The organism is Emticicia sp. BO119, assembly GCF_013912375.1.
GTDB lineage: Bacteria > Bacteroidota > Bacteroidia > Cytophagales > Spirosomataceae > Emticicia.
In genome coordinates, this window is sequence record NZ_JACETV010000003.1 from 288,356 (window position 1) to 403,698 (window position 115,343).

Annotated in this window: 109 protein-coding genes and 1 tRNA gene (2 of these 110 running past the window's edge); 65 read left to right on the top strand and 45 right to left on the bottom strand. The window is 40.8% G+C overall.

Annotation, left to right across the window (positions count from 1 at the left end; all coding sequences use genetic code 11):
- From H1R81_RS12600 to H1R81_RS12610, 3 genes are all read left to right on the top strand, one after another.
- On the top strand, window positions 1–280 hold the 3' portion of the coding sequence (locus tag H1R81_RS12600; RefSeq protein WP_181841083.1) for an arsenate reductase ArsC. 134 nt of this gene lie to the left of the window's left edge; only the last 280 of its 414 coding nucleotides appear in the window; its start codon lies beyond the left edge, outside the window; its stop codon occupies window positions 278–280.
- Between the two features lie 246 nt (window positions 281–526).
- Window positions 527–1,759 (top strand): hypothetical protein, encoded by a 1,233-nt coding sequence (locus H1R81_RS12605; protein WP_181841084.1) that lies wholly within the window; start codon window positions 527–529, stop codon window positions 1,757–1,759.
- Window positions 1,760–2,046: 287 nt separating this feature from the next.
- Window positions 2,047–2,205 carry a lmo0937 family membrane protein gene (locus H1R81_RS12610; protein WP_181841085.1) on the top strand — a complete coding sequence of 53 codons (159 nt, stop codon included), beginning with the start codon at window positions 2,047–2,049 and terminating at the stop codon, window positions 2,203–2,205.
- A 111-nt stretch (window positions 2,206–2,316) separates the two neighbouring features.
- Here the strand turns inward: H1R81_RS12610 and H1R81_RS12615 are convergent, their stop codons facing one another.
- Both H1R81_RS12615 and H1R81_RS12620 read right to left on the bottom strand, forming a co-directional pair.
- On the bottom strand, window positions 2,317–3,525 hold the full coding sequence (locus H1R81_RS12615) for a sugar MFS transporter (RefSeq protein ID WP_181841086.1): 1,209 nt from the start codon (window positions 3,523–3,525) through the stop codon (window positions 2,317–2,319).
- A gap of 116 nt (window positions 3,526–3,641) precedes the next feature.
- On the bottom strand, window positions 3,642–4,358 hold the full coding sequence (locus tag H1R81_RS12620) for a DUF3667 domain-containing protein (RefSeq protein WP_181841087.1): 717 nt from the start codon (window positions 4,356–4,358) through the stop codon (window positions 3,642–3,644).
- Between the two features lie 341 nt (window positions 4,359–4,699).
- Between H1R81_RS12620 and H1R81_RS12625 the strand changes: the two genes are divergently transcribed.
- The 3 genes from H1R81_RS12625 (at window position 4,700) to H1R81_RS12635 (ending at window position 7,429) form a co-directional block, all read left to right on the top strand.
- Window positions 4,700–5,848 (top strand): Gfo/Idh/MocA family protein, encoded by a 1,149-nt coding sequence (locus H1R81_RS12625; protein ID WP_220275218.1) that lies wholly within the window; start codon window positions 4,700–4,702, stop codon window positions 5,846–5,848.
- An 84-nt stretch (window positions 5,849–5,932) separates the two neighbouring features.
- Window positions 5,933–6,334, top strand: coding sequence for a four helix bundle protein (locus tag H1R81_RS12630; RefSeq protein WP_229251119.1), 402 nt, complete (start codon window positions 5,933–5,935; stop codon window positions 6,332–6,334).
- A gap of 42 nt (window positions 6,335–6,376) precedes the next feature.
- Complete coding sequence (locus H1R81_RS12635) at window positions 6,377–7,429, top strand: sugar phosphate isomerase/epimerase (RefSeq protein WP_181841088.1); 1,053 nt, start codon at window positions 6,377–6,379, stop codon at window positions 7,427–7,429.
- Window positions 7,430–7,650: 221 nt separating this feature from the next.
- Here H1R81_RS12635 and H1R81_RS12640 read toward each other — a convergent pair whose 3' ends face one another.
- Window positions 7,651–8,451, bottom strand: a complete 801-nt coding sequence (locus H1R81_RS12640; RefSeq protein ID WP_181841089.1) for a sterol desaturase family protein — start codon at window positions 8,449–8,451, stop codon at window positions 7,651–7,653.
- 11 nt (window positions 8,452–8,462) lie between these two features.
- Window positions 8,463–9,296, bottom strand: a complete 834-nt coding sequence (locus H1R81_RS12645) for a hypothetical protein (protein WP_181841090.1) — start codon at window positions 9,294–9,296, stop codon at window positions 8,463–8,465.
- A gap of 279 nt (window positions 9,297–9,575) precedes the next feature.
- Between H1R81_RS12645 and H1R81_RS12650 the strand changes: the two genes are divergently transcribed.
- The 4 genes from H1R81_RS12650 (at window position 9,576) to H1R81_RS12665 (ending at window position 12,495) form a co-directional block, all read left to right on the top strand.
- Window positions 9,576–10,595, top strand: a complete 1,020-nt coding sequence (locus tag H1R81_RS12650) for a sensor histidine kinase (protein ID WP_181841091.1) — start codon at window positions 9,576–9,578, stop codon at window positions 10,593–10,595.
- Window positions 10,596–10,609: 14 nt separating this feature from the next.
- Window positions 10,610–11,332: a LytTR family DNA-binding domain-containing protein gene (locus H1R81_RS12655; protein WP_181841092.1), complete on the top strand. Its 723-nt coding sequence runs from the start codon at window positions 10,610–10,612 to the stop codon at window positions 11,330–11,332.
- A gap of 78 nt (window positions 11,333–11,410) precedes the next feature.
- The gene (locus H1R81_RS12660; RefSeq protein WP_181841093.1) at window positions 11,411–12,112 is read left to right on the top strand and encodes a DUF1080 domain-containing protein; all 702 of its coding nucleotides are present in this window, start codon (window positions 11,411–11,413) and stop codon (window positions 12,110–12,112) included.
- A gap of 128 nt (window positions 12,113–12,240) precedes the next feature.
- Window positions 12,241–12,495: a hypothetical protein gene (locus H1R81_RS12665; RefSeq protein WP_181841094.1), complete on the top strand. Its 255-nt coding sequence runs from the start codon at window positions 12,241–12,243 to the stop codon at window positions 12,493–12,495.
- Between the two features lie 141 nt (window positions 12,496–12,636).
- Here the strand turns inward: H1R81_RS12665 and H1R81_RS12670 are convergent, their stop codons facing one another.
- Window positions 12,637–12,990 carry a hypothetical protein gene (locus tag H1R81_RS12670; protein WP_181841095.1) on the bottom strand — a complete coding sequence of 118 codons (354 nt, stop codon included), beginning with the start codon at window positions 12,988–12,990 and terminating at the stop codon, window positions 12,637–12,639.
- Between the two features lie 35 nt (window positions 12,991–13,025).
- The gene (locus H1R81_RS12675) at window positions 13,026–13,391 is read right to left on the bottom strand and encodes a DUF4180 domain-containing protein (protein ID WP_181841096.1); all 366 of its coding nucleotides are present in this window, start codon (window positions 13,389–13,391) and stop codon (window positions 13,026–13,028) included.
- A gap of 377 nt (window positions 13,392–13,768) precedes the next feature.
- Between H1R81_RS12675 and H1R81_RS12680 the strand changes: the two genes are divergently transcribed.
- The 4 genes from H1R81_RS12680 to H1R81_RS27670 all read left to right on the top strand — a co-directional run bounded on the left by H1R81_RS12680 (window position 13,769) and on the right by H1R81_RS27670 (window position 19,809).
- Window positions 13,769–14,410 carry a M23 family metallopeptidase gene (locus tag H1R81_RS12680; RefSeq protein ID WP_181841097.1) on the top strand — a complete coding sequence of 214 codons (642 nt, stop codon included), beginning with the start codon at window positions 13,769–13,771 and terminating at the stop codon, window positions 14,408–14,410.
- Between the two features lie 177 nt (window positions 14,411–14,587).
- Complete coding sequence (locus H1R81_RS12685) at window positions 14,588–15,601, top strand: LacI family DNA-binding transcriptional regulator (protein ID WP_181841098.1); 1,014 nt, start codon at window positions 14,588–14,590, stop codon at window positions 15,599–15,601.
- Window positions 15,602–15,961: 360 nt separating this feature from the next.
- Entirely contained in the window at window positions 15,962–17,059 is a 1,098-nt protein-coding gene (locus H1R81_RS12690) for a 3-coathanger stack domain-containing protein (RefSeq protein WP_181841099.1), read from the top strand.
- 113 nt (window positions 17,060–17,172) lie between these two features.
- The gene (locus H1R81_RS27670) at window positions 17,173–19,809 is read left to right on the top strand and encodes a hypothetical protein (RefSeq protein ID WP_305040909.1); all 2,637 of its coding nucleotides are present in this window, start codon (window positions 17,173–17,175) and stop codon (window positions 19,807–19,809) included.
- A gap of 274 nt (window positions 19,810–20,083) precedes the next feature.
- Here H1R81_RS27670 and H1R81_RS12700 read toward each other — a convergent pair whose 3' ends face one another.
- Together H1R81_RS12700 and H1R81_RS12705 are read right to left on the bottom strand one after the other, a co-directional pair.
- On the bottom strand, window positions 20,084–20,959 hold the full coding sequence (locus H1R81_RS12700) for a Nif3-like dinuclear metal center hexameric protein (protein ID WP_181841100.1): 876 nt from the start codon (window positions 20,957–20,959) through the stop codon (window positions 20,084–20,086).
- Window positions 20,960–21,522: 563 nt separating this feature from the next.
- A complete protein-coding gene (locus H1R81_RS12705; protein ID WP_181841101.1) occupies window positions 21,523–22,917 on the bottom strand; it encodes a DUF4038 domain-containing protein in 1,395 nt (464 codons plus the stop codon).
- Window positions 22,918–23,075: 158 nt separating this feature from the next.
- On the opposite strand from H1R81_RS12705, the gene H1R81_RS12710 reads away from it, so the two are divergent.
- From H1R81_RS12710 to H1R81_RS12735, 6 genes are all read left to right on the top strand, one after another.
- Window positions 23,076–23,996 (top strand): carboxypeptidase-like regulatory domain-containing protein, encoded by a 921-nt coding sequence (locus H1R81_RS12710; RefSeq protein WP_181841102.1) that lies wholly within the window; start codon window positions 23,076–23,078, stop codon window positions 23,994–23,996.
- An 85-nt stretch (window positions 23,997–24,081) separates the two neighbouring features.
- Window positions 24,082–25,131, top strand: a complete 1,050-nt coding sequence (locus tag H1R81_RS12715; RefSeq protein WP_181841103.1) for an aldehyde reductase — start codon at window positions 24,082–24,084, stop codon at window positions 25,129–25,131.
- A gap of 92 nt (window positions 25,132–25,223) precedes the next feature.
- Entirely contained in the window at window positions 25,224–26,015 is a 792-nt protein-coding gene (locus H1R81_RS12720) for an AraC family transcriptional regulator (RefSeq protein ID WP_181841104.1), read from the top strand.
- Between the two features lie 126 nt (window positions 26,016–26,141).
- Window positions 26,142–26,822 carry an HAD-IA family hydrolase gene (locus tag H1R81_RS12725; protein ID WP_220275220.1) on the top strand — a complete coding sequence of 227 codons (681 nt, stop codon included), beginning with the start codon at window positions 26,142–26,144 and terminating at the stop codon, window positions 26,820–26,822.
- 377 nt (window positions 26,823–27,199) lie between these two features.
- Window positions 27,200–29,299: a glycoside hydrolase family 127 protein gene (locus H1R81_RS12730; protein WP_181841105.1), complete on the top strand. Its 2,100-nt coding sequence runs from the start codon at window positions 27,200–27,202 to the stop codon at window positions 29,297–29,299.
- 333 nt (window positions 29,300–29,632) lie between these two features.
- The gene (locus tag H1R81_RS12735; protein ID WP_181841106.1) at window positions 29,633–31,900 is read left to right on the top strand and encodes a 3-coathanger stack domain-containing protein; all 2,268 of its coding nucleotides are present in this window, start codon (window positions 29,633–29,635) and stop codon (window positions 31,898–31,900) included.
- Between the two features lie 737 nt (window positions 31,901–32,637).
- Here H1R81_RS12735 and H1R81_RS12740 read toward each other — a convergent pair.
- Window positions 32,638–34,641 carry a M13 family metallopeptidase gene (locus H1R81_RS12740; RefSeq protein WP_181841107.1) on the bottom strand — a complete coding sequence of 668 codons (2,004 nt, stop codon included), beginning with the start codon at window positions 34,639–34,641 and terminating at the stop codon, window positions 32,638–32,640.
- Window positions 34,642–34,883: 242 nt separating this feature from the next.
- On the opposite strand from H1R81_RS12740, the gene H1R81_RS12745 reads away from it, so the two are divergent.
- Window positions 34,884–35,642, top strand: a complete 759-nt coding sequence (locus H1R81_RS12745) for a DUF4262 domain-containing protein (RefSeq protein WP_181841108.1) — start codon at window positions 34,884–34,886, stop codon at window positions 35,640–35,642.
- A gap of 87 nt (window positions 35,643–35,729) precedes the next feature.
- On the opposite strand, the gene H1R81_RS12750 is transcribed toward H1R81_RS12745, so the two are convergent.
- Entirely contained in the window at window positions 35,730–36,599 is an 870-nt protein-coding gene (locus H1R81_RS12750) for a sugar phosphate isomerase/epimerase (protein ID WP_181841109.1), read from the bottom strand.
- Between the two features lie 238 nt (window positions 36,600–36,837).
- On the opposite strand from H1R81_RS12750, the gene H1R81_RS12755 reads away from it, so the two are divergent.
- Complete coding sequence (locus H1R81_RS12755) at window positions 36,838–37,173, top strand: hypothetical protein (RefSeq protein ID WP_181841110.1); 336 nt, start codon at window positions 36,838–36,840, stop codon at window positions 37,171–37,173.
- Between the two features lie 90 nt (window positions 37,174–37,263).
- Window positions 37,264–38,022 carry a DoxX family protein gene (locus H1R81_RS12760; RefSeq protein ID WP_181841111.1) on the top strand — a complete coding sequence of 253 codons (759 nt, stop codon included), beginning with the start codon at window positions 37,264–37,266 and terminating at the stop codon, window positions 38,020–38,022.
- 49 nt (window positions 38,023–38,071) lie between these two features.
- Here the strand turns inward: H1R81_RS12760 and H1R81_RS12765 are convergent, their stop codons facing one another.
- A complete protein-coding gene (locus H1R81_RS12765) occupies window positions 38,072–38,326 on the bottom strand; it encodes a hypothetical protein (RefSeq protein WP_181841112.1) in 255 nt (84 codons plus the stop codon).
- A 332-nt stretch (window positions 38,327–38,658) separates the two neighbouring features.
- On the opposite strand from H1R81_RS12765, the gene H1R81_RS12770 reads away from it, so the two are divergent.
- On the top strand, window positions 38,659–40,002 hold the full coding sequence (locus H1R81_RS12770) for a neutral/alkaline non-lysosomal ceramidase N-terminal domain-containing protein (RefSeq protein ID WP_181841113.1): 1,344 nt from the start codon (window positions 38,659–38,661) through the stop codon (window positions 40,000–40,002).
- Window positions 40,003–40,190: 188 nt separating this feature from the next.
- On the opposite strand, the gene H1R81_RS12775 is transcribed toward H1R81_RS12770, so the two are convergent.
- From H1R81_RS12775 to H1R81_RS12790, 4 genes are all read right to left on the bottom strand, one after another.
- Window positions 40,191–41,366, bottom strand: a complete 1,176-nt coding sequence (locus tag H1R81_RS12775; protein WP_181841114.1) for a hypothetical protein — start codon at window positions 41,364–41,366, stop codon at window positions 40,191–40,193.
- Window positions 41,367–41,760: 394 nt separating this feature from the next.
- A complete protein-coding gene (locus H1R81_RS12780; protein WP_181841115.1) occupies window positions 41,761–42,597 on the bottom strand; it encodes a DUF2306 domain-containing protein in 837 nt (278 codons plus the stop codon).
- 90 nt (window positions 42,598–42,687) lie between these two features.
- The gene (locus H1R81_RS12785) at window positions 42,688–43,284 is read right to left on the bottom strand and encodes a Crp/Fnr family transcriptional regulator (protein WP_181841116.1); all 597 of its coding nucleotides are present in this window, start codon (window positions 43,282–43,284) and stop codon (window positions 42,688–42,690) included.
- 454 nt (window positions 43,285–43,738) lie between these two features.
- Window positions 43,739–45,094 (bottom strand): tail fiber domain-containing protein, encoded by a 1,356-nt coding sequence (locus H1R81_RS12790; protein WP_181841117.1) that lies wholly within the window; start codon window positions 45,092–45,094, stop codon window positions 43,739–43,741.
- A 331-nt stretch (window positions 45,095–45,425) separates the two neighbouring features.
- On the opposite strand from H1R81_RS12790, the gene H1R81_RS12795 reads away from it, so the two are divergent.
- Together H1R81_RS12795 and H1R81_RS12800 are read left to right on the top strand one after the other, a co-directional pair.
- Window positions 45,426–45,908 (top strand): hypothetical protein, encoded by a 483-nt coding sequence (locus H1R81_RS12795; protein ID WP_181841118.1) that lies wholly within the window; start codon window positions 45,426–45,428, stop codon window positions 45,906–45,908.
- Between the two features lie 194 nt (window positions 45,909–46,102).
- The gene (locus tag H1R81_RS12800) at window positions 46,103–46,999 is read left to right on the top strand and encodes a hypothetical protein (protein WP_181841119.1); all 897 of its coding nucleotides are present in this window, start codon (window positions 46,103–46,105) and stop codon (window positions 46,997–46,999) included.
- 110 nt (window positions 47,000–47,109) lie between these two features.
- Here H1R81_RS12800 and H1R81_RS12805 read toward each other — a convergent pair.
- The 3 genes from H1R81_RS12805 to H1R81_RS12815 form a co-directional block, all read right to left on the bottom strand.
- Window positions 47,110–47,193 (bottom strand) — tRNA-Leu (locus H1R81_RS12805).
- 162 nt (window positions 47,194–47,355) lie between these two features.
- Window positions 47,356–48,660 carry a UDP-N-acetylglucosamine 1-carboxyvinyltransferase gene (murA, locus tag H1R81_RS12810; protein ID WP_181841120.1) on the bottom strand — a complete coding sequence of 435 codons (1,305 nt, stop codon included), beginning with the start codon at window positions 48,658–48,660 and terminating at the stop codon, window positions 47,356–47,358.
- Window positions 48,661–48,805: 145 nt separating this feature from the next.
- Entirely contained in the window at window positions 48,806–49,540 is a 735-nt protein-coding gene (locus H1R81_RS12815) for a DUF4290 domain-containing protein (protein WP_181841121.1), read from the bottom strand.
- Between the two features lie 408 nt (window positions 49,541–49,948).
- Between H1R81_RS12815 and H1R81_RS12820 the strand changes: the two genes are divergently transcribed.
- Together H1R81_RS12820 and H1R81_RS12825 are read left to right on the top strand one after the other, a co-directional pair.
- Window positions 49,949–51,502, top strand: a complete 1,554-nt coding sequence (locus H1R81_RS12820) for a glycoside hydrolase family 10 protein (protein WP_181841122.1) — start codon at window positions 49,949–49,951, stop codon at window positions 51,500–51,502.
- A gap of 3 nt (window positions 51,503–51,505) precedes the next feature.
- Window positions 51,506–53,020, top strand: coding sequence for a lipopolysaccharide biosynthesis protein (locus tag H1R81_RS12825; RefSeq protein WP_181841123.1), 1,515 nt, complete (start codon window positions 51,506–51,508; stop codon window positions 53,018–53,020).
- A gap of 79 nt (window positions 53,021–53,099) precedes the next feature.
- Here the strand turns inward: H1R81_RS12825 and H1R81_RS12830 are convergent, their stop codons facing one another.
- The 3 genes from H1R81_RS12830 to H1R81_RS12840 all read right to left on the bottom strand — a co-directional run bounded on the left by H1R81_RS12830 (window position 53,100) and on the right by H1R81_RS12840 (window position 55,588).
- Window positions 53,100–54,305, bottom strand: coding sequence for a sorbosone dehydrogenase family protein (locus H1R81_RS12830; protein WP_181841124.1), 1,206 nt, complete (start codon window positions 54,303–54,305; stop codon window positions 53,100–53,102).
- Between the two features lie 165 nt (window positions 54,306–54,470).
- On the bottom strand, window positions 54,471–55,100 hold the full coding sequence (locus H1R81_RS12835) for a hypothetical protein (RefSeq protein ID WP_181841125.1): 630 nt from the start codon (window positions 55,098–55,100) through the stop codon (window positions 54,471–54,473).
- Window positions 55,097–55,588, bottom strand: coding sequence for an RNA polymerase sigma factor (locus tag H1R81_RS12840; RefSeq protein WP_181841126.1), 492 nt, complete (start codon window positions 55,586–55,588; stop codon window positions 55,097–55,099). The genes H1R81_RS12835 and H1R81_RS12840 overlap by 4 nt, the downstream gene beginning before the upstream one ends.
- A 259-nt stretch (window positions 55,589–55,847) precedes the next feature.
- On the opposite strand from H1R81_RS12840, the gene H1R81_RS12845 reads away from it, so the two are divergent.
- Window positions 55,848–57,125 (top strand): glycosyltransferase family 4 protein, encoded by a 1,278-nt coding sequence (locus H1R81_RS12845; protein WP_181841127.1) that lies wholly within the window; start codon window positions 55,848–55,850, stop codon window positions 57,123–57,125.
- Window positions 57,126–57,181: 56 nt separating this feature from the next.
- Here H1R81_RS12845 and H1R81_RS12850 read toward each other — a convergent pair whose 3' ends face one another.
- Both H1R81_RS12850 and H1R81_RS12855 read right to left on the bottom strand, forming a co-directional pair.
- Window positions 57,182–58,336: a hypothetical protein gene (locus H1R81_RS12850; protein ID WP_181841128.1), complete on the bottom strand. Its 1,155-nt coding sequence runs from the start codon at window positions 58,334–58,336 to the stop codon at window positions 57,182–57,184.
- Between the two features lie 161 nt (window positions 58,337–58,497).
- Entirely contained in the window at window positions 58,498–59,340 is an 843-nt protein-coding gene (locus tag H1R81_RS12855; RefSeq protein ID WP_181841129.1) for a hypothetical protein, read from the bottom strand.
- 513 nt (window positions 59,341–59,853) lie between these two features.
- Here H1R81_RS12855 and H1R81_RS12860 point away from each other — a divergent pair.
- The 5 genes from H1R81_RS12860 to nspC all read left to right on the top strand — a co-directional run bounded on the left by H1R81_RS12860 (window position 59,854) and on the right by nspC (window position 66,536).
- Complete coding sequence (locus H1R81_RS12860) at window positions 59,854–61,041, top strand: phosphoglycerate kinase (protein ID WP_181841356.1); 1,188 nt, start codon at window positions 59,854–59,856, stop codon at window positions 61,039–61,041.
- A 575-nt stretch (window positions 61,042–61,616) separates the two neighbouring features.
- A complete protein-coding gene (locus H1R81_RS12865; RefSeq protein ID WP_181841130.1) occupies window positions 61,617–62,831 on the top strand; it encodes a saccharopine dehydrogenase family protein in 1,215 nt (404 codons plus the stop codon).
- An 80-nt stretch (window positions 62,832–62,911) separates the two neighbouring features.
- Window positions 62,912–63,652: a hypothetical protein gene (locus tag H1R81_RS12870; protein ID WP_181841131.1), complete on the top strand. Its 741-nt coding sequence runs from the start codon at window positions 62,912–62,914 to the stop codon at window positions 63,650–63,652.
- A 447-nt stretch (window positions 63,653–64,099) separates the two neighbouring features.
- Window positions 64,100–64,921: an energy transducer TonB gene (locus H1R81_RS12875; protein ID WP_181841132.1), complete on the top strand. Its 822-nt coding sequence runs from the start codon at window positions 64,100–64,102 to the stop codon at window positions 64,919–64,921.
- A 478-nt stretch (window positions 64,922–65,399) separates the two neighbouring features.
- Entirely contained in the window at window positions 65,400–66,536 is a 1,137-nt protein-coding gene (gene nspC / locus H1R81_RS12880; RefSeq protein ID WP_181841133.1) for a carboxynorspermidine decarboxylase, read from the top strand.
- Between the two features lie 20 nt (window positions 66,537–66,556).
- On the opposite strand, the gene H1R81_RS12885 is transcribed toward nspC, so the two are convergent.
- Window positions 66,557–67,669, bottom strand: coding sequence for an AAA family ATPase (locus H1R81_RS12885; RefSeq protein ID WP_181841134.1), 1,113 nt, complete (start codon window positions 67,667–67,669; stop codon window positions 66,557–66,559).
- The gene (locus H1R81_RS12890) at window positions 67,657–68,367 is read right to left on the bottom strand and encodes an RNA ligase family protein (protein ID WP_181841135.1); all 711 of its coding nucleotides are present in this window, start codon (window positions 68,365–68,367) and stop codon (window positions 67,657–67,659) included. The genes H1R81_RS12885 and H1R81_RS12890 overlap by 13 nt, the downstream gene beginning before the upstream one ends.
- Window positions 68,368–68,829: 462 nt before the next feature.
- On the opposite strand from H1R81_RS12890, the gene H1R81_RS12895 reads away from it, so the two are divergent.
- A complete protein-coding gene (locus H1R81_RS12895) occupies window positions 68,830–69,609 on the top strand; it encodes a hypothetical protein (RefSeq protein ID WP_181841136.1) in 780 nt (259 codons plus the stop codon).
- 201 nt (window positions 69,610–69,810) lie between these two features.
- On the opposite strand, the gene rplI is transcribed toward H1R81_RS12895, so the two are convergent.
- The 4 genes from rplI to H1R81_RS12915 form a co-directional block, all read right to left on the bottom strand.
- Window positions 69,811–70,254 (bottom strand): 50S ribosomal protein L9, encoded by a 444-nt coding sequence (gene rplI / locus H1R81_RS12900; RefSeq protein ID WP_181841137.1) that lies wholly within the window; start codon window positions 70,252–70,254, stop codon window positions 69,811–69,813.
- A gap of 83 nt (window positions 70,255–70,337) precedes the next feature.
- Entirely contained in the window at window positions 70,338–70,592 is a 255-nt protein-coding gene (rpsR, locus tag H1R81_RS12905; protein WP_101727506.1) for a 30S ribosomal protein S18, read from the bottom strand.
- Window positions 70,593–70,606: 14 nt separating this feature from the next.
- Window positions 70,607–71,005, bottom strand: coding sequence for a 30S ribosomal protein S6 (rpsF, locus tag H1R81_RS12910; RefSeq protein ID WP_181841138.1), 399 nt, complete (start codon window positions 71,003–71,005; stop codon window positions 70,607–70,609).
- Window positions 71,006–71,229: 224 nt separating this feature from the next.
- A complete protein-coding gene (locus H1R81_RS12915) occupies window positions 71,230–71,679 on the bottom strand; it encodes a type I restriction enzyme HsdR N-terminal domain-containing protein (RefSeq protein WP_181841139.1) in 450 nt (149 codons plus the stop codon).
- Between the two features lie 89 nt (window positions 71,680–71,768).
- Between H1R81_RS12915 and H1R81_RS12920 the strand changes: the two genes are divergently transcribed.
- The 8 genes from H1R81_RS12920 (at window position 71,769) to H1R81_RS12955 (ending at window position 81,019) form a co-directional block, all read left to right on the top strand.
- A complete protein-coding gene (locus H1R81_RS12920; protein WP_181841140.1) occupies window positions 71,769–72,542 on the top strand; it encodes an AMP nucleosidase in 774 nt (257 codons plus the stop codon).
- Window positions 72,543–72,745: 203 nt separating this feature from the next.
- A complete protein-coding gene (locus tag H1R81_RS12925) occupies window positions 72,746–73,309 on the top strand; it encodes a hypothetical protein (RefSeq protein ID WP_181841141.1) in 564 nt (187 codons plus the stop codon).
- A 384-nt stretch (window positions 73,310–73,693) separates the two neighbouring features.
- Entirely contained in the window at window positions 73,694–74,368 is a 675-nt protein-coding gene (locus H1R81_RS12930; protein WP_181841142.1) for a lysoplasmalogenase family protein, read from the top strand.
- Between the two features lie 267 nt (window positions 74,369–74,635).
- Window positions 74,636–75,106, top strand: a complete 471-nt coding sequence (locus H1R81_RS12935) for a MarR family winged helix-turn-helix transcriptional regulator (RefSeq protein WP_181841143.1) — start codon at window positions 74,636–74,638, stop codon at window positions 75,104–75,106.
- On the top strand, window positions 75,090–77,735 hold the full coding sequence (gene ppsA, locus H1R81_RS12940; RefSeq protein WP_181841144.1) for a phosphoenolpyruvate synthase: 2,646 nt from the start codon (window positions 75,090–75,092) through the stop codon (window positions 77,733–77,735). The genes H1R81_RS12935 and ppsA overlap by 17 nt, the downstream gene beginning before the upstream one ends.
- A gap of 593 nt (window positions 77,736–78,328) precedes the next feature.
- Window positions 78,329–78,871 (top strand): helix-turn-helix domain-containing protein, encoded by a 543-nt coding sequence (locus tag H1R81_RS12945; RefSeq protein ID WP_181841145.1) that lies wholly within the window; start codon window positions 78,329–78,331, stop codon window positions 78,869–78,871.
- 91 nt (window positions 78,872–78,962) lie between these two features.
- Complete coding sequence (locus tag H1R81_RS12950; RefSeq protein WP_181841146.1) at window positions 78,963–80,486, top strand: terminase large subunit domain-containing protein; 1,524 nt, start codon at window positions 78,963–78,965, stop codon at window positions 80,484–80,486.
- Window positions 80,487–80,602: 116 nt separating this feature from the next.
- Window positions 80,603–81,019: a response regulator gene (locus H1R81_RS12955; protein ID WP_181841147.1), complete on the top strand. Its 417-nt coding sequence runs from the start codon at window positions 80,603–80,605 to the stop codon at window positions 81,017–81,019.
- Here H1R81_RS12955 and H1R81_RS12960 read toward each other — a convergent pair.
- Entirely contained in the window at window positions 81,012–82,253 is a 1,242-nt protein-coding gene (locus H1R81_RS12960) for a multidrug effflux MFS transporter (protein ID WP_181841148.1), read from the bottom strand. The two genes, H1R81_RS12955 and H1R81_RS12960, sit on opposite strands and share 8 nt — an antisense overlap.
- Before the next feature lie 180 nt (window positions 82,254–82,433).
- Here H1R81_RS12960 and H1R81_RS12965 point away from each other — a divergent pair, with 180 nt between their 5' ends.
- The 4 genes from H1R81_RS12965 to H1R81_RS12980 all read left to right on the top strand — a co-directional run bounded on the left by H1R81_RS12965 (window position 82,434) and on the right by H1R81_RS12980 (window position 86,469).
- Window positions 82,434–83,021: a glycoside hydrolase family 19 protein gene (locus H1R81_RS12965; RefSeq protein ID WP_181841149.1), complete on the top strand. Its 588-nt coding sequence runs from the start codon at window positions 82,434–82,436 to the stop codon at window positions 83,019–83,021.
- Between the two features lie 100 nt (window positions 83,022–83,121).
- Window positions 83,122–85,197, top strand: a complete 2,076-nt coding sequence (locus H1R81_RS12970) for a hypothetical protein (RefSeq protein WP_181841150.1) — start codon at window positions 83,122–83,124, stop codon at window positions 85,195–85,197.
- 322 nt (window positions 85,198–85,519) lie between these two features.
- Window positions 85,520–85,810 carry a hypothetical protein gene (locus H1R81_RS12975; RefSeq protein WP_181841151.1) on the top strand — a complete coding sequence of 97 codons (291 nt, stop codon included), beginning with the start codon at window positions 85,520–85,522 and terminating at the stop codon, window positions 85,808–85,810.
- Window positions 85,811–85,929: 119 nt separating this feature from the next.
- Window positions 85,930–86,469, top strand: coding sequence for a DUF4136 domain-containing protein (locus tag H1R81_RS12980; protein WP_181841152.1), 540 nt, complete (start codon window positions 85,930–85,932; stop codon window positions 86,467–86,469).
- Window positions 86,470–86,513: 44 nt separating this feature from the next.
- Here the strand turns inward: H1R81_RS12980 and H1R81_RS12985 are convergent, their stop codons facing one another.
- From H1R81_RS12985 to H1R81_RS13030, 10 genes are all read right to left on the bottom strand, one after another.
- Window positions 86,514–86,864, bottom strand: coding sequence for a cupin domain-containing protein (locus tag H1R81_RS12985; RefSeq protein ID WP_181841153.1), 351 nt, complete (start codon window positions 86,862–86,864; stop codon window positions 86,514–86,516).
- 236 nt (window positions 86,865–87,100) lie between these two features.
- Complete coding sequence (locus H1R81_RS12990) at window positions 87,101–88,222, bottom strand: acyltransferase family protein (protein ID WP_181841154.1); 1,122 nt, start codon at window positions 88,220–88,222, stop codon at window positions 87,101–87,103.
- 273 nt (window positions 88,223–88,495) lie between these two features.
- Window positions 88,496–89,191, bottom strand: a complete 696-nt coding sequence (locus H1R81_RS12995) for a hypothetical protein (RefSeq protein WP_181841155.1) — start codon at window positions 89,189–89,191, stop codon at window positions 88,496–88,498.
- Window positions 89,192–89,215: 24 nt separating this feature from the next.
- The gene (locus H1R81_RS13000) at window positions 89,216–89,869 is read right to left on the bottom strand and encodes an NADPH-dependent F420 reductase (RefSeq protein WP_181841156.1); all 654 of its coding nucleotides are present in this window, start codon (window positions 89,867–89,869) and stop codon (window positions 89,216–89,218) included.
- Between the two features lie 110 nt (window positions 89,870–89,979).
- The gene (locus H1R81_RS13005) at window positions 89,980–90,555 is read right to left on the bottom strand and encodes a Crp/Fnr family transcriptional regulator (RefSeq protein WP_181841157.1); all 576 of its coding nucleotides are present in this window, start codon (window positions 90,553–90,555) and stop codon (window positions 89,980–89,982) included.
- A gap of 171 nt (window positions 90,556–90,726) precedes the next feature.
- Complete coding sequence (locus tag H1R81_RS13010) at window positions 90,727–91,230, bottom strand: molybdopterin-dependent oxidoreductase (protein WP_181841158.1); 504 nt, start codon at window positions 91,228–91,230, stop codon at window positions 90,727–90,729.
- On the bottom strand, window positions 91,227–92,345 hold the full coding sequence (locus tag H1R81_RS13015) for a cytochrome-c peroxidase (RefSeq protein ID WP_181841159.1): 1,119 nt from the start codon (window positions 92,343–92,345) through the stop codon (window positions 91,227–91,229). The genes H1R81_RS13010 and H1R81_RS13015 overlap by 4 nt, the downstream gene beginning before the upstream one ends.
- Window positions 92,346–92,480: 135 nt before the next feature.
- Window positions 92,481–92,825, bottom strand: a complete 345-nt coding sequence (locus H1R81_RS13020) for a winged helix-turn-helix domain-containing protein (protein WP_181841160.1) — start codon at window positions 92,823–92,825, stop codon at window positions 92,481–92,483.
- 210 nt (window positions 92,826–93,035) lie between these two features.
- A complete protein-coding gene (locus H1R81_RS13025; RefSeq protein ID WP_181841161.1) occupies window positions 93,036–94,004 on the bottom strand; it encodes an alpha/beta hydrolase in 969 nt (322 codons plus the stop codon).
- A gap of 348 nt (window positions 94,005–94,352) precedes the next feature.
- On the bottom strand, window positions 94,353–95,309 hold the full coding sequence (locus tag H1R81_RS13030) for a polysaccharide deacetylase family protein (RefSeq protein WP_181841162.1): 957 nt from the start codon (window positions 95,307–95,309) through the stop codon (window positions 94,353–94,355).
- 405 nt (window positions 95,310–95,714) lie between these two features.
- Between H1R81_RS13030 and H1R81_RS13035 the strand changes: the two genes are divergently transcribed.
- A complete protein-coding gene (locus tag H1R81_RS13035) occupies window positions 95,715–97,112 on the top strand; it encodes a phage portal protein (RefSeq protein ID WP_181841163.1) in 1,398 nt (465 codons plus the stop codon).
- Window positions 97,113–97,193: 81 nt separating this feature from the next.
- Here the strand turns inward: H1R81_RS13035 and H1R81_RS13040 are convergent, their stop codons facing one another.
- Window positions 97,194–97,361, bottom strand: a complete 168-nt coding sequence (locus tag H1R81_RS13040) for a hypothetical protein (RefSeq protein ID WP_181841164.1) — start codon at window positions 97,359–97,361, stop codon at window positions 97,194–97,196.
- Window positions 97,362–97,758: 397 nt separating this feature from the next.
- Here H1R81_RS13040 and H1R81_RS13045 point away from each other — a divergent pair, with 397 nt between their 5' ends.
- Window positions 97,759–98,322, top strand: coding sequence for a hypothetical protein (locus H1R81_RS13045; protein WP_181841165.1), 564 nt, complete (start codon window positions 97,759–97,761; stop codon window positions 98,320–98,322).
- A gap of 31 nt (window positions 98,323–98,353) precedes the next feature.
- Here the strand turns inward: H1R81_RS13045 and H1R81_RS13050 are convergent, their stop codons facing one another.
- The gene (locus H1R81_RS13050; RefSeq protein ID WP_181841166.1) at window positions 98,354–98,671 is read right to left on the bottom strand and encodes a helix-turn-helix domain-containing protein; all 318 of its coding nucleotides are present in this window, start codon (window positions 98,669–98,671) and stop codon (window positions 98,354–98,356) included.
- Between the two features lie 181 nt (window positions 98,672–98,852).
- Window positions 98,853–99,068, bottom strand: a complete 216-nt coding sequence (locus H1R81_RS13055; protein ID WP_181841167.1) for a hypothetical protein — start codon at window positions 99,066–99,068, stop codon at window positions 98,853–98,855.
- A 48-nt stretch (window positions 99,069–99,116) separates the two neighbouring features.
- Here H1R81_RS13055 and H1R81_RS13060 point away from each other — a divergent pair, with 48 nt between their 5' ends.
- Window positions 99,117–99,299 (top strand): type II toxin-antitoxin system HicA family toxin, encoded by a 183-nt coding sequence (locus H1R81_RS13060; RefSeq protein WP_181841168.1) that lies wholly within the window; start codon window positions 99,117–99,119, stop codon window positions 99,297–99,299.
- A gap of 51 nt (window positions 99,300–99,350) precedes the next feature.
- Entirely contained in the window at window positions 99,351–99,728 is a 378-nt protein-coding gene (locus tag H1R81_RS13065; protein WP_181841169.1) for a hypothetical protein, read from the top strand.
- Between the two features lie 113 nt (window positions 99,729–99,841).
- On the opposite strand, the gene H1R81_RS13070 is transcribed toward H1R81_RS13065, so the two are convergent.
- Both H1R81_RS13070 and H1R81_RS13075 read right to left on the bottom strand, forming a co-directional pair.
- A complete protein-coding gene (locus H1R81_RS13070; protein WP_181841170.1) occupies window positions 99,842–101,113 on the bottom strand; it encodes a hypothetical protein in 1,272 nt (423 codons plus the stop codon).
- A gap of 168 nt (window positions 101,114–101,281) precedes the next feature.
- Complete coding sequence (locus H1R81_RS13075) at window positions 101,282–101,470, bottom strand: hypothetical protein (RefSeq protein WP_181841171.1); 189 nt, start codon at window positions 101,468–101,470, stop codon at window positions 101,282–101,284.
- A 108-nt stretch (window positions 101,471–101,578) separates the two neighbouring features.
- Between H1R81_RS13075 and H1R81_RS13080 the strand changes: the two genes are divergently transcribed.
- The 14 genes from H1R81_RS13080 to H1R81_RS13145 form a co-directional block, all read left to right on the top strand.
- Entirely contained in the window at window positions 101,579–102,319 is a 741-nt protein-coding gene (locus tag H1R81_RS13080; RefSeq protein WP_181841172.1) for an HK97 family phage prohead protease, read from the top strand.
- A 470-nt stretch (window positions 102,320–102,789) separates the two neighbouring features.
- The gene (locus H1R81_RS13085; protein WP_181841173.1) at window positions 102,790–104,010 is read left to right on the top strand and encodes a phage major capsid protein; all 1,221 of its coding nucleotides are present in this window, start codon (window positions 102,790–102,792) and stop codon (window positions 104,008–104,010) included.
- Between the two features lie 209 nt (window positions 104,011–104,219).
- On the top strand, window positions 104,220–104,627 hold the full coding sequence (locus H1R81_RS13090; RefSeq protein WP_181841174.1) for a hypothetical protein: 408 nt from the start codon (window positions 104,220–104,222) through the stop codon (window positions 104,625–104,627).
- Between the two features lie 136 nt (window positions 104,628–104,763).
- On the top strand, window positions 104,764–105,297 hold the full coding sequence (locus tag H1R81_RS13095) for a hypothetical protein (RefSeq protein WP_181841175.1): 534 nt from the start codon (window positions 104,764–104,766) through the stop codon (window positions 105,295–105,297).
- On the top strand, window positions 105,294–105,482 hold the full coding sequence (locus H1R81_RS13100; protein WP_181841176.1) for a hypothetical protein: 189 nt from the start codon (window positions 105,294–105,296) through the stop codon (window positions 105,480–105,482). The genes H1R81_RS13095 and H1R81_RS13100 overlap by 4 nt, the downstream gene beginning before the upstream one ends.
- Window positions 105,482–105,808 carry a hypothetical protein gene (locus tag H1R81_RS13105; protein WP_181841177.1) on the top strand — a complete coding sequence of 109 codons (327 nt, stop codon included), beginning with the start codon at window positions 105,482–105,484 and terminating at the stop codon, window positions 105,806–105,808. Before H1R81_RS13100 ends, H1R81_RS13105 begins: the two co-directional genes overlap by 1 nt.
- Window positions 105,809–105,966: 158 nt before the next feature.
- On the top strand, window positions 105,967–106,410 hold the full coding sequence (locus tag H1R81_RS13110) for a hypothetical protein (protein ID WP_181841178.1): 444 nt from the start codon (window positions 105,967–105,969) through the stop codon (window positions 106,408–106,410).
- A 1-nt stretch (window position 106,411) separates the two neighbouring features.
- Complete coding sequence (locus tag H1R81_RS13115; RefSeq protein ID WP_181841179.1) at window positions 106,412–106,864, top strand: hypothetical protein; 453 nt, start codon at window positions 106,412–106,414, stop codon at window positions 106,862–106,864.
- Between the two features lie 141 nt (window positions 106,865–107,005).
- Entirely contained in the window at window positions 107,006–107,407 is a 402-nt protein-coding gene (locus H1R81_RS13120; protein WP_181841180.1) for a hypothetical protein, read from the top strand.
- A gap of 53 nt (window positions 107,408–107,460) precedes the next feature.
- Window positions 107,461–107,718: a hypothetical protein gene (locus tag H1R81_RS13125; RefSeq protein ID WP_181841181.1), complete on the top strand. Its 258-nt coding sequence runs from the start codon at window positions 107,461–107,463 to the stop codon at window positions 107,716–107,718.
- Complete coding sequence (locus H1R81_RS13130) at window positions 107,702–110,116, top strand: phage tail tape measure protein (RefSeq protein WP_181841182.1); 2,415 nt, start codon at window positions 107,702–107,704, stop codon at window positions 110,114–110,116. The genes H1R81_RS13125 and H1R81_RS13130 overlap by 17 nt, the downstream gene beginning before the upstream one ends.
- A 4-nt stretch (window positions 110,117–110,120) precedes the next feature.
- A complete protein-coding gene (locus H1R81_RS13135) occupies window positions 110,121–112,667 on the top strand; it encodes a hypothetical protein (RefSeq protein ID WP_181841183.1) in 2,547 nt (848 codons plus the stop codon).
- Window positions 112,668–112,670: 3 nt separating this feature from the next.
- Window positions 112,671–113,669, top strand: a complete 999-nt coding sequence (locus H1R81_RS13140) for a head decoration protein (protein WP_181841184.1) — start codon at window positions 112,671–112,673, stop codon at window positions 113,667–113,669.
- Between the two features lie 57 nt (window positions 113,670–113,726).
- Window positions 113,727–115,343 carry the 5' portion of a hypothetical protein gene (locus H1R81_RS13145; protein ID WP_181841185.1) on the top strand. It continues 3,420 nt past the right edge of the window, so the window shows 1,617 of its 5,037 coding nt (coding positions 1–1,617); the start codon lies at window positions 113,727–113,729; its stop codon lies beyond the right edge, outside the window.

Sequence of the window (115,343 nt, forward strand, 5' to 3'; positions counted from 1 at the left end):
AGCTGTTGCCACTATGAAAGAAGACGGTATTGATATTTCAGACCACACCTCAAACAATGTGAATGAATATACAAACATCGATTTCGACTTTGTGATAACCGTTTGCGACAATGCCCTGGAACGTTGCCCGTACTTTCCGACCGAGGCAAAAAAATTTCATTACAATTTTCCAGACCCCGCCAGATTCGAGGGCAATGAAGATGAAACAAAGGCAGAGTTCAGACGTGTGAGAGAAATGATAAAAGAATATTGTAAGCGGTTTGTGAAAGATAATCTGTAAAAAAATATATAAAGCAGTGGTAAGTGATTCGAATCGCTTACCAATGCTTTATTTTCAGGCGCTTCCCAACCTTAAACACCTTCTGAATAAACTATACAACTACTATGGGTTAAAAGACCGGAAATACCTCATTTTTGTTGTTTAATTAAACGTCTAAACTATCGAAAAACGTTTTTTATCTTTAATCCCCTTCAAATTTGCCGTACCTTTGTAATTTCTAAAACAATGTAAACCATAACACACTTTATGAAACTACATATAGGAATTGGCTTTGTAACGGGTAGAAAACTTTTTCAGAATGTATTAAAAACCTACATAAATAATTGGCTTGAACACGGTTTTATACAGAATCAGGACATCAGACTACACCTTTACATAGCCTATGATTTAAAATATAAGGATACCAAAATAAGTGACTATAAAAAAATACCAGCAGAATTAGCAAAGATGGTCGACTCCATTAATTTTTATGGTGAAACCGAGATAAACAATGAAGCCGAATACCTGCAAAGCGAGAATATATTAACCGAAAAAGAAACAGATTTAATTTTTGGCGAAGGATACGGAAAGAAAAGAAACGTGGTGATGTATTTTGCTATGAAACACAAAATGGATAAACTCATCTTTATAGACGATGATGAATATCCACTTGCCACTTTAAAAAGAAAAAATGACTCACTTATCTGGATGGGTCAAAGCATCCTTAGCACACATCTTGCCTTCAATGATACCGCCGACATCACGCACGGGCATCATTGCGGATACATCTCCCCTATTCCGTATCTGGAATTTAATAATGATTTACCCGAAGACGACTTCAGGCATTTCATTGAAGCTATCAGTAATGATATAATCAACTGGGAAAAAATAAAAAACCTGATCATCAACGAAAAAGGCGTTACCTATGCACAAGCCGATATTCTGGATAACTCAGAGGCCTATGAAGTAGAAGAAGAAAAAGGCATGAAGTTTATTTCGGGTGCAAACCTGTGCTTTAACCTCAGAAACTTTAAGCAACTACCTCCGTTCTATAACCCACCGGGCGCCAGAGGCGAAGATACGTTTATGAGTACTGCCTTATCTGACCTGAAAGTAGTAAAAGTACCCTGCTATACCTTTCATGATGGGTTTTCTATGTACAATAATATTCTCAATGGTGTATTGCCCATAAAACTCTCTCCTATTGAAAACATTTCTTCTACCATTTTAAAAAGATTCATTAACGCTACCATCGGTTGGATCCGCTACAAACCGCTTATGGTATATATCACTAACCGGGAAGGCTTTGAAGCCAGCATGGTTGAAATAGAAGAGAAATTAGCCATAGCAATTCCAAAATTGTGTAAATATTTCCAGACCACCGCGTTCGAAAAAGTAAATCAGGAATTTGCCATTTACCGAAGAAAAGCTAAAAAACACTTCAAAGAATTTGAGGCTACCAAAACTGCCTGGGCTAAATTATTGAACAGCCTCGACTAACCCCGAAGGCATTTGGTTCAGAAAGCCCTCTCTTTTTTTATCAGCAATGCTCGTTGCTGTTAATGTTTGCTTATGTGTTGTCAACAGCTTCAGGTTCAAAAAATTGAGGAGTAGACACCCCAGTTTTATACAGAGTCTCATTGGCCTTACACAAAACAGCCATGATTAAATAATTTTAAGGTCTCTGGCATGAATTTTTTCAGAGTACTTTCAGGAGTATCCATACAATTGATTTTAATATGGAAAAAAACTCCTGAAAGTATTTTTAACTACTAAATTCAAACACAATGGGAAATTTACTGTATTTAATCGCCGTAATCCTGATTATCGGATGGGTATTAGGATTCTTTGTTTATAGTGCCGGAGGCCTTATTCATATACTACTTGTAATTGCTGTTATCGCAATTATATTGAGATTGATTCGCGGAGACAGGGTCGTCAAATAATAATATTATAAAATATAAAGATACGGTCGTTGGTGTTGATTTTATTGAATCAATAAAAAAAGCCTTGTTAATCAAATTAACAAGGCTTTTTTTCTATACAATATAAACTAATTAAGCGTGTACTGGTCGTTTACCTCTTTGCCAGAAATATAAGACTGTAAACAATACAATCAGTGCTAATGGGAATAACGTCAGAATGCCTAATACTTCCTGCCCTGCCGCTAATTCTAATGCTTCACCCACAAGCCCTTTACTTGCCTGATTTTCCTTAGCAGTATCAAGCCATTTCCCAATTTGTGGGTTCATGAATGCTTGAGACAACATACCGATACCACCAATTACTGACATACCAAGTGCACCGCTTAGAGGTACTCTTTCAGCAGTAAAACCAATCATAGTCGGCCAGAAATAGGCAACACCCATCGCAAAGAAAATAGCTGCTACGTAAGCCATTGTACCTGTTTGCGTGCTGAACAAGTACACACCTATAGTGGCAAGCACTGCCGAGCCTAATAGTACACCTGTTTGGTCAAATCTATGAATAATAGCACCTCCGAAGAATCTGGCAACGGCCATCAGACCAGTAACCAAAGCTAAAATCAACATCGGTTTAGCACCACTGCTTTTCAAAATTAAGCCTACCCATTGTTGCGGACCAAACTCAGTGGTTGCCGTCAGAATCATACAGATAAAGATAAAGATAAACAACGGAGTAGCCATTGCTTTAAGGTTGTTGCCTACAGAGGTAACCCCTTCAACTTTTGGTTTAGGAAAGGCTTGTCCGTAGAACAAGAAAGCATAAATGATAGTCGGGATAAGGATTATCCAGATTTGTGTTTGCCAGGCAAAGCCCTGAGTTGTCATAAACTCTGACAACAAACTTCCGATAACGATACCTCCCGGGAACCACATGTGAAACCTGTTCAACATAGTGTTCATTTTGTTTCCGGAGTAAGTATCAGCAATTAAAGGGTTACAGGCAGCTTCAGTACATCCATTACCTAAACCGATAAGGAATGTTGAAATCAATAAACCGATGTAGCTTCCGCCGTAGATTGTCAGGATAATACCAACAAAGTGAGCAAGAAAAGCGAATTGCATAATAGCTTTTGGTCCGACCGAATGGTAAACCAATCCGCCGATGATCATAGAGAGAGGAAAGCCATAGAACCACATTGAATTAATAATTCCTACTTCTTCACCTGTAAGATTTAATTCTGTTTGAAGTTGAGGCAAAATACCTGCCCGGATACTGAATGAAAATGCTGTAGTAATTAGCGCAAAACAGCTTGCATTAAACAGCCGCGAATCATTGACCATAGAGTTTAGAGGTTTTTTTAGGTTGTATAATTTATTAATCGTAAAAGTAACTTTTTTTATATTATTTCAAAAGAAAATGATATTTATAATTGTAATTTATACAATTATCACACTATTTAGTGCGTATTCTTAAAAAATGCGTAATAAACAAAGCCGATAACAACACTTATCAAGGCTTGTGTAAGTGCAAATGAAAGAAAAATTTTCAGAAAAGTAAGCCAGATTTTTTCTTCATAAAACCGCCTGGCCGCCCACGTAACAAACACTATATAAATCAGGAAATAAGTATATAAAATAATATTATAATATTGCCTGAAAAGGGTGATAAAGACAACAAATATCAGCACATAGAATACAATCCTGAAACCGCCTAAAAACAAATGAAAAACGATGTTTTCAGCATAATTATACTTCTTTTTCCTGAAAAACAGCCAGGTAAAAAAAGCCTGTATCGGCACAGAAGCAATAAAAATCCAGTTGACATACTTCGTTACAATATTTGAAATCGGATTGGTTGAATCAGGGTTGCCATCAAAAACATGAAAATAAGTCGCCAGAAAAGCTGAAATAGCGACGGTTATCAGAAAAAAATTAAAAGGGTTGTAGTATTTTTTTCTGGCTCCTGCTACATATTCTTTTATTACCTCACCCGGCCTGATAGCCAACTCTTTTATTAGATAAAATATTCCGGAATCGGCATGAGTAAAAGCATGAATCACCTCATGAATCATAAAATGAGTATTTATACGATGAACAGAGGCTTTCTGCCCACAAGAAGGGCAAAAATGATTAGATTCTGCATTTTGCTGATGGCAGTTGAGACAGGTTTTCATAAAAAGTGAGCGAAAATAAGAGAAATAAAAGGAATGGTTCATTGTAAAATCAGATGAAACCTTTTTATTTTACACAAAGTTAGAATTTTGCCTTTCATTTGCAAATTCAGGCATTTAATGATATTGTGAAGTAGTTTTTCAGAGGATGAGGGATTGGGTTTTGGGGTAGGTTAATATGTTCTTTGTGGGACAATATTATGTTAATATTCATAAAATAATTGTTCCATTTCGTAGAGACGTATTGCATCGCATTAATACCCAATCGCTTTTCATCAGCAGATTTCATGAAAGGCGGTTTTTAATTGATAAATAAACATAATTTCAACCCTTTAGTCTACAATATGCAACGAAAAATCCGAATGGGAATGGTCGGTGGCGGACGTGGCGCGTTTATTGGTGCTGTCCACCGGACTGCCGCTGCCATTGATGGCGAAATCGACTTAGTTTGTGGAGCATTCAGTTCTACTGCCGAGAAATCAAAAGCATCAGGAGAAGATTTAATGATTGCTCCAGACCGCTGCTATGGCGATTTCAAAGAAATGATTCAGAAAGAAAAACGCCGCAAAGACAAGATAGATGCGGTGTCGATTGTTACACCCAACCACATGCACTTTGCCCCTGCTAAAATGGCACTTGAAAACGGCTTCCATGTGATTTGCGATAAGCCTGTAACCTTCACGCTTGCTGAAGCCAGAAAACTTAAAGACCTCGTAGAAAAAACCGGATTGACCTTTGCCTTAACCCACAATTATACGGGTTACCCGATGGTGAAACAAGCCCGCCATTTAGTGAAAAGCGGTGCTTTGGGAGCAATACGCAAAGTAGTTGTTGAATATCCACAGGGCTGGCTGGCATTCTTAGAAGAAAAACGTGGCTACAAACAAGCCGAATGGCGCACAGACCCTAAGCGATCGGGTATTGCCGGAGCCGTAGGTGATATTGGCACCCACGCCGAAAACCTGGCCGAATACATCACAGGGCTCAAAATCACAGAAATGTGCGCCGATGTAAGCACTTTCGTAGAAGGCCGCTTATTAGACGACGACGCCAACGTGCTTTTACACTTCGATAATGGCGCCAAAGGAATCCTTCATTGCAGCCAGATTGCCAATGGTGATGAAAACAACCTGAATATCAGAGTATATGGCGAGTTAGGTAGTGTGCATTGGTATCAGCAGGAGCCCAATACGCTGACACATAAATCGCAGGAGTTCCAGAAGGTATATCGCCCGTCAGTAGGTGATTTATGCCCAGAAGCCAAAGCAAACATCCGCCTCCCTTCAGGACACCCCGAAGGTTATTTAGAGGCTTTCGCCAACATCTACCGTAACTTCGCCAGAACGGTCCGCAAACGTATAAACGGAGAAACTCCAACAGAAATAGAACTCGATTTCCCGACAATCGAAGATGGTATCCGTGGAATGCAGTTTGTGGAAACAGTGATAGCTTCGGGTAAAAGTAATAGTAAGTGGGTAAAATTTAAGAATTGAGTGATTTAGTGAATGAGTGATTGTGTGATTAAATAAAATCTTGTTTGCAAAGGAGAATTTTAACATTTTTGACTTAACACTGCCATGAGTTTTTTTCTTGAGGAGGGAATGGTCGCATATATGCCGAAAGAAGAATTTGCTGAGTTTATGATGAAGCGAATTAAATCTTTTGCAATTAGATGTATTAAAGTATCAGAGTCTCTTCCTAATAAGATAGAAGCCAATGTATTTAAAACCCAATTAGTCCGGTCTTCCTCATCCTCAGCAGCTAATTACAGAGCTGTAAGAAGAGCCAGAAGTCAGAATGAATTTTATGCAAAAATAAGTATTGTCATCGAAGAAATAGATGAATCTGTATTCTGGTTGGAAATGCTTATTGACCTGAATTATTTTAAACAAGAAAAACTTAGTAATTTAATTAGCGATAGTAGTGAAGTACTACTAATTTTATCAAAATCAAGAAAAAACACTTATATGAATGGCTGAATTATTCGCTAATTCACTATTCACTAATTCGTAATTAGATTTATGAAAACAATAAAAGGACCAGCGATATTTTTAGCACAATTCATGGGCGATGAAGCCCCTTTCAATTCATTAGATACCATTGCCGACTACATGGCAGGATTAGGCTACAAGGGTATCCAGTTACCAACCTGGGATGGCCGTGTGATTGACCTGCAAAAAGCAGCCGAATCAAAAACATACGCCGACGAACTGAAAGGTAAACTGGCCGACAAAGGTCTGGCCATTACAGAACTTTCAACGCACTTGCAGGGCCAGTTGATAGCCTCTCATCCGGCTTATAATGCCATGTACGATGCCTTTGCCCCTGCTTCGGTACACGGCAATGAGAAAGCGCGCCGCAAATGGGCAGAGCAGCAACTAATCTGGGCGGCTAAGGCTTCGCAGAATTTGGGCTTAACTTCTCATGTTGGTTTTTCAGGTGCATTGGCATGGCCGTTTTTATATCCGTGGCCACAACGCCCTGCCGGATTAATCGAAACCGCTTTCAAAGAATTAGCCCGCCGCTGGAAACCAATCCTGAATGTTTTTGACGAACATGGCGTGGATTATTGTTATGAACTACACCCTGGTGAAGACCTTTTTGATGGCTCAACTTTCGAAATGTTTGTTGATTACCTGAAAGGCCACAAACGTGTCTGTATTAACTACGACCCAAGCCATTTTGTACTACAACAATTAGATTACCTGGCATTTATAGATTTATATCACGACCGCATCAAAGCCTTCCACGTAAAAGACGCCGAGTTCAATCCATCAGGCCGTCAGGGCGTTTATAGCGGTTATGCCGGTTGGGCTGACCGTGCCGGACGTTTCCGCTCATTGGGCGACGGACAGGTAGATTTCTCAGGCATTTTCAGCAAATTGTCTCAATACAACTACGATAGCTGGGCAGTATTGGAGTGGGAATGTTGCATCAAATCGTCAGAACAAGGAGCGGCCGAAGGCGCACCATTCATCGAAAGCCACATCATTCAGGTAGCAACCCGCGCATTTGATGATTTCGCGGCTACCGGTGCCGACGAGAAAGTGAACCGTAAGGCATTGGGCATTTAATTGCTTTCTATAAAGAAACGAAGGGGCGAAAAGTCCAGAGTCGCAAAATATTATTTGGCTAATCTCAACCCGCGCGGCGTCCGCCCACACCCTAAATCCCTCTCCCCAACTGTGGGGAGAGGGACTTTTTAGCCCTTCCCCATTGTTGGGGAAGGGTTGGGATGGGGTCTTTTCCAAATATTATTTGGCGTAAAAACCTTTTTAGACACCCCCGTTTTTACTCAATATGCTACTTTTTGGGTTTCTTCAGCTTTCTGGCTGATATTTTTATGATATGCGTCTTCGTAATTTCTGAAATTCGTTCCCATCAGCCTGTCCCATATATTAAAATACAAGCCATAATTACCCTTATTCAGCTGATGGTGCATATTATGGTGGGTAGGCGTATTTTGCAGCCGTCCCAGCCAGGTATCATGAAATCGTTCCGGGATAAATTCATAACCTGTATGCCCCAGCACATTCAATACCATCATCCAGAGCATGAATACTACCATTGCCAGCGGATGAAACGGTATTATTACTACCAGAACCGGAATATAAGCCGCTTGCACAATAGCCTCCAGCGGATGAAAAGCAAATGCCGCCCAGGGTGATGGATTGTGCGATAAATGATGTACTTTATGAAAATACGGAAAAAGCTTCGGGTGGTGCATCATGCGGTGTGTCCAGTAAAAATAAGTGTCATGGGCAAAAATCGCAATGCCGATACTCAGAAAAAAATAGGCCACACTATGCGCCGAAAAATCGGTATAAATCTGAGTCCAGCCCATTTTCCGCATCAGAATTATCAACACGCCCACCAGTCCGAATATCAGCATTGTCAATAAAGAGAATAATACCTCACGCTGAATATCCGTCTTCTTCGGGAAACGCTTCTGGATTTTCATAAAAAACCACTGCTCTTTCTTTATTACATAAAAGAGATAATAAGCTATCCCCGCCACCAAACCATACCTGACTAATTGAATCAGCAAACCTATCAGAAACCGGCTTGTTATATCAAGGTGTTCAAAAGCGTTCATATCGTTAATGGTTAATATAAATCATCTAAATTTACTTCTTTTGTATAACTCCCCACAGTAATTGTCGCCTTATTATCGCAGGTATCGTTTCCGTAATCAATCCGGGCCGTTAAATCAGTTTTACTAAACTGTACAATGCCGCTGGTTATGTAGTCGCACGAGCCTTTGTACTGTAAATCTTTTTGGGTGCTTACATCAAAATTTCCCTCACTTACCACCATATTGCCATTGATACTCAACAGAAAAGCGTCATCGGTCTGGCTCTGTGGTGTACCAAAACCCGCCTGCCATTTCTGTTTCAGATTCATATTAAAGGTTGAAGTAGAATTATTATAGCTTACCTGCAAATTAGTCGCAATTACCGAAATCTCGGGGGTTGAGGTCTTGGCATACATTCCCCCTACTTCCATGGCACCATTCAGACTTACGTCGTCAAGCCTCAGATTCTTCATTTCCACTTTTATCGTCTGGTTCACAATCGTTAGTGTTAATTGCCCGGCAGTAGTTTGCCCGTTCGGAGTTTTACAGCTCCCTGTACCAAAATCTACTGTAATGGTTTTGTTTTTCACATCGGTTGTTACTTTAGCGCAGGCAGGTACATTGTCATAAGTAGCAGCCGCTTGCTCAGTAGCCCTGCCATTAGGCAGATACTGGCCTTTTAGTTCCTGCACAAAAGCCAGTATGCTTTTGATAGCCTCCTGTGCCTGCATTTGTTTTTCTATCATGGGCATTAGCTGATTGAGCTGTGTCTCGTTATCAGTTGTCGGTTCTACTTCGTTTTGCTGGCACGACGAACAAATGGCAAAACAGCTTAACAGCATAAAAAATAAGTTAGTACGATTCATGGTTTTCATTGATTATCAGAATGATTTGATTAATAAATACTTGTTTCCCGAAGGATGACACAAAATTGCTCACTATCCTGACGTCCATAAAACTTATTCAACCAACCTTGCTATTTCATCTACTAACTCCACTGTTTTTTCAAGATGATGATTTCAGGGAAGTTTTAAGATAATATTGAAAAAAATGGTCTGTTTGTTGATAGATAGCAGATGTTGATTGAATAAAAGTCTGTGTTTTGAGAGAAGTATATTAATTTTAGCGTACCATATCCGGCACTTATGCAGAAAAAATTTCAGATACAATTATGGATGTTTCATGTGGGCTTCTGGCTCACATACCTGCTTGCCACAGGCTATACATTCCTCAATCTGATGTCGCCAGAAGATGTATCGGTCAGGCTTACAGTAAATTTCATTCTGCATTTCCTTTTTGGGTACATCAACTGGCTTTATTGTATCCCCCGGTACTTCCTGAAAGAAAAATTCATTCTTTACTTTGTAGTTACTATCCTGATTCTCGTTGGGTTTATAACCACAAGAGTTTTACTGGAGCAGCAGTTTTTAAGCAACGCCATTCTCGAAACCCGAATCCAGAACAAACCTCAGATGCAGGTAAGCCTTATCAGCCTGTCTTACCTCATGATATGGGTTCTGAGTTCACTTTTCAGATTGCTCGACGACCGGATTAAATCAATCCGGGTAGAGAGCAGGCTCAGGCAGGCACAACTGGAGGCCGAACTGAAATTCCTGAAATCACAGATTAATCCGCACTTCCTGTTCAATACACTTAATAATATTTACTCACTGGTTTATCTGAAATCAGATGAAGGCGCACCTATGCTATTAAAACTTTCGGGCATCCTCAGGTATATGCTTTACGAATCTGATATACCTAAAGTGCCGGTGCAAAAAGAAATAAACTACCTGAAAGATTGTATTGATTTACATATCCTGAACCCCAAAGACCGACCAAAAGTACAGTTTGAGGTAAAGAATGAAAGCACAAACGTAATGATTGAGCCCCTGTTGTTTATCAATTTCCTGGAAAACAGCTTTAAACATAGCTCTTTGTCAAAACCCGACGGTTTTATCCGTATCCGTCTTTATATTACCGATAAACTGATAGAATTTACGATAGAAAACAGTACACTTGAAAATACAGACAGGAAAGATAAAGTAGGTGGCATAGGCTTACAGAATATCAGGCAGCGGCTGGAATTAATATATCCCGGCAAGCATTCGCTTGAAGTAAGAAAAACAAAAGAAAGCTTTGCCGTAAAACTAAAAATAACACCATAAGCTTAAATAGCCCTATGAAAATACGATGCCTCGTAATAGACGATGAATATATGGCCAGGTTACTCCTCGAAAACTATATTCAGAAACTACCACAGTTAGAGCTGGTGAGCCTTTGCGAAAATGCCATTGAAGCCATGAGCATGCTACAAAAAGAAAAAATAGAGGTGATTTTTCTGGATATACAAATGTCGCACCTCACGGGGCTGGAGTTTCTGCATACGTTGCAACAAAAGCCCGTAGTTATTTTTACAACTGCTTATTCTGAATACGCCCTTGAGGGCTTTCGCCTCGATGCCGTTGATTACCTGCTGAAACCTTTTTCTTTCGAGCGGTTTGTTCAGGCCGTCAATAAGGCTGCCCATTATTTATCGTTTCAGGCGAATAATAAAGAATCTGCCAGTACACCTATCGAAAGCAATGAAACCCGACAACTTTTTGTAAAATCAGATGGCAAACTGGTAAAGGTCAGGTTCGACGAAATACTTTATATTGAAGGGCTGAAAGAATACGTGAGTATCTATACACCCCACAACCGGATTATCACTTTGCAATCGCTCCGCAATTTAGAAACGCTCCTGCCCCGGTCTACCTTTTTAAGAGTGCATAAATCTTATATTATAGCCCTCGATAAAATTCAGGCGATTGTTGGCAATCAGGTAGAAATCCATAAAAAACTCATCCCTATCGGCGCTACCTATAAAGAAATTTTAATGAACGCTTTGCAGCTCGAAGAATAATATATTTCTCTCACTTGCGATGATTTTGATTTATTACGTACTTTTGAATTCAAATCAACCTCAATCTTAAATATCTACATGAAAAAAATTCAGTTAAGTGTAGCGTTACTGGCAGTTATAATTACTTGCGCTACTACGGCATTTGTTAATAAACCAGGCAAATGGGTATCTATTTTTAATGGCAAAGATTTCACGGGCTGGCATGCCTATAATAAAACCGAGCCTGTTTCAGACAAATGGCAGGTTGAAGACGGTGCTATGGTATTGGTTGGCAGAGGCGGCGGAGACCTGGTTACTGACAAAGAATATGAAAACTTTGAACTGGAACTGGACTGGAAAATCTCTGAAAAAGGCAATAGTGGCGTAATGTGGGGAGTAATTGAAGATAAAAAATTCTGCTGCCCATACTCTACCGGCCCTGAAATGCAGGTATTAGACGACGAGGGACACCCTGATGCCAAAGCTGGTAAAGATGGCAATCACAAAGCAGGTTCATTGTATGATATGATTCCGCCCACTTCTTTTGATATAGTAAAGCCTGCAGGTGAGTGGAACACAGCCAAAATGAGAATTGACCACAAAGCCAATAAAGGTACATTCTGGCTAAACGGCAAACAAACCGTTCAGTTTGATTTGACCGGACCGGGTTGGGATAATATGGTTGCCAACAGCAAATTCAAAACCTGGGAAGGTTTCGGAAAATATGCTAAAGGTAAAATTGCACTACAAGATCACGGCAATAAAGTATGGTTTAAAAATCTTAAAGTAAGAGAGATATAAGAAAATTGCTGGTTTCTATAATAAAGCCTGTTTCTTTCAAGAGACAGGCTTTATTGTTTGGTATAGTCTTTGATAGACTAATCCTGAATACTTAATACGATTGCTGTATATTTTATCAAAACAATACAATGAAAACTCAGAACTGCCTCTTTTTAAACATGCGCATTAGCTTTTGCGTTCTTACACTATTTATCAGCGTTTCTTCTGCCTCAGCCAATAGGTTTACTGAAGATAAACCTTTAAACGAAAAGCCTTTACAAAAGCCCGCAATGTCTAAAGAAAACGATACATTAAAAGGCTCCTCTCAATCAGATAATGCCAAGGTAGATTGCCAGCCAAAAAATTGTGTACCGATTGTCATCACAAAATCAAAAACGACTTAAATAGGTCTGCAATTCTGATTCAGGTAATGGAGAAGTTTGTCATTTCTTATGCAACTTTTCTTTTGCCTGAAACATCTGCTTCTTGGCTATATTTATCATCCACTCCTAAAGCTTATCTTCCAATTTTAATCATTAAATCATTTACCAATCCCTCATCTCATTTTTAACTTCAGCAAGCCAATCATTAAAATTCGGAAACTCACCTTCGTTTTCCCAACCTTTTGAGGAAAAGTCGTGGATGATTTTAACTTTATCACCACAATTTTTTTCAAAACAGGCAACATCATCATTATTTTTCCTCATGGCAAATGGAAATAGTTGCCTGTTATATCTTTTTTTAAGTGATGCACTTATACTGACAGATAATTCTTTGTCAAGCAAACGCCAGGGTGTTAAATCTGTTTGTCCTGAATTGATTAATTCATTCAGTTCAGCAGGGTAATTCACCCAGTCAGGCTTCACTTTTTTCGGGAAAAGATATGCTATCAATTTCATAATTCAGATTCTATTTTTTGAGAAGCTTACTATTTTTATTTCCTCCCCAACTTCTCCTTTGCTTCTTCCAAACTTGCAACAAAGTTCACTCTCCCGCCCTTATTACTTTCATAAATAAAATCACGCAGGCTTTTACTGGTATATTCAGAAAAATCACCAACAATGGCTAAGGGCATCTGATAGTTTGAGAATTTCTGTAAAATCTCTCCGGCAATTCCGGTTTTTAAATCAAAAAAATCGGGCGTTATATTTTTTTGATGAAAAATTAATGTCGTTGCACCAGCGTAGGCCGCATTGGCCATAATATCCAACGCATCCTGCACATCTTTTATCAAAATCTCTTCATTGTTTATCAGTTCGGCCACAAAAACACCATTATGGTTTGTTATCTCAATATTCATCTTTTTGCTTATTCAGTAAATTTAAAATCAAAGATAAGATACTATCTCAGCATTTGATCGTACATATGGCATATCATAGAACAGCCCCTCTCTGGGCGTTTCGTATATATACTGGTAAAATACAATTTAATATCTCAATAAAAACCATGATAGCGATAATACACACTATACGTAAAAATAAATAATTACGCAAATATTACTAAGTTTGCAGACAAAATCCCAACAAAAATATACAAATCTCAATAAAACTCAACTACTCATTAAACCTTTACAACTAAAAATTGTCCAATTTATTCGACCATGCAATAATAATATAATTTGTTGCGTTTCATAGAAATTGGTTACTTTTGCAAATCTTTTAACAAAAACAGTCAGGAATGAAGAAAACAGTATTAGGATTTTTAATGCTTTTTGGAGGTATAACATCAGGATTTTCCCAGAACATTGCCCTTAACAATCCAATCAAAACAATCAAAGAAGACAACTGGAAAGGTTTAAGTTCACTACTCGAAGTAAATGACATTCTGCGCTACATTTACAGCGACCCTTTCAAAGAAAACTACGTACAGGCAATCCCCGCAGGCTACCCATTAGACAAAGACATTCACATCAATTCCTTTTATGGTTCACGCAACCATCCCGTTCATAAAGTAACGAAGTTTCACAGAGGTATTGATCTGAAAGGGAGCACAGGAGATAAAGTATATGCTACCGGAGAAGGTGTGGTTGTAGAAGCAGGATATAAAAAAGACATAGGAAACTATGTAAAAATCAAACACCAGTACGGATTTGAATCAATTTACGGCCATTTAAGCAAACTCTCTGTCAAAAGAGGTCAGAAAATCTCTCATCGACAGTTAATTGGTAAGGTAGGTGCCACAGGTACCGTAACAGGCCCGCATCTGCATTATACATTAAAGAAAAACAATCAGTACATCGACCCGTTCGATTTTCTGTTTCTTGATTTTGAATCAGAAGGAATCACCTTACTCTGGAAACAGAAAGGCAAACTGGCTTAAGAGCACAGGGCGCAGGGCATGGAGCAGAGGGTTAAAACTTAACCTTCTTCCCTATGCCCTCTTTTTTTAATAGAGCTGTGACATTTTCCCCCATTGCACCATTCCCTCTGCAACAGGCGCTATGCAAAAAACCAAAAATTCTTCCTACTTTTGAAAAATTAAATCAAACCATCTGCATTGAAAAAGAAAAGGTCTATCTACGATGTGGCCAATGAGCTACAAGTTTCTGTCACAACCCTATCTTTTGTATTGAATGGCAAAGGCCAAGAGAAAAGAATCAGCAAGGAGGTCATTCATAAAATCGAAACCTATATCAAAGAAATCGGCTATCAGCCCAACCATTTAGGCCGTAGTTTAAGTACCGGAAAAAGCAAAACCATTGGCATGATTGTAGGAGACATCAACAATCCTTTCTTTTCGGAAGTAGCCAGCGGGATAGAAAAAATTGCCTTGCAAGCCGGATACACCCTCATTGTGGCAAGTTCAAATAATGAACTGAACCAGATGAAATCAGTCATAAAACTATTGAACGACCGCAACGTAGACGGTTTTATTATTTCGCCAATTACAGGCATTGAAGATACCATTGCAGATCTCAGGTCGGATAACAGACCTATGGTTATTTTCAACTGCCATTTTCCAGAATTAGATACCTTTAATGTAGTTGTAGATAATAAACAGGGTGCTTTTGAAGCTACCAGACACCTCTATGAAAACGGATTCCGTAACATCGGTTTTATCACACTCGACTTATACAGCCAGAATGAACGCATTGAAGGCTACAGCAGTTTTATAGAATCCCGGCATCTCAATAAACATATATTAAAACTACCCTACAAACTTGATTACGAGCAGATAACCCATGAAATCACCCAATTCCTGACAACTAACCAAGAACTGGACTCTGTATTTTTCAGTACTAATTTCCTGACTTTGAGTGGTTTGAAAGCTCTTAGTCACTTAGATGGGAAATACGCAAAAATGGGAATTGTGAGTTTTGATGACCACCTCCTGTATGATGTTCTTAATCCTGGCATTACAGCAATCAAGCAACCCGTAAAGCAAATTTCATCTACTATCATTCATCACCTGCTCAATATGATGGACACGTCTGATGACAAAAGAACTGAACCCCAGACCATCGTTTTCCCTGTAGACTTAATCGTGAGAACTTCCTCATTTAGACGTTAATATTCAGAATGAAAATTTCCTGAAAAAACGGTTTTGAGACAAAATCATTGTACTTTTCCAAGAATTCAGTACGCTCAATAAATCAATTGTATTTTTTTTGACATTCCAATTGGGCTTCATTACATTTGAGTATATTTCAGCACAATCATAAGTATTTATACTCTATGATATGCTTTATCATTAATTTATAACTGCTATTTTATATATGCCATCAGTTCCGTAATCAGATTTATTCTGGGCAGGTATTTACTATACATTTGCGTCATTCACACACGACTTACACTCAGAAGGCTCCCTTTACATACTTTTATAATTCCTTAACGGGCATTTTTTTTACTGCCTGTAATATAACTTTTTTATATGAAAAGACTCTTTACCAGTTTAATATGCCTTCTGTTCCTCACGTTTATACACACCTTAAAGGCGCAGGTCGAACTCTCCCCAAAAGTCATTGCTTCAGCAGGTGGTTATGCTGCCACGGGTAATTTACAAGTATCCTGGACATTAGGTGAAACGTTTATCACCGGATTAAACGGAGCAAACCTGTCTGCCACACAGGGCTTTCAGCAAAACACAAGTATCTGCGTAAGTGTAGTCGATTATCAGTACGTGAAAGCAGGAAACCCCTATCAGAATTTATTCCCTCTTGTAAACGGCATGACCATCAATCAGATTCCAGAGCAGGTATCTATTCTGGTTACCGGAGTATGCAGCAATGTACCGATAGGAAGTTTTGAAATGAACATTCAAGGGCCTGAGCTTAACTGGAACATAATCCAGAATGTGCCGCCAAGTGCCCTGTTCGATAATTTAGGCAACAATGTTTATGGCCGGAATTTCATACCCGGCAATTATACCCTTACCGTAACCGGATATGCCGAAGACAACAAAGGTGGCGGCCTTACCTACGGCCCTGTTGAAACACATTTTACTGTGGTGGGCAACATGGCTACCATCTCCATGCCAAGCCTTTCAACACCCAATATCTGTGCCGGAAGTAACGTCAATGTAACTTTTTCAACCACAGGCACTTTTAACCCGGGCAATCAGTTTGAGGTACAACTCTCCAGCCCCGAGGGCGTATTCGATAATCCCACTGTCATAGGCACTACCAACGCGGCAGGAGTAGTCAACTGTACCATCCCAACTACTGCTTCCGAAGGAGACAATTACCTCATCCGTGTTGTATCATCCAATCAGGTCTATGCCGGAAACCCAACCATCTCTCAATTAACAATCAATCCTCAGAACGCATACTTTCAAAGTCCTGACAACGACTACCTGACAGGCAATACCGAAATCAAACAAGTGGTAAGCACCATCAGTGCAGGTAACAAAGTAGGCAATACCTCTAATATAACCTATCAGGCTGGCAGCGCAGTGGTATTAACTCCCGGCTTTGAAACCCAGACAGGCGGCGTCTTTAAAGCACAGATTCAGACCTGTATCAATCATTAATTCCAGAACACGTATGGTCTTTTCAGCAAGAAAAACTTAGCAGTTTTTTTGAGACCTATAAACATATTGAATTACCACAAACTAATTATTCACTTATCACTACTAAATAGCTTATGAAGAAAAATATCCTTTTGCTATTATTTATGATTCCGATAGTGCTTCAGGCTCAGGCACCTCCGGGCATTCCTTATCAGGCTATTGCCAGAAACAATAGCGGAAATGTGCTTGTGACTCAGAATATAAGTGTCAGATTCAGCATTCTTACAGGAAGTATCAATGGTTCGGTAGTCTATGCCGAAACCCATACTACCACAACAAGTAATCTGGGTTTGTTTACCCTGACCGTAGGAAACGGCACACCACAGACCGGAACTTTCGGCAGCATAAACTGGGCTAATGGTAGTAAATTTTTACAGGTAGAAATTGACCCCAACGCCGGAAGCAATTACATAAATCTGGGTGCAAGCCAGATGATGAGCGTACCTTATGCTTTATATGCTGCCACCAGTGGTACACCGGGGGCTACAGGTGCTACAGGCCCACAAGGACCTACAGGGGCAACAGGAGCGCAGGGTCCTACTGGGGCTAACGGTGCTACAGGTCCGCAAGGACCTATCGGGGCAACAGGGGCACAGGGTCCTACGGGAGCAAAAGGAGCTACAGGAACGAACGGAGCTACAGGGCCCACTGGCGCGAATGGTACAAATGGCGCAGCAGGACCTACAGGAGCAACAGGAAACACAGGCGTTACCGGAGCGACAGGACCTACTGGCGCGAATGGTACAAATGGCGCAGCAGGACCTACAGGACCAACAGGAAACACAGGCGTTACCGGAGCGACAGGACCTACTGGCGCGAATGGTGCAAATGGTGCGGCCGGATCTACAGGAGCAACAGGGAGCACAGGCGTTACCGGAGCGACAGGGCCTACTGGCACGAATGGTGCAAATGGCGCAGCAGGACCTACAGGGCCAACAGGAAACACAGGCGTTACCGGAGCGACAGGACCTACTGGCGCGAATGGAATAAATGGTGCAACCGGACCTACTGGACCAACAGGAAACACAGGCGTTACCGGAGCGACAGGACCTACTGGCGCGAATGGTGCAAATGGCGCAGCAGGACCTACAGGGCCAACAGGAAACACAGGCGTTACCGGAGCAACCGGGCCTACTGGCACGAATGGAATAAATGGTGCAACTGGACCTACTGGACCAACAGGAAACACAGGGGTTACAGGAGCTACAGGACCTACTGGCACGAATGGAATAAATGGTGCTACTGGACCTACAGGGCCAACGGGTAGCACAGGCGTTACCGGAGCAACCGGGCCTACTGGCACGAATGGAATAAATGGTGCAACTGGACCTACTGGACCAACAGGGAGCACAGGCGTTACCGGAGCAACCGGGCCTACTGGCACGAACGGAATAAATGGTGCTACTGGACCTACAGGACCAACAGGGAACACAGGCGTTACCGGAGCAACCGGGCCTACTGGCACGAATGGAATAAATGGTGCAACTGGACCTACTGGACCAACAGGGAGCACAGGCGTTACCGGAGCTATAGGAGACACAGGTGCCACTGGACCAACCGGACCGACAGGATCAACAGGTAACACAGGAGCTACAGGAGATACAGGTGCCACTGGACCAACCGGACCGACAGGATCAACAGGACCAACAGGGAGCACAGGCGTTACCGGAGCTACTGGAGATACAGGTGCCACAGGTAGTAATGGACAAGGAGTGCCTGCTGGCGGAACGGCTAACCAGGTGCTTTCTAAAATAGATGGTACTAATTATAATACCCAATGGGTTACAATAAGCGGGGGTAGTTCAGATGCTGTAAATATCTATGGCGATGGTTCTGCCGGAGCACTGACCATTTCAAGTAATACCAACTGGGTTACTTCTCCACCAGCTTCGGCAAATTATCAGTTTACTACCATCACTGTCAATAGCGGAGTAACATTTACAGTACCAACCGGAACCAAATTGAGAGCTTCCGGAGCTGTTTCAATTAGTGGAACGATAACGGTTGAAGGTTCTGAAGTTCCCACGTATTTACCTGCCGAAAAAGGCATAACCAGGAATTTTTCCGGAACGCTTGATCAGTACTCGAAGGCAATTTCCGAGGCCAGTATCTCTGGTCTGATCAATATCCCTCAGTATGCTGGCTCAAGTGGAGCCTGGGTTGCAACGGGTCTTGGCAATACTGCTGGTGAAGGTGGTGGTTCTTTTGCCATTTATGCCAAAGGTGCAATTACTATTGGTGGCAGTGGTACAATTAATGCTAACGGAGGCAACGCAGTTACAACTGATTTAGGTTCTAATGCTAATGGAAGTGGCGGCGGTGGCGGCGGTATAATAGTATTATTGTCAAAAACTTCTGTCAGTAACTCTGGTAATTTGAATGCCAAAGGCGGAAAAGGTTCTAATGGAATTGTTAAAACAACGGCCAATGGCCGGCCAGGTGGCGGCGGTGGCGGTGGAGGCATTGTTATCTTTGCTTCACCAACTATAACTCAGGGTACTGTTAGCGTTATTGGTGGAGGTGCCGGATTAAACGATACTTCTCAAACTGGTGTAACTTCTACCGCGGCAGGTGCCGGAGGTGCTTGTGGCGGTGATGGTGGAAGTGCCGGAATTTCAATAGGTGGTCAGCCAAGTATTACCACTCCGGTAGCAGGCTCAACCGGAAAAATCAAGCTTATTCAGACAAGTAATCCAGAGAATTTGTATTAGGATTCGATTTATACAACAAAAGGGAGTGTCTAAAAAGGTTTTTACGCCAAATAATATTTGGAAAAGACCCCATCCCAACCCTTCCCCAACAATGGGGAAGGGCTAAAAAGTCCCTCTCCCCACAGTTGGGGAGAGGGATTTAGGGTGTGGGCGGACGCCGCGCGGGTTGAGATTAGCCAAATAATATTTTGCGACTCTGGACTTTTTAGACAACCTCTTTGTTTTTTTATTAATTACATCTTTGAAAAACAATTTAAAAAATCGTGATACACTTTTAGTCCCATTTAAAAGGGTCGTTAGACGGTATATGTGTTACCTTCAAATCAGGGATTTTTTTTCCGAGCCATTCGGCAAAATAGACCATTCCCGGTTCTTCGCTTACGCTATGTCCTAAAATTATCAGGGCAGATTCATGACCTAAACTCTGGCAATCTCTGATAAACTCTACCGTCTCCCACTCAACAGCTTCTCCCACTATAATTACATCAGGCTTTTGATTGACTAAGGTCGACATCTGTCTTGAGCCTCCCCATGCACCCGGCAACAAGGCTACTTTTTTACAAGGTTTATCAGTATTGCCAATATAGCGGATATGATTGATTTTCAGTCCTTTCTTAAATAGCTGTATGAGACTCTTCAATGAAGTCTCAGGAATATTCAGTATCGGACTGTTCTCATAATAGGGCGTCCATCCTACACTTCTGACAACCCCATAACTCACAAAATCAGGCCGCATGGCATGGGCATAATCATGAAACCGCCAGATAGTCATATTCAGTTTCTGCAACAATTCTTCTTTCAGTTGCACCTGTGTATTATTGGCTACGAGCGTTTTGTTATCACTTCCGTTATAGTAGGTAGGCTCATGCACAATCAGAAAATTCGCCCCGATGTCATGCGCTTTTCTGATGACCTCTACAGTCGGGAACATCGTCGTTACTATGCCTGTCACCACCATATCCGCACTTCCGGCTTTGATGGTATCGTTAGTGTTTTTGATAGGTTCACCTGCATAATTTTTCAGAATAGTATCAATAATCTGCTGAACGGTCAGTTTTTCAGCACCGAAAACATTAGTAGAAACAGCCTCTAAAAGGGCTAAGCCTAATAATCCCTGAAAACTTTTCTGTATAAATTCGGTTCTTTTCATGGTTTGGGAGAATGTCAGGTTAATTTAATATTTTTTTGAATACCATCATACAATTTTGCCACAATGTTCACTATAGGACACGATTCGTCTCCTCAGAGTCTCCCGTGTGCGCAGGCACAAGTCAGGCAAGGGGACTCTGAGGCTTTTCCGGAGCAGATAAACCTCTGGCGACTGAGTCCCCTTCGTCTCCTCAGAGTCTCCCGTGTGTGCAGGCACAAGTCAGGCAAGGGGACTCTGAGGCTTTTCCGGAGCAGATAAACCTCTGGCGACTGAGTCCCCTTCGTCTCCTCAGAGTCTCCCGTGTGTGCAGGCACAAGTCAGGCAAGGGAACTCTGAGGCTTTTCCGGAGCAGATAAACCTCTGGCGACTGAGTCCCCTTCGTCTCCTCAGAGTCTCCCGTGTGTCCAGGCACAAGTCAGGCAAGGGGACTCTGAGGCTTTTCCGGAGCAGATAAACCTCTGGCGACTGAGTCCCGTGTGTGCAGGCACAATTCAGGCAAGGGGACTCTGAGGCTTTTCCGGAGCAGATAAACCTCTGTCGAAACATCAGAATTAAGCTGTCCCTCACTTCATTAGATTCAGCATCTTAAAATCCTTATCATCATCAAAAACAATCACCCAGTCTTCTTCTGAGGGTGGTACTATGCCAAAACGCTCTCTGGGCTGAACAGTGCCTATTTTCAATGCTTGTCCCGAACCCGAATTATACCAGTGCATCCGCATCGCATTCCCCGACATATTTTTTACATTGACATTAATCGGATGCCCTTTCGGAATATACATTATATAGTATTTTCTATCGGCCGACATCGCCGCACATACATAATCCAAAGCCCCGAACTCTCCCCTGCCTGAAATAATAATCTGATTGGTTTCATCAGGCACAAACGTATGCCAGGGCAGGGCATCAAATAACTGGAAACAATGCGCTACCTGTTTCATACCCCGGGTGTTCATCAAGGGCTTCCAGTTTTTAAAACTATAACATTGATTAGTCATTTCCCCTGAACTGAACGACGTTCCCGCACAACCACTCAACAAACCGTCATACATTTTCCGGCGCATCCACTGGTAGTTCTCGTTGTCGGCGTAGTGTGGCACATCATGTTCATAACTCAAATCCAGTTGCATAATCATTTTGCCTTTTTTGTATTGTTTCAATTCAGAAACATATTGAGGCCCTTCTTCAAATAGTAACGACTCCGTCCAGACATATTCCCCGTCAATATCCATCAAATCAGCATAGAGCTTGTTCTGGGTCGACCAGAAATTACTCAGGTTACAATCAAAATGCCCTGTCCACAACTGGTGAGGTGCTTTGGCTTTAATCGCTTTGAGCATATTAATTTCGAAGGTATAAAAGTCACCCTCCGTATTATTATCGCCACCTGCTACCCACATCACATTAGGCGTATTTTTGTATCTATCCCCTATGAACTCCCCATACTTAGTCATTTTAGCCGGACTATTATTCGGATTCAGCAACTCATCCCACCAACCCTGCGAGCCATCTCCTCTGTACCCCATATAAAAAGGTAACGCCATCACAAACATCCCCCGTTGTGCCGCCATAGTAAAGAAATTATCCACGTGCTTGAAATAGGCTTCGTTAGGTGTCGAAAAATCCCATTTGGTAGTGAATGGCGAAATCCCCTGCCAGTAAGGTGGGTTACCCCCCATCTGCGACGGAGCATTGCTTACTACCGAAACCATCACCGTATTGAATCCTTCCTCTTTGAGACTATCCAGAAAAGCCCCTTCGTCTTTTTCAGAAAGCACCTGTATAGCTCCCCATGCCGAAAACTCTTTCACTAAAAACGGTTTCCCTTTGCTATCTATCAGATACCGTTTGTTTTCACTGAGTTTTAAGGGAAATGCAGGTGTGTTTTGTGCTGAACTGATGAGAGAATGGCTTAGCAGGAGTGTAAGGAGAGATAGGAATTTTGGTAGGTTCGGCATGAGAGTATTTTGATGTAATTTTATCCTAAATATGAATAAAAACTATGAAAACATCAAAACTAAAGCGGTTTAATAGCGTCCTACTTAGCTTCAATTAAAATTCTTCAAAGCACAACTCCCCGATTTCTCGTCTATAGCTATACTAACAAATTCAGCCTGTGATAAAAAAGTTTACATTCATTTCTCTACTCTTACTGACAACCCTGGAAGTCTGGAGTCAGACAACCATTACCGGACAAGTCATAAGCCGTGATGATAAATCACCTATACCGGGAGTTTCTATTGTAGAAAAAGGCACTAAAAATGGCACGACGTCCGCATTAGATGGTAGTTTTTCTATCAATGTTTCTGATACCCATGCTACCTTAATTTTTGGATCGATTGGATTCGCCTGGCAGGAATATCATTTAAAAGGTGCTACACAACTTCTTGTCAAAATGAAATATGATTGCACCAGAGATTTTTTTGATGAACAACGAATAGGCATTTATGCCAATAGTGGCGTTTTGAATAATCCAGTGGGCGGACAATTATCTTTCTCCTTTCCTCTTATCTATGGAGCCGGGACATTAACCAGTAGTTTTGGTTTGCAATCAGATTTACGTAATAATCAGTTTCTGAATGCACAAGTCGGGTTCATACATTTTGCAGTATCCTGCGATTTTGATATGGATGCCCGATGGCATTATCGGGAGGTTTCTTACAATAATACGTTCGGTGCTAAAGCCTACTCCTTTGAAACCGATTTAAATATTGGCAAGAGAATAGGATTCTTACCTTCCTTAAATTTTACGGTAGGATATGGCAATCTAAACCTGAAAACAGAAAACCAATCTGCAACGGGGCCTATTTTTGGGATAGAAACCTATATAAAAACATGGAAATCTTATGTATGTTCAATTTCAGGTAAGGTAGGTATATTTAAAAACAATATAGAACTGCAAGGGCAACTTGCAAGAAGATTTAAAGGCTTCGAGGCCTTCATCAGATATTATCGACTCAAATCATTTTCCGAATTAAGTCTGGGTATCGGAAAAGATTTTGGGTATCGGTTAAAAAGGCAGAGAATGAAGCAATGACCTCCACAACAAAATAACATTGAACTTCACAACAAAGCTCCCTATCAGTTTCCTGCCTAATTTTGCCTCATAAAAAGAAGAAAACATGAACGATTTAACACAAGATACACAGGTATTAGTAACCGGCGGAACAGGCTTTGTAGCCACACATTGCATTATACAATTATTAGAAAAAGGCTATCGGGTGAGAACGACAGTACGCTCTTTAAAACGTACCAATGAAGTAACAGATATGCTCAAAGTGGCCGGTATCCATTCATTTGAAAAGCTTACATTTGTAGAAACTGATTTGCTATCAGATACCAACTGGAATAAAGCCGTGGAGGATTGCACCTATGTTTTACACGTAGCCTCTCCTATCTACTTAGGTATCCCGAAAGATGAGAATGAGATGATAAGACCTGCTGTGGAGGGAACATTGAGAGTTCTGGAAGCAGCACGCAATGCAGGAGTAAAGCGGGTAGTAATGACCTCCAATTTCGGTGCAGTGGGTTATAGCCATACAGATACCTCGAAAGTGATTACGGAAGAAAGCTGGACAAACCCCAATGAACGGGGGTTATCAACCTATAATAAATCAAAAGTAATGGCCGAAAAAGCCGCCTGGGAGTTTATGGAACGTGAGGGAGGCAAATTAGAATTATCTGTCATTAATCCGGTTGGTATCTTTGGTCCGGCTTTTACTGCTAAACTATCAAGCGGTTTTGAGTTGCTGCTGAAAATCCTTGACGGTTCAATGAAAGCCATTCCGAATATGACGCTCAGTATTGTAGATGTAAGAGATTTAGTAGATTTACACATCAGAGCCATGACCAACCCGGCCGCAAACGGTGAGAGATTCTTAGCCCTATCAGACGGTGTTACGAGTTTGCCCGAAATAGCCGCCTTTCTGAAAAGCCATTTAGGTACAAAAGGGGATAAAATCTCTACCAGAAAATTGCCTGATTGGTTAGTACGTATGGCTGCCTTATTTAGCCCACAAGCAAAAGCATTAGCCCCTATGCTACGCAGATACCGCAATGCAAGTAACGATAAGGCAAAAAAACTATTAGGCTGGCAACCACGCCCGAAAGAAGAAGCACTTCTGGCTACTGCAGATAGTTTGTTTCGGTTCAATTCGGAAGAAATTGATTGAAATGCATCTATCGAATATATTCGCCTAAATCATTGCAGGAGTTCAAAATTTTGAACCGCTGCAATGCAATTTTTAATAACAAAATGCATATTATGCAGGCTACAAAAATATCGTCATGCTATCTGGGCCCTCAGATTTCGCCGGAGGAATTTGTGACTGAACACTTTTTCTTATACCTCGTGAAAGGCAGAATGAATGGCTATGATGGTAATAAATATGCAACATTAGAGGCCGGGGAATGTTGTCTGGTGCGTAAAAACCATCTGGCTCGCTACAACAAGCAAAAACAGGATAATGCCTTTGAAAAAGTGGTGGTGATATTTGATGAAGACTTCCTGAAACGTTGTCAGGAAAAATACCAGTTTGCTATCATAAAAAGCGATAAAGGTGATGCTTTTTTAAGACTAAAAGATGATGCGCTGATACCCAATTTTCTGCAATCATTAGCCCCCTATTATAATGGAAACGGACAAATAGACCCGCTCTTTGCCGATATCAAACGAGAGGAGTTATTATTGATTCTGCTCAAAACTAACCCTGAACTCTATACGATTCTTTTCGATTTTACGGAGCCTTCAAAAATCAACCTTGAAGAATTTATGAACCGCAACTTCCGTTTCAATGTCAGCCTCGAAAGATTTGCTTATATGACAGGCCGGAGCCTGTCGACTTTCAAGCGTGATTTTGAAAAGATTTTCAGCGATACCCCAAGCCATTGGCTTATGCAAAAACGCTTGCATGAAGCCTATTTCCTTTTAGAAAAAACAGGTAAAAAAGTATCAGATACCTACCTTGAAGTAGGTTTTGAAGACCTCTCACATTTTTCATTCGTTTTCAAGAAACAATTTGGCGTTGCCCCAAGCGAGGTTTTAGGAAAGGTATAAAAACAAGTTTAACACAAAATTAACAGTCCACTCAAAGAAAACCGACAATTAATGCATTTGTTTTGCCGAAAAGATGCCATTACCTAACAGCGCATCAACCGTTTAAAACAATCAATAGAAGAACCTATGAGCAACAAAATACGTATGGTAGTTTTTGATATGGCAGGCACTACAGTCAACGAAAATAATGTAGTATATAAAACCCTGCAAAAGGCTATCAAAAAAGCGGGTTTTGATTTTAGTCTTGATCAGGTATTGGCCGAAGGCGCAGGCAAAGAAAAAAGACAGGCAATCGAAACCATCTTATCAGTTTATGCCAATATAAACGATACCGAATTAACCACCCGCATCTACGATAACTTTATTATTCAATTGGCAGAAGCCTACGCCAAAGAAGAGATTCTCCCCCAACCCAATGCCATTGAATTATTTACCGAATTAAAGCACAGGAATATATTAACGGTTCTCAACACCGGATACGACCGAACCACAGCCCAATCCATCATCGACAAATTAGGTTGGCAAACAGGCAAAGATTTCGACGGACTGGTAACCGCCTCAGACGTACCCCGCAACCGCCCAAACCCTGACATGATAGAGTTTGCGATGCAAAAATTCAACATCACCAACAGCACCCAAATAGCCAAAGTAGGTGATTCAATCATAGACATTCAGGAAGGCCAAAACGCAGGCTGTGGTTTAAGTATCGGTATTACTACCGGTGCACATACTATCGAGCAACTACAATCAGCCAATCCTGATTATATTATTGGGGATTTGATGGAGGTTTTGGGGGTTGTGGGGTGAGAGTTTGGTGAGAAGATATTTTGTTGAGACTGCCTCATTTTGGGGTGGTCTTTTTTTGGTTTATGTTATTCTTACGTGGATTTAGGAATAGGTAGAGATAAAATAGTGAGGTTTTGAGAAAGATTAATTCTTTATTTTTCCGTCCCCTCAGTGTCTACCGTGCGCAAAGCCCATAGTCAGAAAGGGGACACTGAGGCATTTGGGGAGCAGATAGGCCTCTGGCGACAGTGTTCCCTTCTACACTTTAAGCAACCGCACACGGGAGACACTGTCGAGACAACCCCAACATTAAAAATCCCCCATCTCCCACCCTCCTATCAAATTTACCCCTATCTTTGAATATATTATTCAACCTTATGACAACTTTAACCTCATTCATGAAAAACCATTCAACTGGCTGGTCTATTATCTCAATTCTGATAGCCGGCCTTTCTTCAACTAATGTACTGGCACAAACAACAGTCAATCAAATCCAGACAGTCAAAGACGTAAAAATCATCGACGCGTTCTGGAAGCCGAAACTCGATTTATATGCTACCACTACCGCCAACGATGTGCTGGATAAATTTGAAGCCAATAACCTGACAACGGCCGAAGAACGGAACAAAAACAACGTTTTCAAAAACTTTGACGACGTGGCGCAAGGTAAAAAAGGCATCAATCACCATGCCGGACTGCCGTGGTTTGATGGCTTGGTCTATGAATCTATCCGTGGCATTGGTGATTTGTTAAAACAACACCCCAATAAGCAGGTAGAAGCCCGCCTCGATGCCCTTATTGACCGCATTGCACTGGCACAACAGGCCGACCCCAACGGCTATATCAATACCTATACCGACCTCAAAGAACCCACCCACCGCTGGGGCGATAATGGTGGCTTTCTGCGCTGGCAACATGATGTCTACAATGCAGGGATGCTGGTAGATGCAGGCGTGCATTATTACAAGGCCACCGGAAAAACAAAGCTATTGGATGTAGCCACCAGATATGCCAACTATATGAGTGCACTGATGGGGCCTGCACCTAAAAGAAATATTGTACCTGCACACTCAGGCCCGGAAGAAGCCCTGATTAAGTTATACTGGCTTTACAAGCAAAATCCTGAGCTTAAAAGCAAAATCAAAGTGCCAGTAAACGCACAGGCGTATTATGATCTCGCTACATTCTGGATAGAAAACAGAGGTAAAAATGCGGGCTATCCACTTTGGTTGAGTTGGGGTAATGATAAATCAGAAAAATGGATTAAAGACCAGCAATATAAAAGTCAGGAATTTGGCAATGCCAATCGCCCGACATGGGGAGATTATGCGCAGGACTCCATTCCGGTCTTTCAGCAAAAAACCATTGAAGGGCACGCCGTAAGAGCCACTTTACTGGCAACAGGTATTACCACCGCAGCTCTGGAAAACCATTCGCCTGACTATATCCGTACGGCTCATGCACTCTGGAATAATATGGTGGGTAAGCGGATGTTTGTAACAGGTGGTGTGGGTGCTATCCATAACGACGAGAAATTCGGCCCCGATAATTTCCTGCCCACTGATGCTTATCTGGAAACCTGTGCGGCGGTTGGTGCAGGCTTTTTCAGCCAGCGTATGAACGAACTGACAGGTGATGCCCGATACATAGATGAATTTGAACGTACGCTATATAACAATGTCTTGACGGGAATTTCGTTATCGGGTACTAAATATACTTATCAGAATCCGCTTAATTCGCATGAACATTCACGGTGGGACTGGCATTCATGCCCTTGTTGTCCGCCTATGTTTCTGAAAATCGTGTCGGCCATGCCTGATTATATCTATGCCACTGCCCCTGAGCGTTTATATGTCAATCTTTTTGTAGGAAGCTCGGCCAGTGCAGAAGTAACCAAAGGCATCAAAACAACAATTGAGCAAACAACGAATTATCCCTGGAATGGCAAGATTGAGTTGAAACTGAACCCTGAGAAGCAATCACCCTTTGCCTTATACCTCAGGATTCCCGGCTGGGCACAGGGCAAAGAAAACCCCTATGGGCTTTATCACTCTCAGCCGGGTTCGGGTGTCAAACTGGCTGTAAATGGCAAGGTTCAGGATATACAGTTGAAAGACGGCTATGCCATCATCAACAGAACATGGAAAAAAGGCGATGTAGTGAGTTTAGAACTGCCCATGCAACCCAGACTCATCACTGCCAGCGACAACGTAAAGGATTTAACAGGCAAAGTGGCTCTTGCTTCCGGCCCTATTATTTATAGCCTCGAAAATGTAGATAATGCAAACCTCGACCAACTGAAGATTCTGAAAAGCACCTCTCTCAAACTTGATTTTGAGCCAAAAACGCTTGATGGCATCAACGTCATTCGTGGAGTAGCCACCGACAGCAGTTCACAACAATTAACCTTTACTGCTATCCCCTATTATGCTGTGGGTAACAGAGAAGTAAAGGGCTATAAAGTTTGGGTAGACGCGCTGGAGGCCTTGAAAAAATAGAAATAGCTAACTACTATTCAGGGGTTTTCTATGGCCCCTGAATAACCTTTTTACACCCCCGATCAACCTACAAAAATAAAACCCTCATTCCTCCAAACAAATCCACCCTCAATAGAGTTATACCCTATTGAAACAGTTCATACAATCTCACCTGTTTTTCCCTGAATATCTCCCCAAAAACAAACTGCTTATAGCAGAACAACAGCTGTCTACCCATTACAGTAGGTAGCCTTGTAACTTCTGTAATCAGGTTTCTACCCATTAAGTATTAGCTCAGTTAGCTAAACACTAAAATTTAAGACAAATCTTCCTTTTAAAATAAATTTCACGCAAATGAAACAAGTCTTTACTCTTACAAAGTGCATAGCTTTAGTTGTATGTATATTAACTCCTAACCTGACTTTCGCACATACACCTGACCTAAAAAAAGACAATCCCGAAAAACAGGCAGTAGATGCCCCCATGTATGTACTGGCAGCTACCAACAGGGTTTGCGTGGGTGATAGTATCGACCTGAAAGCTACCTGCTATACCGGAACAGTTTTATGGTATGACACCCCCACAGGCACAAACCTCATAGGCCAGGGAACATCTTTCAAAATTGCGCCTATCACCAATGGCAGATATTATGCTGCCTGCTACCATGATTTTCAGGAGAGCAGCCGGGTAGCCACACAGGAGGTTCAGGTATTTGCTAAACCCACTATGCCCAATATTGTTCAAATCAATCAAACGAAAGTCTGTAGAGGTACTGAAGTACAGCTGACAGGTTCGTGTACCGGGGGAACATTGGTCTGGTATCGTTCCGAGACCGAAGCCGATAGCATGGGCTTTGGCAATAGTTTCAATATTATCCCGGAGCAGGATACCCGCTATTACGGCGCATGTTATAATGGGGTATGCACCACCAACAGAATCCCAACCGACTCCGTGATGGTATTGGATGTGCCAGACGCTCCTACACAGGTTTTAATAGACAGAGTATCAATATGTAGCTCAACCCCTGTTACCATGACCAGCTCCTGCGCATCAGGCGGAGCATATTGGTACGACTCCCCCATCGGTGGGTCAGTACTCGACGGTGGCACACAATCGCCCGAAGCAAGCACTACTTATTATGGCGTTTGTATCAACCAGATGTGCGAAAGCCCCAGAGTACCTACCAATCCGGTTGAGGTTATCCCTCAGCCCGAACTTCCCACCTATGTAGTAGCCAGTAAATACGATATTTGCCTCGGCGAAAGCATTACTTTATCGGCCACTTGTACTATCGGAACAGCCTCCTGGTATCAATATCCCGTCGGAGTCAGTACTTTTGTGGGTTCAGGCAATTCAATTACGGTAACACCTGATACCACCACCACTTATTACGCCTCCTGCGAAAACGGTGCTTGTATCAGCGAGCGCATACGCACCAACGAGGTAAGAGTAAATGAACACCCTTCTGTACCTAATAACGTAACAGTTGACAAGGCAGAAGTCTGCGGCGGTAGCCCTGTCATACTTTCGGCTGATTTTGGTGCCGGTACACTTAAATGGTACACCACCGCCTCCGGCGGCACAGCCATTGGTACAGGCAATAACCTGAGCCATAGCCCTACCATAACCACCATCTATTATGCCGCCTGCGAAAACGGCGGCTGTAGCAGTGTCAGGGTAGCCTCAGCACAGCTAATGGTGAAACCCAAACCCGACAAACCCACTATTACAGGTACAGCTACCATCTGTAGCGGCGAAAGCATCCGGTTAGTGGCCTCTATCAACAATGCCAGTGGTACCTGTTTTTGGACTAATGGGGCTACGGGTTTATCCATTACTGTTTCGCCTGCTGTCAATACCCTATATAGGGTTTGTACAAAAGATAATGACTGCACAAGTGACTCGTCAGAGGTATTCAGCATTGTGGTGAATCCCACTCCGGCAGCACCCAATATCACCACCAATACTCCCGCTATCTGCAAAGGAGGTTCAGCCATCCTGACCGGACAATCCGTCAGCCCGACAGATAATTTTTACTGGAGTACTCCGACACAAAATATGAGAGCAAACGCATCTAATAACAGTACAAGATTGGTAACCGAGCCGGGTATTTACAAAGGCTGGAGCGAGTCGGCGATGGGTTGCAGAGGCCCTGAAAAGAGCATCGTTATTCTACAGTCCGCCAATTGCAACGGGCAGACTTTTATCATTATCTCTCCCGAAAAACCGACCATTTGCCCCAATACCACCATTACACTCACAGCCACCGGATGTAACGGCGCAATTACCTGGACAGACGGCAACACCAATCATACAGGCACCTCTATCAAGGTAAGCCCGCTGGTAACCACTACCTATATGGCCCAATGCAGTTCAGGCGGACTATCCAGCAAAGATGTAGTAGTAGCTCAGACAAACACCACAGTAACCAACCATACATCAACAGGCATAGAACGCATAAAAGCCATCCTGACCTTAGAATCATCCAAAAAAATCGGTGAGCCAGATTACACCCCTGCGCCAAATGTTTCGTTTGAGGCGGGTAATTCTATTACATTGAAGCCAGGATTTGTGGTAGAGAAGCACAGTGTTTTTTCGGCGGTGATTAAGGGGTGTGGGTAGGGAATGATATTAGTTCTTTGAACAGCCTCAGGACTAGACAACTAAAAATTGTAACCTTATACAGTCATTTCCTGTTGAGGCGGACAGCCAGTCTACGATTAAAAACCCAGAGATGATTTATGCGTAAATAAGAGGTATTACAGGTTTTTAATTGTACGAGTTTAAATGATGGCCAGACAGGCTGTCCTGCTTTTTGGACGCCCGGCTAGGGTTACTTTTTTTCAGCTAAAAAAGTAACACCAAGGACTATGAAAAACAAAAAATATAAGGCATCCATTACTGAACGATTCCAGCTAAAATCTAACCACCCCAACAGTCTGATTTTACAAATTTTAACTTGCCAATATCAATTATTATACTTTTTTTGTATAAAGTATTTCTGTGCGGTTAAGGCTTGTGAAAAAAACGTATTTATGAGCATTACTCATAACAAACAACATGAGAATTATGAAGAAGGGTTTCGTAGGCAACGAAACCCTTGAGGCATTTTTTATTATTAGGGGTCATTTGAAATTTGTACTAAAACAAGACATTTATAAAATTTCCTACAAATTAATAGTAATAATCCGTGATTACTTTATTGAAAAACCTTGTGTTAGGGTTTCGTTGACGTGGACAAAACCTTTTGTTATCAACGAAACAGTTGCAAACGCTAAAGGGGCTAATCGGTCAGAAATTGGATGAACAATCCCAGTATCCATCGTTTAATTTTAACCTCTTTATATACTCAATGCTCCCTACCAAACCACAATCCTATCCGCCTCAGCCTTATACATCTTATCCCCCGGTTTTACATTAAATGCCTCATAAAAAGGCGTGAAGTTCATTAATGGGCCGTTTACGCGCCATTGGGCCGGGGAATGGGGGTTGGTGTTGACGTACATGCGCATAAAGGCGTCTTTGGTTTTTACGCGCCAGATACGGGCAATCGAAATAAAGAAACGTTGCTCCGGCGTAAACCCGTCTATTTTTTCTCCTTTCTTGTATTGGTCAGTCAGTTTAAAGGCATCAAAGGCAATAGCAATCCCGGCTATGTCGGCCGTGTTTTCGCCTACGGTTAATGCCCCTTTTACGTGTACCGAATCTAATACGGTATATTGGTTGTACTGGTCTATTACCTGTTGGGTACGAGCTTTAAACTTCTTGAAATCTTCATCCTTCCACCAGTTTTTTACATTTCCCACTTTGTCGAATTGCGCGCCCTGATCATCGAATGAATGCGTAATCTCATGACCAATCACCATACCTATTCCACCGTAATTAAGGGCATCGTCGGCATTCAGATCAAAATAAGGCGGTTGCAGAATCCCTGCCGGAAACACAATTTCATTGAGCGGAGGGTTATTGTAGGCCGTAACGGTTGGCGGCGTAGTACCCCATTCGGTGCGGTCGACGGCCTTACCAAGTTTCGAAACCATATAATTAAAATCATTCCGGCTTGTAGCCAGACGATTCTCAAAATAAGTACCACGATTGATTTTCACCGCCGAGTAGTCTCTCCATTTATCAGGATACCCGATTTTTTCTGTGAAAGCATAAAGTTTTTCTTTGGCCTTGGCTTTGGTCTCATCGCTCATCCAGTCGAGCCTTGTAATGCGTGCTTCAAAAGCAGTTTTCAGGTTATCTACCAATACCCGCATCCGTTTTTTGGCTTCTTCGGGGAAATACTTTTTCACATACAACTGCGCCAGTAAATGCCCCAGCGAACGGTCTACAGCTTCGGTGATTTCTTCGCCACGTGGTTTTTGGGTAGCCTGCCCTGTCAGAATCTTTGAATAATTAAACGCCGCCGTAGTAAAGTCTTTACTCAGGAAATCAGCATAGGCCGTGAGCGATTTTGCTTTCAGATAGGCTTTCCAGTCTTCTATGGATGCCGAAGCCAGTAAGGAGTTCAGACGGTCGTAGTAGGCTGGTTGTTGCATATTCAGCGTGTCTACTTTCAAACCTAAACCACTAAAATAAGCCGCCCACCCGATGTTCGGTTGTTTCGCCACAATATCAGCCAGTTTCATTTTATTGTAATTGGCCTGCACATTTCTGCGCTCAATATTGGTTTTGTGCGAGGCCGCCAGTTCTTTCTCAATGCCATAAGCGGCCGCCGCCATCTTAGCCGCAGCCGATGCCTCAGTACCCGTTAACATAAATAAAGTAGTCAGGTAAGTCACATAAGCCTTCTGGATATTGAGGGTCGATGAATCGGTTCGGAAATAATAATCTCTCTCGGGTAATCCGATACCTGTCTGACCCAGGTTTACGATATTGATAGCACTATTTTTAATATCAGGCCCTACCCGAAACCCGATAATTGAGTAATTATTAACCTTCTGCTGTTCAATGACAAATTTCATCAATGAAGCCACATCTTTGATACCATCAATGCGTTGAAGCAAAGACTTGACAGGCTCATAACCCCGTTTGTTGATAGTAGCTATATCCAGACCCGAAGCATAGAAGTCTCCCACTTTCTGTTCGATGCTTCCTGCTGTATTTTTAGCCGCAGAAACACTATCTAAAATGCCCTGCATTCGGATACGCTGCGGAAAATTGAGGAATGAATAAGACCCCACACCAGTCTGGGTTGATGGAATCTCGACGGAATTGTACCATTTGCCATTCACAAACATAAAGAAGTCGTCACCGGGTTTAACACTCGTGTCAATGTCGGTAATATGTACGGTTTGTGCCTGTGCGGTTTTTATGCCCACGAAAGCCAAAAAGATAAGAGGAAAGAGTTTTTTCATGCGTTTGTTTATGAGTGATGGGTGTTTGTGATTTTTTGTGGGAAAATACGAAAAATGTTGGGAAGGGCAAAGGGAAAGAGACGAAAGCACCTTTGGCTAAAGCCAATAAGGATATTTTTCCTTTTACTACCCCATTTAAAAATGGGAGCTATTGATTAAATTGCCTTTTTAATAGCCACCTGCTTTAGTTTCCTTACTTAGCTTTAAAAGCTTTGAGAGAAAATAACCCACATTAATCATCTATGAACGACCAACACACTCAACACGATATTGAATCAAAAAAGGCTATACTAGCTGACATTGAAAAGTTTGGATGCCATCTTGCCCTGATTGAACTTGATAATTATTTACCCGGTTTTGTTTATTCTATTGGCTTATATAAAAACTACGGGCATCCTGAAATTATTTGTTTTGGTTTGAAGACTGATGTAATGGGATTTATCGTCAATCATGCGAGTGATTTAGTGAAAAAAGGTGAATCATTGACACCAAACCAATTATATTCTGGCTTTCTGGAAGGGTATGACGTTCAGTTTGTCGAGGTTGATAAAGCATTTTATGCTGACTATCTGGGATATGCCGGATGGTTTTATGATAGGGATTTTGATTTTCCGGTTTTGCAATTGGTCTGGCCTGACAAGCAACATCATTTTCCGTGGGATAAGGGTTTTAATCCTGACTGGAGGTTCAGACAACCATTACTCGATAGAAATACTGATTATAAATTTTATGAAGAGCGAAATTTAGGGGTTTATACCACCAGACAGGCATTTGAAGGAGAGCCGATTTTATATGTTTATCATAATGAAGATGGTGATTGGCAATTTCACACCAGCTTAGAACCGAATTTAGATGATGCTAAACTGTTATGTTTAGAAGAAATCACAAAGCTTGACCCCAGTATTAACGACATATATCATTTGCGATATGGCTGGCGAGCCTGGAGAAATAGTAAAGAGGATGAATGGGAATGGGCTGAGGATATTGAGAGAGATGCTTAGCCTTAAAATATTTTTGAGTGTTTGGTACGGAAATAGGCTCATATAAACCTATTTCAGTACCAAATACAAATCAGAATCCTACTCCAATCACTCAAACCCAAACTTCTTCAAACCCTCTTTGCTTAATTTAAGGGCTTCGAATGGTTTCATGCCATCGAAAGTCTGGTCTTGTTCTACGATATAGTATTTCATGCCTGATAGCTTTTTATTATCCAGTATGCGTTTGAAATCTATTTTTCCTTGTCCTACAGGAGCGAAACGTTCTTGTGAATCCATGTCTTTCACGTGCCAGATTTTAAAACGACCCGGGTATTTCTTGAAATAATCTACCGGGTCAACACCTGCTTTGGTTACCCAATATAAATCCATCTGGAAGTTTACGTATTTAGGGTCGAGATGCTCCAACAGATAATCTATCGGCACTATACCATCTTTGTTCTTTTCGAACTCAAAGTTATGGTTGTGATATAGAAATTCCAATCCGGCATCTTTGGCTTTGTGCGCGATTGTATTGAGGATATTAGCCAGTTTCTCCACATCAGGGTCCATTGTCAGGCTTCTGGTTTTGGCGTCGAATTTAAACATGCCCATTGGTGGTACGGGAGCTATGAAGTATGTAAATCCGGCGGCTTTTACGTCTGCTACGAGTTTATCGGCGTTGTCGAGTGTCATAGAGCCCATGTGAACCGAAATCGGTGTAAGCCCCAGACTTTTTAGATAAGATTTGAATTCGTCGGGTGTCATTCCATAGAATTTGCCATCTTTATAATCTACTGCTTCTATGTATTTATAACCCAGGTCGGCCACTTGTTTCAAAGTTGCTTTAGGGTCTTTGCCCATCTCATTGCGCACTGTATAGAGTGTCATGCCTCCTGATTTTTTTTGAGAAAAACCAGACAAGCTCACTGACACCAAGATAACCAGACTTAAAAGTCTGAAAAAAAGTACTTTTTTCATTTGATAAGAGTTTTTAGAGAATATTTAATCATGAGCTTTACACCCATTTCTAAAGCAAATGTAGGAAACTATTTTAATATCTAAAAAAAAGACAATATAGAATCGTATAATTTCTTCTCCGAATTGTCTTATCGTGAATAATGACTGACAAATAAATTTTCTTCAACTATTTTGAAATCCGGAACAGATCATTAACTTTGAATCACAAAGTACTTTTAAAATCTATAAATACCTCCTTATGAAGATTTCAACAACAAGATTCATTATCTACTTCGTCGTTTCGGCGCTTGTATTTCAGTTTGTTTCTAATTCCCTTTTGGGTAAAGAAGTACGACTATTTCCGATGAACGGCGACATCTTTCCCGGAGCCGCCTCACCCATAACCTGGAAAAGCATCGTGTCCACAATTATATTCCCCATCAAATATATTTTGCTGAGACCCTTGTCATTTTTATTTGAATTACAAGACCCGCCACCACCCTTCCTGCTTTTTGCGTTTGTTTTATACTGGACAGCCATCGCATTTGTGATATATTACCTGCTTAATAAGATATTCGGGCTCAAAAAAGCATAAATGCACAGACAGCCTCCTGTGCTGCTGCTTATGCCAAAATTCTAAATAAATACTCTGCATTGGTTCATTTCAATTCATTTAACCCATTATATGAACAGATTTGAAGAAATATACAATGAAGCAAAGGCCGACAAGTGGTTCAGACGATTTGCTGTTTTTTGCCGTGTTTTTCTGGCCGTGACCTTTCTCATTGCAGGCTATGTTAAAGTGATAGGCGAACGGTTTGCCGAAGGTTTACCTTTCAATAATCCTTTAGGTCATTACTTTTATGCTTTACATGAAACAAGCTATTACTACACCTTTATTGGCATCGGTCAGATTGCAGCAGCCATTTTATTGCTGATTCCGAGAACAGCTTTATTAGGTGCTCTGATGTATTTTCCTATTATGATTAATATTGTTGTACTTACTTATGCTACCCGCTTTGCCGGTACACGTGCCGTTACGTTTGCACTATTAGCAAACCTGTTTCTATTAGTATGGGAATATGAACGTTTGAAATACGTTTTCTTATTAATCTGGGATAAAACCTATTTAAAACAAATTCTGCCATTTGCACAAGCCAGAACAGAGGCACCAGTCATAACAAAGCCTTTGAGATGGCGGCTTCGGGCTATATTTTTTGGTGGTTCGTTTGCCCTCCTCGCTTTTATTATTTTCGGTACTTTCTATTTGTTTGAAATCGGGCCGGGCAACTCTGAGGAAGAGTGCCGGAATCAATGTGCAGGCAGTAAAAATCCGGCGGCTTGTCAGGATTTTTGCGATTGTATTTATAAGCAGGGGCAACCGCTTGATAGTTGTCTGGCAAAATATGATAAGACAACAATAAGCAAAACTGATGCAAAGTAATCATCCTGTAACAGGTTTATATAAACCTGTTACAGGATAAACCAGCCACTCACTCTCCGTTTTTTCTGCGGGTTATTTCTGTCTGGAGGTTTTTCATGGTTTGTGAGTTTCTGCGGCCAACCAGAAAAGCAACTATCAGCAAAATAACAGGCAGAATAAATCCTTTATTTGAAGCCGAATAAATAGCAATACCAAGTAAAAAACCTATAAACACCCCCATCAACACTCGTTGTGATTTTATTTTTTTCTCTTCTTCCTTTAATTCTTCGAGTGTCATTTTAGTATAATCCTGAGTATCAAGCATTTTTTTTAATTGATTGTTAATGTTATTTTTTCTGAGTTTTAAATATTATCAAGTCACACAGCACACCATAACCATGTGGTTATCAACTAATTATAATTCAACAATTACCGTTCCCTTTCAGAGGTAAAGCAATACATCTTTACGAAAGAAGTGTTTGCTTCGCAAATCTCAATCATTAAACCCGGGTTGTCATCAATGCGCAAATATATCAAACTATGGCACAATGAAACAATTAAACTCACATGTTACTTGTATTCTTACACCTAAAAAGACTATTATTGTAATGAATAAGTCTTCGGAAACCCACTTCTTATCAAAACCCAACCAACCTGTTGAAAAAACTCGTTAAAATCCTCACCTGGTTCATTGGCATACTGGCAGTAATAGCCATAACCCTGCTCACTTTTACCGATAATAAACCCCTTGAAGAAACCGGCTATTACACAAAAACCAGAAGCCAGCTCAACAAGCTCAGAATCAATGGTGGCTTCGGAACAACCCTCAAAGCCGGGTGGAGTAAAGAAACCATCAATACCAATGCTGAAACTTATATCGCCGGATATGGCGTTCGCGAAAATCCGGCATCTGCCCTACATGATAGCATCTATGTGCGGGCAATCGTTTTAGATAACGGCCAGCAAAAAGTTGCCATGATCACGATGGATCTACTGATTGCCCCCCCTTTAGTATCAGCGCAGGTGATTACCGCACTTGCCAAGTTGGGTTTCGGCCGTGAACAGCTTTATTTCAGTGCCACACATACGCATAGCAGTGCAGGTGGTTGGGCAGGTGGACTGGCGGGCCGGGCAATAGCCGGCCCAAGGAATGACCAGATGATTCAAACAATTGCCGATGCCATTATCAGAAGTGTTAAAAAAGCAAGCTCATCGGCTTCTGTCTGCAAAATCGGCTTCCAGAAAATCAATGCCAGAGACTACATAACCAATCGTTTGTTCGGAGAGTCAGCCATAGAAGACCCCTATCTGCGAATCATGAAAATAGAAAAGGCTAACAAAGAATCTGCTCTGATACTGACGTATGCCGCCCACCCGACAGATATTCCAAAAGCTGATAACCGGATAAGTGCGGACTATCCGGGTATGTTGGTGAGCAATCTGGAGAAATCGGGATTATATAATTTTGCTGCTTTTTTTGCAGGGGCAGTAGGCAGTATGCGTCCGGCAGACAATGGTAAAGATGGGTATGAAAGGGCTGAATTGATTGCTGATAACCTTGCTAATATGATTAAATCGGGCAGTTCTTCGCTTAAAACAGACACTACTTCTTTGCTACGAACGATTTATTTCCCATTGGCTTTGCATGAGCCTCAGTTGCGATTAACGAAACATATCCGTCTCCGTCCGTGGGTCTTTAACTGGTTGATGGGGAAGCAGGAAGTGGGTATCAATGCCTTACGCATCGGTGACATGGTCTGGATAGGTACTCCCTGCGATTATTCAGGGATGCTATATTGGTCGCCTGATTCTGTGGCGGAGAAGATGGGTAAAAATCTGATTATCACCTCATTTAATGGAGGCTATGTGGGCTATATTACGCCTGACCGATATTATGATACACCTAAAATGGAAACCCAGGAAATGAACTGGTTCGGGCCATATAACGGGCGGTATTTTGGAGAGGTGATTGATGGGCTGGTGTGGGGAGTGGGTAGGTAGGTTCTTGTACTGTGCTCCCTCAGAGTCTACATTAGGCACGCAAGGGACTTTGAGGGCTCGGGGCTTAGGAATGAAGAAGACCTCTCTGCAATCCCCAAAGTCCCTTTTCCTGGCTCTGGCCTGTGCGTACACGAAATCTTCAGGATACATCAAAGTCTCCCTAAATTCCCACGAATGTAATAAAAATCCTACAACAACACCCCCACCGAGAAAGAGTTAAGTTTGTAGCCATGTTCTCTGAAATTGAAAGGGGTCACCCCACCATTCAATACCAGATGCACCCTCTTTATCGACACAATTAAGCCATACTCAAAAATGGCAGATATAGTATTGGTAGATTTAATCTCGTTCAGGTATTGTTTACCATAGCTAAAATTAAAACCCAGATAAGGTTTTACCATATAATCCATCAACTGATACCTGAACCCAAGATAGGCTTTACGGATAGACCTCTCCCGTACATCAGATTCATAACTGTAATGACAATAACCTAATTTTATAAACGTGCTTCTATTAATACCATACACAGGTATCATGGCATAAACATCATAACTTGCCGTAGACTTAAGATGAAATAAATTAATATAATCATCTTTCTTTACTTTGAGCATGCCAATATTACCCCCGACATAAATCCTTTTCAGATTAGTTTTATAAATCTTTCCCCCTCGTTTGATACCCCTATCCTTATTATAGTCTGCTACAGCATTAATAATATTCTTTTCGGAGTAAACAAAAGGCGTAGCCTCCTTAAAATAATTATCATCTTCAAAAGCAACCATCAATACCTTCAGGTAATCCAACTGCCTGTAATATTTCCCGAGCGATAACTGAACCTGCTCTATCGGCAATGTTTTTAAAAATTCTGCTGAAAGTGCATCCAGTTTAAAATCATAGTATTTCTGAGGGATTTCAACCAACTGAAACGAATTTTCAACATAGAAATACTTCAGACCCGACAAGTAGCTCATCCGGTACAGACTCACTTTGCCATCAATCAGTTTTTGCAGAAACACTGTATCCTTTATAATTCCGGCATGGTCATCTTTCAGTAAAAATGTTTCTTCAATAGACCCTCCACCCATCAGCGTTTTCACGGCCTTGTAATTAGTAATTGAAACCACCTTTGAATAAAAGACATTCCCCTCAGTAGAATAAGCACTAATCTGGCTTGGCATAAGCAACACAGGCTTATCTTTTTTGTCTTTTCTGAATTTTATTTCTTTGGAAGAATAGATATTCGAGATACTTCCTCTAAGCGTATCTCCGTTGCTTTTTACAACGTATCCGGTTTTATACACATCTTGTGCTACAACTTTAGTCAATAGTATAGTCAGCAAAATAACCAGGTAAAATAATCTCATGCAGTAGGTTTATTAATTGAAATAGCAAAACTTAAAGTCTGAACAGCAAAATTTATTCATTTGTTCCGTAATGTAACGCAACAATTACACCAAAGATAAAAGTTATTTAAATCTGATAACAGAAAAATTACTATTTACTTTCACGGCTTTGAAGCCTGCTTTTAGCGCTGTTTGAGTTGATCCTATTCCATTAATGAATTTTCTTTATTATCTGCCACATTAACAATGATCCTGTTTACCATTTTTATTCAGGAAATATGTCTCAGAAATAAATGCTATTTTTTTACTGCTTTGTATGTCAATAAAATGGTGGATAATCCTGAGAGATTTAAGATAGACTATTTCTAACTTTTGCTGAATTATAAATCTTGCATTGGCACTCAGATTTATAACCTTACACACGTGGAAGCCACATTCCCATCGCTGCACCGATTATTCCAATCCCCATAATAATTGTAAACACAAAAATAATTGTAGCCGTAAAGAAACTCAAGCCAGTAGTTTGTTTACGTTGCGCATAAAAATACAATTCCAGAATAATCAATGAAAGTGGAATAGCATAAGTGAATATAGCTAATAATGTAAGAAAAGGCCCGGAGAAGGTCTCAGGATCAAAACCTACAGGGCCACCGTTAACCATTAACCAGAACATAAGCCCTACTCTGAAAAACCAGACACCATTAACAACCATAAAGAGACGTAATGCCCATATCCTGTGCGCAGCAAACTGGCGGCGTCTGGCATAGCGAAAGGCTAATAAAGCAAATACAATGATATAAACAGCCTGAATACTGATAGAAATATGTTGACCTGAATCGCCCACCGCACCACGTGTCCAGACCATAGTTAAGCCGGCAGTACTCACCAAAAATACCACAAAAATGTATATTCGCCCCAACCATCGGTGAAAGACCGGGAAGTATTGCCGCATGGATGGAAAAAGTTGCAAAGGACCACCAATAACCATAATGGCCGCGAGTAAGACATGAATAGCCACGATAAGATTTCCTTTCCAGTCACCCGGAACATAGCCATGAGGCAGAACCTTATTCCAATGCTCAAAATCACCGGCAATGGCGGCCTTCCCGTAAAACAGAAGAATATAAAAACCAAATGCCCATTGGCCAGCAGTAGCAATAATCAGCCAGGTTGAGGCGGCAAAGGTAAGCGTTTTTGTAGCCAGCGCATTACTTGTTGGCTGAGGTGAAAGAATATCTACATTAGTTTGCATAAGAATTGAGCATTAAGTTCAGAACAAACTTAAGACAAGACTTTTTGCAGGCATATAGACAAATGTCCAATAAGGATGAGCGGTTGTATATTAGTTCAGGCGTCCGGCAGAAAATAACTTTCTAAGTCTGCTCAGATGTCTCTGTGTAATGCCCAGATAAGAAGCAACATAGCGGAGTGGAACATGCCGGATAATATTGGGTTGATTCTGCAAAAGCTTCAGATAACGTTCCTCTGCTGTCAGGTTAATCATATCACTAATCCGTTTTTTGTCTTCTTCGAGATGTTTCTGTAAAATACGAATCGTATAGTCTTTTTGTGTGATACTGGTCTGCGCCCGCATTTCAACTTCTTCCCGATTGATTCTGAGCAATTCACAGTCAGAAATACAATGTAGGTTTTCGTTGGAAACCGTACGATTCATAAAATGAAAATAAGAAGTAAAAAAACGGGGGCCATTATTAATATCAGTAGTTATTTCATTATCATCTTTATCCAGATAGAAATTCCGCATATGGCCTGACACAATAAAGTTATGATATTGAGGAATTTGGCCGGCAGCCTCAATAATTGTGTCTTTAGGAACAAATACCGGCTGAAACGATTGAAGAATAGACGTCTTATCAACTTCTGGTAACTTTATGCTCTCCTCTATATAATTGAATAATTGTGTAAAATAATGTTCCATAGAAAAAACAATAGAAAGAATATATTTTGAAAATAAATTATTCTGTAAAGGAATCTCACAACCTCTCTGAAGTTATTACATTATAACAGACCTTTAACAGTTCATGCCAGAAAACACCTCACTTGTAAAACTATATACTCAGACAACCTCCATAATTTAATTAATTGCCAAAAAAGCAAATTACTTAAATTTTAGTAGCTGAGTAATAGTTATATCAAAAATATTACTGACTCTCCTGCTAACAAATCCACCACCCCAACAAAATAAAAAACCGTAATCACTAATAAATCAAGTAATTACGGTTAATTTTTTATTTACTGTGTACTATTGGTCAAAAAGCAACTGCTTTTTTAGTTCAATAAGATTAACTCAAACAGTTTCTAAATCTCAAATTAGGATAACATTCAAAATCTCCCCTTACCGTTTTCCATAATTTTTTTCAAAATCAAAACCACTATCTTTTATCCTCACTTATACTACTATCAGGTTTTACTCTGTTTGTGAGCATCGTTTCAATGTTTGTCAATCTGGCTTCAAAGTTTTTGTTTTCGGCTTTTAATTGCGTATTCTCCTTTTGCAATTGCTCAATCATATCCTGTTGCTCTTGCATGGCCTTTATCATGGGTGGCAACAGATCGTTATACCGTACAGAATAATAACCTTTTGCGTCTTTGTGAATGATACCTAAATCTTTGCTACCTGCTTTTTGTAAAGCTGCTTCCAGTTCCTGTGCAATAAGACCCATCTCAATATCATTATTGGTATTACCAACCCGATGATAACTAACAGGGCGCAGTGCTTTAATAAAGCTGATACCAAGCGGTATATCCTGTATGTTTTCTTTATAGCGTCTGTCTGATGTAACAGTCCAGGCAACTCTTATTCTTGCAACCGTGATTGTGGCAGCATCTATACCCATTTGTATTTGTCCATCCGCTGTATCATTTGGTACCTGAGCATTAGCCCCTATCACAATATTGTCACTACCCGAACTTATCAGGTTGCCAGCCTCTCTTCCGATAGCAGTATTATCATGGCCTGAAGTAGCAGTAGTATAACCTGCTATCAGACTTAATGCGTTATACCCTACCGCAGTATTATAATTTCCATGAATATTCGACATCAACGCCATTCTGCCAATAGCTGTATTCTCCTTTCCGGTTACATTAAAAACTAAAGCCCCCTCGCCAAAAGCGCTGTTTGACTCACCATTTGCATTATCGCGTAAAGACAATGCACCAACAGCAGTATTATACATTCCTGTATTATTTACAGGTTGCACAGTACCCCTCAAGGCTTCAAATCCGACAGCTGTATTATAGGTCTCACTCAGAATGAATTCATCCCTATTATTAGCATAATACATGGCATTATAGCCTACTGCGGTATTCATACGTTTAGACACATTATTGAACAATGCCCCTGATCCGATGGCTACATTATATGTACCTGAGATATTCTTTTCCATCGCAGATGTCCCAACGGCAGTATTATAATTACCATTTGCGGTAGAAAAGAGTGTCTTTGCCCCGATAGCTGTATTATGGACTCCGGTATTAACAGAATAGAGAGCCGACAAACCCATAGCCGTATTGTAAACACCTGTGGTTAGAAAACCAAACGGATAATAGCCAAAAGCTATATTGCTTGGGTCTTTGGATGGTGAGCCTCCCGGAGCGGCTGTCAGGCCGGATGTAACACCTTTAGGGGTTATCGTGATTTGCCCGTCATTAGCATCAGTGACAAATAGCTGAGCGAAAGTCTGAATCGTCATCAAACAAATACATGAGGAAAGAATAAGTTTTTTCATAGATTTTATTAGAAACTGGTTGAATTGATTAAATGGAATTAGTTAAAATTTAGCTTTTTAACGAGCGAACCTGCCTGTATGTAGGGTAAGTAAAGACTTAGACTCCTAATTGTGAAGTCCGCTTTACGAGGCTTTTAAATCTTATATGTAGCGTTAGATTAAATACTTCAAAACTGAATATCCTGAATCTGCCCACCCGGCTGTGTTTTTAAGGAACACTCGCAACTACTTCATCTTCTATCAATTAAGCCATACCTCTTTCCGGTAGTGTCTTGCAGGCGTCATAAAATGCTTCGGCATTGAGCATGATATTTATTTGAATGAGTAGTAATTGCTAAAAAATCAAATACTAATTTACAAACAATCCCAATCAAAAAAAAGGGTTAAGAAAAAATGTAAACAATGTGGCAAAGCCTTTGAAGCTAAAAGAGCCGATTCAATGTATTGTTCTAATAGTTGCAAGCAAAAAGCACATCAACAAAGAAGTGTTGAGAAAGAACAAACACCAGTTGAACCAAACGAGATGCAGGCTTTCTATCTTGATGAGTATCAAATGACTGAATGTGAAATGTCTTTCATTACCTATTGCTTCGCGAGACGCTCTTTAGTTTATAATGCAACAATTGACCAGATAAAAGATTATTTTAACTTAATTGGAAATGAAAAATGGACTTGGGCAGAATTAAATGATTACCTGACAGGTATTAAAGCATTTAATGAATTCAATGAAAGATTTCATAATAATGAGTTTACTATATATCCTAATAGGTTTACTGATGGAAAAGACATTTATGGAGTGGAAATGTTAAGTTAATACGCAAATGAATCTTATTTTGACTTTGCTAAATGCCTTAAGACCCAGTTTTAAGGCTTTTTAGTAGTTAATAAAAAACTACCGAGAAATAATTTTATCTTTACGAAATACTCTTTAAATTAGCCATATAAAAGTAATGTGTATCTTTTGTTTAAAGTATTTATTAACTCTGTATTATTATAAAATAAAAGGCAATGAATCCATATAAAAACAAAAACTTGAATGAATTTATAACATCAATTCCACAGGAAGTGATTGAAAAAAATACTCATTTACAAGATGAAGAAAATAAACGTGTTTATAAAGAATTCATAGACAATTTGAAAGTTGGAAAATGTTTTATTTGTGGAGAAAAAATGAGTGATTTTGTAGAACAGAAACCCTGCTTTCATTGGTTTACTTATCCCAATGGGATAAAAAAGAAAAACTTCGAAAACTACCTTAATAAACCTCTTGGCTTCTTTCAATTAGATTCTTATTTTAGATGGCTAGCAAATAGTGAGAAGTTGTTTATCAATGTAAATGACTTAAAAGAAGAAACCTCTACAACTTCATATCTTGAAACTACTTATAAGTACAAAAATATAGAGTGGGCTTTTTCTATTGGGTATACAGATAAAGATGGGCATCCTAATGCACAAATTGGTGCATTTCCACATTATCATTTACAAATGAAAGTCGATGATAGAATATTTCTTAAATTTAACGACTTTCATATTCCTTTTTCAGATCATGACTTATTTGTCCTTGAACTTTTAGAACAAGCTAGTGATAGAGTAAAATGGGGGCATTCTTTTGGACATGGTGTTGGTATTATAGAGGATGAGAAAAACCTTGAAATAATAGATGATTTAATGATTACTACAGATGACTCTGAAAATGCACCATTTAATAGACATACGATTATTGAAGCTCCAGAAGGCCAAACAATTTCAAGTGAAATAATTCTACAGGCGATTGAAGAAAGCAAAAAAACAAAAAAACCTGTTGGAAAAATTTTGCAAGAATTACTTACAGATGCTAAAACAGCAACGATAATAGTACCAGGAAAAGGAGTAACTAAAATGACAAAACGTAGCGGAAAAAAATAAAATAATTCTTGTCACTAACACCACTACTAACAAACCCACCATCCCAACAAAATAAAAAACCGTAACTAATTGAAAATCAATTAATTACGGTCATCTATTTGTTTACTGTGTACCCAGAGCCGGAGTCGAACCGGCATGCCCGTGAAGGCATTGGTGTTTGAGACCAACGCGTCTACCGATTCCGCCATCTGGGCATATCCCTCGGTATTCTTTCGAATTGGGACTGCAAAGGTAAGGCTTTGCGTTTACAATTCAAAATTCCTTATAAAAAATATTGAGTGATTTAGTGAATGAGTGATTTAGTGATTATTTTTAATTAATTCTTCTAATCACTCATTCACTAAATCACTCAATCACTAAATCCTCACTATCTCCGCTCCTATCGCATTCAGGCGGCCATCAATATTCTGATACCCCCGGTCTATCTGCTCAATATTATCAATAATGCTCGTGCCTTCAGCCGACAACGCCGCAATCAGCAAAGATACCCCCGCACGTATATCCGGCGAAGTCATTCTGATACCCCTTAACTTATGCTCTCGGTTCAGCCCTATCACATTGGCACGGTGTGGGTCGCAGAGAATAATCTGTGCCCCCATATCAATCAGTTTATCAACAAAGAACAGGCGGCTCTCAAACATCTTCTGGTGTATCAGCACCGTACCTTTGGCTTGTATCGCTGTTACTAATACAATCGAAATCAGGTCAGGCGTAAAGCCCGGCCAGGGTGCATCATAAATCGTCAGGATAGACCCATCAATCAACGAACTGATTTCATAATGCGTCTGCGCCGGAATATGAATATCATCACCTCTGAACTCCATCTGAATCCCTAATTTCCTGAACACATCAGGGATAATCCCCAATTCAGGTATCCGGCAGTTTTTAATCGTAATCTCCGATTGTGTCATAGCTGCCATCCCGATAAAACTGCCAATCTCAATCATATCAGGCAGCATCGTATGCTCGCAGCCGTGTAGTTCTTTTACTCCTTCAACCGTCAATAGGTTCGATCCCACCCCTGATATTTTCGCACCCATGCTGTTCAGCATCTTGCTCAGTTGTTGCAGATAAGGCTCACAGGCAGCGTTATAAATAGTGGTAGTTCCCTCGGTCATGGCCGCAGCCATCAATACATTGGCCGTACCCGTAACCGAAATCTCGTCCATCCATACATACGCCCCCTTCATTTTCGAGCCCTCTACTGTATAAAAAGCGTCATTAGGGTCATAGATAAACTCTGCGCCTAATTTCTGAAAACCCGTAAAGTGGGTATCCAACGGCCGGCGACCAATTTTATCACCACCGGGGCGAGGGGCTTTACCTTTGCCAAAGCGCGCGAGCATCGGCCCTAACAGCATGATAGACCCACGCAAAGCCGAAGCTTTATCTTTGTATTCCGGTGTTTCAAAATAATCAAAATTCACATTATCGGCCTGAAAACGATAGGACCCTACTCCCGTTTTTTCACAGCGCACCCCCATATCTGCCAGCAATTCAATCAGTTTGTTTACATCTCTGATATCCGGAATATTATGAATCGTTACAGGCTCTTTCGTCATCAAAACCGCACATACAATCTGTAACGCTTCGTTTTTTGCCCCCTGTGGTATAATTTCTCCCTGTAGTTTTTTTCCGCCTGTTATTTTAAATGATGCCATATTTCAGAATATCAATGCTATTATTTTTGAAATGTTGAGGGTGTTAAACTAAGAATACAATCAATAGTACGCACCATATTTCTCAGCACAGAGACAGAGAAACAGCCGGCCAATGCCATTGAAGCGAAGAAAAACACCCGCCTTACTATCTCCTTTTATTATTTCTGTTATTATTATTGTTGTTATTATTCCGGTCGTTTTTATACCCACCGCCAAAATTCTTGTTACGGTCACGGTTATCATTACGGTTCCGGTCCCGGTTATCACGCTCTCCCCTTTCAGGTCTGTCTCTGAACTGGCTACCGCCCTGTCCTTGTTGAGGCTGAGGAATGCGTTGACGGCTCCCGTTTCCGTCTTTAGGTGATGATTCCATCAAACCATCACGGCGCAATGCATCTATTTCCGATTGAAATCTGAACCCGGACAACTCCAATATCTGTTGCAGGCAGTCTTCTGTTTCAATCGAATCCTTGTTCCAGGTCTGATAAAAGTTTTTCATCAGCCGCACCATATAAGAGATAAAAGCCTTGCGGTCTTCTATATCTTCTGTAATCATGGCTTTCAAGACCAGCAATTCAAGATTGCGCCCATAAAACCGATGTTTCAGATGATGTTGGTTATAAGGAACTGACATAGGCCTTTTACCTAATATCTCTTTCGGAGGAGCCGGAAACGGACTATCCACATCGAGGTCAAAGTTGGCAATGATATATAAATCATCCCACAGTTTTTTAGAATAGTCAATGCCTTCACGCATATTCGGGTGAATCTGACGCATCAGTTCTACCAGGATATGCGCATATTTTGTCCGTTGCTCTTTATCGGGCAGACTAATAATATAGTCGGTTAATTTCTGAATGTTACTACCGTATTCTTTCACGATATTTTAAAAATGTAATGAGTGATGCTATAATATTCTTTTGTAGAGACCTATTGCAATGGCGCGGCGAACCGAACGTCTCATTGGTCTATCCAAACCAATAAATTTACTATATGTAGAATGTCTTGAAAGGATAGATAAATACTTTGTATCCTGACAGACCCCTGGAAATAGAATGCATCGCTGGCAAACCGTTAGTTCTCTACCAATATCCGATACATTTTAAACGTTTATTTAAGGAATTTTAAATTTCGTTCACAAAATAAATCTCTACAGATTAACAATCCTGCATACGTAATAATGTTAATTCTATACGTATTATTGCTAAACACAGCAAAAGTAACAAAAATTAGCCGTTGGGTTAAATTTTTATCTAATTTTGAACATAAATTTCAAAACTGATTTTAGATGTATTTGAAAAACGCTGCTTTCTACCTTATAATTTATGCTTTCCTGAGTGGTTGTAGTAAAAAAATTACCCAAGAGTTTGTTTCCCGGTCGCCCGCACCCAAGCGCGAGTTCCGGGCCGTGTGGGTCGCCACCATTGATAACATCGACTGGCCCTCCCGCAAAGGCTTACCCTCAGAAACCCAGCAGCAAGAATTCAGAACTCTGCTCGACCGCCAGAAAAGCTATGGCATGAATGCCGTGCTGGTGCAGGTGAGAGCCGCCGCTGATGCCTTCTATGCCCGAAGCAAAGAACCCTGGTCTGAGTGGCTCACTGGCCAACAAGGCAAAGCTCCTGACCCCTTCTATGACCCCATGACCTTTATGATTCATGAAGCCCACCAGCGCAATATGGAGTTCCATGCATGGCTCAACATGAACCGGGGCGCACATAAAGTATCCAAAAGCATTGTAGAAGACCACCTCATTAATACCAGACCCGAATGGTTTCTTACCTATGGCGGTTATCGGTTGTTTAATCTCGGCATACCCGAAGTAAGAGCGTATATCACCGAAATTGTGCTCAATATAGTCAGAAATTATGATGTCGACGGTATCCATTTCGATGATTATTTTTATCCTTATACCATAGCCAACGAAAAGCTGAAAGATGAAGATACCTTCAGAAGAAATAAAAACGGTTTTTCGAATATCGAAGACTGGCGGCGCAATAATGTAGACCTCATTATCAAGGCTATCAGCGACGGAATCAAAGAGATAAAACCGAAGGTAAAATTTGGTATAAGCCCGGTCGGAGTATGGCGCAATGCCTCCGTTGACCCCACCGGCTCAAAAACACAGGGTGGACAAACCTCTTACGACAACCTCTATGCCGATACCCGAAAATGGGTACAAAAAGGCTGGATTGATTACATTGCCCCACAGATATACTTTAGCTTTGAGTTTAATAAAGTCCCGTATGGGGTATTGGCTGAGTGGTGGACAAAAAACGCTTACCAAAGGCATTTATACATAGGTCATGGGGTGTATCGTGTAAAAGCAGGCAGCAATGAGGCAGGTTGGGAAAAAGCCAGTCAGATTCCGCGACAGGTGCGCTACAACCGCAGTAAAGCACAGATTTCGGGGAGTATTTTCTATAGTGCCAAACCTTTGAGCAAAAACGAATTATCCGTAAACGACTCACTACGCAACCTGTATTTTTATCCGGCACTCCCTCCGGCCATGCCCTGGAAAGATAATATACCACCCAACGCACCCGAGAACGTACAGGCAAAAAAGGTGAACGATGCAGGAATGCTCATCAGTTGGGATGCCCCTGCCCTCCCGGCAAAAGATGGTGATAACCCCACATCTTTTGTTCTATACAGGTTTGATAAAAACGAAAAAATAAACCTTGACAACCCTTCAAAAATCATTGCCATTGTCAGAAACGAAGGCATATTGGGTTATACAGACAGGTATTATGAGCCAGGCAAATCCTATACCTATGTAGTAACCTCGCTCGACCGCCTGAGCAATGAGAGTGAAATGAGTAATGTTGTACAAGTAAAATAAGGAATGCAGGTTATCTCAATGAATGTAATCAAAAAACAAGCCTTTATCAGTACAATCTTCTCTTATGCAGGAGTATTGGTAGGCTTTATTTCACAGTTTTTTATTTTTCCCAATTTCTTCGAAAAAGAAGAGATCGGCTTGCTGAACGTATTGCTGTCGTATATGTATGTCATGGTACAGCTCTCTTCATTAGGCTTCAATGCCGCCGGAAGCCGCTTTTTTGTTCATTTCCGCAATGCCCGTCAGGGTCATAAAGGTTATCTGTTTTTAGGGCTATCAATAGGCATGGTTGGGTTTCTCCTTTGCAGTATCGGTGTATTTTTTCTGAAAGACTGGATGATTGCCAGTAAAGGCAAGTCAGACCTACTCGCCACCAGTTTCTATTTTCTTTTACCCATTACCTTTGCCACGCTTCTCTTTAACCTGTTTGATAATTACGCCAAAAACCTCTACGAAACCGTAACGGGCACTTTCTTGTCGCAGTTTCTACAACGTTTCCTCATTATGGCTTCCTTGTTCCTGGTAGTTTTCAAGGTGCTCGATTTCTCTCAGTATATATGGGTATGGGTATTAGCGGTGTCGTTCTATGTAGTGCCAATGATATGGAAAGCCACACGATTAGATGGTTTTTCTTTGAAACCGGATTTTTCGTTGATGACCCCCAGATTCACGAAAGAATTTGCCACTTATAGTTTCCTGACTATACTGACAGGTTTTTCATCAATGATAATTCTCTACATTGATAAAATCATGCTGGCAGAAATCACAACCTTGCAGGAAACTGGTGTCTACAGCACAGCCGCCTTTTTCGGGAGCGTCATGGGAATGTCTCTCTTAGCCCTCAACAAAGCCTCAGCACCAATCATTGTCGACTCCTTCGCCGCCAATGACCTCAAAAACATTGATACCATTTACCGCAAAAGCTGTACTACCTCGCTCATTGTCGGTTGCTGGATTTTCCTGGGCATTTATCTTAACCTCGATAATCTTTTCGAGTTTCTTCCGGCAGGTTTTGAAGAAGGCAGATGGGTAATTATTATCCTTAGTTTAGGCAAATTATTCGATTTAGCCACCGGGCTCAACGGTACTATCCTGACACTCTCGCCCTATTATCGCTACGATACCTACATCATGATCAGCCTTATCGGGCTGACAGTCTTTCTCAACTGGCTTTTGATACCCATATACGGCATGAATGGCGCAGCCTTTGCTCTTGCGTTGGCTACTATTTATTACAATGCCGTAAGATACGCCCTGCTCTGGTGGAAATTAGGTATGCAACCTTTTACGGTTGATATTCCGAAAGTATTACTCATTATGGTTCTGGTTGGTTTGGCTGTAAGCCTGATACCGATAACCGAAGGCACAAAATTCAAAACCGTGATTGATATAGCCTACCGTTCTACGGCTATCACCCTGATTTATGGTGTTATCATCTATTGGAGCAATGTCTCTCCTGAATTGAACGGGGCAATGAAGAATTTGTGGAAAGCAGTTGTTGGGTTTGGGAAGAGGTAGAAGTTTATACATTATTTGTAGAGACGTAAAGGTTCGCCGTTGCAATGCAACACGTCTCTACAAATAATGGGCATTATAATCACTCTCCCTTCTTCTCAAGTTTATAAACCTTCCCTGTACTATAATTCAATATATATAATTCTTTATCAGCATCTTCACCAAAGGCAGAAACACTACTCACATTACCGATTATATCGCCACTATCAGTTGCTTTCGCGCCGTCATACTTCAAAGACCATATCTTGCCGCTTACATAATCTCCGAATACATATTTCCCTACCAGATCAGGCAGTTTTTTCCCTCTATACACTACTCCTCCCGTTACCGATCGGCCATCAGCCCCCTGTTTGTAAGACCATACCGGAGCTATCAACCCTGCCTGATTACAGTTAGTGCCTCCACCATAACAATCATTGGCCTCCTTGATCTTCCAGCCATAATTGCCCCCTTTGGTAATAATATCTATCTCCTCAACTTCATTTTGCCCAACATCCCCTGCCCATAAATTATTATTGGCAGAATCAAAACTGAATCGCCACGGATTGCGCAGACCATACGCATATATCTCCTGCATAAAGCCCTCAGTATTACCCCGGTAAGGGTTATTATCAGGGATGGTATATTTTTCCGTTTCTGCCACATTCACATCTATCCGCAGGATTTTCCCCAGCAGATTTTTACGGTTCTGCGCATTGTTTTGCGGGTCTCCGCCACTCCCCCCGTCACCCGTAGCAATATATAAGTAACTATCAGCCCCAAAAGCCAACTTACCCCCATTATGGTTGGAATACGGTTGCTCAAAGGTTAAAAGAATCTTTTCGCTGTTAGCATCTGCTACCTGCGAACCCGGGTTAACCCTGAATCTCGAAATAACAGTCTGCCGACTTGGCGAATTGCGGTTATAATTCACATAAAAATACCCATTGGTTTTAAAATCCGGGTGGAAGGCTAACCCTAACAGGCCCATTTCGCCACCAGCATCTACCCGGGCATCAATGTCTAAAAATACCGCTGCCTGCGAGGTGGTGGATACATTATCAAATACCCTGATAACCCCTCTCTGCTCAATAACATATACCTTGTTGGTACCATCACCGGCATGGGTAAACTCAACCGGGCTACTGAAGGTAAGATTCGGAAAAGCCACAACCGCCTGATACTCTCTCGAAACCGGATTAGCCGTTGAATCCACAGGCTCATCTGTCGGGTCTGAATTAATTTTACAATTAAAGCCCAGCAAAGTACTAAGTGTTGCTAAAGTGATTAGAATGATTACTTTTTTCATATAAGTTCTGGATTTTTAACATAACGACCGAAACAATTAATTAATTTACAATACACCAGAAATATACGAAAATAGTATGCCAGAGGTGGGGTAGATAGTTGGTTATTTGTTTTTCAGTAGAGACGTAACAGCGCACCGTTACGTCTCTACTGAAAATTAACATCCCTAAACCACCTCCAGTTCCCTTGCTAATCCCTCCAGCTCACGTAAATCCTCTTTAAACCCCTCACTTTTACGATTATTAAACAGCCCGAACCGAAACGCCAGAAAGTAAATAACCAAACAGATCCCCATCGGAATAGCCGTATCTATCAGGGCAGAAACCAGCGCTTGCTTCGCTAATTTATTAGGCAGAAACGACAGCACCGTCAGACAGCCCGAAGACAACATCAGTATCCCGAACCATCGTTCCAATCGCTTGTTTTTCTCATATTCACTAATCACATGCTGAAGAAACGCCCCCAGAGTAGTGCTGTTCATATCCATATTTATAATAGCATTGCTCTTGAAAATAGCCACCAATGCCATAATAATACCTATAGCCAGAAACACAAAAGGTACAAACTGGATTGGGTAAATGAAATCAAAAGGATTACCCACAAAGACTGCCCCTAAAAGCACCAGTTCAGATACCATCAGCACAAAGAAAAAGGTATTCTCGCGTTTAATCTGTGCCACTCTTGATTTTGACCTTTCCTTAATCATACCTACAATCAGTTTTTCAGTTAGCAACTGAGAAGTTTGTAGTTTCTGGTCGTAGACCTGCCATGCCGATTTCAATTCATCTAAATTCATATGCTGTCAGATTTAATGAGTTTTTCTAATTTGATTTTAATTCTGTTAATCCTCACCCCTACGTTCGAGTGTGTGATGCCAACGATTTCGGCGATTTCATCATAGCTTTTATCATCTAAATACAGCATGATAATCGCCTTTTCAATCTCCGATAACTGCTCAATAGCCTTTTGAAGCAAGCCTGTATGGTTGTTCTCATTCTGAAAAAAACCCATATCAGGAATCTGCAACTCACTGACCGAAATACTGCTTCTTTCCGGCTTTCTGCTTTCTTTTCTGAAATTGGAAATAGCCGTATTCAGTGCTACTCTGTAGAGCCAGGTAGTATTTTTTGACTCACCTCTGAAACGCGGATAAGATGTCCACAACTGCAAAACAATCTCCTGAAAAAGGTCTTTTTTATCGTCGTCGTCACGACAATACAGATTACATACTTTATAAATGAGGCCTCTGTTTGTATTAATCAATTGAATAAAATCCTTTTCCATTCGCTGATGTTTTGTTTAAACAATTAGTCGTGGGTTGAGGGAAAAACTTACATATTAGTCAGGATTTTTTTATTACGGAATTTTTAACCACAGAGGTGCACGAAGTTAGACACTAAGTTTCACGAAGGGTTCAGGTGAGACAACTCTGTGCACCTCCGTCTCTAACTCAGTGACACTCTGTGGTAAATAACACCTCTCCACCTGCTAAAGATATGCCAAAAATTCACGTAATTCGCACTCATAATCAAGCAACTATTTCTTGAAAATCCTTCTCATAAATACCGACGATAGCATGGGTGGCGCGGCCATTGCCTGTTTGCGGTTGCTTTCGGTTTTAGAACATGAAAAAGACATAGAAGCCAGACTATTAGTACAAGAAAAGAAACGCAATAGACCCGATGTAGAAGCGGTTGCGAAAGGCTGGTTAGACAAAAAAATGGCATTCGCCCGTTTCATGGCCGAACGGCTATATTTCCACCGATATGAAAAAACCAAAGAAGTACGCTTCGCGTTCTCTCCTGCCAATACAGGCATCGACATTTCGCAGCACCCTTTAGTGCAAGAAGCTGATATTCTGCATTTACATTGGCTCAACTTCGGGTTTCTTTCCATCACTTCACTCAAAAAACTATTCAGCTTAGGCAAGCCCATCGTCTGGACATTACATGATATGTGGGCATTTACAGGTGGTTGTCATCACAGTGGTGATTGCGAGAATTATCAGGATCATTGTGGCAATTGCCTCCCTTATCTGCGGACTCCATCCCCTGATGATTTATCGGCTAAGGTGTGGCAACGCAAAAATGAAATCTTTGGAGATACAACTCAACTCCCTCCTGTTCAGATAATCGGTTGTAGTGAATGGTTAGCCAACAGAGCACGCAAAAGCAGTTTGTTTAAAAACCTGTCTATCGGTGCTATTCCGAATCCTTTAGATATAACGGTTTTTAAACCAACGGAAAGAGCAGAAGCCAGAATAAAGCTGAATCTGCCTGTTGATAAGAAGCTTATTTTATTTGCGGCAGCAAAGGTGACAGTTATCTGGAAAGGATTCAGCTATTTCCAGGAGTCTCTGCAACTATTAAAAGAACACATTGATAAGCCAGACGAAATTGAATTAGTAATTTTAGGCGAAAGTGATCCAGAACTCAATAAAACGCTCCCTTTCAGAACCCATGCGTTAGGGCGAATAGCAGATGCAGAAAAAATTGCTTTGATTTATTCAGCGGCTGACGTATTCACGATCCCGTCCATTCAGGAAAACCTGCCGAATACTATCATGGAAGCCATGGCCTGCGGCACACCCGCAGTAGGTTTTGAAGTAGGCGGTATCCCCGAAATGATTGCACACCAGCAAACCGGATATTTGGCCAGATACAAATCAGCCGAAAATTTTGCAGAGGGCATCAGATGGGTATTATTTAAGGCAGATGCTGAAACCTTAGCCAACAATGCAAGGAGAAAGGTCATAGAGAATTATTCGCAGGAAGTCGTGAAAGAGAAGTATCTGGGTATATATAAGAGACTAACAGATTAATTGCAGAATATACCAGCGTTTCACCGCCCGTTAGGTCTCTACAATCCGTTTTTTTTTCATTCATCTGCCAAACCTCGCACATCCTCATACGCCTCCACCACCATCGTTTGTAACTTCCCCATCAATGCCTGTGCATTCAATCTCTTTTGCTGCATTTTGGCCACAGTCAACTCCGATAAAAAGCTCTTTATCTGTCTATCTAATGGCTTGTTTTCTTCTATCAGCCACGCTGCTTCATGCAATAAAGCCCATGTATCGGCCTCTTTGCTGCCACAGAATAACATACTCGCTCCCGCACAGATAGAGCTTACCGCTTTCGAGGGCACAGCTATATGTGTCCACTCCTGTAAAAGGCTCACTAAATGCACGTCAATAAAATGTAACTGGCTTCGGGGTACACTTTTCAGAATCGTAATGCCTTCACGGTTTTGGGCGTAGGCTAATACGCCGTCTGCCTTTTCGCCATAAACGGCTAATATCAAATGGTGCTTTTGGGTATCAATATTATCAATAAATCTCAGCAGAAATTCGTCAGAATGAGGTTTGGCTAAATTGCCGCAATAGCCGAAGTAAATTTTGCCGTCGGCCTGTTTCCAGTCAGGCACATTCAGGTCATTTTCCTGATGAAACAATACCCCACAAGGCAGAATCGTAGTAGGTATTTCCTGCCCATAACTTTTTTTTACAAATACTGCCTGATTAGGCCCTAAAGCAATCAGATGTTGTGGAGGCTTCTGATACGTTTTTTTCAGTACCCACCTGTATATAAAATTTGTAGGTTTAATAGTTCCGGCGGCAGCAAATCCTTCAGGGAATAAATCCATCGACCATAACACCCAATCTTTCAGAAACCACATAGCCCAGAAAGGCAGCAAGGGTGGGCTTGTCATCACAATTACTTTTCCCTTATTCAGCCTTCTGGCTTTCAGAACCAGAAAAAGCCCGTCTAACGTGCCAGACAGCAGTTTCAAAAAACTGTTTTTCCCCTCATAAATCGTGCTGACCGGGTGAAGAATACCAATAGGCTGGCGTATCTGTCCGCCACCATCGTAAGTCCGGTCAATATGTACAATGTGTACCTCCGCCTGATATTTCTCAATCAGATATTTAGCCATATCCCATGCCGACTCTCCGGTAATACCAGGATTAGGCGGATAATGACGGTTAATAATCGTAACGACAGGGGGTCTTTTTTCAGAATTATCAGACATGAATCAGGGCTCATTTAAAGCCTTGCAAAGGTAGAGCAATAATAACAGAAATGAAAATAAGAAGACAACGCGCATTCTTTAAATCAAATGCCTCAAACTTTAGCAGGAGGTAATTAAATTAATAGCCCTCTGATGCCAGCATTGATTTTAATCAAAATGCCTTACTCCGTACTCTCCTTATCAGAATATTTATACCCACGCATCAGATTATATCTGAACACCAGCCCGAAATTAAAGCTGATTCCATTAGATAGCTGCCGGGCTTTATCAATCGTTACCCCATTAACCGAATAATCAACTTCCGACCGTATCAGCCCTTTGGGTGCAATATTCCCTCTGGCATAAACCACTAACGATAACGAATTTGACACTCTCCCATGTAATTCAACCAGAAACTCTGCCTGGGCTACACCTCTCTGGCTCAGAAAAGCCTCACTCTGCAACCGTAGCGTATCTCTTTTCTGAGGCGTATTTGATGTACCCACAAAGTTACGCTCTCCTATTTTTTTATTTTTAGCATCCGGCGAAAGCAATACCCCCGCTCCTACATGAATAGTCGCATTTTTAGTAATAGGGTCAATGGTCAGAATCTTCCGTTTGTAGCGAACCGGAATAGTCTGTAATCCTGTTCCGAATCGATACACATAAGGAATAGACCTGCCCGAGCTTACCGACTGTACCAGAAACGTAGGATTCTTATAATATCCGGTTTCTATAGACCACGTATCATTATTATTATAACCTAAAACCACCCCCCAGTATAAATCTTTTCCTTTCTCTTTTCCAATCAACCCATCAAGGTTATTAGCCAGCGTCGACTGGTTAAACTCCATACCACCCTCTACTCCTAAATATAAACTGACAGACTTACGGTCAAGGTTCGGATACGCATTATTTCTTACATCACTTCTCTGGCTCGGCGGTCTGTAATACTCGTCTTCCTCCTGCCCGAAAGCCACCAGTGAACACCATAAAAACCCTGCTAAAAGTACAACTGATTTCATAATATAGTAGAAATGAGTTCAAATTTACAAAAAAAGAGACCGACGAAAGCCTCTGAAACTAAAATATTGTTTTTGAGAGAGATAATCAGCCGATTCAATGGCTATCAGCTTTAGGTGAACCACATTCTGCTTTCTTATCAGGTATCAGCCAGACAAATCTCTCAGATTTGGCCTGGCGGTAAGTAATTGGTTTCCCTCAATAAATCTACCCCCAGATTATCTTTCCCCTCCAATCCATGAATCTCCCCCCTGTCTCAAACTCAAAGACGCTCAAAACTTCAAAATAGTTGTTACACAAAATAATATTTTTCATAACCAAAGAAAAAATATAACTATTAAAAGTTTTTTTGGTATTTACTAAAAGAATCGTAGTAAAATTTCGTGATGTTAGCGAAAAGAAAATTTATATTTGTCCTACTAAAATCGTCTGACCCCAAAAAAGATTGAGCGAAAAAAGAATGAGTAAATTTACTCATTTGCTCAGGCTTATTACTCACTTTCTATCTATCAATGATGAAAACATTAGATACTTATGATTTCTCGGGCAAAAAAGCCCTCATTAGAGTTGACTTCAACGTACCTCTGAACGAAAAATATGAAATCACGGATGACACTCGAATTACTGCAACAATACCAACAATCAAGAAGATTTTAAAAGATGGTGGTGCCTGTATCCTGATGTCTCACTTAGGGCGTCCGAAAGATGGGCCGACAGAAAAATATTCATTGAAACACCTCGTTAATCCGCTTTCAGTCATATTGGGTTTGCAGGTAAAATTTGCTGACGACTGTATCGGAGAATCTGCTGCCGAACAAGCAGCCAACCTCAAACCGGGCGAGGTATTATTGCTTGAAAACTTACGTTTTTATAAGGAAGAGGAGAAAGGTGATGTAGCCTTTGCAGAAAAACTATCGAAATTAGGTGATGTATGGGTAAATGATGCTTTCGGAACTGCCCACCGGGCCCACGCTTCAACAGCTGTTATCGGCCAGTTCTTTGAAGACCGTGTTTGTGGATACGTAATGCAGGCCGAAATTGACAATGCACAGAAAATATTAGAACACGCCGAGCGTCCGTTTACAGCCATTATGGGCGGAGCTAAAATTTCGGATAAAATCCTGATCATCGAGCGCCTGTTAGATAAAGTAGATAACCTGATTATCGGTGGAGGTATGACCTACACCTTTACCAAAGCACAAGGCGGCGAAATCGGCAAATCTTTGTTAGAAGCCGACAAACAACCGCTTGCATTAGAAATATTGGCAAAAGCTAAAGAAAAAGGTGTGAATATCATTTTACCCTCTGATAATGTTTGTGCCGATAAATTCTCAAACGATGCCAACAGACAAATAGTAGCCACCGGGCAAATTCCTGCCGATTGGGAAGGACTTGATATTGGCCCTGATACCATTAAAACATTCAGCGATATTCTCGAGAAATCAAAAACAATTCTCTGGAATGGCCCGATGGGTGTTTTTGAGTTCCCTAATTTTGCTGTGGGTACCAATGCCATTGCAGAAGCCGTAGTAAAAGCAACCGAAGAAAACGGCGCGTTCTCATTGATTGGTGGGGGTGACTCAGCCTCAGCCGTCAACAATGCCGGCTATGGCGACCGCGTATCGTATGTATCAACAGGTGGCGGTGCCTTATTAGAATATATGGAAGGCAAAACTTTGCCTGGTGTGGCCGCTTTGGAATAGAGCCTGTTTAAAAAGGCCCATAAACCAAAAGCCCCTGTTTCTGAGAAACAGGGGCTTTTTAATATCTTTCCATCAGTCAGTTTATTTTACCAAAGCTTCACATTCGTAAAATAAAGTCCAACGGCAACAACAAGCGTAAGTATGCCCACTAATAGTAGCTCTGCATACTTCACGGGCGATTCAGTTTTTGTAGTTTTTTGCATGGTAATAAAGGTCTGGGATTTAATTCTATACTTCTATAACGCATTTCAGAGGCAAAAAGATGCAGGTTGGCTAAAGATTTATTCTTTTTTTATCTAACGGTAATATTTGTAAGGGTGCTCAGAGCATTGCACTCCACGTGGCAATTGAATAATTCAATTGCCGCCAGCTTTAGCTGGTGGGATATTAAATTGATAACAGTCCTATTGGCTTTAGCCAAAATCTTCTCATCGTCAACTGCATTCTTCACTGAAAAACAATACACAATTACGCATTCTTTTTTCCGAAACCATTATCTTTGCGCCTTGTTTTAAACTTTAGCGGATTTACTTAGTTCATATAAGTAAAATTCACTCATCCTCTAATACATACAAATGTCAAAAGTAATTATCATTGGTGCCGGTGGAGTCGGCAGTGTAGTGGCGCATAAATGTGCCATGAACTCCCATATTTTTACCGAAATTCTACTGGCAAGCCGAACACAATCGAAATGTGATAAAATTGCCGCCGATATTCAGGAAATGCACGGCGTGAAAATACAAACTGCTAAAGTCGATGCCGACAATGTGCCTGAGTTGGTTGCACTCATTAAGAGCTTTCAGCCAAAAATGGTTATTAACGTAGCACTTCCTTATCAGGATTTAACCATCATGGATGCCTGCCTCGAAACGGGCGTGCACTATCTTGATACAGCCAATTACGAACCAAAAGATGTAGCCAAATTTGAATATAGCTGGCAATGGGCCTATCAGGACCGCTTCAAAGAAGCCGGATTGATGGCACTCCTCGGCTGTGGTTTCGACCCCGGCGTTACGCAGGTTTACTGCGCTTATGCCAATAAGCACCAATTTGATGAAATGCATTACCTGGATATTATCGACTGTAATGCCGGAAATCATGGCAAAGCCTTTGCTACCAACTTTAACCCCGAAATCAACATCCGCGAAATTACTCAGAATGGCCGTTACTGGGAAAATGGCGAATGGGTAGAAATTCCGCCGATGTCTATTCATAAATCAATCGATTATCCGGGCATCGGGCCAAAAGAATCGTATGTATTATACCACGAAGAACTGGAGTCGCTGGTAAAAAACTTCCCGACACTGAAACGCGCCAGATTCTGGATGACTTTCGGACAGGCGTACCTTACCCACCTCGAAGTACTTCAGAACGTAGGTATGACCCGCATCGACCCCGTGAAATTCAATGGAATGGACATTGTGCCTTTAGAATTCTTAAAGGCAGTATTACCTGCGCCTGATACCTTGGGCGAAAACTATACAGGCCAGACCTCAATCGGTTGCCAGATTAAAGGTATTGACAAAGAAGGCAATGATAAAACCTACTACGTTTGGAATAACTGCGACCACGCCGAGTGCTACCGCGAGGTAAGAGCGCAGGCCGTTTCTTATACCACAGGGGTGCCGGCCATGATTGGTGCCATGTTAATGCTAACTAACCCCGAGTGGCAGAAACCGGGTGTCTGGAACTGCGAAGAACTGAATCCTGACCCATTTATGGATTTACTGAATACGCAAGGTTTGCCCTGGCATGAAAAAGTAAATATCCCTTTACCGCACGAATATTAATAAAATACAGAATCCGCTAAGCACTTAGCGGATTTTTTTCGTTTTATGAGTATATTGCATTACATAAACCTGAAAATCTGATGAAAGCTATCTCTTTTGCAGCCATGCTCTGCTTTAGTTTTACGGCTGTACTGGCACAGGAAACCAATGTGCTTACAGCAATAGCCACCAATAATATGCCCCGCACAAACGGCCTTCCGGCCGGAACGCTCACCACTATGGGAGCCTACGACCTGCGCTACGAAGGCACAAAAGGCTCAAAGTATTTTATAGACGAATGGCTTTCGGGCGAACTGGTTTTTGTGAAAGAAAATACCAAAGCACCAAAAACAGTGCCACTCAAATATGACTCCCAGAACAAAGAATTATTGTTTAAACGTTCAGTAGGCGATTCAATCGTTGTCAATCCCAATCAGATTACGGGCTTCATCTTACACGATGCCAGACACAACGCAAGTTTTCCTTTTGTAAAGATTGAAGCATTAAAAACCGAAGGCGGCATAGTACCGGTAGCTTACCTGATGGTACTTTATAAAAACAAAACCTCATTGCTCAAATACGTAAGTAAAATGATGAATAAGGCCAATTATTCGGCCGTTTCAAATGTTGACCGCCGCTATGACGAATACCTCGATAATTCAGAGTATTTTATCCAGAAGCCCGATGGTACATTAAGCAGAGCAAAACTAAAGCAAAAATCTATTGTAAAAGCTTTAGGCGACAAAGAAGACCAGATAGAAGCCTTTATTAAAAAAGAAAATCTAACCTTCAGAACCGAATACGATTTAGCGAGAGTGGTAGATTATTATAATACATTGTAAGATAGGTTTATTTGTATAAAAATCCCTTTTTCTGTATTTACAGAAGAAGGGATTTTAGGTTTTATAGAGATGCCATGCCTCTTCAAAGGGTATAAATTACCTATTATCTTTACAAAGGCTATTTTTGGGGTCTCACAGACCTGTTAAGACGCAATAAATTCGGTTGGTCGTTACCACAGCTCTACGAAATCACTATTCTCCCAATTTAGATAATTATCTAACAATACAATCTATATCTTTCTCCTCCACTTACTTATTTTCCTCATTTATTTTAATGAATACTTTCTTTTCCTTAATTAATATCTATTCACATTATCGATAAAATAAATATTTAGATAATTATCTAAATATTTATAGATTTTCCTTGCACGAATCAATTTTGTTTCTTAATGTTGTATCGTAGTTCCAACAAAAGCTACAAATGTTCAACTTAAACTTTACAAAAAAATGGAAACCCCCGTTCCGGCAACAACGCCTGTGACGCTCGATGAGATACTATTCGAGCACCGAAACAAAGACTACGGAGCTTATGAGCTTCGCAAGTCTTACACATCCACCGTCAATCGTGCCATGTGGATTGGCATTACGGCTTTTTCAGCACTCTTTATTACTTCTTACATTTTTGCGCATCAGAAGGAGAAAGTAGAAAAAGTAACTATAGTAGACTTACATCCTTCACTTATCAAACCAGATGAAATACCGCCCGTTGTACCACTTCCGGAGCCTGAACCTCCAAAAGAGATTGTAGAAGTAAAAAAAGAAAAGTTTATGGAGCCCAAAGTTGTAGAAACTACTGAAATGGAAGAAGTTCCCCCAACACAGGCCGAACTTGAAGTAGCCGTGATAAGCAATGTAGACAAAGAAGGCAAAGAAACTACCGATATTATTACCGAAACCCCGCCAGTTATAGCTCCACCTGCTGAAGTAAAAATAGCAGAAATAGAAGAAAGCAACGAAACATTTTTGCACGTAGAGATACAGCCCACTTTTGTTGGTGGTGCAAGCGAAATGTATAAATTTTTAGGAAAAGCATTGAAATATCCTTCACAAGCACAAAGAAACAATGTAGAAGGACGTGTCTACATGAGTTTTATTGTAGAAAAAGACGGTAGTATTACCGATGTACAAATAGCAAAAGGGGTAGGTTTTGGTCTCGACGAAGAAGCAACCAGAGTTGTAAAACTGATGCCCAAGTGGATTCCTGGAAAACAAAACGGCAGAAACGTGAGAGTGAAATTTACCATACCAGTCACATTTAAACTTGAGTAGCAACATGAGCACACAATTAATGCCCCGAAGCCCCCCGGAATGATTCATTTCGATTTCGTCAAAATTTTTTTTATTTGAGGTAATACCGACAGTCCGGATGATTTTCGTCCGGACTGTTTTTTTTGAGGGGGAACAAATTGAAATTAATATCGTGCAAAGAATATACCATCCCTACGGGATATGAACGCAAGCTTTAGTTATATTTCTACCGATATATCGTCCGTAGGGGCTTTTAATAACAATTCATGCTAAAATTTTTTAATGATTTTGCGTTTGTATCCCATAGGGATAATATATCGGTAGATAATTATAAACCCAAAGTTTCTAAGTCCCGTAGGGACGGTATATTAAAAGTTGTTTCCGTAATAGTAACCTATAAGCGCAAATAGTCATATTATATTTCTGCTAAACCATTCAAATCCCTCTAATCTCCCAGAAAATGAGTAATTTTGCCATTGAATAGACTTTATGATAGAAAATGCCCATTGACATAGCTAAAATCCCGTCGCCGTCTTATGTTTTAGAAGAAAAACTATTACGTCGGAATCTTGAATTATTAAACCGTGTACAGACCGAATCAGGCGCGCAGATTATACTGGCACTGAAAGGCTTCTCCATGTATGCCACTTTCCCGACGGTAGCCAGATACCTTTCAGGTGCAACAGCCAGTTCATTAAACGAAGCCCGCTTGATTGTAGAAGAAATGGGTTGTCTGGCACATACATACGCCCCGGCTTACAAGCCAGATGAGTTTACCGATATGATGCGTTATAGTAGCCATATCACCTTCAACTCACTAAACCAATGGAATCAATTTAAACCACAGATACAGAAACACCGCAGAAAAATATCTTGTGGTTTGAGAATAAACCCCCAATATGCCGAAGTAGCCACCGATATGTATAACCCATGTATTGTCGGTTCAAGGCTGGGTATTACCCGCGATTTACTGAGTGAAAAACTACCCGAAGGCATCGAGGGTTTACACTCACATACCCTTTGCGAAAACGATTCTTATACATTAGAGCGCACGCTGGTGCATATCGAAGAGAAATTCGGTGATTTATTACACCAGATTAAATGGTTAAACTTAGGTGGCGGCCACCTGATGACACGTGAGGGCTATGACCACGCCCACCTGATAAAGCAGATTAAACGCTTAAGAGAAACCTATAATATTGAAGTGATTCTTGAACCCGGCTCGGCTATTGGCTGGCAAACGGGTTATTTAGTCTCAACCGTTTTAGACATTGTAGATGCCCAAGGCATTGACGTGGCAATTCTGGACGTATCTTTTGCCGCCCATATGCCAGATACCCTCGAAATGCCCTACAAACCACGTATCTGGGGAGCTACTGATGCAGTAGAGGGCAAGCCAACCTATCGCATGGGCGGCATGACTTGTCTCGCAGGAGATTTTATGGGCGATTATTCTTTCGACCAGCCTTTGAAAATCGGTGACAACGTCGTGTTCGATGATATGATTCACTACACAATGGTAAAAACCACCACTTTCAATGGCGTCGGCCTACCCTCTATAGGTATCTGGAAAGAGAGTGAGGAGTTTCAGTTGTTGAAATCGTTTGGATTCAGGACTTATAAGGATAGGATATAGAAAATAGGATAGGCTCACGCCTATCCTATTTCATAAATTACCTCATGTGCTTCGTCAGCTTGTGGTATTTCCAGCTTTTCTATCATGCGCTCTAAAACATTAGCCGATACTGCATATTCCCGATTTTTGTTTTGTTTAAGCAGTTGCTGATAGGGTACTTCAAGATATATCAAGCGCACAAATGCCCCATAAGTAATCATTAAATCTATCAATTGTCGCCTCATCTGGCGGGTGATATTGGTGGCGTTCCACACGAAAGATTGCTTCTTTCGCAAATAAATACGAGCCTGCTCTTTGGCCAGCTGTATTACCTTTCCATTATTATCCCTATCAGTTGGACTGATTTTCAGTTCTCTTCGGATATCATCCAGACTAATCACAGGTATATCAGGCAGATTCTTCTGAATATAAGTATCCTTACCAGTACCCGGTAAAGCCGATAAGATAGTCACCTCAAAAAAGCTGTCTTTATCCTGATAAGGTTCGTAATCGGCACTGCGGGCTTCTTTATTGAAATATTCAAACCTTGCTAAATCGGATGGAAATACTTTGGGTTTGCCCCAGCAGTCTTTCTCTATACAAAACTCTTTGAATAGTTCGACTTTATATAATAGCTCTGCTTTATCGGCACACGTTCTACCTAATACATCAGCTTTTGCCAGAAGCATGAGCCATTGGGTATTCACCTCCAGACTTGCCTGAAAGAGGGCTTTTTCGGGATTCTCTTTTTCAAAAATCCATAATGGTAGGCCATGATAGCGTACCAGTTTGGCAACGGCTTCACAGATGGCAAAAGGTGTTGGTATTTCCCGATACAATATTTGCCGGACTGTCTTCTCTCCTTTCTTCGCATGTCCTTTGGATGTGATGCTGCCATCTTGTTCGAGCACTGTCGTTGAACGCTTCTCAATATCATGCATCAAAGCCGAAGCCCATAGAATTTCCTGCGCCTGAGTATCTAATTGCTGAAAATCAGGTAGCTTACAAAGTTCTTCTACTACCATGTGGGTATGCACTTCCACATCTCCCTCGGCATGATGGCGGGTATCCTGTGGTACGCCTCGCATATCTCGCACCCACGAAAAGGTTTCGTAAAGATGCGCCCATGTTTTGTTTTTGCTTAATTGCCACATGTTTCATCTCCTTTTTCGTGGAGCAGGGATGCGCGTTTCCAGTTGCGTGTCCAGTGCTCGTCGGTTTTTACGTGTCCTTTTCTTACATATTTCAGTACATTCGTAGAGAAATCATCAACCGGATATTCTGCCTTATTACGGCTTACGACACCCTCTATAGTACATGGTTTTTGCGTAGCTACATCATACGAATCAAAGGTGCTTGGGCACGTAATTTTTGCCAAAATATCTGTCTCAAAATCTTGTTGAGGCATAGGCATGGTTGCTTCGCCCAAGACATTTACCACTGGTAAATCGAATAGTTGGGCGATGAACTGAGTTTCTTCCCAGGATAGCCAATAGTCTAATTGCCTGATGCCAAAGACGAAGTAATGAGCGGGTAGTCTCTTGTATTCAATTGAATGAATAGCATAGAGATTTTCGCCAAAAATCTCGTAATCGCCTAAGTCATTTTTTAGTAGTTCCCAATGCTGGCGTATCTGTTGTGTCCATGGTGAGGTGGTTGGGGTAGCGTGCGATCGCGCAAAAACACCATAGCGAGACAGGCAATTGTTTTCACCGTCGAGTTTTTCGGTGTGTACAATGCGGGGTATCTGTTGGAAATCGTTCCAATAATTATAATTGATTCTATCGTCGGAAGTTGTACCCGGAGAAAACGGATAATGGTACGTTCTTCCATATTTTCTTGAAATTGCCATTTTGTAATTCATTTAAATCCTAAACAATACAATTGCAGCCTGCTGATTTTCAGCAAGTTGCGGTCAATGATGTTTGGATACGCGTTACATGGTTTCTCAAGAATTGTAGAGATTATTAATGATTTTTTTGTAAAGGTAGGGAGAAAATCTTTAATCACCTTTTAAAAATTACCAATTCTAAGTTTTTTAATTCATCGTACGAAACCATATAATTCCTGATAATAAATAATCCTTGCTAAACATTTGGAAATACTTAAATTTGTTTCAATACAAAATATAAGAACATTTTAACTTAAATATATAACGCAAAAAAAATTAACTAAACTGCAACTAATCACTCTTGGCCTTGATTATCTCTCAATCTCCAAAAAAAATGAAGAACGTTTAAGTAGTTTTATTTCAAACTTATCCAATAGTATTGATTTATACAGAAAAGATAACTCTATAAAAAATGAAATCGAATTGGAAAGTTGGATAGCATATTTTGAAAAATACCTTCTAATTGATACAAAATCAATTAGAAGAATTTACTCCTCACAAAATCAAACTTTTAAGATATTTATTGATAAAGATTGGAGAGCATTTGAGTTCGATCAAATATTTAAAAGTGTTGACTTTCTATATAAATTATCCTCAGTAATTAGTAAACTCGATTCAAAAATAGAATCTTTTGAAAGTTCAAGAACCAGAGAATACGTTTATAAGGAGGCCAGATTACATTATTACTTGAGGCCAGCTGAAGAATTGCAAATCAGTCATATTTTCTATGCTTCTCCAGGAGAAATTGGTTTTGAAGGAAAAGAAAGCGTTATAAAAACTACAAAAGAATTAGTGACCAATATAATTACTTTGGAACCAATTGTTAAAATGGTTGAAAACTTCTGGAAGATACGGAATAGTGAGATTTCAAGCACTCATGATAAAATGCAACTAAAGTTAGCTATTGAAAAAGCTAAATCAGAGGCATTAGAAGAAGAAAGAAAGAAAATAAAAACATTGAATGACATAGAACTTCAAAAAAAGGATTTTGAACTTGATAAACTGGATAGAATTGAAAAGGCCTTTGACAAATTTTTATCAATTTCTGACAAGATAATAAAGTTAGAAAACAGAGGTTTAGCAAATGGTAAACTGCTTGAAGAGCAACTCATGCAATCTATTTCAATGTTACAAAACTTATCTAGTAATGGTAAAATTAACACGTTATCGAATAATGAAAGTCTACCAAATTTATTAACATAATACTTATTTTCTTTACATCAAATTTAAAAACAAGATCTAAATCGCATTAATTTTTACTTTCCATATGCGAATACGTTTCAATTAAACCATATAATATCTAATTAATTTAGTAAAACTTCTGACTCCATACTTAATTTACTCCCACAAAAAAAGGCCTTCCTCCTACGAGAAAGGCCTTTTTTAATATATCGTCAATAACAATTACGCTTCAGCAACTACCTGTACAGCTACTTTGTGTTTCACTTCTTTGTGAAGGTCAAGCGTAGCGGTATAATCACCTACATTTTTGATATCTTCCAATGCAATTTTCTTACGGTCGATTTCAAATCCTTTTTCTTTCAAGGCATCAGAAACCTGCGTGTTTGTCACACGACCGAAGATACGACCGCTCTCACCCGTTTTCATCGGGATCACGATCACCATATCACCAATAGCTTCTGCCATCGTTATGGCAGCAGTTTTGATTTTCTCAGCTTTATGAGCAGCTTGTTTAAGGTTTTCTGCCAAAACCTTACGATTCGACGCAGTGGCTAATTGTGCAAAGCCCTGCGGAATAAGGTAGTTACGGGCATAACCTGGCTTTACAATCACCACGTCATTTTTGTAGCCCAATCCTACTATATCAGTTTTTAATATTATTTCCATCTTAAATAATTGTGAATGAGTGAATGGTGAATGGCGAATCTAATGGAAGTATTCACTAATTCGCTAATTCGCTAATTCGTAATTTATTTCAATCCATCTGCTACGAATGGTAATAAAGCCAGGTGACGAGCACGTTTGATGGCTACCGAAACTTTGCGTTGGAATTTAAGGCTGTTGCCCGTCAGACGACGAGGAAGGATTTTACCTTGCTCATTCACAAATTTCAACAAGAAATTCGGGTCTTTATAATCTACATATTTAATACCGGCTTTCTTGAAGCGGCAATATTTTTTACGAGCAGTATCCTTTCTGTCTACCGGATCGTTTACTAATGACATTGTGTTATTTTTCATTATGCGTTTTCTTCGGTTGTTGCCTCTGCTTTTTCAGCTTTAGCAGGTTCTGAATTTTTCTTACCAATTAAACCTTTACTACGGCGGTCGCTGTAGTCAAGAGCATATTTGTCTAATTTCGTAGTCAGATAACGCATAACACGCTCATCGCGTTTGAAATCTGTTTCCAAAGTCGCCACGATCTTCGCATCTGCTTTGAATTGGAACAACTGATAATAGCCCGTGTTTTTGTGCTGAATGGTATAGGCTAATTTACGAAGACCCCAATGCTCTTCATGAACTAACTCAGCACCATTATCAGTTAATGTTTTTTTGAATTTTTCGACAGCTTCCTTTATCTGGGCTTCAGATAAAACGGGAGTTAGAATGAAAACTGTCTCATACTGGTTTTGAAACATACTAAAACAGTGTTTAATTAAGAATTAATGTTTTGTTCTCAAAAATGAGGGTGCAAAGGTAGGAATTTTTCTGTAAAATGAAAAATGATAGAAGTTTTTTTTAATGAATGATTGAGTGATTAATAGCGAATGAGTGAATTACGAATGAGCGAATGTTTAATAAATAAACTTCTATCATAATTATTCACTCAATCACTCATTCACTCAATCACTCATTCACTCATTCACTCCATCCTCCTCTTTGGAATATCCTGCAATTGCCTGAATCCCTGTGTTTCAAAATCAATCTCAAAACAAAAAGTCTTCAAACCATTCGTAATGGCAATATGCGGGCAACGCATGGTGTGATTATACCGCGATGCCTGCTCAATAACCGCCTGATTAATGGGCACTTCAGGTGCTTTGCACTCAATTAACAGGAAAGGCTGTCCGTCATTATCAAAAATCACAATATCCGATCGTTTCTGCAATTGATTATACCTCAGGCCACCCTCCAGCCGTATCAGGTTTTTAGAATACTGATAATGATTAATCAATAGATGCACAAAGTGCTGCCTTACCCACTCCTCAGGCGTAAGAACCAGGTATTTTCGACGGATAGCGTCGAAAATGCAGATTTTTCCCTCAATTTCCTTAATTTTGTATTCGAAAGGTGGCAGGTTTAGCTGTATCATCTTTTCATATTAACAAAGCGTTAAATTATCCGGGCCACTTTCGGGCTTCAGATAATTGCACCTGATTTTAAAACAAAAATAAATTTATTATGGAGAAAAAAGAAGAGATTGTTGCAAACTGGCTTCCGCGATACACAGGCACCCCCCTATCAGAGTTTAAACCCTATATTTTACTGACCAATTTTCACAATTATGTAGATATGTTTGCCGAGATGTTCGAGGTTGAAGTAAAAGGCAAAGACAAACCCATGCAAACTGCCTCGGCCGGAAACATCACCATCATCAACTTCGGCATGGGTAGCGCTATGGCCGCAACCGTGATGGACTTACTCTCGGCTATCCAGCCTAAAGCCGTATTATTCTTAGGCAAGTGCGGAGGTCTGAAAAAAACAACCCAGTTAGGAGACCTGATACTGCCTATTGCGGCCATTCGCGGAGAAGGAACCAGTAATGACTATGCCCGACCTGAGATTCCTGCCCTACCCTCATTTCGTTTACAGAGGGCCGTTAGCTCAATGATTAAAAAACATGAACTCGATTACATGACCGGAACAGTCTATACCACCAACCGCCGTGTATGGGAACACGACACCGTATTTAAAGAATACCTCAAAGAAATACGTGCCATGGCTATTGATATGGAAACCGCCACCATCTTTATCGTCGGTTTCGTCAATGCCATCCCACACGGAGCATTATTATTGGTATCTGACAACCCAATGACACCGGACGGCGTAAAAACCGAAGAAAGCGACAAAAAAGTAACGGGTAATTTCGTAAAAAATCACTTACAGATTGGGATTGATTCATTAGAAGAATTAGCCAACTCAGGTGAGTCTGTGAAACATTTGAGGTTTGAGTAGAGAGCAGCCCCTAACCGTGCGACGGACCGCCCTAAAGGGGGTCTTTTAATTTTTGTATTAACGTAAACAGCTTTATGGCTGTTTTTTTTGTTTTTTGGGTTGTGAGCGAATTTGTATATTTGCCATGATTTATAGCTAATTTTGTTTTATAAAAATAGCTCATTTTAAACAGCAAAGTGACTAAAATCTAAATTGTTTTTTATATGAAAAAATCTCTTCTTTTATTCTTTTCTTTAAGTATCATCTGTTTCTTAGTGGTTGGTTGCGGAGGTAGCCAAACCGTGAACCTGGCTCCATGTCTTAAAGGTACTTTTGGCAGCAATACCCCCTTAAAAGCATTTTCTGCCGAAGATATAAAAAACACTGAGGTGACAAAATTAGAGAAAAGGCTTACTTTTAGAGACGATGGTACCGGATTTTATTATATACCCGTAGTAAAAAATCAATTACCTGAATATAGAGTAGAATTTACCTATACCTGTAAAAATGAGGTAGTAGATCTAACGGCTACAAAACTTTATATTAATGGAATAGAGGCTCCACCAGACGGTGTAAATAAAGATGAGGTATTGTTAGAGAAGCGTCTGAAATTATACAAACTTTTTCCTGCCCGTGTTCAGCAGCTAAACTGTAATTGTACAAACAGCAGCTTACAAACAAATTTCATAGGTAAAACAGACTACTCTTCCCCACTTGACAATATAGGTGATATAGTATTTGAATGGAATAAAATCACGGATGTATCGTCGTGGGTAAAAAGAAATTGATTTGCACTTAGCTTGTGCTTGTTTTTACAAATAGAAAAGAGAGACAAAAGATAGTTTATTGTGGGTAGAATTTTGGCCGGGCGGCGTCCGCTAAAGCCCATTAGGTATTACATTTTGGCACCACCCGCGCCGCGTCCGCAGCTAAAGCTGGCGGCAATTGATTTAAAGTCTTGCTTTTTATCAATTGCCCGTATTTTCAAATAGGGGTAAATTGAAAGCAATTATCCTAATCGGCTTTAGCCAAAATACTGTTTTACAGTCCAGTCAGAGTCCCCTCGCTCTACTCAGGCTACACCCCGAAAGCCTCTACCAAGCCATCAACACAATTTATTTCCAAAATCCACAAAAACACCCTATTTTTGACTGATAATTACTGTATGATTAATGCCCTTTAGATTAGTACTGATTTATATACTGTGTTGTCTGGTTGAAATTGCAGGTTACAGGCTTTACAGAGATAAGCTGAGTTTCCTGACTGCCTTACCCGTATTATGCCTGCTAGTTTTTTATTACCTGCGCCGCAAGGGAGAGTACAAGCTCAAAGACTATACCTATAGTATCGGGCTTTTGCTGGCAGCAGCAGCAGATATTATGCTTGAAGTCAGGAATACGACTGTGAAGGTGCTTGCGATAGTGGTATATATGCTTAGTTATTCGTTTTATATTGCTACTGTTCGTAAAGAGGCTGTTTTAGGAGTATCCGGCAGAGAATTGCTGAGTGTAATAGCTCAAACGCTTTTGATAGTTTCGCCTGTTCTTATCGTTTTTTACAAAATTCCTTCTGATTACTTTTTTGCTTCCATGATTTACATGGTTTTTCTGGCCTTATTGTATATCACGGCTCTTTTGCGAAAAACCAATAAAAGTAGCTACCAATGGTTTCTTGCCGGTGCCATGTCGTTGGCTATTGTGACTATCAGTGAAATATATTTTTCTTTTATTATCCGGTTTCCGAATGGGTCAATTCTGATAAAATCTGTTTACAGCTTTGCTCAATTCGCTATATTTATGGGTATTATCAGAACCTATAAGAATTTTTATCCTGTCGATAAGAAATGAGTATTAGCCTGTCAGACAAAGACTGCTCTCTGTTTTTTTAATAGTCAGTTTACATCCTGCAAGAAAATCAGGTAGTAACTAATTTTGAACTTCCCAGACCTTCAGAATCTTACTGTTCCGTCAAAGCCCTCATGCTTAATCAAGGATTAGGCACACGCAAAAACCTGAAAAAAAACAGACCCATTCCCAACCCATTTTCTCCACCCCATTTGCCAGTCTCAATTTTTTAATTTATCTTTATCGCTAAGATACTTATTAACAAAGATAATGGAAAACAATCAGATAAGAAAAGTAAGAAAACTCAGCCAGCATTACGCCTACGCTTCTCTTCAGATGCACGAAACCATCGCCAAATCAGCCGGACTTTCAGGCACTGACCATAAATATTTAGGATTCTTCCTCGAAAAAGGACAAATGACCGCCGGAGAACTGGCCAACCTGTCAGGCCTCACTACAGGTGCTGTTACCGGCCTTATAGATCGCTTTGAAAAGAAAGGCTTTGTAAAACGTCAGTTCGTCGAAAACGACCGCCGTAAGGTAATCATCAAAGCCGACACCGAAAAAATCATGGCATTGTTTGTACCCTTGTACAAAGATTTTCGCAGCGCCTCAGAAGAACTCCTCGCTTCCTTTGTCGATACTGAAATGGCAATACTTGAAACCTATTTTTCAAAAGCCATTGCAATCATGGAAAACACAACCTATAAACTCAGCAATCCCCATGAAAAACAGTCCTGAATACATACTTGGTTTTCACCAGACCAGCCACGCAAAGCTCCCCATAGTCGGGGGCAAAGGCGCCAATCTGGGCGAACTTGCCCGGATTGAGGGCATCTGCGTACCTGATGGCTTTTGTGTTTCAACAGACGCTTTCAGAAGAATCATGGCAGAAAACCCGGTGATTAACAAACTACTGGCGCAACTATCTCTGTTGAAAACAGAAGACCGTGCCCTGATAGCCGGGCTAAGCCACAAGATTCGCACCTCCATCACAGACACCCCCATTCCTCCCGATATAACAGCAGAAATCATCAGGCATCTCGCAACAGCGGGCAAGGAGCAAGCCTATGCTGTGCGCTCAAGTGCAACCGCAGAAGACCTCCCGACGGCGTCTTTCGCAGGCCAGCAGGATACCTTTCTCAATGTCATCGGGCAAGAGTCAATCCTGCAACATATCAGTCAATGCTGGGCATCATTATTTACCGAAAGAGCCATATTTTACCGCATTCAGAACAACTTCCCTCACCACAAAGTCTACCTCTCGGTGGTTATACAGCGCATGATTTTCCCACAGGCATCGGGAATTATGTTTACTGCCGACCCTATCAGCGGCAACCGGAAAGTCCTGTCCATCGATGCAGGCTTCGGATTAGGCGAGGCACTCGTATCCGGTCTTGTAAATCCCGATGTTTACAAAGTCGCTGACGATACAGTTATCGACAAAAAAATAGCAACCAAGAAAATAGCCATTGATGCCTTACCTGGCGGAGGCACCAACGAACAGAAAATTGCCCCCGAAAAGCAGAATAAACAAGTGCTTGCCGATGAGCAGATTTTATCACTTGCGCGCATGGGCAGGCAGCTTGAAGCCCATTTCGGTAGCCCGCAGGATATTGAATGGTGCCTGGCCAATCAGAAATTTTATATAGTTCAGAGCCGCCCTGTTACCACTTTATACCCCATTCCCAAACAAGAAGATGAACAGAATCATGTTTACCTGTCAGTAGGCCATGCACAGATGATGACAGACGCCATGAAACCGCTCGGGTTGGCTGTCTGGTTACTAACCACGCCTGCCACCATGCGTGTAGCGGGTGGAAGGCTGTTTGTGGATGTAACTCCCATGTTGCTTTCCCCAAAAGGCCGCCCATCAATAATTGACACTTTAGGCAGGTTCGACCCTCTCGTAAAAGATGCCCTCACTACCCTGATTGACCGCGGAAATTTTATAAAGTCGCTGCCGGAAGATGAAAATGAGCCGGATTCAGATAAAGGCAACAAAAGCACCCCTCCTCCAAATTACCAGGCCCTCAATAACTATGATTCGCTCGGCGGAGCGGCAAAAGTTGTGGCTGGTTTAATAAAAAATAGTACGGCCTCCATAGAGACCTTAAAGCAAAACATTCAGCTGAAATCCGGAGCAGAAGTGTTTGATTTTATTCTCGAAGATATTAAGGAATTAAAACAGACCGTACACGCCCCGCAGAGTTTTGGAGCCATAATGACCGGTATGAATGCGGCGGTATGGATAAACGAAAAAATGAACGAATGGTTAGGCGAGAAAAACGTAGCAGATACCCTTTCTCAGTCTGTACCCAATAATGTTACCGCCGAAATGGGGTTGGAACTCATAGACGTGGCAGATTTGATCAGGCCTTATCCTCAATTAATTGACTACCTGAAACACACAAAAAACGATAATTTTCTGGACAAACTACCTGATTTTGCAGGGGGAACAGAAGCGAAAAAAGCCATTGAAGCCTATCTTGATAAATATGGTATGCGGTGTGCCGGAGAAATTGATATTACGAGAACCCGCTGGGCTGAAAAGCCATCAATACTTATTCCGGCAATGCTTAATAATATCAAAAGCTTTGAAACCGGAGCAAGCAAACAGAAATTTGAACAGGGGCTACAAGAGGCTTTGAAAAAAGAGCAGGACTTATCAGAACGCTTGAAGCAGTTGCCGGATGGAGAACAAAAAGCCCGAGAAACCAAACAAATGATTGCTTTGGTGCGTGACCTGGCGGGTTATCGCGAATACCCCAAATATGCCATGATTAGCCGCTATTTCATCTATAAACAGGCATTGCTGAAAGAAGCTAAAAAGCTGGTGCAGGCGAAAGTTATCCACGAAAAAGAAGATATTTTCTACCTCAGTTTTGAAGAACTACGTGAAGCAGTATCCACCCATCAATTAGATTATACCCTTATCCGCCAACGGAAAGAAGATTTCAAAAACTATGAAAAACTAACCCCACCAAGGGTAATGACCTCTGACGGCGAAATTATTACAGGTCAGTACAAACGCGAAAATCTTCCTGGCGGAGCCATCATTGGCTTAGCTGTTTCCTCTGGTATAATTGAAGGACGAGCCCGCGTAATTCTGAACATGGAAGACGCCGACCTCGAAGAAAACGACATATTAGTCACAGCCTTCACCGACCCGAGTTGGACACCCCTCTTCGTCTCCATCAAAGGCCTGGTAACCGAAGTAGGTGGCCTAATGACCCACGGCGCAGTCATCGCCCGCGAATACGGCTTACCAGCAGTTGTAGGCGTAGAAAACGCCACTAAACTGATTAAAGATGGCGATAGAATCAGGGTGAACGGCACTGAGGGGTGGGTGCAAATCCTCACTCAATAATCCATTTCTTTCCGTTGGCTGCTCATTCAATCGGCGTTGGTCTCAGAAGTAATGGAGGCGAGACTTTTTTTAAAGAGATAAGACCCCACTCTCTCATCCTCCGCCATGCCGGGGGTCAGAGTGGGGTTCATTCCCCAGTGAAAAATTTCTATACAAAACCTTTAATTCTGCCAACAAGATTAGCTACTTATTTCCCAACAGCTCATTCAGATATTACAAACCGGACCACCTCATAGCCCTATCAAAATCTGACAAAGCACATACCAGAGCATAACCTAACGCACCCGATAAAGCATACACCAAAGCATAAGCTAAAGCAACACTAAAGCACGCACCAAAGCATTGACAGTATAAATAAACAAATAAACAAAGAAATTATTTAAACCATTAAACCAGAAAAGTATAATGTCGAAACCATAGTTCCGACAACAGCCTTGAAAAAAAATTTAAAGTCTGTTTAACCCGATAATAGATTCGCCCAGACTCATTCGCTCAGACTACCAACAGTTCAATTTCAGACAAAAAACCTCAGAACACTTTGAAAGTCCGATTCAAAACCTGAAATTTACCGGAATCACACAACAATTACTGCTATGACCGAAGAGAAAAACAAGAGCAATACAGGCGGCCGGGGTAAAACCCGCTATACCCCCGAATTTGACGAGCAAGCCTACAATTACTGCCTGCTGGGCGCTATGGACGAAGACCTCGCCCGTTTCTTTACAATTTCTGTCACTACCCTCAACAACTGGAAAAAGAAATACCACAGCTTCCGTGAAGCCATCAGGGTCGGAAAAGAATTTGCCGATATGAAAGTAGCCGGAAGCCTGTACAAAAGAGCCATTGGCTATACCTATCAGGAAATCATTTCACAGGCAGCAAAAATACCTGTAAAAAAGGCAGGAATGGAAGAGACAGCCAGTGAAGAATCTCAGCCTGATAGCAACAACAGTCTCAGAACCGTAAAAATAATCACAAGAGAAGTGGCCCCCGACACCCGGGCACAGATATTCTGGCTCAAAAACCGTCAGCCAAAGCATTGGAGAGAAAAACAGGAGATAGACCACACCACAGGCGGCGAAAAACTACCCGTCATCACCATCTTTGAACTCCCCAATGATGGCCGCAACGACTGAGAAAACACTACCACAAAAGGCGGTTTAGCAGCAGGTCTCAACAAAACGTTTTGTTTGCACTATAACCCCGACAACACACAACAAAGATACAATGACAGCCCCGACAATCGAAAAAATACGCCCACAAGCCGGTTATCAGCTATTGGCCCTCTCGTCAGGCGCCGACATCGTAATAGGTGGTGCAGCAGCAGGCGTGGGCAAAACGTTTTGTTTGCTCCTTGACCCGCTCAAACATATTACACAGGTAGAAGGCTTTGGCGGAGTGGTGTTCCGGCGAACCACCACACAGGTAAAAAACGAAGGCGGCCTCTGGGATACCTCCATGAACCTCTATTCAAAAATCCCCAATGCCCGCCCCCGTGAATCGAGTCTGGAATGGCTCTTCGAGTTAGACAGCAATCGGGTCAACAAAATCAGGTTTGCACACCTCGAACACGAAAAGAATGTGCTCCACTGGCAAGGTTCACAGATACCCTTCATCGGTTTCGACGAACTGACGCACTTCACCGAGAAGATGTTCTTTTACCTGCTCTCACGCAACAGGTCAGTATGCGGCATCAGACCTTATGTGCGTGCCACCTGCAACCCGGACCCCGAAAGCTGGGTCTACAACCTGATTGAATGGTGGATAGGTGACGACGGCTTCCCGATACCCGGGCGAAACGGCACTATCAGGTATTTCACTAAAAACGGCTCTAACTATATCTGGGGCAATAGCATTGCCGAAGTGTACGAAAAAGCAGCTTTTTTTCTCAATGATATTCTCAAAGAATCAGACTTGAAAAAAGAGCATTTCATCAAGTCTATCACCTTTGTATCAGGTTCGGTTTATCACAACCGAAAACTGCTCGAAAAAGACCCCTCCTATATCGGCAATCTGCTGGCACAAGACGAACAAACCCAGACCCAGCTACTCAAAGGCAACTGGAAATTTGTACCCTCAGACCTCGACATTTACAAATACGAGGATTTCCTCGGCGTATTCAACAATACCTACCAGACCCGCACGGCAGATAGATATATCACGGCCGACATCGCACTGGAAGGCTCCAGCAAGTTTGTAGTGGGTTATTGGGAAGGGAAATCCCTCGAAGACCTCGCCATCATCGACAAATCCAAAGGCAACGAGATCATTGACACCATTATAGAAATGGCACAGAAATACAAAGTACAAAACAGGAACATCGCTTATGATTCAGATGGCATTGGTGGCTTCATCGACGGTTTTATTATCGGCTCTACCCCCTTTCATGGTGGGGCGGCGGTTATCCCTGTCAAAGACCCGCTCAGTGGCAGAATCATCAAAGAAGACTACCTCAACCTCAAAACACAACTCTATTATCGCTCAGGCTATGCTGTATCCAAAGGCCAGTACAGAATTACAGCCGAAGTAGCCAACCGGATGTATGACGATAAAATGACTGTCCGCCAACGATTCATGTACGAGCGCAAAGCCATCAAAAAAGACAGAGCAGACACCGATGGCAAAAAACGTATTATTCCCAAAGAACAAATGAAAGTAACCCTCAACAACCAATCCCCCGATTTAATGGATATGCTTATGATGCGTGAACTATTTGAACTAAAACCAAAATATGATTTAGGAGCTTATTAACCAAGCCATACCAATACTCCCTCATCTTTTGTAGTACACCCCTCTGGCACACATTTTTAGTACTACAATATGAGTAATTATTTCTGTACCTTTGAGTGCATTTAACATAACAACCAATGACAACCAGACCAATTATTTTAATTGAGGACGATATTGACGATAAAAAGTTTTTAGAAGAGGCATTTATTGAACTGTCCATTAAAAATCCATTGCTTTGGTTTGATACCTGCAAGGCAGCCAAGAATTTCCTTAAATCTACTACCGACCAGCCTTTTATTATTTTCTGTGATATAAATCTGCCCGGTCAAAGCGGCATTGAGCTAAAACGGGAAATAGATGCAAGCGAAGAGTTAAGAGAAAAAACTATCCCGTTTGTATTTTATACCACCACAGCCAATCAGGATTATATCAAAGAGGCTTATACCAAACTAACCGTGCAGGGTTTTTTCCAGAAAAGCCACGATTTCGAACAAACCAAAAAAGACATTCAGCTAATTGTAGAATACTGGAAACGGTGTCTGCATCCTAACTGACATCCTCAGTGCCACGCCTGTCTTCTTCCGAAAACAGGTGTGGCACAGGTGGCAAAGGCGCAATCAACTTCCCTGCCAGCAGAATAAGCAGAGCAATTACAGGGCAGGCAGCCATAATAGCCGTCAACGGAATACTCGTACCATTGCCCAGCCACCCCACTAAAGCAGTAGCCGACGCCCCGAAGCTCATTTGTATAGCGCCCATCAAGGCAGAGGCACTTCCGGCATCTTTGGTGAACGGAGCCAGCGATAGAGCCGTTGTATTGGGTTGAATAAACCCCTGGCAGCTGATAAACACCAGAACAAACAGCACCATACTATTAAATGTATGTAAACCCGCAACACTCAGCCCCACCAGCAATAAACCCAGTACAGCCTGAATCGGCAATACGATCCGGATTATCGCCATACTGGTTCGCCTCCTGAGCACAAGGGTATTCAGCTGACTACTGCCGATAAGCCCTGCTGCCGTCATACCGAAAATATACCCATACTGCTGTTCGTTTACACCGTATATTTTCATAAACACCACCGCCGACCCGGCCAGATAAGCATATACTCCCGACGACACCACAGCCCCGCAAAGCGCATAGGTAATAAACTGGGTATTGGTAAAAATCCTGAAGAAATTAACACTCACCACCTTTGGGTGTAAAGACATTGACACATCGCCGGGTCGACTTTCGGGCAGGAAAAAGAATACAGTAATAAGCAACGAAAGTCCGATAATAACCTGTAACCAGAAAACCGACTGCCAGCCAGAACCAATAATCAGGTAGCTCCCGATAGTAGGAGCAATAATTGGTGAAACCCCTAAAACCAGCACCAGTAAAGAGAAAACCCTGGCAATTTCGTTAAGTGGAAAAATATCTCTGACAATGGCTCTGGGTGCCACAATACCCACACAACCACCCAATGCCTGAAAAAAACGAACGACAATGAGCATTTCAATAGAGGTAGACAAAGCGCAGCCCACCGACGCCAGTGTGTAAAGAAACAAGCCTATGAGCAAAGGCTTGCGCCGGCCAAAGCGGTCTAACAAAGGCCCGCAGATCATTTGCCCGATACAGATACCCAGAAAGAAACTTGAGATTGAATAAGAGACCGTATCAATACTTACATGAAAATCGGCGGCAATACTCGGAAACCCCGAAATATAGGTATCAATCGAAAAAGCCCCGATAGCCGAAAGCAAGCCCAGAATAATAATGAGATAAAAACGATTACCGCCCATAGGTTAGTTTTAAAAAAACCGTGCAATATAGGCAGAAAAACTTAAGTCCGGCAAACTGTTTTTCACTGGCTTTCAGGCATAGGTGCCGCAAAATAAGAATACATTGCTTCTTATTATATTTTATTCAATCTTTGTTTAAAACACTATTAATCAATTCTCTAAAATCAAGGTCTTCTGACTATGGCAAAGATTAACAGGAAATTCTTTTTCGACCGCTGCCGGCCTTTCTTTCCCAACGGTAAGCTCTCAACCAGACAGGTGCAGGGTTTAACTGCAATACTTGATGAATGGGAGGCAAATCACAACGACGACGACGACCGCTGGCTTGCCTATATGCTCGCAACGGTGCACCATGAAACCAGCACCACTTTTCAGGGCATTGAAGAGTTTGGCAAAGGGAAAGGCAGACCCTATGGCGAGAATCTGAAAATTGACAAAAAGACCCGCTACACCAATACCCCCAATATATTCTACGGCCGGGGCTTTGTACAGCTTACCTGGTACGAAAACTATGAAGCAATGGGTAAAATTTTAAATCAGGACTTCATCAGTCATCCCGAACTCGTCTTAGAGCTTGGCAACTCAACCAGAATCCTTTTTATTGGTATGCTCAGGGGTTTGTTTACAGGAAAGAAACTAAGCGACTATTTCAACGAAACCAAAGAAGACTGGAAGAATGCCCGAAGAATCATCAACGGCACCGATAAAGCCGAGCTAATAGCCACCGTTGCTAAAAACTACTATAGCTGTATCAGTTATATGATGTAGGCAGAAAGAATCAGGAGTGATTTTTCATGGGCAAAATGGTCTTTTAATTATTTATAATCCTTAATTAGTTTTACTTATACATTATCCTGTTGCTGAAACAATGATAACCGACAATACATTAATACTTTTTACCCGTCTATATCCGATTATCGGGATATTGATGTATCTTCTGTTATCTTCTCTTAAGGTTTATCAGATCAGGTATTTACAAAAGGTTAACTCTGAAACTATTTCAGCAGAAGATTACCCTGGCATACTTTCAGACAAATCTCAAACTGCTGATAATTTCCTCAAATACCTGATTACCTACCTTTTCAAATATAAGGCTGACGAATGGAAGGTTGATGATAAAATCGAAGGAAATAAAAGAATAAAACGCAATGTTACAATCCTTGATGGTTTCATTACATTCCTCAAACCCTATTTAGTAGTTAGTTTCATCTGGTATTTTCTCCAGGCATGGGCAGAAAATAAATTGTTTTACAATGAACTAACAATCACCTTAGGTGAAATCCAGGTTTTACTCACATGGATACAGAATCATTTCTATATCAAAACCCTTAATTCCAACCGTTATCTGATATTTGTATTACTTGCCATTATTTGTATGCTGATTCCGTGGCTGTACGACAAAGATGTAAAAGTAAAGAAGGTGAAAAAGCATTTTACCAATAGCCTTGTTTACCTCAGTATCTTAGGATCTATCTCTTTTTTTGGAGCAAAGACCGGAAATTTTGTGGCGGAGAAAAGCGATAAGTTGAAAAAACTTGCTTTTGAGATTGAGGCAATTCATGATAACATTTATGTAAATGTAGCAAAGGCAGTTTTAATAAGTGATTTTCAGGAAAGCATCGAAAAGAATAATGCTTTTATTAACGCGAAAGTTCAGAAAATAAACGAACTGAAAAACGACCTGACATCCTCCGTTCCTGAAACAATCAACAATCATCTTTTTCAGATTGAGTCTAATATTCTTGATAATTTAATCATACAAATAAAGGCCCAAAGCGATGCCGCCGTTCACTCACAGTATGGAATAATACTGAAGCCTTTAACGACTACAAAAACTGATAATATCAGTAAGAACAGACATGAATCAATTAGCTTATTATTAGAAAAAACGCAATCGAACGAAAGCCAGATAACCTATCTTAAAAATGAAGAAAACTGGAATGTGGATCGAGGCAACAAGATGAATAACTCTATTAAAGAGTTTATTAATTCTGAATCTTATCAAAGAAACTGGGAAAAAGTCATTGAGGCACTTTTCGATTATCTATTAGATAACGGCCTGTCTGGTTTCCTGAAATCGAACACTATAAATATGCCAGAATACAAATCTATAAAGAAGGCAATCGCTCTCCTACTCACAGAAAACTACAGAAGCCATTTTACAAAGAAAGTTACCAAAGTTTTGATAGAAGCAAGCAATAAATTATATGAAAAGGCTCATATAACCTTGAACGAGTCTTCTCCTATTAATACATTATTAGATAAGACTGACATTCAGTATTTAGAGAACCTTGAGCATTTGGCAATTGCCGAGATAAAAGTTGCCAGACAAAAAGAACAGGCAGAAGCCAGAGCTCAACGCTTGCTTGAAGCAGAAGCTCAAAGAGAGGCGCAAATAGCTACAGAAAAGATGAATGCATTAAGAAGCAAAAGTACCTGGGAAAAGATGCGGATGGCTTTTTTGGCAGATTTAAAATCAGGAGATTTCCCAAACCTGAAAGGGGATAATAGAAGTATGTTTCTAAAGGCATTTGAAGAATGGGACAATTATATTAAAGATATAAACTATGAGACATTAAAAAACTCGGATATTGAAAAAATCTTCAAAGAATACTCAAAAAAACACCCGGATTTAATGGCTGCCTGGGGGTACTTGGTAATTGGTAATTACTATAATGAAATCAGATTTGCGTTTCCTAAAGTAAAGGCCATTAAACCGATTCATGGCATAGTCTATTATGCCTCAAAAGCTCATGACACAAAAGGTTTGCTGGGATTAGATGTGGGGGCTATATTTGGTTCAACTGGAGTAGAAATTAAAACGGGTAATACTAATAGCTATCACCTACCTGAAATAGTTGATGCTTATATTATGGATCAATTACTTAATATATATACTACAGAAGTAAATGAATATGTAGGGAAATTTTGCCCAGTCAAATAGGAAGAAAATTCTAACTATAATAAGTGAAGATGTAAATCATTAGTGCCTCCATTTAAATCGAAAAGACTTAATCATTCCCTGTTCAACAAAGATGTAACTATCTGCCTTTTCCGAATTGTTGTTTGTCAGTGATTAAACTGTCAACTCAAAAAAACACCTTTCTGCCAATCTCCATTAAAAAGTTAATTTATAACAAGGCAATGATTCTAAGGTAAATTACCCATTGTTTTCCTTTCTCTACACAAGTGGCACGAATATTTAGTGTACTACAATATGTTTATCATTTTAAACAGTCTATCACACAACATAATCTTTTAAAACTATGAAACAGGCAGAAAAAAAGAAGTTCATCAAAGAGCAAGTAGAGAAACACAACGAGGATATTAATTCGAATACCAGAAAGGCGGTGGAAGACGCCATCAATGATACACCCAATCCACCTGAGGCCAATACAACCCAAAATGCCGTAATAGGTGCGGTTTTAGGTACAATTGTAGCCGGGCCTGTAGGTCTGGTAATCGGAGGTGCAATTGGCTCTACCATCGAAAGCGATGAGAAAAAGGAGTACAATGAGGTCTATCAAGACACTAAGGAAGAGTTGAAGAAAAAGTAATGAACCTTACACTCTACAGCACCTATCCAAAGTATGTAACGGGTATCGGTGATAATAGTATTCATACCATTTCGTTTTGAAATGGTATGACTCATAAATAATTTTAAAACAGTATCAATATGCAGAAGCTACCAATATATCTGTTTGTGGTTTGTATGGCATTACTGGCAGGATGTTCTCCACAGTATAAAATACTGAAATCAAATCAGGTGGATAATTTCAGTCTCACTCAATATAAAAGTTTTGGATTCTATGAGATTGAAGCAAAAGGTGACACCTTACCGGAACGATTCACCGAAAACCTTAATCTGATAAAAAATGCCATCAGCCGTAATCTGGTTTCCAAAGGATTGACGCAAAGCAATGAGCCGGATTTGAAAATAAACCTTGCCATAGTAGTAAAGGAAAAAATCCAGACAAGAAGAACCGATTTCCGGACGGATGCCCCCCGTTATATCGGCCAACGGCGGTACTCCTGGAAAAGCGAGGAGATAGAAACAGGACGATACAGAGAGGGGACTTTGTTACTCGATTTTGTAAATTCCAGCCAGAATAAGCTGGTCTGGAAAGGCGGCATAGAAGGCATACTCCCCGAAAAGCAGACAAAATTTGAGGAGGGTATAAACAAGGCATTACAAGAACTGATCGCACCTTTGTAGCATTCAGTTCATAGAGAATACACAAGGCCGGTTGGATAATTTGTTTACTTACTATCTGTAGATACCGGCGGGTTCGACAGCAATTTATAATCTTCTCTCACAGGATAGAAAACATCATAAATTTTACAATCTGTCAGTGCCTTTCCTCTATGAATGACATTGGGTGGAATAACTGCCAGAAGGCCATTTTCATAAACCTTTGTTTCCTGACCAATGGTCAGTTCAAACCTCCCTTCTAAAACAGTAGTAATCTGCTCATGAATATGCGCGTGCATTGGCAGAATCGCCCCTTTTTCAATCTCCCAATAAGCTAAAGTAAGTTTATCAGTATGAACAAATCTGGCTTTAAATCCTGTAATTACTTCGATTAATGCTAACTCTGAAATATTAATCATGGCCGTATAATTTTATGTTCGAGGCTTGCCGCAGGGTTGGAATTGTTGCTGTATCTGCCTGGCAACTGAAGCCGATTAAATTACTGATATTGAAATTAAATATTATAAATACTAAAAGCTAAATAGAATTCGGTCTGCCCGATATTCGCTGATAGTAGTAGAACTGATGATGGTTATTCCGTCCGCCAGCCTTACGGCAAACCTTTTGTTGTGCCGTCGTACCTTGCTTCTCTTAGTCAGATTACTCGCTTCACTAAAGGAATTTTACGAATCAACCCAACAAACATAAAGGAAAATACAATGCTTAAAATGCAGGCTATAATATATTTAACAGATGGCTTAAGCATTAAAGATTCCAGCATAATAGTAACTCCAACTACAACAGCAGAATGGAAAATATAAACCCCGTATCTATTTTCTCTTATTATTGATAATGTAGAATTTGTAGCATTGAGTTTTTTGTTAAATAGATGAAGGAAAAAACCACAGAATCCAATACACAAAAAAACCTGAGCGAATGAAAGAGAAACTGACTCCCAGGTAATGCCCGAAACAAATTTATTAACAATAGTTGGTTCTGTTGAAAGAAGATAAATAATAACGCAAAAGTAAGCGGCTGCAATGAGTGAGATGGGAAACCATATTATTGCCACTTTTCTGGAAATATCATCAAGCCAATGCTTCCTGAATACTAAGAGTCCCAATGCATACATGAAAATGTAAGGAGTGATATTGGAAAACTCTATACCAATAAAATTTTGTCCAAGAGGAAAAAATTGTCGCACAATTAGCGTAAGACCACCACAGAGAAGAATAACCGCCAATATATTTATATGTGTAGGGATGTTATCGGGTATGCTTTTAGAAATAGAAAAATGAGGTTTTATAAATTTCCAATAGGCTATATATACTAATTCAAAAATTATCAACACCAGAATAAACCACACATGAGAGGTATAGGGTTTTGTGTTTTGCTGTAATACATAATTAAACCACGACAATTGGGTTGTCTGATTGTGTATTTCAATAAAATATAAAATACTTGGGGCAAAAATAATCATTACAAATAATAAAGGCACCACCAGGCGAATCAATCTTCCTTTTATAAATCTGGATACGCCTTTTTTCTCTAATGAAGGTATTGTTAAAAAAGCGGAAATGAAAAAGAAAAGGCTCATAGAAAATGATGCCTCGAGTCCGGTTATGGTTGAAAGAAAAATTTGAGCCGTGCCAGGTAGTTTTTCAGACGTAACATAGCACCAGCCGCCCATTGTCCCGTAGGCAATACTAACATGATGGAGTACAACCAGAATAGATAGACATATCATTAAATTATCTAAATAATACAGTCTTTTCATTTTCTACATCTAATTTAACATTCGGACAAATGTCTTGAAAAGGGACTTGAATGTATGCGGCACAACTGACGGATTTAGTAAAATTACAAAAAAAAATCAAAAGTTCTTATTGATTCCATAGTCATATACGAAGAAAAGCAACGGACACTGCCTGACTATGGCAGTGGATTGAATCATTTATCAAGAGGCGAAGACAAATCTTTACTGGAAATATTAGTTTGGCTCACATTTGCTTCTACAAATGCAAGTCCGGTGCAGACATGGCACAGTTAATCAAAACCTGATAACCTTCAAATCCTTAAAATATCCGATTGTACCAATATCAACCCATAAGCCAATTGTGCCGCTTGTGGTTTTGCCTAATAGTTTATCTACGATAAAAGTCGAGTATCTGACATCATTGATATACATCTCTGCCCACGGACCTTTTACTTCAATGCGCATTGTAATCCAGTCATTAAGGTCTACAGGGGCGGTAGTTTCGTATTTGCCATTAGCTTCCTTGCGCAAGCGGTCAAATTTATAATCAGGATACGCATAGTACTGAACTGTTTTGTTTCTGAATAATTGGTTATCCGACCTCCCGACTTTTGGTCTCAGATAAATATTCTCAAAGGCTGTATCGTTTTCATTAATTCTGAAAGCAATCCCGATAAACCCTTGTGCAGAAGCAAAAGGCGAAGGGTTCTGAATCTGACTTAACATCTTCACTTCAATGATTCCATCTTCCAGGTCGAGGTTCAATAATCTGGCATAAGTGGGTTCATCAACGGTTGTACCCAATCTGTTTACATCAAAAGGAATCGCTTTTAAATCCCTTTCAATCTTTAACACCTTTTCACCATTTAGTTCAACAACCGAGCCTGTCACGTTTTTCAGTTCAAAGGTCTGGTTATTCAAAGTTACCTTTTGCGCCTGTAAAGCGAAGGCGCAAAGGTTTAATAAGAAAATCGCAGATATTTTTTTCATTTTACTGGATTTTTAAATCGTATATTAAATCTTTCCCTCTGCTTCGGCAACCGTAACAGTCTTGCCCAACGCCCCGAACTCATGCAAATCACCTAATACCTCTATACGGATTGACTGGTCTAACCCACCCACACGAACAGGCACAAAACCATTTGCCTCAATCAGGTTTTCCACTGCTTCGTTGATGCTTGCCTCATCAGTAGCATAAAACAATACTGAGGCAGGTTGCTGGTTGGCTGCATGGGCTAAAGAGGCCGCACCTAAAGTACCCAGCGCTTTGGCTAACTTTGCACCCTTTGGTAAGAGCGAAGCATTGATTTGCCCGGCAGATTCGTCTGTGCCGATGATTTTGTCAAAACCGCCTTTCTGGTTCGGTGCAATCGGGTTTGAAGGGTCGATGATAATTTTGCCTTGTAGCAATGTCTCATACTGGTAGAAAAGTTCTTTGATAGCCGAAAACCAGACAGCCATAACAATAACCTCTGCTTCTCTGATGGCCTCTCCGATGCTTGAAGGTGTGGCAAGACTGCCCAGTTGCGTTGCAAAGCCAATGGCTTTATCAAGGTTTCTGTCGGCTATAATTACTGCCCTGTTATTGTTTACCAGGTTCTTTGCTACAACCTGACCTATCGTTCCAAGGCCGATGATAGCTATTTTTGAAGTGTTTGCTGCTTGCATTATCTTAATTATTTATGATTAATTTGATAATGCAAAATTAGGCTATGGGGCTGGTTAGCGTCCTTAACCTATCTTAAGAAATACCCTTAATGTAGATTAAGATTTGTCGCTTATTTTCTGGTTAAATCTTTACGTACTTTACTTAAAAACTCAGGTGTAATACCTAAATAAGAGGCGATTTGTGTATTAGGAAGACGATTGGCCAGATTGGGGTATTGCTCCAGAAAACTCAGATAGCGTTGCTCGGCAGTTGAACTGAAGGTTTGCAGAACCCGGTTTTGTAACTCTACAAATTTGTTCTCAATGATAACCTTAAAAATACGGTCGAGCTTGGGAATATTGATATAGAGAAAGTATAAATCCTGCCTCTCAATCTGAATAACTTCTGCCGGTTCAATGGCTTCAATAAACAGTTTGCTTGGTTTTTGGGAATGGAAACTCCCTATGTCGGCAATCCAGTCGTTTTCGGCAGCAAACTGGATATTATGTTCATAGCCTTTGTCGTCAATGCCATACATTTTAAAGCAGCCGGATACAACAAAAGAGTAATGCTTACACACAAAGCCCTCTTGTAGAATCATCTGTTTTCTTTTGATTTTCCGCTCTTTTACCCTGCCTTCCAACAGTTGTATTTCAGCTTCATTCAGGGGGATATATTTCTGAAAATGATTGATAAGGGCTTGCATGGTGCATAGATATTTGCGGCTAAGTTAGGGATTTTTTAAACTTACCGCACAAAACTAAGCCACGGCCGCATCCTGTTCGCTATATTTATTCCTTGTCCATGCTCAAAAACAGCTCCCTGTGCTTACCAGTGCCACCCCCTTTTGCGGACGAGTATAGGGGTGACACGAGGACTAATCCTTCACAAACACCACCTTGATAGCCCGTATTTCTCTTATCCATCTTGCCTGTTTTTTGTCTTGCAGGGCAATCAGTCGGAATGGGCCTTCGCCTGTGGGGAGTGGTGCGCCGTCTTTTTCTGTAACCAATAGTACTACGTTGGTTGTAAATTCAGGGTCTAATTCGGGCAATGAATAAACCACTTCGTAGCCGTCGGCAGCTTTTACGAGTACAGCTTTAGCCAGGTTTTCTCCTCTGAGTTTGCCGCCAAGTGTTACTCCGGCTTTTTCGAGTACTTCTACCAATGCTACACCCTTGTATTCATGTTCTTTGCCCTCTTTGCCTTTGGTTTTATAGGTCTGCTGTTTATAGCTGGCCAGGTCTTCTTTCTTTAGTTCAAGCGGGGTTAATACCTCACCGCTGATGCTTAGGGTAGCCGTATTTTGTGCATGGCTAAGCAAAGAGATACTCAAAAATAAGATAAGCAGGCGATAGCCAATGTTTCTGATATTTCTCATTGTTTCTGCGAATAATTAATGTCTGAAAATGCCGGATTATTAATAAAGGTTGTATCTGTGAGCATATGTAAAAAAGCCATTATATCTGCTTTTTCGGTGGCGTTTAACAAGAGTGTCTTCCCTCCTTTTTCATTAGACGTCCCTCTCAGAAAAGTACTCAATGTGGCACTCTCCTGTAGGTGTTCGTTGTAATGGTCAATTACTTCTTCCAGTGTTTTGAATCGGCCGTCATGCATATACGGGGCTGTCAGGGCGATATTTCTCAACGTAGGTACACGGAATCTGCCCTTGTCGCTTGCTTGGTGGCTGATGGCTTCTATGCCTGTGTCTTTAGGGGCGGCATCCAGGCCGTTGTTATGAAATAGCTCTTTAAAAGTTTTCGGCCCACCGTGGCAATGTCCGCAATTAGCCCCTCTCATACCTCTTTCCGGCGCAGGAGCTTCCATAAAAAGAGTCATACCTCTTAATTCCTGCGAAGTGGGTTGATAAGTACCTGCCAGATAACGGTCATAGGGCGAATCAGCGGATATGAGGGTGCGTTCAAACTGCGCCAAAGCCTTTCTGATTTTATCGGCATCAATATTTGCTGTGCCGAATGCCTTTTTAAACAAAGCAGGATAAACAGGTGTTTGTTGTAATTTTCTGACCGATTCATCCAACGACTGTCCCATTTCATGCGGATTAGTCATCGGAAAAACCGCCTGGTCTTCGAGACTTGCAGAACGGCCATCCCAGAAAAAATTACGTACCCAGAGCAGATTCACCAATGCCATTGCGTTCCTGCTCGTCAATGATTTATCAACCCCTACACTTAAAGCCCTCCCATCACTGAAAGCCAGTTTCTGCTGATGACAACTGCCACAGGAAAGTGAATTATCAGCCGATAGTTGTTTTTCATAAAACAGCATCCGCCCCAGATGCACCCCTTCTTTGGTCAAAGGATTATCTGCGGGAATCGTGAACCTCCCACCGAAATTAGCAGGATAGACCAATGGATAAGGCTCAGGCTTCCCATCATCCACCTTTAAAGCACTCAAAACCACCTTCAGCAAAGCCACACACAATAACAACCATTTGCGTTTGATTCTGGGTAATATGTGCGTATAATGGTTCATTTATTGAGCGAACAATATAGTAAGAAACAAGGTTTAGTATAAATACTTGATTCCTCCATAATTCATCGATATATATTTAAAGATATATCGCTAAGATAATGAAAAAACTGAAGTATGAAATTCGTTAAAATAAGATTAGATAAGATTGAGTAGTTCCTGTTCGGCATCAGCCACAGCTCTTAGTTTATCGCCCAGTTTTTTATAGGTCTCTATCACCTGTTTACCAGATTCAGTAAGTTCAGCACCACCTCCATTCTGACCACCTTTGTGAGTAATCACGTAAGGATTTTTGCCAAGTGTATTTAAAGAACTTACCATATCCCACGCTTTTTTGTATGACATTCCCATTTTCTGAGCTGCTTTCACAATAGACCCTGTTTCTGCAATCCCTTCAAGCAACTGGATTCTACCCGGCCCTAAAAACTTGACATCATCTATAAAAACCCAATGGCTCAGGCTTATTCTTATGTTTCTTTCCATGCTGTAAAGTTATTTGTGGTAAAGATACTTCCTGCTATAATATGTATAAATACTGGGCCGAAAAGTTGAGCATATCAAGTATGAAAAAGTAACTTTGAACCACAATCAATTAACAATTTTATTAATTCGGTGATTAATATTTATTTCTCTCCATTTTTACCCATAATACGTTCGGTTTTTATTAAGCTATGTATTAAAATGACAGAATGACTACTTTATAAATGTCTTGTTCAGCCATTCGACACAGGTTTCCCAGCTTTCAACAGGAATTTTGGCATGATACATATCTTTCAGCACTACAAATTCCTTTTGATTACCCGGTATAAGGTCATATAGTTCTCTGGCTTTTTCAACTGTAAACAACTCGTCTTTATCACCAATGCCTACCATAATCGGAATACGCATATCCTGCTGTATTCTCAGGTCTTTTGTAGGTATCATGGTTACAAACCGAAGTGTATAAGTATAATTGTACAAAGGATCTTTTGAAACGACCATCCCCTCGCGGTAATATTCCACCGCCTGATGCGATGGGCGAAGGATAGAGTTAGCTACAATTTTGGCTTTCTGGAAAGCTGTAGGTGATACTACTTCAGCTTCTTTTTTACGTTCATACGCCGCAGAGAGCAATATCAGCCCCGTCAATTCCTTCGGCACAGCATTAGCCACAGTTATGGCTGAAACTACTCCAAGACTATGCCCCATCACTACCACTTTTGGAAATCCAAGCCCTTTGATATACTTAATCGACTCTGCCAGATCGGCCGTAAATCTTTCCTTACCCGGACTATCTGCGCGATTACCATCCGACAAGCCATGCCCTCTGTAATCAAGCCCAAAAGTTGTATAACCACCGGCGGCTAAGGTTTTTCCGGCCATATCATAAGCACCACTATGGGCCGTAATTCCATGAAAAATCAATACTGCAAGGTCTTTTTTGGAGTCGACAATGCTATCAGGATTCCATCTTCGTAAAAACAACACTTCACCGTCGGTGGTTGTGAGGGTATCATGTGGGCCGACATAATTTTGTCTTAATTTTGCTGCCTCTTCAGGTGTAACGCCCACATGGCCGGTTCTTGATTCGTTAGGCCAAAAAGCTAATATCAATCCGATTACAAGGGTAACACCTATCAGTAAGAGTAATATATACATGGTTCTTTTGAGTATTTTTTTCATAGAATAGGGTAATTAGAGGTATGTACAAAAATAAATGAAATAAGTACTATTTTGCCAAAAAGGATGTGAGAATTTTTGCAGCTAAACAATGACAATATATAGTCTAAATATTTATTCAGCATTTGTAACTGTTAAGCATCAATCTCATAAGTTACGCCCCTATTTGTCTAAAATCGTACCTCATTAATATCATTTGTCTTCTAACTCCAGAAATCTAAATAAAGCTTGTTAAAAGAACGCTTGCTTACTCATGAAGAATCTGAAATGCAATAGGTAATGAGTTCTGAAAATGTAATTGTAAATTTTTCGTATTTCAAAATTCTGAACCCCAATCACATTATCTGCTATTTATAACCCAAGTTTATCCATCATTGGCTTTTCATATTCGCCATCTTCTGCAGGGTATCTTAATGCTTTTTCAAACTTACCCGATTGCCTGGCTAATGCCCATATCAGGCTCTCTCCTGCCGGAATATTGGTTGGCATTGTCTCATAAATTTTGTCTGTATAGGCTTTATCGGCATCCATCACTTCCCAGCCATTGGCTTTAAAATACTGAATCAGGTCGTCTAAAAATAAAGCTGATGCTAAATTATGATGTAACAGTATCACATGATTAATGCGTCTGTTAGTTAGCTGATAAGCTAAAGAATCGTAGAACAATGCCCGATTGAAAAGGTGTTTTTTATAATACTCTCTGAATCCCGAAATATCAGCTTTTGAGTTTTCGTTTAATCTTTTGGCTAAACGGTTGGCTATGTACCAGTCTGAAGCATCGATGGTTACATGGCCATTTTTATAGCCTTTCTGCTTCATAAATGCTCTGAATCCTTCTACTTTTTCTTTTGTGTCACCTTCCTTTAAATAAGGAAATCTGAAATACTTACAATAGTTGCTGTATGCCTTGATGATAGAGTCGTTGCTGGTTAGTTCGAGCTCAAAAGATTCCAGGCTTGTATTCTTGCTGTTAAAGTTGGGGTGAGTAAAAGTATGATTGGCAATCAGATGCCCCGCATTATTCCACGATGACAACACGTACTTACCTAATGGCGTAGTCTTATTAGCCCCTGATGAAAACAGAATGGCTTTTAGTTTGTGCTTTCTCAGGTTTTGGAGCAATAGCTCATTCCAAACTTTCAGTTGGTAGCCACCCATATTGTCTGTACGCCCGTCGTCAAAGGTAAAGGCTATTTTCGGCTTTTCGGTTTGGGGTTTGGTGATGTGTGTATCTGACTTATTATTGCTGTTATAAGCAATGTTGAGGCCGGAAATGGTAGTGATGAGAATAAGAAGAAATTTATTCATAAGTATTAGTATATTCTTTGCTTATTAAAGCTAAAGATAATAAGTTTCTATTCCGGGCAAGTATATTTCTAAAAATTAAAATTTATGAATCTAAATAATCACAATGTAACCGGTTCAATTGCTATAACCTTTAGATAGTGGATTTACAAACGTTAAGTCATTAAGGTTTCAGTTCAAATGTCTACAATTAAAATAAAACGATTTATTCCTTTAAGGATTATAAAAAAACTGCGACAAACATCTATTAGATGGTTGCCCTGCAGAATATCTGAATATCATTGTCACAACAGTCTGAAAATCACAAAATCTGCTCAAAAAAATTGCCTCATTCTCACACCCTGCCTACCTTTGTCTTTCTCTCCAACAGGCTCATTAGTGATATACCCATAATCTTTTCAGACAGATATGGGATTTTTAAGTTTTGAATCATCCAACAAAAAAACAATCAACACTACTGCCAATTCGTCGGGCAATTTGTACAATCAACTACTTTTCAGCATTCCTTATAGGGGAATGCCCATCACTACTGAGTACAATCTGAACGAATATGTGAAGACCTACGCCAATAATTCATTGGTTTTTGCACTTATTGACTGGAAAGCGGGCAGGGCATCAGAGATAAAGCCTTGTCTCTATCAGGTAAAAGATAAAACACTGGCCAAAGAATACCGAAAGTTTAATGGTGTCTACCTCAGCACCTACGAGTTAAAACAATTGGCTATGCTCAAAGAACGTGCTTATGAAGAAATAGAGTTATCGACCATTACACCAACAGACCTCACCTATGGCAAAATCAAAAAGCTGTTCCGGCAGCCTGCGCCTCTCTTTACCTGGAAACAGTTCGTTTATCACTATATGTCATCGCGTGACGTTTCCGGTTTCTGTGTTATATGGGCCAATCGGGTGGGTAACTCACTCAGCAAAGTTACTATTGAAAGTCTGAATCCTCTACCCTCCCATCTGGTACAAATTATTGGTGGCACGCCCTTTGATCCTATTCAGGGCTATAAACTCATCAATGCCACCTATACTAAAGAGTTCAGAGCCGACGACTCCCTGTTACTCCGCAATCACTCTTTCAATTATGATAACCAGGGTAGCTTCCTTTATGGCACACCTCGTATCCAGGCAGCTCTCAACGAGATTGACACCTACAAAGCCGCTAAGCTACGTGAACTATACGGATTTCAGACAGGCGATAGCACCAATATACTGTTCCCGAGAGACAAAGAGGTATCACAGGATTACAACCAACAATCACCGCAGGAAAAACAGAATTTCAAAGACATTATTCTCCGGTTGTTCGGGCAAAAAAATCGTCAGAATGTGGCAGTGTCAGGCTTCCCCTTAGATGCAATCCGGTTAGATGCCCCTCTTTCGGAATCCCGTACACAAGAGGCACAAAAAGCCATCAGAGAGATATTAGGAGCAGTATGGCACATCAATCCTGTGTTATTAGGCTCACAGGAATCATCAAGCTACAACAACCTGAAAGAGGTGAGTAAAATATCTTTGCGTGACGGGGTTTTCCCTGAAATGCGGGAACTCTGCGAGAGCCTTCATGATTTCCTGATTGCTCCCACGCTCAAAGACCACGAACTCCAGTTCGACTACGATGTGTTTGAAGAATTCAGTCAGGATATAAAATATCAATCAGAAGCCCTTCGCAACATGGATTTCCTGAGTGATAACGAGAAAAGGGCGTGGCTTGAGTACACACCATTACCTGTTAAAGATGCCCGCATGGATTTGCCACAGAAATATTGGGTGGTGGATAGTACTGGTAATGGAAATAAGGTATAGGGAAGTGATTTTTTTAAGAACAAACGCTACTAACCAAAAAGTAAGTGGCGTTTGTTTTGAAGAAATAAACACCCTATCTTATCAATTCCCTGATTTCAATATAATTTCACCGTATTCTTTCTTAAACTTATTATACTCTTTAGTGGTGATTAGCCTTAAGTCAAGTAAATTCTTTTTTTCTTCCGGTAGCTTGATTGCCTGTTGTTTACTTGGTTTCAGAGCAGGATTAATCACCTCATCTAAATTCATTGCTTTTCTGTGTTGTCAACCCAGACAAACTCCTGATAATTTTTTATATATTTAATGAACTCCTTATTTGTGAGCTGTTCGAAATTCAGGGTATCCTGAGAAAATGTTTTAACCCCGGGCAGAAATAAACACAGCAAGAAAAATGTAATCCTTCTTATCTGAATAGGTGCTATGGTTAATATTACCCAAAAACAAGAAAAATCAAAACAATAGCAAAATTGGGTTAAAGAAATACAAGCACACTAAAAGTATGTCTATGAGGTATCCATAACCGGATAATATTCTGCAAAAAAATTCAACCTTATAATAAAATCAGCTTTGTTTGATTCAACAATTTTATTAATCTTTGCTTAATTATCAACCCTCGTTTATCATTACTCACTCTAAAATTTGTTGTATGAAAAAAGTACTTTATTTGCTATTACTTTGTTCAGTCACTGTATTAAGTATTTCTAAAGTTCAGGCGCAGGAGGAGACAACTCCTGAAACATCTTTGTTTAAAGTTGAAGACAATGCTGTGATTTGGCAAAAAGTGTACAGTATGAATGTCACACCCAAAGAATACCTGACTTTCATCAAACTTAAAGGTGTCCTTGAAGACATTGACACTTTACAATCTACAATAATTGGTAAGTTAAAAAGATTTAAACTCAATACTTATGGAGCGCCCTGGGCAACAACGCCTATCTACTTAAAACAAAATATGTTCACCTCTGATGTGAGAATTGAAATCAAAGAAGATAGATACAGAGTTACGCTTTCCAATATTAAAGTAGTGGACGGGGTAAACAACTTAACACCAAATGCACCGGGATATTTGGTAGATTTTGAAACAATGTACTTTAAGGCGTTTAGCAAGGGAAAAACTCCCCGCCCGAGTTTCTTCAAAATTGATGACCCAATCATTACCAAGAATTTTGATAGCTTCTTTACCTACAAAAAATCTTCTTCTGATTTTTGAGGGTAGTTTAGGATACAAGCACTTATTAGCTTTACGCAAGGCTACCACTAATACTGGTCAAGACTGCGTTTAGCTTCTGCTTCTCCAACTCCGAAATATCCAATGATTGGATTTTTTTGGTGATGGGAGAAATAGCCAATTCTTTCCAGTCCACTTTTAGTGCTTTGGCTATTTTGACTGTGAGACGAAAGGTGGGTTTCTTGACACCTGTTTCAATATGAGAGACATACGCAGTAGACACGCCTGCTTTTTTGGCGAGTGCGGCTAAGGCTCTGTAATGTATCGCCTCCAGTATAAAGTTACTAAATTCTAAATCAATAACAACACCCCTTAAACAGCACCAAAACATGGTGCCCATACAGGGAAACAAAATTCTTAAGAAGTTAATGTACTGATAATCAAATAATTAATAAGTTAACCAGGAAGATTTTTTAAGGCAAAAAAAATGTCGAAATCATACTATGATGGGGAAAATCTTATAAAATCAGACTTTAGAGATTTGAGCAAACCTACGATGAGCTATGATATGATTACGAAAGCGCGCGTCCGATGTTATTGAGAACAGCATTCAGTTTCTGTTTTTCCTGCTCCGGAATATCTAATGATTCGATTTTTTTGGTGATAGGAGAAATAGCCAATTGTTTCCAGTCTACTTTTAGTGCTTTGGCGATATTGATTGTTAGGCGGAAGGTGGGTTTTCTGATGCCTGTTTTAAAAGTCACAAAAAAGTGCCAAAAAGTTCGCATATATGACGCAAATTTGCGACCTTTACTTTGTACTTTGCACACCTAAAAATGAAGGTTCGTGAACTACTAAGAATCCTTTATGATGATGGCTGGCTCGAAAAAGACCAGAAGGGAAGCCATTTACAACTGGTTCACCCAACCAAAAAGGGGAAAGTTACAGTCCCCGTTCATGGCGGAAATGTTCCGATAGGTACAGTAAACTCTATTATGAAGCAAGCCGGATTGAAATAGTTCTATTTGACTTAAAACGACGCAACGTGTTTTGCGAACATATATCAAAAAATGAAGCAGGAAACATTAATATTAGAAAACGGAGACGATGGCTTACTTTGGGGAAGAGTGTTGCACGAGGACGATTTAATCGTCGATTCAGCTCCGACAGTAGAAGAATTGCAAGCGAAAATCAAACAGTTATTATTTGATTTTCATGGGGTAGAAGAAGTTCAGTTTGAACTCGCTTACGATTTAACAAGTTTCTTTCTGTTTTTCGACTATCTGAAAATCTCAAAAATTGCAGCAGTAGCAGGCATGAACCCAAGCCTGTTAAGACATTATGCCGCAGGTTCAAAAGCAGCTTCCAAAGAACAGGTGGCTAAAATTGAAAACGCTGTGCATGAGTTAGGGCGGCAAATGGCTTCTTTGAAGTTGGTGGAGGCTTAGTTGATAAGGTTATAATAATATCCTATAAGTAATACCCCTGCTCAAACCTCAGAGTCCCTTTACTTTGCTCGGGCCTGCGCACACAGGAGACTCTGAGGGGGCATAATAAAAGTCTATTTGTAGAAAAACTCTTTGAAATAATAAATCGTATTTTGAAAAAAATCTTTTAAATAATTTCCAATATTTAATTTTACTAAAGATGAAAGAATAAAAGTAAAAATCGCTACTTCAATAGCTTTTTCAAAAAATACCCTTATAATTACGTCTAAGCTAAAGTAATTTTTTTCTTTAAACACTTTATATGAGTCTATAAATTTTTGAGCAAAAGGGCCTTTCTTAAGAATTTCAATTTTGGAATTTGTCATTAAAGAAGAAAAGCCTATACTTTTTATATTTTCTGAATAATTATATATAATAATTTTCTGAACATCATCAATTTGTGATAAGTCGTTCAACATATTCTTCACGTCATTTGAATTAATAGAAATCAAAGTAAAATAATGCGATTTCCCATGGATCGCTTTCTCAATTAAAGCTGTTGCGCTAAGTACATTACCTTTATTCCTACTTATAGCTTTTGAAATCTCATTAATTGAACCTATAACATCGATATTTTGAATTCCTAAATATATAACTGGCTCATCTCCAAAAATCCTTAATATAAAAAATGTTTTTTGATTTGGATTAGATATAATAGAATATTGGATTTCATCTCTTTTCAGTTCTGATTTATCTAAAACAAATCGAGGAATAACGCCTTGATAATTTTCAATATCAAATCTTATATTTTCAGTTCCTGACATTTCATCCCAATATACTTTATAATTTTTTTCAGTTTTATGAACAAAATTATAAAGAAACTGTGTACCTCTGGCTTCTGCTATCTCAATCAGTTCTGCCAGAATTGTTTGTAATTGTTGTTCTATTAATTCTTTTCTATAATAGTAATGATATTCATCTTCTAAGTTGGGTGAACAGTTGGAGATTTGCGAATCAATGTCTGTTAAAATTGGACTTTTCGTCAAATCTAAAAGTAGCCAAAAAGAATAAGGTTCAATGGCAAATGTTGGGTTACTTTGCAACTTTAAAATATTGATATTATTATCTCTTAAAATATCAGTGAAGCTTGTTATGAAACCAGGGGAGTCAAATTTTTGTATCGGTATAACCTTGAGCGCATAAATATTTTTCCATGAATTTGGAGGGAAGGGAGAAATTATTATATCAATATTACCACCTTGATTGTCCAAGTTAGGTATAGCATACACATTTATTTTAGATGAATACCAGTAATCTTCTGATAACTCTATTTTTAAACTACCATTTTTTACTTTTCGAGAAATTAGCTGACCAAGTTGAATAGTAAAAATATCTTTTCTTTTCATAGTTATTAATTTTTATACTCTTGCTTAATCAATATTATGAATAATTATTATTCTACTGAAAAATAATTATTAAACGGTTCATTTAAAACAATTGCCGAAATTCAACCCTCAAAAAAGTAAAAAGCACGGATTCTCGCCTGCTCTAAAATATCGAATCCTTGCCCCCCCTCACAACCCAAAAACCCCCTTCACCTGCTTCAAGGTGATAGCCCCGCCGCCCTTCTTGCCGTCTTTATTAATGGGTTTCCCTAAAGCCTCTCTAACCTGCCGCATTTTGATTTTGGCGGTGCGCTCTGAGCATTGGAATAGCTCCTGAACGTCTTTTACTCTTACTACCGAATTTTCTGAAAGTGTCATAAAGTGCATTATCGTGTTGTTATGTGTGGATTGGTGTTGCAAGTTAGTTTCTTACTTTTTATTGCCATAATTTAGCTGTCGCAAAGTTAAAATATCATACTTTACCACATGCACCCACAACAAAGCTCGACTAAAATGTACACCAAAGCCATCAGTGCGTCTGTCGATTTCGGAGAAGCCGACAAAACCGTCAAGGTGGTTTTCAGTACCCTTGATATGATCGATTTCGACAACGAGGTCATCCTGAGTGGTGCTTATACCAAGACTATAGCCGAGAACGGCCCGAAAAGTCGCGCCAGCAAAATATATCATCTCAAAGACCATATCTGGCGCACCGACAGCATTGTTGGTAAACTACAGGATTTATACGTTGAGGGCTCGCAACTTATCGGTGTTACGCGTTTCGATGAGTCTGATCCTATTGAGATGCTCAATTATTCGAAATACAAAAGAGGTTATTTTAATCAGCACAGCGTGGGTATTATCCCCATCAAATACCAGGATTTTGAGACCCACCGTGAGATTTCAGAAGTGAGGTTATTAGAGGGTTCGGTGGTGCTTTGGGGGGCGAATCCCGAGACCCCGACCCTTGCCGTAAAAACGGCTTATCAGGAGAATCCTGAGCTATTGTACAACGAAATAATAGCCGACCTCTCGGCACTCAGATACAACCTCAGAAAAAATCTGTCGGAGCAGGATTTGCTGTTTACCACACAAAACCTCGAAGACAAAATCAGTCAGTTTAAAACCCTGCACGCCAACACTCAGCCGGGGGCTGTTGCACCCACTAAGCCGTTATCTGTCAGGCAGGAAATTGATGCGTTTTTATTTGATAATACAGATTTTTAAAGGTTCAGGGAATAAGCGTTTTTCGAAATTTTCATTCAAATAGAATGCAGTTTCTCAATGTTTGGCTAAAGCCAATTGGATTCTGTTAATTTAGTAATGGGGGTGTCTAAAAAGTCTATAGTCGCAAAATATTATTTGGCTAATCTCAACCCGCGCGGCGTCCGCCCACACCCTAAATCCCTCTCCCCAACTGTGGAGAGAGGGACTTTTTAGCCCTTCCCCATTGTTGGGGAAGGGTTGGGATGGGGTCTTTTCCAAATATTATTTGGCGTAAAAGCCTTTTTAGACACTCCCCAATTGAAGCAAAAAAAATCAATAGCCCCGCGCGGCGTCCGCCCATTTTTAAATCCGCAATGGAATTGGGGGGTAACAAGAAGACAATAATCCGAATCGGCTTTAGCCAAAATTACCTACCTACGAACCTTTTTTAAATCTTAACCAACTATTACACATTAACACACAACACTAAAATGGCTCAACTTTCAGAAGCAGCAGTAAAAGAAATCGGCGGATTAATTGACGAACGACTACGGGGTATCTCAACAGACCCCGCCACCGCCACCAAAAAGGAGATAGCCGAGCAACGTCAGCTCATCGAAATGCTATCGGCCCAGAATGATGATTTATCAGCCAAAATCAACGGACAGGTACATACCAAAACCAGCAATTATGTTACGTTGGAAGATGCCTTATGGAGTGCCGCCAAATCCAAAAAGACCGAAATAGAGGCCATTGTTAAAGCTAATGGCCGCCAGACTGAGCCTTTGGTTTTTCAGGTAGGCACTAAAGCCGCTGTTGACCTTACCACAGCCAACACCATTGGCGCAGGTGCTACGCAATATTCACTCGTGCAGAATACCGGACAAATCTCTAAAATCCGTCAGCGTGAAGAGCGTTACCTGAGTGTAGCTGCTCCGGGCACTATCGGCGCCCCACGTGCCTTGTGGGTAGAAGAAACTGACGAACAGGGAGTGCCGGTATTCATTGCCGAGGGTGAAACCAAAACGAGGGTATCGGTGAAATACGTAGAGAAAATTGCTGAGGTACGCAAAATTGCAGTTTACGGCAAAGTAACTACCGAAATGCTGGCCGATTTGCCACAGTTGATTTCGTACATTCAGAACAATATGGCGAAACGCCTGTCGGTAAAAACTGAAGACCAGTTGATTGATGGCGATGGGGCAGACGATAATTTATACGGTTTAACGCACTACGCTACCCCTTTCAGCGCCGGAGATTTAGCCGCACAGATTCCGATGGCCAACGAACTGGATGTTATCAGAGCCATTGCCTTGCAGGTGGAATTAGCCTACGGTATCGGTAATGCCTTATTCGTGAACTCGGCCGACTGGGCAAAAATCCAGCTTATCAAAGATACTGACGGACACCCGATCTGGAAAGAGTACGAAGTAGCCGGTACTGGCCGCGTAGTAATCAGTGGTCTGGAGATTATTCCAACCACAGCCATCGCCTCGGGTGAGTTTGTAGGCGGTGATATGTCGGTTGTGAATGTTCTCTACCGTGAGGGCTTAACCGTACAGATTGGCTTATCAGGCGACGACTTCATCAACAACAAAAAAACCATCCTCGTCGAGCAACGTTTAGTGCAGTTCGTTAGCGGTAATGATACCCAGGTTTTAGTAAAAGGAAGTTTTGCTGCGGCTGTTGCTGCGCTGAATAAGGTGGGGTAAATTGTTCGATTATTTTTTTTGTTTCGTAGAGACGTATTGCAATCGCGCGGCGAACCGTACGTCTCCCGAGTCCTGTCAAAATGAGAATAATTAGCTATTCTTTTGAGACGTTCCACACAATTAATTCTACTGGATTAGATAGTCTTTGGAGACGTACGGTTCGCCGCGCGATTGCAATACGTCTCTACAAAACACAACAATTTCGAAAAATGAAAAAACTACTCACAACCATAACATTTCTGGTGATTTCGCTCGGTGCTATGGCACAGGCAAAACTCAAGCCCACACCAGCCACGGGCTTACTGACAAATGCTTCTTATGCTTATGCCAGTGTCTATGCGCCTATCAAATCAACCGGGTTCAGTCCAACGGCGGTCACGATTCAATTGAATCTGGTTAAAGGCACAGGCACACCTGGCGGATACGCAAGCATTCATGGCAGTGTAGATGGAATTACCTATGAGAAAATAGGCACTGATAGTGTAGCTATCAGCAATACTAACACGCAATTGAAAATCTGGAAACTGACTACCCATGCCTATCCTTATTATAGAGTCAGGCTGATAGGTTCTGGTACGCAATCGACGGCGTTTAATGCGTGGGTACATGTGAATTAAAATACCCCACCCTAACCCTCCCCAACTGTGGGGAGGGGATAAAACCCGCAAATGTGGAGATGAAGGAAAGCCCCTCTCCCCACTGTTAGGGGGAGGGGTTGGGGTGGGGGGCCAAAAAATAAAAACAACAAACAAAATGAAATCTGAAATTACTGAAAGAATCACCCGGGGCATGTCGGTACAATTAACCGATGCCGATAGCTTTGAAGAGCCTGTAAGCCTTTCAGAAATCAAACGCTTTATCAGCATAGATGCCAGTCTGGGCGTGCATGATGATACGCTGAATGCCTTAAATACAGCCTTCAGAAGGCTTGTTGAAGATAAACTGGGTATATCACTGATACCTCGGTCGGTTGTAGTCTCCTGGAGAGAGTTCTACGATTTTTCAAAGCTCCCCTACCTGCCTGTAAATACAACGGGCTCTATCTCGGTTACTGATTTATCGGATGCTGAAATAGCCGAAGAAGCCTACGAATTGAAAGGCGTAGGGGGCTTTTTAACACTCGCCGGAGACTTTGCCGAGGGTGTAAAAATCAGCTACCAGGCCGGAGGACAGGCTATTGACCCAAGCCATCAGCAGATGATTAAGAGTCTGGTATATGAGGTATTTGTGAACAAAACATCTATGCAAAAAGCATTGGCCATGCATGTAAACGCTCTACCTATATGAATGCTGAAACACTGATAGAAACCATGAATCGTGCGGGCCAAAAACAGCAGGCAGGAACGAAAGTAAAGCTATCAGCCGAAGTGCTGAAAAGCTATATAGCGCGCGGGATTGTGAAAGAATTAAAAACCAGACCCCGCACCAAACAACTGAAAATGGGTGGCGTAACCACCAAAACACAAGTGTAATGATGGCAGGATTAGCTTTTACGGAAGAAATACGATTTTATACCGCAACGGTGTCGGCCGACAACCAGGGAGGCAAGAGCATCACAGGCGAAACCCTGAGTTTAAGCACATTGGCCAGTATCCAGGAAAAGATCCTACCGAGAACAAGTACCGATGGGCAGCTTACTTTCAACCAGATGCTAAAGGTTGAAATATGGAAGAATCCGGCTTTTATCCCTACTGAAACGACTCAGGTAGAATGGAAAAACAAGCGATACACCATACAAGCTATCGCAGAAAACGAGACCCATACCAAGCAGGTATTGACTTTGATTGCGAGGGCTTGAATTGATTGAGTGAATGAGCGATTTAGTGATTGAGTGATTATTGACAACGGAGCAAATATTACGACAACAAAAGAATGATACTATTACTGAAACACTCGCCGTAAAACGATCGCTTATTCATTCAATCACACAATCACTCATTCACTAAATTGATATATATGAAAGACGCCACTAACTATATCCTCAGCGAGTTTTTCAGAGTGCTTAACGGTGCCATCACTTACGAAAGTGTGCCGGTTAAAGTATTCGCCATTGAACAGGATGAGGCCGACACTGACAACCTTTTTGTAAGACTGTATGCCGCCTATACTACCGAGTTTAATACCAAAACAAGCTTTGGCAGCAAGGTTTATATCAATCTTGAAGTAGTTAACAGACTGACAGGTGGTGAGCGTACTGAGTATAAAGTAAACGATGTAGCCAACAGTATCAGCGAGTTGATTCTACCTGCACCATCTACCACAGCTCTGGCAGACAATGCTGACTTTCAGCTTGTTAATGTAAAATCAGGCGGACCTTCAACCAATTTCAATGAACGGAGTAATACAGCCCTGATTGTCCGTAAAATTATCACATTTGAAGTAATCGTAAACCAATTATAATATGTCACAATTAATAGGTCAAAAGTACAGACTCGAAATCAACACGGGTACATCCGGCTCACCAGCCTGGCAGAAATTCAAACACGAAATATCCTTTGATATTTCTCATTCATCTGAAAAGGTTGAAGTTTCCAGCAAGGATACAGGCAAGCACAAAGATTATATCAAAACCTTGCTTGATACCACTGTGAACTGCACAGCCAGAGAAGATACGGCTCCGGGCTCAGGATTTGTATCATACACAGACGTATATGGATACTGGTTAAACACGCAGGCAGATGCTAACGGAGGGAAATATGGCATGCGCATTTTCACTGACGAAGAGGGCGGCTATACGTTAGCCTTCGATGCCTTCTTTGAAAGCATCGGTAACAAGTACGAGAATAATGGGATAGTAGAATATACCTTCTCATTGCAGATTGTAACCTTGCCCGAATTGACGCCTGTGGCGTAAATATTTAATCGTGAATGGTGAATGATGAATTAGTGAATAGTTCACCCCACTATCTTGAAGGATATTACCAGTAGTAATTTATTCGCTAATTCATCATTCACCATTCACGATTAATCACCCATTCACTAAATCCAAAAACCCATGATAGTAGAACTAAAACACGGGGAATTACAATGCAAGTTGCAGGTTTGTAACGAGTCGCTGGAGCTGGCTATTCCTAAATTTGAATCTGATACCGAAACCGAAATCAGCGCTTTGTTCAGTGGCGTAGGTAGTTTTGCTGTCTTTGCCCGTTATTACGCCTATTTCTCTTATAAAATCTATTGTCAGCGAAACCCTGGTGTACAAACGCAGAAATACCCTATCGGTACATTTATGAATCTGATTACAAAAGATGGCGTGTTGGTCGAGGAGTCGAACATTGCAGAAGCCTACGAAAAAATGGGGCAGACCATTGTGGACAGGGTCGAAAAAAAAATGAAACAGATCAAAGAGAATCCACAACTGCTGGAAACGCTGAGCGACCCAGCCGAGACGAATTAGAGGAATTTTATTGTGGTGAAATAGGTATCTCTCCCGACGTTTTCTGGTACGAAATGACCAGGCGACAGGCCATGAATATCCGCCGGGGATACATCACCAGAATCAACAATGAATTTGAGCGGAATATCTGGACCATGCGGGAGTTGTACGCCCTTGTGTACAATATTGTAGCCCGCAACCGGATTACCCCACAGCAGGCATTTCCGCTGAGTTTTGATAAAAGACCCGAGGCGAAAAGTATGCCATTAACCGAGTTTGCCAAAGTTTTACAAGCCAATTTTAAAGCAAAATCCGATGGAAGAGGAGAATAAAAAGATAATAATAGACCTTGATGCCAATACGAAAGAGTTTATAAAGAAAATAGAGGAGAGTCTTGCAAAGCTGGTAGAAACAGAGGATAAATTCAAAGATTTGAAAGAAACACTTGATTCGTTCAGCAATGCTTTCACAACTTTCGGAGGTGAGTCTGTGAAGTATGCTATTCAACTTCAAGAGGCTTTAGGTAAGGTTGAAAATACTTTTGGCAAAAGCAGTGATACAATAAAAGACTTTGCTAAAAACTCACTCAACTCTTTTGGCATTGCCGAATCTTCAGCCTTAGAAATGGTTTCAACTTTTGGTGACATGAGTTCCGTCATGGGCCTTAGTCAGGAAAACGCCGCTAAAGTTGGCATGGAATTGACCGCTCTTGCTGGAGACCTCGCTTCGCTTAAAAATGTGCAGTTAGATGTAGCCAGTACGGCACTCAAAGGTATATTTATTACTGATGCTGACGCTATTACTGAATCTGGAGTTACTGAGGCACTTAAGGAATTAGGTATTGTGATGACCGAGACCAATCTGGAACAATTCGCTTTGAATCAGGGCTTAAATGAGACCTATGCCCACATGACCGATGCCGAAAAAGCAGCTTTGAGATATGGTTTCGTAATGAATGCGACCAAAGGAGCTCAGGGAGACTTTGCTGGAGGTATTTATACTGCCGACAACCAGATGCAGATTTTCACTGAGTCAATCAAAGAATTATATACCAATTTTGGCGAATCCCTCTTACCCATCCTGACCAAAGGCATCATTATTATCAACAATGTGATTCAGGGCTTCTCAGATATGAATCCTGTGGGCAAGCAAATGATTCTCCTCTTTGGTGGTCTTATAGCAGCATTCCCTCTGCTAAAATCCGGTTTTGAGAAGCTGAACACCTTAGTAAGTACTTTAAAAATTGCTTTCGCCTCCGTATCTGCACCTGTTGCTATTGCTACTGTAGCCATTGTAGCTTTTGCGGGATATGTAATCAAAAAAAGGGATGCTATCAAACAGAATCTGATAGACAACACCATATGGACTACATTCTCCAACCTGTTCACTAACGGCTTAGGAATGGTAGTAGAAATATTTGAACTATTCGGCAATATCATCTCAGGCGACTGGGAAGGTGTATGGGAGAATCTCATCAATATCGTAAAAGGTATCTGGAATACCATTGTTAATATAGTAGGCGGAGCCGTCAAAACTGTGGTCATCGTTACTGCCAGGATGTTCAAAATGGTAGGTCTCGATTCAGCCGCAGAAAAAATATTAGATATCAATAATACCATAGACAAAGCGGTGGATAATTGCTCTGCCAATACCGAAAAACTCACAAACAATGCCACCAAGCTTAAAAAAACGATTAGTAGCCTTGTGTCATTCAACTGGAAAGATTTAATCGGAGGTGGAAACGGTGGAAGAAACAAAGATGAAGATGCTGCAAGAGCTGTATCCGCATTGCGTGATAGACTTATACAAGAAACCAATCATGCACAACTGGCGGCTATGACGAACGACTTTCAGCAAAAGAAGACTAACTTACGTTTACAGTTTCTTGAAGAGATAAGTACCCATGCAAAGGAACTATATGAACTCAAGGCAACCACAGAACAAAAAAAACTTATACTTGAAGCCTATACAGACTGGCTGATTCAACGGACTAAACAATATCAAAAAGAAGATAGTGAAATACGCCTTTTTAGTGGATTTGAAAACCTCGGCACATTAAAATCAAACGATAAATCAAGTAATCAGGATAAGATTGCAGCTATCATCGGTATATCACCTGAAGGAATAGAAAAATACGGTTTATCCTTAAAGGAAAAAATCGATGCCTCTATGAAGTCTCTTACTGAACAGGGTGAAAACGAACAAAAAATAAACAATCTTGAACAGTTTCTTGGATTATCAGAGGGCACAATTACAGGGAAGAATATTGATGAGTATTCTAAAAAGGCAAAATTAATATCTGAAACAAATCAGCGAATTAAGGAGAGTTTTATGAATATGTCCTCTACTGCAATCTCTTCTCTTTCTGTAATTGTGGGTGAAATGATAGCTGGTACAGCTAAAATTAAAGATTTAGCCAATGCTGCACTTTCAAGCATATCACAAATGTTGGCACAAATAGCACAGCAAAACATTCTGTTAGGAATTTTTACCGTCAACCCGGGAATAGTAGCAAAAGGAGTTCTTGCTGGCATCGGGGCTGGTATTACCGGAGGCTTAGCTAAACGCACCCAGCAAGTGTCTGCCAATAAAGCACCTAGTATGGGGCTTTCAGGATCTTCTGTTTATGGAAGTCTGGGACAAAATTCAAGCGGGTCCGGAGAAAGTTATCTTAGAGGAAGTGATGTATACTGGGCTGGGCAAAGGTATGAAGTAATCAGAAACTTTTAAATTCATGGCTTACGAACTAAAATATTATGCTGCGGCAACAGGTATATCCTCTGTTGAGTGGAAAGTGGAATTACTTGAAAAAGATTATTCAGGCGATTCGATTGAACTTCTACTCATGGGTAATGGTATTCGTATAGGTTATGATAGAGAAGAAGACAGATTTGCCCCAATCATCAGTCGTTATGCAGAAATAAGTTTAAAGGCTAAAAACGATTTTCAACTGGAAGATCTTCAGTTTGATGATGAAAGAAAATATCAGGTAAAAATCTATAAAAATACTGTACTGGAGTTCGTTGGCTGGCTTGTGCCTTTCTATTCCAGCCAGGAGTTTGAAGACATAAGTGCGGTTGTGATTAATGTAATGGCAAAGGATACCATCAAGCAATTATCCAATGTCACGTTTTTCAATCAATATCCTGAAAGAACGAGCAATAAACAATCGTTTAAGGAGGTTATCAGCTTAGGCTTAAAGCAATTGGGCTATTTATTGTATTTAGAAATCTATTACAATAAATATGATGCAGCCATGCTAAAAGCTGCCATGGACTGCCCTTTATCCCAACAGTTTTTTGATATTCATGCGCTCCAGAATAAAGACGGTACTTGGCTTGATTTCTATACCATTATAGAGCGTTTATTGGCACACCATAACTTAAGATTATTTCAAAGCAAAGGCAAATGGATTATTGTGTCAGTTATTGAACTATTAGATGGTAGTGTAACAGGGAGACGGTCTGAGCCTAATTATGGGTTCTACATGGCCACTGTCAACTATGAAAGCGACAAGACGATTCATACAGGTGGCATTAAGATTAAGAAAAAAGCGATTATCCGGAAGGATATCCCTGTTCAATCGTATACCGCTAAATTTGAAAAGGGTCTAAACGGTAATCTTTTGGTGAACGGGTACCTGTTAAAGTTCACAAGTGGTTTACCCGATAACTTCAGAAAAGAAGGTAATTGGTCAGTTGGTAATGTTTCTTTTATTGATGGTGGCGGGGTGCAGATAGAAAATACGGTTATTCAGAAAAATCCTCCTGCAGACCCTGATTCGGAAGAACCTTATGAGCCGTTTACGCCCATGAAGTACCTGATTTCAGACCCTGTCGATATAAGCACTCTAAAATCGTTCAGGTTTACAGCCGATGTCTACGGCGATGATGATATTGACGAGATAAGAATCGGTATCAGACTTACTGCATCCGGCATTTCACCAAAAGTCTATTACGTTAGCACTTCAGGTAGTATTTATTCTCATACATCATCAATATTTATAAGCAAAGGTACAGAAGACAAGGCTTTTTCTTTTGATGTCAAATGGTCCACTATTAAGGCAGATGAATCCGACCTATATGTAGATACCATGGAAGTATTACTCTATCCGGGTATCAGATACAGAGCGGGTGAACCGGTAAATACAAAGGTAAAATTCAGAAACCTTGTCATAACCGGAACACCACAAAATTATGATGACAACTACAAAGGCAGGATGTACGTATATGCCAATACAGCATTATCTTCTTCAAAAAAGAAAGACCCTTATTCTGTCTATTTTCATGATGATGTTATTCCTGATTTGAGATTAATCAAGTTGAGAGGTAGGACTTATGTTAATGAGACAAATACCAGAACAACAGCATGGAAAAGAACAACCGAGGATGTTGCTTATAGTCTGGTTGAATCGGTTTTAATTGATAAGTTATCTGTTACAGCTAAATTTGGAGATATATTCGAAGGCAGTTTAAAAGGTTATATAGATTTCTTTGAAACACCAGTACTTCAGGGTTATGACAAACGCTTTGTTCCGCTGTTTTTAGAATACAATCTGCAAAGTGATAGCACCGAATTTGTTTTGACAGAGTTATATAAGCAGGATATACCTTTTTCATACAAAAAACTTGATTTCTTTAACGATGATAAAGAGATAGACGTAAGTGATGGCACAAGTGCTTCAAAAATAGATGCTAATGAAAATTTTGATGCAGTAATTACGTCAAGAGGTGGAGGTGACGTCTTTCCTGTAATCCATTCTGACGGAGGAATTGATTCTTTTCCTGAGGATAGTAATAGTCCTGAAGCCAATAATAAAGGGCTTTTAAAATTAGGTTCTTCGCTGGCTAAAAAACTTCAATTAGGCAATCTGGAAAGCTTAACTGAAGTCATTGGTCGGCTCGGGCTCAAAAACACAAACAATTTTTTAGGCGAATTTTTAATTGGTGAAAACACCGAAGACCGGGCTTATAGCTTTCCCGACCGCGACATTGAAGTCAACCAATGGAACGACCTGAGCGACGTACCGGAGAGTTTTCCGCCAGATGCCAGCTATTTCAAAACCGATTATGGGTTGATTGGCACGCGCAATGGGCTCAACACAGTTTTTCAGACCTCCGAGCCATTTATAACAGATACTACCAGAGTATATGTCAATGGTGTCCGGCAATTTAAAGGCATAACAGCCGATTACCAGGAACTGAGCAACCAGTCAATTGAATTGATAGTGGCTCCGGAAGCAGACGATAGATTAATCATAGATTATATAAAATCCACATAACAAATGGCAACTTCAAAAATTAAAAAACGGCAGATAGAAAACCTGGCTATTGTAGATGCCGACGTGGCAACAGGCGCAGCAATTGCTACAGCTAAACTGGCTGACGGGGCGAACTTTATTCAGCGAGACGGCAGTGTGCCTTTCACGGCCAATCAGGACATGGGTGGTTTCAAAATCACTGGGTTGGGTGTTCCGGCATCTGCCAATGATGCAGTGCGTTTGGTTGATTTGCAAAATACACAGGCAGGGTTATCTGGTAAGGAGAGTGTACGAGTAGCCACCACAGCCAACATTTCACTTTCTGGTGCGCAAAGTATTGATGGCGTTTCGGTTGTGGCCGGAGACAGGGTCCTGGTTAAAAATCAGACCACTGCCACCCAGAATGGTATCTACCTATGCGCTACAGGTGCCTGGACACGCGCCATAGATGCAGATTCGGCAGGAGAACTAAAAGCCGGCTCATTTGTATTCGTAACTGAAGGAACAGTCAACGCAGATTCCGGCTGGATTCTCTCAACAGATGGGGCCATTACTATAGGCTCAACTGCTATCAACTGGACGCAATTCAGCGGTGTTGGACAAATCATTGCGGGTACAGGGCTTACCAAAAGCGGCAATTCGATTGATATTGGCACGGCCAGTGCTTCACGTATTGTGGTCAATGCCGATAACATAGACCTGGCAACTTCCGGTGCATCAGCAGGTACATACAATAGTGTTACTGTTGATGTGTATGGCAGAGTAACGGCCGGAACATCAAATGCTTATATTACTGTTGCTGCCAACCGGGTTACGCGCGAAACTCCGGCAGGTGTAAAAAATGGCACAAACACCACTTTTACTCTCGCCTTTACACCCTCAGCCAACACTGAGGAGGTTTTTCTGAACGGTGTTTTACAAGAGCCAGGTGCAGGAAATGACTATACTATTTCAGGTGGTACAATCACTATGCTGACAGCCCCTGCCTCTGACGACAAACTGGTTGTTTGCTATTTTAAATAAAAGGTTTGCACACAATTCTAATCATTTATCTATTAAATCACACAAATGGCTTAAGTCATGGCAAGAACAAACCTCAAAGGAACTCAGGTTTTGGATGGTTCTGTCAGCAGAGCTGACCTGAACACCACTGTTTCGGGCAGTGCGGTCATTACCAAAATAATCACCACTAACGGTGTAGCCATGACTGCCTATACCGGAGCAGATAGTGGCACTGGTGATGTAACTGTGGCTGCCGATTTATCATTTTTAGACACTAAATACCCTTCCATCACAACAAGCCGAACACAGAATCAAGTGCTTGCTGCTCCGGCATCTGGCAATGGGGTGGCTTCGTTCCGGGCTTTGGTAGCGGGGGATATTCCTGTAATCGGGATTTCGGGAGTAACGGGTTTACAAACTAATTTAGATAACAAATGGGCTTTAGGGGGAAACTCTCTCTCAAATACAGGAGTAATAGGTAGCAGCACCGACCAAAATATCCAGTTAGTAAGAAATTCGGTTGCTGGTCTTACTTTAAAAGTTGACGGCATTACAGATGTTAAGAAGCTGGCTGTAGGTCGTATCAGTGGCTATGGTGGGAATTCATGGGATAGCCTTGCAGTTTTTGGAGGAAATGTAACTATTGGCGGGAAAGATTCAGCTACGCAAGGGAGTTATGATCTGAATTTAGTAGCTTATACTACTAACGACAATCCGGGCAATGCCACCCGAAAAGCCCGCATAAAATTCGGATACTATGATGCAGCCAACTTTGTAGATAAATTCAAACGGACAATCGAATACTGGCGTACAAATGATGCCATTGTTATTGGTTCGCACAGTACGCTTATTACCGATACAGCTACTACTTCACCTATAGAAGGCAATTCTGTTTATTTCGGTTCAGACGGAAGCGTAGGTATTGCAAGCTCGGCATTGACAGCATCTTCATTAAAAATAAGCAAGATTATAACCGGTGACGGGCAGGATTCAGGATATGGTATCCTGAACAATGGGGTGGTTCAGTCAGATATTACAGTTACGGCTTACTATAATAATACTTTTGCCAGCACAGTGGCATCAGGTTCGGCCTATACTATACCGGCAATCATTCATTATTCAGCCAGACAACTGGCATTTGGAAACAATAGTAGTGTAAGTAATCAATTTGCTTTTTATGCAGATTCTACTCTAACAGGTGCTACCAATAATTATTCGTTTTATGGAGCACTGGCAGCAGGGGGTGGTCGTTGGAATGTATATATGGCAGGAAGTGCCAACAATTATTTTAATGGTAATGTCTGGATTGGCACTAATACGGGTAATTATAAGCTTGACGTAAACGGAACAGGTCATTTCAGCCAGGATGTAACCTTTGAGGCTAATGCTGTTCTGTCCGCTGCTCCAACTTCTGGAAGTCATCTTGTGAATAAAACTTATGCTGACACAAAACTTTCAGGAACTGGCACTACTAACTATTTAGCCAAATACAGCGGAAGTGGCACATTAGGCAATAGCAGTATATACGATAACGGGGGCTTGGTAGGCATCGGAACTACTTCGCCAAGCACCAGATTATCATTAGGAACATTCTGGAGTACTGGTGCCGAAACAGTAGGTATTAACCTCAGGGAGGGTTCACTTGCAGGAGAGCTTCCAGCTTATGGTATTGGTTTTGGTCCGGCAAGTTCAGAA

Excerpts from the sequence above, each read along its gene's own strand:
- H1R81_RS12605 (WP_181841084.1), top strand. The coding sequence starts at position 527 with ATGAAACTACATATAGGAATTGGCTTTGTAACGGGTAGAAAACTTTTT.
- H1R81_RS12610 (WP_181841085.1), top strand. The coding sequence starts at position 2,047 with ATGGGAAATTTACTGTATTTAATCGCCGTAATCCTGATTATCGGATGG.
- H1R81_RS12615 (WP_181841086.1), bottom strand. The coding sequence starts at position 3,525 with ATGGTCAATGATTCGCGGCTGTTTAATGCAAGCTGTTTTGCGCTAATT.
- H1R81_RS12620 (WP_181841087.1), bottom strand. The coding sequence starts at position 4,358 with ATGAAAACCTGTCTCAACTGCCATCAGCAAAATGCAGAATCTAATCAT.
- H1R81_RS12625 (WP_220275218.1), top strand. The coding sequence starts at position 4,700 with ATGCAACGAAAAATCCGAATGGGAATGGTCGGTGGCGGACGTGGCGCG.
- H1R81_RS12630 (WP_229251119.1), top strand. The coding sequence starts at position 5,933 with ATGAGTTTTTTTCTTGAGGAGGGAATGGTCGCATATATGCCGAAAGAA.
- H1R81_RS12635 (WP_181841088.1), top strand. The coding sequence starts at position 6,377 with ATGAAAACAATAAAAGGACCAGCGATATTTTTAGCACAATTCATGGGC.
- H1R81_RS12640 (WP_181841089.1), bottom strand. The coding sequence starts at position 8,451 with ATGAACGCTTTTGAACACCTTGATATAACAAGCCGGTTTCTGATAGGT.
- H1R81_RS12645 (WP_181841090.1), bottom strand. The coding sequence starts at position 9,296 with ATGAATCGTACTAACTTATTTTTTATGCTGTTAAGCTGTTTTGCCATT.
- H1R81_RS12650 (WP_181841091.1), top strand. The coding sequence starts at position 9,576 with ATGCAGAAAAAATTTCAGATACAATTATGGATGTTTCATGTGGGCTTC.
- H1R81_RS12655 (WP_181841092.1), top strand. The coding sequence starts at position 10,610 with ATGAAAATACGATGCCTCGTAATAGACGATGAATATATGGCCAGGTTA.
- H1R81_RS12660 (WP_181841093.1), top strand. The coding sequence starts at position 11,411 with ATGAAAAAAATTCAGTTAAGTGTAGCGTTACTGGCAGTTATAATTACT.
- H1R81_RS12665 (WP_181841094.1), top strand. The coding sequence starts at position 12,241 with ATGAAAACTCAGAACTGCCTCTTTTTAAACATGCGCATTAGCTTTTGC.
- H1R81_RS12670 (WP_181841095.1), bottom strand. The coding sequence starts at position 12,990 with ATGAAATTGATAGCATATCTTTTCCCGAAAAAAGTGAAGCCTGACTGG.
- H1R81_RS12675 (WP_181841096.1), bottom strand. The coding sequence starts at position 13,391 with ATGAATATTGAGATAACAAACCATAATGGTGTTTTTGTGGCCGAACTG.
- H1R81_RS12680 (WP_181841097.1), top strand. The coding sequence starts at position 13,769 with ATGAAGAAAACAGTATTAGGATTTTTAATGCTTTTTGGAGGTATAACA.
- H1R81_RS12690 (WP_181841099.1), top strand. The coding sequence starts at position 15,962 with ATGAAAAGACTCTTTACCAGTTTAATATGCCTTCTGTTCCTCACGTTT.
- H1R81_RS27670 (WP_305040909.1), top strand. The coding sequence starts at position 17,173 with ATGAAGAAAAATATCCTTTTGCTATTATTTATGATTCCGATAGTGCTT.
- H1R81_RS12700 (WP_181841100.1), bottom strand. The coding sequence starts at position 20,959 with ATGAAAAGAACCGAATTTATACAGAAAAGTTTTCAGGGATTATTAGGC.
- H1R81_RS12705 (WP_181841101.1), bottom strand. The coding sequence starts at position 22,917 with ATGCCGAACCTACCAAAATTCCTATCTCTCCTTACACTCCTGCTAAGC.
- H1R81_RS12715 (WP_181841103.1), top strand. The coding sequence starts at position 24,082 with ATGAACGATTTAACACAAGATACACAGGTATTAGTAACCGGCGGAACA.
- H1R81_RS12720 (WP_181841104.1), top strand. The coding sequence starts at position 25,224 with ATGCAGGCTACAAAAATATCGTCATGCTATCTGGGCCCTCAGATTTCG.
- H1R81_RS12725 (WP_220275220.1), top strand. The coding sequence starts at position 26,142 with ATGAGCAACAAAATACGTATGGTAGTTTTTGATATGGCAGGCACTACA.
- H1R81_RS12730 (WP_181841105.1), top strand. The coding sequence starts at position 27,200 with ATGAAAAACCATTCAACTGGCTGGTCTATTATCTCAATTCTGATAGCC.
- H1R81_RS12735 (WP_181841106.1), top strand. The coding sequence starts at position 29,633 with ATGAAACAAGTCTTTACTCTTACAAAGTGCATAGCTTTAGTTGTATGT.
- H1R81_RS12740 (WP_181841107.1), bottom strand. The coding sequence starts at position 34,641 with ATGAAAAAACTCTTTCCTCTTATCTTTTTGGCTTTCGTGGGCATAAAA.
- H1R81_RS12745 (WP_181841108.1), top strand. The coding sequence starts at position 34,884 with ATGAACGACCAACACACTCAACACGATATTGAATCAAAAAAGGCTATA.
- H1R81_RS12750 (WP_181841109.1), bottom strand. The coding sequence starts at position 36,599 with ATGAAAAAAGTACTTTTTTTCAGACTTTTAAGTCTGGTTATCTTGGTG.
- H1R81_RS12755 (WP_181841110.1), top strand. The coding sequence starts at position 36,838 with ATGAAGATTTCAACAACAAGATTCATTATCTACTTCGTCGTTTCGGCG.
- H1R81_RS12760 (WP_181841111.1), top strand. The coding sequence starts at position 37,264 with ATGAACAGATTTGAAGAAATATACAATGAAGCAAAGGCCGACAAGTGG.
- H1R81_RS12765 (WP_181841112.1), bottom strand. The coding sequence starts at position 38,326 with ATGCTTGATACTCAGGATTATACTAAAATGACACTCGAAGAATTAAAG.
- H1R81_RS12775 (WP_181841114.1), bottom strand. The coding sequence starts at position 41,366 with ATGAGATTATTTTACCTGGTTATTTTGCTGACTATACTATTGACTAAA.
- H1R81_RS12780 (WP_181841115.1), bottom strand. The coding sequence starts at position 42,597 with ATGCAAACTAATGTAGATATTCTTTCACCTCAGCCAACAAGTAATGCG.
- H1R81_RS12785 (WP_181841116.1), bottom strand. The coding sequence starts at position 43,284 with ATGGAACATTATTTTACACAATTATTCAATTATATAGAGGAGAGCATA.
- H1R81_RS12790 (WP_181841117.1), bottom strand. The coding sequence starts at position 45,094 with ATGAAAAAACTTATTCTTTCCTCATGTATTTGTTTGATGACGATTCAG.
- H1R81_RS12800 (WP_181841119.1), top strand. The coding sequence starts at position 46,103 with ATGAATCCATATAAAAACAAAAACTTGAATGAATTTATAACATCAATT.
- murA (WP_181841120.1), bottom strand. The coding sequence starts at position 48,660 with ATGGCATCATTTAAAATAACAGGCGGAAAAAAACTACAGGGAGAAATT.
- H1R81_RS12820 (WP_181841122.1), top strand. The coding sequence starts at position 49,949 with ATGTATTTGAAAAACGCTGCTTTCTACCTTATAATTTATGCTTTCCTG.
- H1R81_RS12825 (WP_181841123.1), top strand. The coding sequence starts at position 51,506 with ATGCAGGTTATCTCAATGAATGTAATCAAAAAACAAGCCTTTATCAGT.
- H1R81_RS12830 (WP_181841124.1), bottom strand. The coding sequence starts at position 54,305 with ATGAAAAAAGTAATCATTCTAATCACTTTAGCAACACTTAGTACTTTG.
- H1R81_RS12835 (WP_181841125.1), bottom strand. The coding sequence starts at position 55,100 with ATGAATTTAGATGAATTGAAATCGGCATGGCAGGTCTACGACCAGAAA.
- H1R81_RS12840 (WP_181841126.1), bottom strand. The coding sequence starts at position 55,588 with ATGGAAAAGGATTTTATTCAATTGATTAATACAAACAGAGGCCTCATT.
- H1R81_RS12850 (WP_181841128.1), bottom strand. The coding sequence starts at position 58,336 with ATGTCTGATAATTCTGAAAAAAGACCCCCTGTCGTTACGATTATTAAC.
- H1R81_RS12855 (WP_181841129.1), bottom strand. The coding sequence starts at position 59,340 with ATGAAATCAGTTGTACTTTTAGCAGGGTTTTTATGGTGTTCACTGGTG.
- H1R81_RS12860 (WP_181841356.1), top strand. The coding sequence starts at position 59,854 with ATGAAAACATTAGATACTTATGATTTCTCGGGCAAAAAAGCCCTCATT.
- H1R81_RS12865 (WP_181841130.1), top strand. The coding sequence starts at position 61,617 with ATGTCAAAAGTAATTATCATTGGTGCCGGTGGAGTCGGCAGTGTAGTG.
- H1R81_RS12870 (WP_181841131.1), top strand. The coding sequence starts at position 62,912 with ATGAAAGCTATCTCTTTTGCAGCCATGCTCTGCTTTAGTTTTACGGCT.
- H1R81_RS12875 (WP_181841132.1), top strand. The coding sequence starts at position 64,100 with ATGGAAACCCCCGTTCCGGCAACAACGCCTGTGACGCTCGATGAGATA.
- nspC (WP_181841133.1), top strand. The coding sequence starts at position 65,400 with ATGCCCATTGACATAGCTAAAATCCCGTCGCCGTCTTATGTTTTAGAA.
- H1R81_RS12885 (WP_181841134.1), bottom strand. The coding sequence starts at position 67,669 with ATGTGGCAATTAAGCAAAAACAAAACATGGGCGCATCTTTACGAAACC.
- H1R81_RS12890 (WP_181841135.1), bottom strand. The coding sequence starts at position 68,367 with ATGGCAATTTCAAGAAAATATGGAAGAACGTACCATTATCCGTTTTCT.
- rplI (WP_181841137.1), bottom strand. The coding sequence starts at position 70,254 with ATGGAAATAATATTAAAAACTGATATAGTAGGATTGGGCTACAAAAAT.
- rpsR (WP_101727506.1), bottom strand. The coding sequence starts at position 70,592 with ATGTCATTAGTAAACGATCCGGTAGACAGAAAGGATACTGCTCGTAAA.
- rpsF (WP_181841138.1), bottom strand. The coding sequence starts at position 71,005 with ATGTTTCAAAACCAGTATGAGACAGTTTTCATTCTAACTCCCGTTTTA.
- H1R81_RS12915 (WP_181841139.1), bottom strand. The coding sequence starts at position 71,679 with ATGATACAGCTAAACCTGCCACCTTTCGAATACAAAATTAAGGAAATT.
- H1R81_RS12920 (WP_181841140.1), top strand. The coding sequence starts at position 71,769 with ATGGAGAAAAAAGAAGAGATTGTTGCAAACTGGCTTCCGCGATACACA.
- H1R81_RS12925 (WP_181841141.1), top strand. The coding sequence starts at position 72,746 with ATGAAAAAATCTCTTCTTTTATTCTTTTCTTTAAGTATCATCTGTTTC.
- H1R81_RS12930 (WP_181841142.1), top strand. The coding sequence starts at position 73,694 with ATGCCCTTTAGATTAGTACTGATTTATATACTGTGTTGTCTGGTTGAA.
- H1R81_RS12935 (WP_181841143.1), top strand. The coding sequence starts at position 74,636 with ATGGAAAACAATCAGATAAGAAAAGTAAGAAAACTCAGCCAGCATTAC.
- ppsA (WP_181841144.1), top strand. The coding sequence starts at position 75,090 with ATGAAAAACAGTCCTGAATACATACTTGGTTTTCACCAGACCAGCCAC.
- H1R81_RS12945 (WP_181841145.1), top strand. The coding sequence starts at position 78,329 with ATGACCGAAGAGAAAAACAAGAGCAATACAGGCGGCCGGGGTAAAACC.
- H1R81_RS12950 (WP_181841146.1), top strand. The coding sequence starts at position 78,963 with ATGACAGCCCCGACAATCGAAAAAATACGCCCACAAGCCGGTTATCAG.
- H1R81_RS12955 (WP_181841147.1), top strand. The coding sequence starts at position 80,603 with ATGACAACCAGACCAATTATTTTAATTGAGGACGATATTGACGATAAA.
- H1R81_RS12960 (WP_181841148.1), bottom strand. The coding sequence starts at position 82,253 with ATGGGCGGTAATCGTTTTTATCTCATTATTATTCTGGGCTTGCTTTCG.
- H1R81_RS12965 (WP_181841149.1), top strand. The coding sequence starts at position 82,434 with ATGGCAAAGATTAACAGGAAATTCTTTTTCGACCGCTGCCGGCCTTTC.
- H1R81_RS12970 (WP_181841150.1), top strand. The coding sequence starts at position 83,122 with ATGATAACCGACAATACATTAATACTTTTTACCCGTCTATATCCGATT.
- H1R81_RS12975 (WP_181841151.1), top strand. The coding sequence starts at position 85,520 with ATGAAACAGGCAGAAAAAAAGAAGTTCATCAAAGAGCAAGTAGAGAAA.
- H1R81_RS12980 (WP_181841152.1), top strand. The coding sequence starts at position 85,930 with ATGCAGAAGCTACCAATATATCTGTTTGTGGTTTGTATGGCATTACTG.
- H1R81_RS12985 (WP_181841153.1), bottom strand. The coding sequence starts at position 86,864 with ATGATTAATATTTCAGAGTTAGCATTAATCGAAGTAATTACAGGATTT.
- H1R81_RS12990 (WP_181841154.1), bottom strand. The coding sequence starts at position 88,222 with ATGAAAAGACTGTATTATTTAGATAATTTAATGATATGTCTATCTATT.
- H1R81_RS12995 (WP_181841155.1), bottom strand. The coding sequence starts at position 89,191 with ATGAAAAAAATATCTGCGATTTTCTTATTAAACCTTTGCGCCTTCGCT.
- H1R81_RS13000 (WP_181841156.1), bottom strand. The coding sequence starts at position 89,869 with ATGCAAGCAGCAAACACTTCAAAAATAGCTATCATCGGCCTTGGAACG.
- H1R81_RS13005 (WP_181841157.1), bottom strand. The coding sequence starts at position 90,555 with ATGCAAGCCCTTATCAATCATTTTCAGAAATATATCCCCCTGAATGAA.
- H1R81_RS13010 (WP_181841158.1), bottom strand. The coding sequence starts at position 91,230 with ATGAGAAATATCAGAAACATTGGCTATCGCCTGCTTATCTTATTTTTG.
- H1R81_RS13015 (WP_181841159.1), bottom strand. The coding sequence starts at position 92,345 with ATGAACCATTATACGCACATATTACCCAGAATCAAACGCAAATGGTTG.
- H1R81_RS13020 (WP_181841160.1), bottom strand. The coding sequence starts at position 92,825 with ATGGAAAGAAACATAAGAATAAGCCTGAGCCATTGGGTTTTTATAGAT.
- H1R81_RS13025 (WP_181841161.1), bottom strand. The coding sequence starts at position 94,004 with ATGAAAAAAATACTCAAAAGAACCATGTATATATTACTCTTACTGATA.
- H1R81_RS13030 (WP_181841162.1), bottom strand. The coding sequence starts at position 95,309 with ATGAATAAATTTCTTCTTATTCTCATCACTACCATTTCCGGCCTCAAC.
- H1R81_RS13035 (WP_181841163.1), top strand. The coding sequence starts at position 95,715 with ATGGGATTTTTAAGTTTTGAATCATCCAACAAAAAAACAATCAACACT.
- H1R81_RS13040 (WP_181841164.1), bottom strand. The coding sequence starts at position 97,361 with ATGAATTTAGATGAGGTGATTAATCCTGCTCTGAAACCAAGTAAACAA.
- H1R81_RS13045 (WP_181841165.1), top strand. The coding sequence starts at position 97,759 with ATGAAAAAAGTACTTTATTTGCTATTACTTTGTTCAGTCACTGTATTA.
- H1R81_RS13050 (WP_181841166.1), bottom strand. The coding sequence starts at position 98,671 with ATGTTTTGGTGCTGTTTAAGGGGTGTTGTTATTGATTTAGAATTTAGT.
- H1R81_RS13055 (WP_181841167.1), bottom strand. The coding sequence starts at position 99,068 with ATGCGAACTTTTTGGCACTTTTTTGTGACTTTTAAAACAGGCATCAGA.
- H1R81_RS13060 (WP_181841168.1), top strand. The coding sequence starts at position 99,117 with ATGAAGGTTCGTGAACTACTAAGAATCCTTTATGATGATGGCTGGCTC.
- H1R81_RS13065 (WP_181841169.1), top strand. The coding sequence starts at position 99,351 with ATGAAGCAGGAAACATTAATATTAGAAAACGGAGACGATGGCTTACTT.
- H1R81_RS13070 (WP_181841170.1), bottom strand. The coding sequence starts at position 101,113 with ATGAAAAGAAAAGATATTTTTACTATTCAACTTGGTCAGCTAATTTCT.
- H1R81_RS13075 (WP_181841171.1), bottom strand. The coding sequence starts at position 101,470 with ATGACACTTTCAGAAAATTCGGTAGTAAGAGTAAAAGACGTTCAGGAG.
- H1R81_RS13080 (WP_181841172.1), top strand. The coding sequence starts at position 101,579 with ATGCACCCACAACAAAGCTCGACTAAAATGTACACCAAAGCCATCAGT.
- H1R81_RS13085 (WP_181841173.1), top strand. The coding sequence starts at position 102,790 with ATGGCTCAACTTTCAGAAGCAGCAGTAAAAGAAATCGGCGGATTAATT.
- H1R81_RS13090 (WP_181841174.1), top strand. The coding sequence starts at position 104,220 with ATGAAAAAACTACTCACAACCATAACATTTCTGGTGATTTCGCTCGGT.
- H1R81_RS13095 (WP_181841175.1), top strand. The coding sequence starts at position 104,764 with ATGAAATCTGAAATTACTGAAAGAATCACCCGGGGCATGTCGGTACAA.
- H1R81_RS13100 (WP_181841176.1), top strand. The coding sequence starts at position 105,294 with ATGAATGCTGAAACACTGATAGAAACCATGAATCGTGCGGGCCAAAAA.
- H1R81_RS13105 (WP_181841177.1), top strand. The coding sequence starts at position 105,482 with ATGATGGCAGGATTAGCTTTTACGGAAGAAATACGATTTTATACCGCA.
- H1R81_RS13110 (WP_181841178.1), top strand. The coding sequence starts at position 105,967 with ATGAAAGACGCCACTAACTATATCCTCAGCGAGTTTTTCAGAGTGCTT.
- H1R81_RS13115 (WP_181841179.1), top strand. The coding sequence starts at position 106,412 with ATGTCACAATTAATAGGTCAAAAGTACAGACTCGAAATCAACACGGGT.
- H1R81_RS13120 (WP_181841180.1), top strand. The coding sequence starts at position 107,006 with ATGATAGTAGAACTAAAACACGGGGAATTACAATGCAAGTTGCAGGTT.
- H1R81_RS13125 (WP_181841181.1), top strand. The coding sequence starts at position 107,461 with ATGACCAGGCGACAGGCCATGAATATCCGCCGGGGATACATCACCAGA.
- H1R81_RS13130 (WP_181841182.1), top strand. The coding sequence starts at position 107,702 with ATGGAAGAGGAGAATAAAAAGATAATAATAGACCTTGATGCCAATACG.
- H1R81_RS13135 (WP_181841183.1), top strand. The coding sequence starts at position 110,121 with ATGGCTTACGAACTAAAATATTATGCTGCGGCAACAGGTATATCCTCT.
- H1R81_RS13140 (WP_181841184.1), top strand. The coding sequence starts at position 112,671 with ATGGCAACTTCAAAAATTAAAAAACGGCAGATAGAAAACCTGGCTATT.